Source organism: Paradesertivirga mongoliensis (assembly GCF_024436395.1).
GTDB lineage: Bacteria > Bacteroidota > Bacteroidia > Sphingobacteriales > Sphingobacteriaceae > Paradesertivirga > Paradesertivirga mongoliensis.
The window spans coordinates 692,057-807,399 of sequence record NZ_JAFMZO010000003.1; the positions used below are offsets into that span (position 1 = coordinate 692,057).

The 115,343-nt window shown below is 42.4% G+C and carries 97 protein-coding genes and 1 tRNA gene (2 of these 98 running past the window's edge); 17 read left to right on the forward strand and 81 right to left on the reverse strand.

What is annotated here, in order from left to right; translation table 11 throughout:
• Window positions 1-2,169 carry the 5' portion of a bifunctional aconitate hydratase 2/2-methylisocitrate dehydratase gene (locus J3P43_RS14295; RefSeq protein ID WP_255903564.1) on the reverse strand. 603 nt of this gene lie to the left of the window's left edge, so 2,169 of the gene's 2,772 nt are visible here — the first part of the coding sequence; its start codon is at window positions 2,167-2,169; its stop codon lies beyond the left edge, outside the window.
• 470 nt (window positions 2,170-2,639) lie between these two features.
• On the reverse strand, window positions 2,640-3,257 hold the full coding sequence (locus tag J3P43_RS14300) for a polysaccharide deacetylase family protein (protein WP_369414801.1): 618 nt from the start codon (window positions 3,255-3,257) through the stop codon (window positions 2,640-2,642).
• Window positions 3,258-3,380: 123 nt separating this feature from the next.
• Between J3P43_RS14300 and J3P43_RS14305 the strand changes: the two genes are divergently transcribed.
• On the forward strand, window positions 3,381-4,385 hold the full coding sequence (locus J3P43_RS14305) for an NAD(P)H-dependent glycerol-3-phosphate dehydrogenase (protein ID WP_255903566.1): 1,005 nt from the start codon (window positions 3,381-3,383) through the stop codon (window positions 4,383-4,385).
• 53 nt (window positions 4,386-4,438) lie between these two features.
• Window positions 4,439-4,714, forward strand: a complete 276-nt coding sequence (locus J3P43_RS14310) for a hypothetical protein (RefSeq protein WP_255903568.1) — start codon at window positions 4,439-4,441, stop codon at window positions 4,712-4,714.
• Between the two features lie 57 nt (window positions 4,715-4,771).
• Here the strand turns inward: J3P43_RS14310 and J3P43_RS14315 are convergent, their stop codons facing one another.
• Entirely contained in the window at window positions 4,772-6,595 is a 1,824-nt protein-coding gene (locus tag J3P43_RS14315; RefSeq protein WP_255903570.1) for a DEAD/DEAH box helicase, read from the reverse strand.
• Window positions 6,596-6,841: 246 nt separating this feature from the next.
• A complete protein-coding gene (locus J3P43_RS14320) occupies window positions 6,842-7,309 on the reverse strand; it encodes a DUF4293 domain-containing protein (RefSeq protein ID WP_255903572.1) in 468 nt (155 codons plus the stop codon).
• 78 nt (window positions 7,310-7,387) lie between these two features.
• Between J3P43_RS14320 and truA the strand changes: the two genes are divergently transcribed.
• The 3 genes from truA to J3P43_RS14335 all read left to right on the forward strand — a co-directional run bounded on the left by truA (window position 7,388) and on the right by J3P43_RS14335 (window position 10,402).
• Complete coding sequence (gene truA / locus J3P43_RS14325; protein WP_255903574.1) at window positions 7,388-8,140, forward strand: tRNA pseudouridine(38-40) synthase TruA; 753 nt, start codon at window positions 7,388-7,390, stop codon at window positions 8,138-8,140.
• A gap of 63 nt (window positions 8,141-8,203) precedes the next feature.
• Window positions 8,204-9,316, forward strand: a complete 1,113-nt coding sequence (locus J3P43_RS14330; protein ID WP_255903576.1) for a M42 family metallopeptidase — start codon at window positions 8,204-8,206, stop codon at window positions 9,314-9,316.
• Window positions 9,317-9,505: 189 nt separating this feature from the next.
• Window positions 9,506-10,402 carry a nucleotidyltransferase family protein gene (locus J3P43_RS14335; RefSeq protein WP_255903578.1) on the forward strand — a complete coding sequence of 299 codons (897 nt, stop codon included), beginning with the start codon at window positions 9,506-9,508 and terminating at the stop codon, window positions 10,400-10,402.
• A 70-nt stretch (window positions 10,403-10,472) separates the two neighbouring features.
• On the opposite strand, the gene rplQ is transcribed toward J3P43_RS14335, so the two are convergent.
• The 29 genes from rplQ to rplC form a co-directional block, all read right to left on the reverse strand.
• Complete coding sequence (gene rplQ, locus J3P43_RS14340; RefSeq protein WP_255903580.1) at window positions 10,473-11,039, reverse strand: 50S ribosomal protein L17; 567 nt, start codon at window positions 11,037-11,039, stop codon at window positions 10,473-10,475.
• 111 nt (window positions 11,040-11,150) lie between these two features.
• Entirely contained in the window at window positions 11,151-12,143 is a 993-nt protein-coding gene (locus J3P43_RS14345; protein ID WP_255903582.1) for a DNA-directed RNA polymerase subunit alpha, read from the reverse strand.
• A 65-nt stretch (window positions 12,144-12,208) separates the two neighbouring features.
• The gene (gene rpsD, locus J3P43_RS14350) at window positions 12,209-12,817 is read right to left on the reverse strand and encodes a 30S ribosomal protein S4 (protein ID WP_255903584.1); all 609 of its coding nucleotides are present in this window, start codon (window positions 12,815-12,817) and stop codon (window positions 12,209-12,211) included.
• Window positions 12,818-12,927: 110 nt separating this feature from the next.
• Window positions 12,928-13,317 (reverse strand): 30S ribosomal protein S11, encoded by a 390-nt coding sequence (rpsK, locus tag J3P43_RS14355; protein ID WP_255903586.1) that lies wholly within the window; start codon window positions 13,315-13,317, stop codon window positions 12,928-12,930.
• A gap of 134 nt (window positions 13,318-13,451) precedes the next feature.
• A complete protein-coding gene (rpsM, locus tag J3P43_RS14360) occupies window positions 13,452-13,829 on the reverse strand; it encodes a 30S ribosomal protein S13 (protein WP_255903589.1) in 378 nt (125 codons plus the stop codon).
• A gap of 86 nt (window positions 13,830-13,915) precedes the next feature.
• Window positions 13,916-14,032 (reverse strand): 50S ribosomal protein L36, encoded by a 117-nt coding sequence (rpmJ, locus tag J3P43_RS14365; RefSeq protein ID WP_008506259.1) that lies wholly within the window; start codon window positions 14,030-14,032, stop codon window positions 13,916-13,918.
• 8 nt (window positions 14,033-14,040) lie between these two features.
• Window positions 14,041-14,259 carry a translation initiation factor IF-1 gene (gene infA / locus J3P43_RS14370; RefSeq protein ID WP_021071231.1) on the reverse strand — a complete coding sequence of 73 codons (219 nt, stop codon included), beginning with the start codon at window positions 14,257-14,259 and terminating at the stop codon, window positions 14,041-14,043.
• A gap of 70 nt (window positions 14,260-14,329) precedes the next feature.
• Window positions 14,330-15,115, reverse strand: coding sequence for a type I methionyl aminopeptidase (gene map, locus J3P43_RS14375; protein ID WP_255903592.1), 786 nt, complete (start codon window positions 15,113-15,115; stop codon window positions 14,330-14,332).
• Window positions 15,116-15,122: 7 nt separating this feature from the next.
• On the reverse strand, window positions 15,123-16,451 hold the full coding sequence (gene secY / locus J3P43_RS14380) for a preprotein translocase subunit SecY (RefSeq protein ID WP_255903594.1): 1,329 nt from the start codon (window positions 16,449-16,451) through the stop codon (window positions 15,123-15,125).
• 7 nt (window positions 16,452-16,458) lie between these two features.
• The gene (gene rplO / locus J3P43_RS14385; protein WP_255903596.1) at window positions 16,459-16,905 is read right to left on the reverse strand and encodes a 50S ribosomal protein L15; all 447 of its coding nucleotides are present in this window, start codon (window positions 16,903-16,905) and stop codon (window positions 16,459-16,461) included.
• 2 nt (window positions 16,906-16,907) lie between these two features.
• On the reverse strand, window positions 16,908-17,087 hold the full coding sequence (rpmD, locus tag J3P43_RS14390) for a 50S ribosomal protein L30 (protein ID WP_255903598.1): 180 nt from the start codon (window positions 17,085-17,087) through the stop codon (window positions 16,908-16,910).
• Between the two features lie 5 nt (window positions 17,088-17,092).
• Entirely contained in the window at window positions 17,093-17,611 is a 519-nt protein-coding gene (gene rpsE, locus J3P43_RS14395) for a 30S ribosomal protein S5 (RefSeq protein ID WP_255903600.1), read from the reverse strand.
• Between the two features lie 12 nt (window positions 17,612-17,623).
• Window positions 17,624-17,977: a 50S ribosomal protein L18 gene (gene rplR / locus J3P43_RS14400; protein WP_255903602.1), complete on the reverse strand. Its 354-nt coding sequence runs from the start codon at window positions 17,975-17,977 to the stop codon at window positions 17,624-17,626.
• Window positions 17,978-17,982: 5 nt separating this feature from the next.
• Window positions 17,983-18,540 carry a 50S ribosomal protein L6 gene (gene rplF / locus J3P43_RS14405; protein WP_255903604.1) on the reverse strand — a complete coding sequence of 186 codons (558 nt, stop codon included), beginning with the start codon at window positions 18,538-18,540 and terminating at the stop codon, window positions 17,983-17,985.
• 17 nt (window positions 18,541-18,557) lie between these two features.
• Window positions 18,558-18,956, reverse strand: a complete 399-nt coding sequence (gene rpsH, locus J3P43_RS14410) for a 30S ribosomal protein S8 (protein WP_305121774.1) — start codon at window positions 18,954-18,956, stop codon at window positions 18,558-18,560.
• Between the two features lie 150 nt (window positions 18,957-19,106).
• On the reverse strand, window positions 19,107-19,376 hold the full coding sequence (rpsN, locus tag J3P43_RS14415; protein WP_255903606.1) for a 30S ribosomal protein S14: 270 nt from the start codon (window positions 19,374-19,376) through the stop codon (window positions 19,107-19,109).
• Window positions 19,369-19,935: a 50S ribosomal protein L5 gene (gene rplE / locus J3P43_RS14420; RefSeq protein WP_255903609.1), complete on the reverse strand. Its 567-nt coding sequence runs from the start codon at window positions 19,933-19,935 to the stop codon at window positions 19,369-19,371. The genes rpsN and rplE overlap by 8 nt, the downstream gene beginning before the upstream one ends.
• Window positions 19,932-20,276: a 50S ribosomal protein L24 gene (gene rplX / locus J3P43_RS14425; protein WP_255903611.1), complete on the reverse strand. Its 345-nt coding sequence runs from the start codon at window positions 20,274-20,276 to the stop codon at window positions 19,932-19,934. The genes rplE and rplX overlap by 4 nt, the downstream gene beginning before the upstream one ends.
• A gap of 1 nt (window position 20,277) precedes the next feature.
• Complete coding sequence (rplN, locus tag J3P43_RS14430; protein ID WP_255903613.1) at window positions 20,278-20,646, reverse strand: 50S ribosomal protein L14; 369 nt, start codon at window positions 20,644-20,646, stop codon at window positions 20,278-20,280.
• Between the two features lies 1 nt (window position 20,647).
• The gene (gene rpsQ / locus J3P43_RS14435) at window positions 20,648-20,902 is read right to left on the reverse strand and encodes a 30S ribosomal protein S17 (RefSeq protein ID WP_255903615.1); all 255 of its coding nucleotides are present in this window, start codon (window positions 20,900-20,902) and stop codon (window positions 20,648-20,650) included.
• A gap of 13 nt (window positions 20,903-20,915) precedes the next feature.
• Complete coding sequence (rpmC, locus tag J3P43_RS14440; RefSeq protein ID WP_255903617.1) at window positions 20,916-21,125, reverse strand: 50S ribosomal protein L29; 210 nt, start codon at window positions 21,123-21,125, stop codon at window positions 20,916-20,918.
• A 22-nt stretch (window positions 21,126-21,147) separates the two neighbouring features.
• The gene (rplP, locus tag J3P43_RS14445; RefSeq protein WP_255903619.1) at window positions 21,148-21,570 is read right to left on the reverse strand and encodes a 50S ribosomal protein L16; all 423 of its coding nucleotides are present in this window, start codon (window positions 21,568-21,570) and stop codon (window positions 21,148-21,150) included.
• A 41-nt stretch (window positions 21,571-21,611) separates the two neighbouring features.
• Window positions 21,612-22,490 (reverse strand): 30S ribosomal protein S3, encoded by an 879-nt coding sequence (rpsC, locus tag J3P43_RS14450; RefSeq protein WP_255903621.1) that lies wholly within the window; start codon window positions 22,488-22,490, stop codon window positions 21,612-21,614.
• A 3-nt stretch (window positions 22,491-22,493) separates the two neighbouring features.
• Window positions 22,494-22,856, reverse strand: a complete 363-nt coding sequence (rplV, locus tag J3P43_RS14455) for a 50S ribosomal protein L22 (RefSeq protein WP_255903623.1) — start codon at window positions 22,854-22,856, stop codon at window positions 22,494-22,496.
• A gap of 3 nt (window positions 22,857-22,859) precedes the next feature.
• Window positions 22,860-23,126 carry a 30S ribosomal protein S19 gene (gene rpsS / locus J3P43_RS14460; RefSeq protein WP_255903625.1) on the reverse strand — a complete coding sequence of 89 codons (267 nt, stop codon included), beginning with the start codon at window positions 23,124-23,126 and terminating at the stop codon, window positions 22,860-22,862.
• A complete protein-coding gene (gene rplB / locus J3P43_RS14465) occupies window positions 23,126-23,950 on the reverse strand; it encodes a 50S ribosomal protein L2 (protein ID WP_255903627.1) in 825 nt (274 codons plus the stop codon). Before rplB ends, rpsS begins: the two co-directional genes overlap by 1 nt.
• 7 nt (window positions 23,951-23,957) lie before the next feature.
• Window positions 23,958-24,248 (reverse strand): 50S ribosomal protein L23, encoded by a 291-nt coding sequence (rplW, locus tag J3P43_RS14470; protein WP_255903629.1) that lies wholly within the window; start codon window positions 24,246-24,248, stop codon window positions 23,958-23,960.
• A gap of 1 nt (window position 24,249) precedes the next feature.
• Entirely contained in the window at window positions 24,250-24,879 is a 630-nt protein-coding gene (rplD, locus tag J3P43_RS14475) for a 50S ribosomal protein L4 (protein ID WP_255903631.1), read from the reverse strand.
• Window positions 24,880-24,883: 4 nt separating this feature from the next.
• On the reverse strand, window positions 24,884-25,501 hold the full coding sequence (gene rplC / locus J3P43_RS14480) for a 50S ribosomal protein L3 (protein ID WP_255903633.1): 618 nt from the start codon (window positions 25,499-25,501) through the stop codon (window positions 24,884-24,886).
• A 287-nt stretch (window positions 25,502-25,788) separates the two neighbouring features.
• Between rplC and J3P43_RS14485 the strand changes: the two genes are divergently transcribed.
• Entirely contained in the window at window positions 25,789-26,352 is a 564-nt protein-coding gene (locus tag J3P43_RS14485) for a hypothetical protein (RefSeq protein WP_255903635.1), read from the forward strand.
• A 121-nt stretch (window positions 26,353-26,473) separates the two neighbouring features.
• On the opposite strand, the gene J3P43_RS14490 is transcribed toward J3P43_RS14485, so the two are convergent.
• Window positions 26,474-27,730 carry a prephenate dehydrogenase gene (locus tag J3P43_RS14490; protein ID WP_255903637.1) on the reverse strand — a complete coding sequence of 419 codons (1,257 nt, stop codon included), beginning with the start codon at window positions 27,728-27,730 and terminating at the stop codon, window positions 26,474-26,476.
• A gap of 36 nt (window positions 27,731-27,766) precedes the next feature.
• Complete coding sequence (locus J3P43_RS14495; protein WP_255903640.1) at window positions 27,767-28,849, reverse strand: alkaline phosphatase family protein; 1,083 nt, start codon at window positions 28,847-28,849, stop codon at window positions 27,767-27,769.
• Window positions 28,850-28,952: 103 nt separating this feature from the next.
• Between J3P43_RS14495 and J3P43_RS14500 the strand changes: the two genes are divergently transcribed.
• On the forward strand, window positions 28,953-29,693 hold the full coding sequence (locus tag J3P43_RS14500; RefSeq protein WP_255903642.1) for a hypothetical protein: 741 nt from the start codon (window positions 28,953-28,955) through the stop codon (window positions 29,691-29,693).
• Between the two features lie 69 nt (window positions 29,694-29,762).
• On the opposite strand, the gene rpsJ is transcribed toward J3P43_RS14500, so the two are convergent.
• The 5 genes from rpsJ to J3P43_RS14525 form a co-directional block, all read right to left on the reverse strand.
• Window positions 29,763-30,068, reverse strand: a complete 306-nt coding sequence (gene rpsJ / locus J3P43_RS14505) for a 30S ribosomal protein S10 (RefSeq protein WP_040627320.1) — start codon at window positions 30,066-30,068, stop codon at window positions 29,763-29,765.
• A gap of 109 nt (window positions 30,069-30,177) precedes the next feature.
• The gene (fusA, locus tag J3P43_RS14510; protein WP_255903645.1) at window positions 30,178-32,292 is read right to left on the reverse strand and encodes an elongation factor G; all 2,115 of its coding nucleotides are present in this window, start codon (window positions 32,290-32,292) and stop codon (window positions 30,178-30,180) included.
• A gap of 106 nt (window positions 32,293-32,398) precedes the next feature.
• Window positions 32,399-32,866 carry a 30S ribosomal protein S7 gene (rpsG, locus tag J3P43_RS14515; RefSeq protein ID WP_255903647.1) on the reverse strand — a complete coding sequence of 156 codons (468 nt, stop codon included), beginning with the start codon at window positions 32,864-32,866 and terminating at the stop codon, window positions 32,399-32,401.
• An 18-nt stretch (window positions 32,867-32,884) separates the two neighbouring features.
• The gene (gene rpsL, locus J3P43_RS14520) at window positions 32,885-33,298 is read right to left on the reverse strand and encodes a 30S ribosomal protein S12 (RefSeq protein WP_079703557.1); all 414 of its coding nucleotides are present in this window, start codon (window positions 33,296-33,298) and stop codon (window positions 32,885-32,887) included.
• 403 nt (window positions 33,299-33,701) lie between these two features.
• On the reverse strand, window positions 33,702-34,322 hold the full coding sequence (locus tag J3P43_RS14525; RefSeq protein ID WP_255903652.1) for a Uma2 family endonuclease: 621 nt from the start codon (window positions 34,320-34,322) through the stop codon (window positions 33,702-33,704).
• A 119-nt stretch (window positions 34,323-34,441) separates the two neighbouring features.
• Here J3P43_RS14525 and J3P43_RS14530 point away from each other — a divergent pair, with 119 nt between their 5' ends.
• On the forward strand, window positions 34,442-36,886 hold the full coding sequence (locus tag J3P43_RS14530; RefSeq protein ID WP_255903654.1) for an HRDC domain-containing protein: 2,445 nt from the start codon (window positions 34,442-34,444) through the stop codon (window positions 36,884-36,886).
• A gap of 3 nt (window positions 36,887-36,889) precedes the next feature.
• Here J3P43_RS14530 and J3P43_RS14535 read toward each other — a convergent pair whose 3' ends face one another.
• The 7 genes from J3P43_RS14535 to J3P43_RS14565 all read right to left on the reverse strand — a co-directional run bounded on the left by J3P43_RS14535 (window position 36,890) and on the right by J3P43_RS14565 (window position 42,333).
• Window positions 36,890-37,072 (reverse strand): hypothetical protein, encoded by a 183-nt coding sequence (locus J3P43_RS14535; RefSeq protein ID WP_255903656.1) that lies wholly within the window; start codon window positions 37,070-37,072, stop codon window positions 36,890-36,892.
• A gap of 266 nt (window positions 37,073-37,338) precedes the next feature.
• Entirely contained in the window at window positions 37,339-39,321 is a 1,983-nt protein-coding gene (locus J3P43_RS14540; protein ID WP_255903658.1) for a M1 family metallopeptidase, read from the reverse strand.
• Window positions 39,322-39,427: 106 nt separating this feature from the next.
• On the reverse strand, window positions 39,428-39,772 hold the full coding sequence (locus J3P43_RS14545; protein ID WP_255903661.1) for an ArsC family reductase: 345 nt from the start codon (window positions 39,770-39,772) through the stop codon (window positions 39,428-39,430).
• A 97-nt stretch (window positions 39,773-39,869) separates the two neighbouring features.
• Window positions 39,870-40,436 carry an aminoacyl-tRNA hydrolase gene (pth, locus tag J3P43_RS14550; protein ID WP_255903663.1) on the reverse strand — a complete coding sequence of 189 codons (567 nt, stop codon included), beginning with the start codon at window positions 40,434-40,436 and terminating at the stop codon, window positions 39,870-39,872.
• A gap of 137 nt (window positions 40,437-40,573) precedes the next feature.
• Window positions 40,574-41,155, reverse strand: a complete 582-nt coding sequence (locus J3P43_RS14555; protein WP_255903665.1) for a 50S ribosomal protein L25/general stress protein Ctc — start codon at window positions 41,153-41,155, stop codon at window positions 40,574-40,576.
• A gap of 78 nt (window positions 41,156-41,233) precedes the next feature.
• Window positions 41,234-42,181 carry a ribose-phosphate pyrophosphokinase gene (locus J3P43_RS14560; protein WP_255903667.1) on the reverse strand — a complete coding sequence of 316 codons (948 nt, stop codon included), beginning with the start codon at window positions 42,179-42,181 and terminating at the stop codon, window positions 41,234-41,236.
• An 81-nt stretch (window positions 42,182-42,262) separates the two neighbouring features.
• Window positions 42,263-42,333 (reverse strand) — tRNA-Gln (locus J3P43_RS14565).
• A 206-nt stretch (window positions 42,334-42,539) separates the two neighbouring features.
• Between J3P43_RS14565 and J3P43_RS14570 the strand changes: the two genes are divergently transcribed.
• On the forward strand, window positions 42,540-45,566 hold the full coding sequence (locus tag J3P43_RS14570) for a glycosyltransferase family 117 protein (RefSeq protein WP_255903670.1): 3,027 nt from the start codon (window positions 42,540-42,542) through the stop codon (window positions 45,564-45,566).
• A 66-nt stretch (window positions 45,567-45,632) separates the two neighbouring features.
• On the opposite strand, the gene J3P43_RS14575 is transcribed toward J3P43_RS14570, so the two are convergent.
• Entirely contained in the window at window positions 45,633-46,586 is a 954-nt protein-coding gene (locus J3P43_RS14575; RefSeq protein WP_255903672.1) for an acetyl-CoA carboxylase carboxyltransferase subunit alpha, read from the reverse strand.
• A gap of 151 nt (window positions 46,587-46,737) precedes the next feature.
• On the opposite strand from J3P43_RS14575, the gene J3P43_RS14580 reads away from it, so the two are divergent.
• Window positions 46,738-47,718 (forward strand): glycoside hydrolase family 43 protein, encoded by a 981-nt coding sequence (locus tag J3P43_RS14580; protein ID WP_255903674.1) that lies wholly within the window; start codon window positions 46,738-46,740, stop codon window positions 47,716-47,718.
• Window positions 47,719-47,760: 42 nt separating this feature from the next.
• Here the strand turns inward: J3P43_RS14580 and phoU are convergent, their stop codons facing one another.
• From phoU to J3P43_RS14675, 19 genes are all read right to left on the reverse strand, one after another.
• The gene (gene phoU / locus J3P43_RS14585) at window positions 47,761-48,438 is read right to left on the reverse strand and encodes a phosphate signaling complex protein PhoU (RefSeq protein ID WP_255903676.1); all 678 of its coding nucleotides are present in this window, start codon (window positions 48,436-48,438) and stop codon (window positions 47,761-47,763) included.
• A 15-nt stretch (window positions 48,439-48,453) separates the two neighbouring features.
• Complete coding sequence (pstB, locus tag J3P43_RS14590; RefSeq protein ID WP_255903678.1) at window positions 48,454-49,206, reverse strand: phosphate ABC transporter ATP-binding protein PstB; 753 nt, start codon at window positions 49,204-49,206, stop codon at window positions 48,454-48,456.
• Window positions 49,207-49,213: 7 nt separating this feature from the next.
• Complete coding sequence (gene pstA, locus J3P43_RS14595) at window positions 49,214-50,071, reverse strand: phosphate ABC transporter permease PstA (RefSeq protein ID WP_255903680.1); 858 nt, start codon at window positions 50,069-50,071, stop codon at window positions 49,214-49,216.
• Complete coding sequence (gene pstC / locus J3P43_RS14600) at window positions 50,064-50,942, reverse strand: phosphate ABC transporter permease subunit PstC (RefSeq protein WP_255903682.1); 879 nt, start codon at window positions 50,940-50,942, stop codon at window positions 50,064-50,066. Before pstC ends, pstA begins: the two co-directional genes overlap by 8 nt.
• A 47-nt stretch (window positions 50,943-50,989) precedes the next feature.
• Window positions 50,990-52,003 carry a PstS family phosphate ABC transporter substrate-binding protein gene (locus tag J3P43_RS14605; protein ID WP_255903684.1) on the reverse strand — a complete coding sequence of 338 codons (1,014 nt, stop codon included), beginning with the start codon at window positions 52,001-52,003 and terminating at the stop codon, window positions 50,990-50,992.
• A 1,150-nt stretch (window positions 52,004-53,153) separates the two neighbouring features.
• On the reverse strand, window positions 53,154-53,906 hold the full coding sequence (locus J3P43_RS14610; protein WP_255903686.1) for an SDR family NAD(P)-dependent oxidoreductase: 753 nt from the start codon (window positions 53,904-53,906) through the stop codon (window positions 53,154-53,156).
• Window positions 53,907-53,919: 13 nt separating this feature from the next.
• Entirely contained in the window at window positions 53,920-56,070 is a 2,151-nt protein-coding gene (locus tag J3P43_RS14615) for an alpha-glucuronidase family glycosyl hydrolase (RefSeq protein WP_255903688.1), read from the reverse strand.
• Window positions 56,071-56,078: 8 nt separating this feature from the next.
• The gene (locus J3P43_RS14620; protein WP_255903690.1) at window positions 56,079-57,110 is read right to left on the reverse strand and encodes a LacI family DNA-binding transcriptional regulator; all 1,032 of its coding nucleotides are present in this window, start codon (window positions 57,108-57,110) and stop codon (window positions 56,079-56,081) included.
• Between the two features lie 137 nt (window positions 57,111-57,247).
• The gene (locus J3P43_RS14625; protein WP_255903692.1) at window positions 57,248-58,477 is read right to left on the reverse strand and encodes a DUF2264 domain-containing protein; all 1,230 of its coding nucleotides are present in this window, start codon (window positions 58,475-58,477) and stop codon (window positions 57,248-57,250) included.
• 75 nt (window positions 58,478-58,552) lie between these two features.
• Window positions 58,553-62,668: a hybrid sensor histidine kinase/response regulator transcription factor gene (locus J3P43_RS14630; protein WP_255903695.1), complete on the reverse strand. Its 4,116-nt coding sequence runs from the start codon at window positions 62,666-62,668 to the stop codon at window positions 58,553-58,555.
• Window positions 62,669-62,827: 159 nt separating this feature from the next.
• Window positions 62,828-64,666 carry a glycoside hydrolase family 35 protein gene (locus tag J3P43_RS14635; RefSeq protein WP_255903697.1) on the reverse strand — a complete coding sequence of 613 codons (1,839 nt, stop codon included), beginning with the start codon at window positions 64,664-64,666 and terminating at the stop codon, window positions 62,828-62,830.
• Between the two features lie 35 nt (window positions 64,667-64,701).
• Window positions 64,702-66,189, reverse strand: a complete 1,488-nt coding sequence (locus J3P43_RS14640) for an RICIN domain-containing protein (protein WP_255903699.1) — start codon at window positions 66,187-66,189, stop codon at window positions 64,702-64,704.
• Between the two features lie 35 nt (window positions 66,190-66,224).
• Window positions 66,225-67,787, reverse strand: a complete 1,563-nt coding sequence (locus J3P43_RS14645; RefSeq protein ID WP_255903701.1) for a glycoside hydrolase — start codon at window positions 67,785-67,787, stop codon at window positions 66,225-66,227.
• A 150-nt stretch (window positions 67,788-67,937) separates the two neighbouring features.
• Window positions 67,938-69,641: a RagB/SusD family nutrient uptake outer membrane protein gene (locus tag J3P43_RS14650; protein ID WP_255903703.1), complete on the reverse strand. Its 1,704-nt coding sequence runs from the start codon at window positions 69,639-69,641 to the stop codon at window positions 67,938-67,940.
• Between the two features lie 5 nt (window positions 69,642-69,646).
• Window positions 69,647-72,724 (reverse strand): SusC/RagA family TonB-linked outer membrane protein, encoded by a 3,078-nt coding sequence (locus tag J3P43_RS14655; protein WP_255903706.1) that lies wholly within the window; start codon window positions 72,722-72,724, stop codon window positions 69,647-69,649.
• Between the two features lie 444 nt (window positions 72,725-73,168).
• Window positions 73,169-73,357 carry a hypothetical protein gene (locus J3P43_RS14660; RefSeq protein ID WP_255903708.1) on the reverse strand — a complete coding sequence of 63 codons (189 nt, stop codon included), beginning with the start codon at window positions 73,355-73,357 and terminating at the stop codon, window positions 73,169-73,171.
• Window positions 73,358-73,671: 314 nt separating this feature from the next.
• On the reverse strand, window positions 73,672-73,935 hold the full coding sequence (locus tag J3P43_RS14665) for a GntR family transcriptional regulator (protein WP_255903710.1): 264 nt from the start codon (window positions 73,933-73,935) through the stop codon (window positions 73,672-73,674).
• Between the two features lie 233 nt (window positions 73,936-74,168).
• On the reverse strand, window positions 74,169-77,909 hold the full coding sequence (locus J3P43_RS14670; RefSeq protein WP_255903712.1) for a hybrid sensor histidine kinase/response regulator transcription factor: 3,741 nt from the start codon (window positions 77,907-77,909) through the stop codon (window positions 74,169-74,171).
• A gap of 237 nt (window positions 77,910-78,146) precedes the next feature.
• Entirely contained in the window at window positions 78,147-78,857 is a 711-nt protein-coding gene (locus J3P43_RS14675; protein ID WP_255903714.1) for a PAS domain S-box protein, read from the reverse strand.
• A 607-nt stretch (window positions 78,858-79,464) separates the two neighbouring features.
• On the opposite strand from J3P43_RS14675, the gene J3P43_RS14680 reads away from it, so the two are divergent.
• Window positions 79,465-80,772 carry a DUF4842 domain-containing protein gene (locus tag J3P43_RS14680; RefSeq protein ID WP_255903716.1) on the forward strand — a complete coding sequence of 436 codons (1,308 nt, stop codon included), beginning with the start codon at window positions 79,465-79,467 and terminating at the stop codon, window positions 80,770-80,772.
• A gap of 151 nt (window positions 80,773-80,923) precedes the next feature.
• On the opposite strand, the gene J3P43_RS14685 is transcribed toward J3P43_RS14680, so the two are convergent.
• Window positions 80,924-81,808, reverse strand: a complete 885-nt coding sequence (locus tag J3P43_RS14685; RefSeq protein WP_255903718.1) for a helix-turn-helix domain-containing protein — start codon at window positions 81,806-81,808, stop codon at window positions 80,924-80,926.
• Between the two features lie 298 nt (window positions 81,809-82,106).
• Here J3P43_RS14685 and J3P43_RS14690 point away from each other — a divergent pair, with 298 nt between their 5' ends.
• The 4 genes from J3P43_RS14690 to J3P43_RS14705 all read left to right on the forward strand — a co-directional run bounded on the left by J3P43_RS14690 (window position 82,107) and on the right by J3P43_RS14705 (window position 85,222).
• Window positions 82,107-82,436 (forward strand): L-rhamnose mutarotase, encoded by a 330-nt coding sequence (locus J3P43_RS14690; RefSeq protein WP_255903720.1) that lies wholly within the window; start codon window positions 82,107-82,109, stop codon window positions 82,434-82,436.
• Between the two features lie 83 nt (window positions 82,437-82,519).
• Window positions 82,520-84,310 (forward strand): alpha-L-fucosidase, encoded by a 1,791-nt coding sequence (locus J3P43_RS14695; protein WP_255903722.1) that lies wholly within the window; start codon window positions 82,520-82,522, stop codon window positions 84,308-84,310.
• 461 nt (window positions 84,311-84,771) lie between these two features.
• On the forward strand, window positions 84,772-84,903 hold the full coding sequence (locus tag J3P43_RS14700) for a hypothetical protein (protein WP_255903724.1): 132 nt from the start codon (window positions 84,772-84,774) through the stop codon (window positions 84,901-84,903).
• A gap of 1 nt (window position 84,904) precedes the next feature.
• Window positions 84,905-85,222 carry a hypothetical protein gene (locus tag J3P43_RS14705; protein WP_255903726.1) on the forward strand — a complete coding sequence of 106 codons (318 nt, stop codon included), beginning with the start codon at window positions 84,905-84,907 and terminating at the stop codon, window positions 85,220-85,222.
• 184 nt (window positions 85,223-85,406) lie between these two features.
• Here the strand turns inward: J3P43_RS14705 and J3P43_RS14710 are convergent, their stop codons facing one another.
• The 6 genes from J3P43_RS14710 to J3P43_RS14735 form a co-directional block, all read right to left on the reverse strand.
• Window positions 85,407-85,781: a response regulator gene (locus tag J3P43_RS14710; protein WP_255903728.1), complete on the reverse strand. Its 375-nt coding sequence runs from the start codon at window positions 85,779-85,781 to the stop codon at window positions 85,407-85,409.
• 231 nt (window positions 85,782-86,012) lie between these two features.
• A complete protein-coding gene (locus J3P43_RS14715) occupies window positions 86,013-87,212 on the reverse strand; it encodes a sensor histidine kinase (RefSeq protein ID WP_255903730.1) in 1,200 nt (399 codons plus the stop codon).
• Window position 87,213: 1 nt separating this feature from the next.
• A complete protein-coding gene (locus tag J3P43_RS14720) occupies window positions 87,214-88,224 on the reverse strand; it encodes an ATP-binding protein (protein ID WP_255903732.1) in 1,011 nt (336 codons plus the stop codon).
• Entirely contained in the window at window positions 88,217-88,645 is a 429-nt protein-coding gene (locus J3P43_RS14725) for an anti-sigma regulatory factor (RefSeq protein ID WP_255903734.1), read from the reverse strand. The genes J3P43_RS14720 and J3P43_RS14725 overlap by 8 nt, the downstream gene beginning before the upstream one ends.
• Complete coding sequence (locus tag J3P43_RS14730; RefSeq protein WP_255903736.1) at window positions 88,611-89,015, reverse strand: STAS domain-containing protein; 405 nt, start codon at window positions 89,013-89,015, stop codon at window positions 88,611-88,613. The genes J3P43_RS14725 and J3P43_RS14730 overlap by 35 nt, the downstream gene beginning before the upstream one ends.
• Window positions 89,015-89,881, reverse strand: a complete 867-nt coding sequence (locus J3P43_RS14735) for an STAS domain-containing protein (RefSeq protein ID WP_255903738.1) — start codon at window positions 89,879-89,881, stop codon at window positions 89,015-89,017. The genes J3P43_RS14730 and J3P43_RS14735 overlap by 1 nt, the downstream gene beginning before the upstream one ends.
• Window positions 89,882-90,516: 635 nt before the next feature.
• On the opposite strand from J3P43_RS14735, the gene J3P43_RS14740 reads away from it, so the two are divergent.
• A complete protein-coding gene (locus tag J3P43_RS14740; RefSeq protein ID WP_255903740.1) occupies window positions 90,517-92,124 on the forward strand; it encodes an ice-binding family protein in 1,608 nt (535 codons plus the stop codon).
• A 73-nt stretch (window positions 92,125-92,197) separates the two neighbouring features.
• Entirely contained in the window at window positions 92,198-94,135 is a 1,938-nt protein-coding gene (locus J3P43_RS14745) for an OmpA family protein (RefSeq protein WP_255903742.1), read from the forward strand.
• 632 nt (window positions 94,136-94,767) lie between these two features.
• Here J3P43_RS14745 and J3P43_RS14750 read toward each other — a convergent pair.
• The 7 genes from J3P43_RS14750 to J3P43_RS14780 form a co-directional block, all read right to left on the reverse strand.
• Window positions 94,768-96,942, reverse strand: a complete 2,175-nt coding sequence (locus J3P43_RS14750) for a hypothetical protein (RefSeq protein ID WP_255903744.1) — start codon at window positions 96,940-96,942, stop codon at window positions 94,768-94,770.
• A gap of 22 nt (window positions 96,943-96,964) precedes the next feature.
• Entirely contained in the window at window positions 96,965-98,893 is a 1,929-nt protein-coding gene (locus J3P43_RS14755) for a RagB/SusD family nutrient uptake outer membrane protein (RefSeq protein WP_255903747.1), read from the reverse strand.
• Window positions 98,894-98,930: 37 nt separating this feature from the next.
• Window positions 98,931-102,149, reverse strand: coding sequence for a SusC/RagA family TonB-linked outer membrane protein (locus J3P43_RS14760; RefSeq protein WP_255903749.1), 3,219 nt, complete (start codon window positions 102,147-102,149; stop codon window positions 98,931-98,933).
• 751 nt (window positions 102,150-102,900) lie between these two features.
• Window positions 102,901-105,945 carry a glycoside hydrolase family 2 protein gene (locus tag J3P43_RS14765; RefSeq protein WP_255903751.1) on the reverse strand — a complete coding sequence of 1,015 codons (3,045 nt, stop codon included), beginning with the start codon at window positions 105,943-105,945 and terminating at the stop codon, window positions 102,901-102,903.
• A gap of 65 nt (window positions 105,946-106,010) precedes the next feature.
• On the reverse strand, window positions 106,011-108,488 hold the full coding sequence (locus tag J3P43_RS14770; protein WP_255903753.1) for a glycoside hydrolase family 95 protein: 2,478 nt from the start codon (window positions 108,486-108,488) through the stop codon (window positions 106,011-106,013).
• Window positions 108,489-108,541: 53 nt separating this feature from the next.
• Window positions 108,542-111,169 (reverse strand): glycoside hydrolase family 3 C-terminal domain-containing protein, encoded by a 2,628-nt coding sequence (locus J3P43_RS14775; RefSeq protein WP_255903755.1) that lies wholly within the window; start codon window positions 111,167-111,169, stop codon window positions 108,542-108,544.
• Between the two features lie 244 nt (window positions 111,170-111,413).
• A protein-coding gene (locus tag J3P43_RS14780; RefSeq protein WP_255903757.1) for a two-component regulator propeller domain-containing protein crosses the window boundary here: on the reverse strand, window positions 111,414-115,343 show its 3' portion. It continues 468 nt past the right edge of the window; only the last 3,930 of its 4,398 coding nucleotides appear in the window; its start codon lies off the right edge, out of view; the stop codon is at window positions 111,414-111,416.

Genomic DNA, 115,343 nt, shown 5'->3' on the forward strand with positions numbered 1-115,343 from the left:
GTTTACATCCGGGTCGGCAATCATTGGCTCTCCGATAAGATCAAGATTAACAACAACTTCAGCATAATATTTAGCGTTTGCATCCGGAATCAGAGCTGGCTTCTCTCCTGATTTGATCTCAGCAATTCTTTTATCAGCCTTGTTGATCAATCCCTGAAGAACTTGCTTTTCATTGTCCATACCTTTATCAATCATAATCTGGATCCTGCCCTTTGCAATCTCCAGTGATTCGATAAGAGTATCATCCTCCGAAATACAGATCGAAGCTTTTGCTTTCATCTCTGCAGTCCAGTCTGTAAACGTAAAGGCCTGGTCGGCTGTAAGGGTTCCGATATGAACCTCGATCACTCGACCTTGAAATACGTTTTCACCACCGAATTTTTGAAGCATCTGAGCCTGGGTAGCATGAACCACGTCGCGGAAGTCCATGTAATCTTTCATCTCACCTTCAAATGTCACTTTCACGGATTCGGGAAGAGGCATCGACGCTTCTCCGGTAGCAAGCGCAAGGGCAACTGTTCCTGAATCGGCACCAAAAGCAACACCTTTAGACATTCTTGTATGTGAGTCACCACCAATAATGATAGCCCATTCGTCCACAACAATATCATTAAGAACTTTGTGAATTACATCGGTCATTGAATGATAAGCCCCTTTCGGATCACGCGCTGTGATCAAACCGAACTCGTTCATGAACTTCATCAGTTTAGGAATGTTTGCCTGAGCTTTTTTATCCCATACTGATGCAGTGTGACAACCCGACTGGTATGCCCCGTCAACAATGGGCGAAATGGTTGTAGCAGCCATTGATTCCAGCTCCTGTGCGGTCATCAAACCAGTAGTATCTTGTGAACCTACGATGTTAACCTGCACACGCACATCAGAACCAGCATGTAATACCTTTCCTGAAGTAATACCAACAGCGTTTTTGTTGAAGATCTTCTCTACAGCGGTAAGACCTTGTCCTTCGTGAGAAATTTCCTTTGATGGAGCAAATACAAGAGGAGTTTCGATCTCTAAAAGTTTTGCAGCGAATGTCTGGAGCTTTTTGCCGAATACTACAGCATATGATCCGCCGGCTTTTATAAACTCCATTTTTTGTGGAGTAAACGACTTAGACAGGTCAATCAGTTCCTGCTCGCCGTTATAAAGTTTCTTTTTCTTTGTGTTGATGGTAAGAACAGTACCAGTAGCGACAGAATACACTTGCTCCAAAACGGGTTCGCCATTTTCATCGCGTATAACATTACCGTTGGCGTCCTGCTTCTTTACCCAGTTTTTAAGATCGATACCTATACCACCTGTAACGTCAACAGTGGTAAGGAAGATCGGAGAAATACCGTTTGTACCTCCAACAATCGGAGCAATATTCACGAATGGAATGTATGGACTTGCAGGTTTACCGGCCCATAGAGCCACGTTGTTTACCCCCGACATTCTGGATGAGCCCACACCCATCGTACCCTTTTCTGCAATCAGCATCACTTGCTTATCAGGATGCAATTGTTGCAATGCCCTGATTTCGGCTTGTGCCTGAAGAGAGATCATACATTTACCATGAAGTTCTCGATCTGAGCGGGAGTGCGCCTGATTACCCGGAGAAAGTAAATCGGTTGAAATATCACCTTCACCGGCAATAAACGTTACTACCTTGATTTCCTCAGGGATCTCACGCAGCTTAGTAAAAAATTCCGCCTGCGCGTAACTTTCTATTATTTCTTTCGCGATTTGGTTACCGTTTTTAAATGCCTCTTTTAAACGGTCTGTGTCCGCGTCATAAAGGTAAACTTGTGTCTTAAGTATGCTTGCAGCTTCTTTGGCAATAGAGATATTTTCACCTAAAGCTAAATCGAGTAACACTTTTATTGAAGGACCACCCTTCATGTGAGATAACAGATCAAATGCAAAGGCAGGTGTGATTTCCTCTACTAAAGCATCACCCAAAATGATCTCTTTTAAAAACTCAGCTTTTACACCAGCCGCGCTGGTAGTTCCAGGTAAGGTATTGTAAATAAAAAATTTAAGAGAATCTTCCCGGTATGGGTTGCTTAAATCTCTGATTTGCGTAATGATTTCGCTTAGTAATTCGGCACCGTCAATCGGCTTTGGATGCAGTCCCTGTGCCTTGCGTTCTTCGATCTCCTGGAGATATTCCTTATAAGTGTTCATAACAATTCTTTTCGATGGTAATCCAGACTAAAGCCAGTCTGGTATGTAATTTACTTTGTCTTCTTCACAAACCTTTATCTTCCCCGAGCATCTTTCAGCAAAGCTGCTTAAGAAGCATCAATCAGAGAGGTTTATTCTGCTTGTTCTTTCTACGAGAGAAAATACTCTTTTATTTAAAGCTAGTGGTTGTCTAATTTCCTGCCACATGAATGTGATTTGCAGAATAACCGTAAACTTTCCGAACCTTTTCTAATTTAAACACCCGGGAGTAAGTGATTTTTAATTTGAATTTCAAAAATCAGCTACGTAATGGTGATTTTTCTGCAAAAATACAAAAAATCATCGACAGATGTAACAACACATGGGCTTTTTGTGCAAATAATACAGTCGAAAGTCTTATCAAATTCTTCCTGCATCCGATCATTCCTCCAGCTTTGCTGAACCAATTGTAGATTAGAGATTATTTCTTTTTATAACGCTTTAAATGCGTAACCCTTCCTTTTCCAGAACTCCAGAGCTTTGGGCAAGACATCTTCCAGAATAGGAAAAGCTTTTAAACTATCATGAAAAACTACAATGGAGCCAGGACAGGTATTATTGATTGTTTTCCTTAAGCATTTCTCCGGCTTCAGCTTTGTGTCAAAGTCACCGCTTAGCACGTCCCACATGATAATTTCTATTTCAGGATTTACTTTTTTCAACTTTGCGACCTGCGACTTCTTTATCCTCCCGTAGGGCGGGCGAAATAAATCCGAGTCTACGTACCGGCGGCATTGCTCATAGTTATCAAGATATTCCTCATCCTCTGTTTCCCAGCCCTTCAGATGGTTAAAGGTATGATTACCTACAGAATGACCTTCATTAAGGATTCTTTGATATATCTCCGGATGCTTCCTGACATTATCGCCAATGCAGAAAAAAGTAGCCTTCGCATCATACTCCTTTAACTTATCCAGAACAAATGGGGTTACTTCAGGAATAGGGCCATCATCAAAAGTGAGGAAAATGGTATTCTTTACATGCTTTTTCCAAACCAGTTGTGGGTATATCCACCGCAAAAACACAGGGGTCTTAACCAGATACATCATATCTTCAATGAATTACAATGCTAGCTATTTTATAATTATTCTTAAGTATAAGTTTAAAATGGATGTTTTGTTATAATTCAGTAAACTTGTTCCGCTTTAAGATTTTCAAATCAGGATATTTACATGGACGAGGCTACAAAAATAGCAGTTATAGGTGGTGGAAGCTGGGCTACGGCAAATGTTAAAATGTTGTTGGATAACCCGACAGAGAAGGAGATTTTTTGGTGGATGCGCAGTGAATCAAGCATCGAGCATCTGAAAAAATACAAGCATAATCCTAACTATCTCAGTTCTGTAGAGATCAGGGTGCCGGAACAAAACATCAGCAGTGACATCCTAAATGTAATTGGACAGTCTGACATGGTACTTCTGAACGTCCCGGCAGCATTTCTAAAAGAAGCACTTGGACAGGTTAGCGCCGAAACATTAAAAGGGAAAAAGATTATTTCGGCAATTAAGGGCTTCGTTCCTGATGACAACATGATCATTGCCGAATTTATGCACCATAACTATGGCATACCCTTACAGGATATCGTGGTTATCAGTGGGCCATGTCATGCGGAAGAAGTAGCCCTCGAGAAACTTTCCTTCCTAACCATCGCTTCCCTGGATATTGAACTGGCCACAAGATTTGCAAATATGCTGAACACCAGATATATTAAAACCAATGTATCTGATGATATCTACGGGACTGAATATGCTGCGGTACTGAAAAATATATATGCGGTTGCCAGCGGCATTTGCCATGGGGTTGGATATGGCGACAATTTTCAGGCTGTGCTCATTTCGAATGCAATTAAGGAAATAAAAAGCTTTGTGGATGAAGTTCATCCAATTGACCGGGATATTAAAGAATCTGCTTACCTGGGCGACCTTTTGGTTACCGCCTACTCTCAATTCAGCCGTAACCGGATGTTCGGAAATATGATTGGAAAAGGGTATAACGTCAAATCAGCACAACTGGAAATGAACATGATAGCCGAAGGTTATTATGCCGCTAATTCCCTTCACCAGATAAATAAGATCTATAAAGTTAGTATGCCTATTTGCCGGGCCGTATACGCTGTTTTATACGAAAAACATTCTCCGCATATCGAAATGAGATTGCTGGCAGAGCAATTATCCTGATTTTTTGTAAACCTGCGGGCCCTTTTGTTGTTCTTCTTACAAAGACTATCAATATGAAGAACACAACTTTATGGAGCATTGTTGCCGGAGCAGCTGCGGCGGGTGCAATACTATATTACAAAAGAAACGAAGTTTCAAGAATGGGTGGAAACCTGAAAGATTCTGCCAGAAACTGGGGAGATAAACTTACGCAATACGGCTCCGAACTTAAAGACCGCTTTTTAAATAACGTAAAAGGCCCAAATGGCGAGGCGGTTTACCTGGACATGTACGACCGGCAGTTTTATGAAAATGAAATGGGTCAAAGAGTTTACTTAGACGCCAACTAACCCAATTAAATACGAAAAGCCCCGCAAATTGCGGGGCTTTTATGTTAAAGCTTTCTGCTAAGAACGTCTTCTTCGCTCTCCGCCGCCGCTATATCCGCCACTGCGTTCTTCGCGTCGTTTGCCAGAGAAATCACGGAAGCCTCCGCCTCCACTACGTTCTCGGCTGCCGCCACCTTCGCGACGACCACCGCCTGAATATCCTCCGCTACGCTCGCGACTTCCGCCTTCACGGTCGCCTGCAACTTCAATCCTTACGGCACGTCCGTTAAATTCTACGCCTTTAAAGTTTTGCTGAATTACATCTGCCTGATTGTTTTCAACTTCAAAGAATGTAAACACACCTTTTAAGTCGATCTTACCGATAGACTTGCCACCGATTTTTCCATTATTACGGATAAAACCCAGCATATCGCCACGTGTAAAATCATCTACCGAGCCGAGATTGATAAAGAAGCGGGTATAATCGCCGCGACTGCTGCCAAAGCGACTGGAACGCTCACCTCTTTCACCACGCTCACCTCTCTCGCCGCGCTCGCCACGATCACGATCGTCTGCAGGAGCATTCAGATCAGGTGCATTCTGGTAATAATCAAGGAAACGATTAAATTCAAGCGAAGCGAAACGTGTAATAACTTCTTCTTTACTTAAATCCTTAAATTCATCCATGATACGTGGAATGTACTGCTCAATTTGCTCAGTATTAACTTCTACGTTATGCACTTTATGCACTAAAGCGAAAAGCTGCTTTTCACACACATCAAATCCGCCTGGTATCTCAACTTTAGTAAATTTCTTACCGATGATACGCTCGATCTGTCTGATCTTACCTACTTCTTTCGAGTTGATAATAGAGATAGAAACGCCCGATTTACCGGCACGTGCAGTACGGCCGCTTCGGTGAGTGTAGTTTTCTATTTCATCAGGTAACGAATAATTAATTACGTGAGTTACATCGTTAACATCAATACCTCTAGCTGCAACATCAGTCGCAATCAGTAATTGCAGGCTACGTTCACGGTAGCGTTTCATTACTTTATCGCGCTGCTGCTGAGATAAATCGCCATGCAATGCATCTGCATTGTAACCATCTTTAATTAAAGACTCGGCAATATCCTGAGTTTCAATCTTGGTACGGCAAAATACAATACCAAAAATCTCTGGATTAAAATCCACAATACGCTTAAATGCAGCATATTTATCACGGGCACGTACCACATAATACTCGTGGTCGATGTTTACGTTACCGGTATTTTTGGTACCCATGGTAAGCTCGAAAGGATTGTCCATGTATTTTTTGGCAATCCTTCTAACTTCCGAAGGCATGGTAGCAGAAAACAACCAGGTCTTCTTATCTTCAGGTGTGGTCGATAAAATCTGGTCGATATCTTCCTGAAAGCCCATATTGAGCATTTCATCAGCTTCGTCTAAAACAACGTAACGTACTTCAGAAAAATCAATCGCTTTACGATTAATAATATCCAACATACGTCCCGGTGTAGCCACAACAATCTGCACACCACGTCTAATCTGACGTAACTGATCGGAGATGTTTGCACCACCGTAAACGGCTACTACATTAACATTTTTGACATTTTTCGCGTAATTGTTTATGTCGTTAGTGATCTGTAAACAAAGTTCGCGGGTTGGGCACAGAATAAGTGCCTGAGGGTGGTTCTTTTCAAAGTCCAGTAATTCTAATAGAGGCAGGCCAAATGCTGCCGTCTTACCGGTTCCTGTTTGAGCTAATCCGACAAAATCGTTGCTGCCTGAAAGTAATACCGGGATTGCTTGTTCCTGGATTGGTGTAGGATTTTCGAATCCTAATTCAGCTATGGCATTAACAATATCATGACGGATACCCAAGGTACTAAATGGGTTCATGATAATTATAAATTCTCCGGCTTAATTGCCGAAGGCGCAAAGGTACGCTAATTTTTTTAAGGGAAGTTTTCTAAATGTAAAAAGGCGGATTTGAAAATGTGTAGTTGGCGGCTCTGTTGCGACTATAGCCCTGCCATTTGCTCATACTGCGCGGGCCTTAGCCACCGGCCGGTATCCGCGTCTGTCAGGTTTGTAATGCAACACATCTTCCCTGTGGGAAGGATGATAAACATCTTGGATTAAAAGCTATCCCCTCAACCTGTCCGTCGACCTTATCAACTTTTCATCCTTCCTTATTCCTTTAATGGCAAAAATCAGAAACAAAATAGTAATTGAAGGTAGAAATATCCCAATACCATAATTTGCAGGCTGAAGCTGAAAATCGCCGATTACCCCCTTGGTAGTTTTATAAAGCCAGAAAAAGTGTCCTAAGATTGCGATTATTGCCACATAAGCTATCGCGATTTGCTTCTTTCTATCTTTAAATAAAAATATAGCGAAAAAAGGTAGCGCGCCTATTAAAGCTGTTGCGATCGAAAGGCCCAGAAATTGTTCCGTAATTACAACCTGACCGTTTAAGCTTTCATACACTCCGGAAACTTTCAAAGCCCTTGCAGATCCGTTTTGGGGAACGTGAACATACGCAAATAAGAATAAGGCATAAAAAGTAACCGTTGCCAGAAAAAACCAGATAGTTTGAATACGTTGAATCATAATTGCTAATTAATGCACAAATATAGAAAAGTGTTTGGGCTGGATAAACAATCTCTCTACTATCCTTAACTTTGAGCAGTGGCAGATACAAAAAGGTTTTTTATTGAGATATCCTACAAAGGAACTAATTACCATGGATGGCAGGTTCAGCCCAATGCAATAACAGTTCAGGAACTGCTGGACAAAGCACTATCAATATTTTTCAGACAAAAAGTCGAAACCCTGGGTTGCGGACGAACGGATACAGGTGTGCATGCTACTCAGTTTTTCGCACATTTCGATTTGACCGATTTTGGCAGCGTACTGAAGGATTCCACTTTACAGAGCATCAATTCTCTGCTTCCTTTCGATATTTCCGCTAAAAGTCTTACCGAAACCAGTGCAACCGCACACGCCCGCTTCGATGCAAGCCTTCGCTCTTACGAATACCATATCCATTTCGAAAAGAGCCCGTTTTTACATGAATTATCCTGGCTGCTCCGGGATAAATTGATTGTATCAGCTATGAACCAGGCCGCTTCCGAACTTCTGAATTATACAGATTTCAGCTGTTTCAGCAAATCGAACACCCAGGTATTCACCAATAACTGTAAAATATCGCGGGCCGAATGGGTCGAGACCGCCCAGGGGCTCATTTTCCATATCTCTGCTGATCGCTTTCTGCGAAATATGGTCAGAGCCATTGTAGGTACCATGGTCGAAATCGGGAAAGGCAAACTAGCTCCGGATGCCATTCACCAAATCATCGAGAGTAAAAACCGTTCGAATGCAGGCGCCTCAGTACCCTCCTGCGGATTGTATCTCACTAATGTAAAATATCCCTATATCTAATATCGATAAAACTGCTGCCCTTTTAGGTGGTTTACTATATTTGTGGCCTTAGCAAACAATAACATGAGTGAAAAAAAAGAAGAAGAAAAAAAGCATATACCTGTTGTAACGGAGAAATCTTTGAGTTTTCTCGAGACATATATTAACAACCCTTCGCCCACCGGTTTTGAGTGGGAAGGACAGCGCCTATGGCTGGATTATATCAAACCCTACATCGACGAGCATTATGTAGACAACTACGGTACAGCAGTTGGCGTTATCAATCCAAAAGCAAAATATAAAGTTGTAATTGAAGCCCACTCCGACGAGATTTCATGGTTTGTAAACTATATCACCAAAGATGGTTTAATCTACGTAATACGTAATGGTGGTTCTGATCACCAGATTGCTCCGTCAAAACGGGTAAACATCCATACTGATAAAGGCATTGTAAAAGCTGTCTTTGGCTGGCCTGCAATCCACACACGTAACGGCGAAAAAGAAGAGACTCCCACTTTAAAAAATATTTTCCTGGATTGCGGCTGCACAACCAAAGAAGAAGTTGAGGCTCTCGGTGTGCATGTGGGCTGTGTGATAACCTATGAGGACGAATTCATGGTTTTGAACGACAGGTATTATGTGGGTCGAGCTTTGGATAACCGCGTAGGTGGCTTTATGATCGCCGAAGTTGCGAGATTATTGAAAGAGAATAACAAAACCCTTCCTTTCGGATTGTATATCGTCAATGCCGTTCAGGAAGAAGTAGGCTTAAGAGGTGCCGAAATGATTGCGAACAGAATCAAACCCAACCTTGCAATTATCACCGATGTTACACACGATACTCAAACACCGATGATTAACAAAGTTGTTCAGGGCGACCTCGCTTGTGGTAAAGGACCGGTGGTATCATATGCCCCTTCTGTGCAGATAAACTTGAATAAGCTTTTGATTAAAGCCGCTGAAGACGCTCAGATCCCTTTCCAAAGACAGGCATCGTCGCGCTGGACAGGCACCGATACGGATGCTTTTGCATATTCAAACGATGGCGTAGTGTCTGCCTTAATATCTCTGCCGTTGCGCTACATGCACACTACCGTAGAGATGGTACATAAAGAAGACGTAGACAATGTAATCCGCCTGATATATGAAGCGCTTTTAGCCGTTAAAGTAGACCAGGATTTTAGAAATGTAAAATAAAAGCGGTCCCGCAAAATAATTCATGTAAGGGCTCGTTTATATTTATTCATAGGACCCAAATAAAAGGCAGCGAAGTAATTTATTTCGTTGCCTTTTTAATTTCTGCTCAAACAATTCCGACCAAATTGTTCTTAATAGGGAGTTTATTAATCGTCGTTTTAATTAAAATTCATTTTATAATTTAGCAGAATGAAACCAACCTTATTAATACTTGCTGCTGGGATGGCCAGCCGCTACGGAAGCATGAAACAAGTGGACGGATTCGGTCCTAACAATGAAACAATTATTGATTATTCTATCCACGATGCTATCAAAGCAGGATTCGGAAAAGTAACCTTTATTATCCGGGAAGAATTTCACGAAAGCTTTAAAAACATCTTCGAACCGAAGCTTAAAGGAAAAGTAGAGATTGACTATGTATTTCAGAGCTACGATTTAACAAAATATGGCATCGACAAACAAATCGAGCGTCAAAAACCCTGGGGAACGGGCCATGCGGTGTTAGAAGCCAGCAAACAAATTAACGAGCCTTTCTGTGTAATCAACGCCGACGACTACTACGGATATGATGCATTCGAAAAAATGGCCAACTTCTTAAATAACGAGGTTCGCGATGATTATTTCTCTCTAATGGGTTACGAAGTAGACAAAACCTTGTCTGAATATGGTTCTGTTTCACGCGGTATCTGCAAAGTTTCTAACGGAAACCTCGAAGAAATAAACGAGCGGACTAAAGTATATGCTAAAGATGGCGTAATTGTTTACGAAGACGACAACGGCAATACAACACCTCTGGATGCTGATGCCCGTGCTTCAATGAATTTCTGGGGATTCAGTCCCGCGATTTTTAAATTGACTGAACCTATGTTTAAACGCTTTGTAGAAGCGAACGAAAATAATCCGAAAGCCGAATTCTTTATTCCTTTAATGGCCGAAGAATTAGTCAAAACCGGACAGGCTCAGTTTAAAGTTATTCCAACATCTTCTAAGTGGTTCGGAGTTACATACAAAGAAGATAAACCAATCGTTCAAAAAAGCATCGCTGATTTGATTGAAAATGGTGTATATCCAAACAAGCTTTGGTAATATAGATATCCAGGCACAAAAAAAGCCCTTCGAATATCGAAGGGCTTTTTTTTATTTTAAATCTAAAAGCTTAAGCTTTCTCTTCAGTCGCATCAGCATTACCTTCAGCAGCCGGAGCGTCGTTAGAAGCTTCTGCAGAAGCCTCCGGAGCCACCTCTTCAGTTGCCGTCTCTTCTGTTGCAGCAACAGGAGCATCAGCCTTCTTAGCTTTACCAGATCCGCCACGTCTTCTTGTAGCTTTTTTCTCTGGTTGAGCAGGCGCTTCAGTAGTATAAACTGTGTTATAGTCAACCAATTCGATCATTGCCATTTCAGCGTTATCACCAAAACGATTTTCTAGTTTAATGATACGAGTATAACCACCCGGACGATTTGCAACCTTTGCCGCAACATCACGGAATAGTTCAGCTACAACATCTTTGTTTTGAAGATAGCTGAAAACCACACGACGAGAGTGAGTAGTATCGTTTTTCGACTTTGTAATCAGAGGCTCAACATAAACGCGTAAAGCTTTTGCTTTCGCCAATGTTGTTGTAATGCGCTTGTGCTCTATAAGCGATGACGCCATATTAGCTAACATCGCTCTGCGATGGCTGGTGGTACGTCCTAAATGGTTGTGTTTTTTACCGTGTCTCATATTGTTTTTTCGTTTTTCACGTGCATACCGTTTCCCGACAACTAGCTTGTCGGGAAGGAATTATGCAAATCGCTTATTTGTCATTATTCCCAAAGCCCTTCAGGCACTGGGTTATTCTTCTTCTAACTTAAACTTTGATAGGTTCATACCAAAAGAAAGACCTTTTGATTTAACCAAATCCTGAATCTCCGTTAATGATTTCTTACCGAAGTTTCTGAACTTTAACATATCAGCAACATCATAAGAAACAAGATCTGCAAGAGTACGGATATCCGCTGCTTTTAAGCAATTCAATGCACGTACTGAAAGATCTAAATCTACCAATTCAGTTTTCAAGATCTTACGCATATGAAGAATCTCCTCATCAACTTCCTTAGTTTCTTCTTTAGCCTGAGCCTCGAGCATAATGTTCTCGTCAGAAAATAAAAGGAAGTGGTGGATCAAAATCTTCGCTGCTTCTTTTAAAGCATCCTCAGGATGAATTGAACCATCAGTGGTGATATCAAGAACCAACTTCTCATAGTCGGTTTTTTGCTCAACACGGTAATTTTCAATAGTGTATTTAACATTCTTAATAGGCGTATAAATTGAATCGATTGCAATTACACCTAAAGGACCTTCAACACTCTTGTTTTCTTCGGCAGCAATGTAACCTCTACCTTTGTTCACAGTCAACTCCAGTTCCAGAGTTACCGAAGCATCCATGTTACAGATAACATGATCAGGATTCAGAACTGTAAAGTTGTTAGAGAAACGAGTGATATCACCAGCTTTAAATTGATCCTGACCGTTAATGATCACAAATATTTTTTCGGTATCACTAGCCTCTTCAGATTTCTTAAAACGTACTTGTTTCAGGTTCAGAATAATCTCAGTAACATCCTCTACAACACCTTTAATGGTAGAGAACTCATGAGATACTCCTGAGAAACGAACAGAAGTAATTGCGAAACCTTCTAAAGAAGATAAAAGGATACGACGTAAAGCATTACCAATGGTAATACCGAAACCTGGTTCTAGCGGACGAAATTCAAATGTACCGTCGAAATCCGTAGATTTCTGCATGATAACTTTATCAGGTTTCTGGAATGCTAATATTGCCATTTATGTTCAGTTAATGTTTTTTAAACTGTAAAAGCTGTCCGCCTAAGGCGAACAGCATTAATTTTTTACTTAGAGTATAACTCGACGATAAGGTTTTCCTTGATATTTTCAGGAATCTCATCACGGTTAGGATAGCTCAGGAATTTTCCTGTTAGATTATTAGCATCCCACTCTAACCAACTATGTTTGTTTATCATACGGCCGGCTACTGAAGTAGTGATAGCTTCAAGCGTTTGTGAACGCTCACGAACCGCGATCACATCGCCTGCACGTAAAGAATAAGAAGGAATATTTACAAGCTCTCCGTTAACAGTAATGTGTTTGTGGCTCACTAACTGGCGGGCAGCAGAACGAGTAGGCGCGATGCCTAAACGGTATACAGCATTATCTAAACGGGCTTCTAAGAATTTCAGAAGGTTTTCACCGGTGATACCTTCTTTAGAAGAGGCTTTGTGAAAAAGGTTTTCGAACTGACGCTCTAATACACCGTAAGTATATTTTACCTTTTGTTTCTCCATCAACTGAACTGCATACTCAGATTTTTTACCTCTGCGCTTTGAAACGCCGTGCATCCCAGGAGGATAGTTTTTTCTTTCTAATGCCTTGTCAGGACCAAAAATTGGTTCCTTGAACTTACGGGCGATTTTGGACTTGGGTCCTGTGTATCTTGCCATGTTTTTGTACTTAAAGTATCATACGGCCCGCAGCCGCTGAATCTTATCTTTATTTAATTTATTATCTTTTTAATTGAAGCTCTTTAGTAGCCTCTCAGCTTTCACCTCAATTAAACTCTTCTTCTTTTAGGCGGACGACAACCGTTGTGAGGAAGCGGAGTAATATCCTTAATTGTTGTTACTTCAATTCCGGCTGTTTGCAGTGTGCGAATAGCGGATTCACGACCAGATCCAGGTCCTTTAACGAAAACCTCTACTTTACGTAAGCCCAAATCAAAAGCAACTTTTCCGCAATCGGATGCTGCCTGACCTGCTGCATATGGAGTATTTTTCTTCGAACCCTTGAAACCCATTTTACCAGCAGAAGACCACGAGATAGTTTGTCCCTGTAGATTTGTTAAGGTTACAATGATGTTGTTGAAGGTAGCGTTGATATGTGCCTGGCCTACCGGCTCAATAACAACAATACGCTTTTTGGTAACTTTTTTAGTCTTTGCCATTTTTTTGAGATTTGAGATCTGAGATGGTGAGATATGAGATTATACTCTCTGTCCCGGTACCTCGATCTCCAGTTATCTTAATTTATTCCGTGAAACTTAGCCTGGATAGTCTAATATCTCACATCTAATTAGTTCTATTTAGTAGCCTTCTTCTTGTTAGCAACTGTTTTACGTTTCCCTTTACGAGTACGGGTGTTGTTCTTAGTCCTTTGTCCACGTACAGGCAATCCTTTACGATGACGAAGTCCGCGGTAACATCCGATGTCCATTAAACGCTTAATATTCAATTGAACTTCAGAACGCAGAGCACCTTCAACTTTAATTCTATCGTTGATGATTGTACGTATTGCTGTTAATTGCTCATCGGTCCAGTCTTGTACTTTAACATTCCAGTCGATACCAGCTTCAGTTAAGATATTCTGAGCGGTGGTACGTCCTATACCGAAAATGTAGGTAAGTCCGATTTCTCCTCTTTTGTTTCTTGGTAAATCAATACCTGCTATCCTTGCCATATTTTGTTTAAATAGTTGAATGATTGAAGGAGTGAATGAATGAACGATTAATTACCATCATTCAATCCTTTGACCTTCAAAATTTCTTATCCCTGACGCTGTTTATACTTTGGGTTCTTTTTGTTAATCACGTAAAGCTTCCCCTTACGGCGGATTATCTTGCAATCAGCACTACGTTTTTTTATTGATGCTCTAACTTTCATCTCGTATCTTATTTATATCTATAAGTTATTCTGCCTTTTGTTAAATCATAAGGGGACATTTCCAGCTTTACTTTATCACCTGGTAAAATTTTGATGTAGTGCATCCTCATTTTACCTGAAATATGTGCAATGATCTCATGTCCGTTTTCTAACTCAACACGGAACATTGCATTAGATAATGCTTCCTTTATAATACCGTCTTGTTCAATAGAGGCTTGTTTAGCCATATTTTATTGATTTCTATTAATTTACCTCCCTACATTTGGGGTTGCAAAATTAAATAAAAATTTTAATATTTTAATTAATTTGTTTTAAAACTTCTTCTACAAAATCAAAAGTCGACAAAACGTCTGCTTCTCCTTTTCGTATTGCCACCGTATGTTCAAAATGAGCAGAAGGCTTACTGTCGACAGAACTAACCGTCCACCCATCTTTCCAGAACTTAACCCCTGGTCTTCCCATATTAATCATAGGCTCAATTGCCAGAACCATGCCTTCTTCCAGCTTTACACCGGATCCACGTTTACCGTAGTTTGGAACCTCAGGCTTTTCATGTAGCTTAAATCCTACTCCATGGCCCACCAACTCTTTAACCACACCGTATCCGTGGTTTTCTGCATGCTCCTGCACGGCATAACTTATATCTCCAACACGAAGTCCTGCTACAGCTTTTGACACTCCCAGCTTCAGACACTCCTTCGTCACCTCAAGCAATTTCCGTGTTTCTTCTCCAACTTCTCCTACTTCAAAAGTATAGGCAGAATCGCCGTAGAACTTATTTAAAATCACACCACAATCAACCGAAATGATATCGCCGTCCTTCAAAGTATATTCGCCTGGAAAGCCATGTACCACTTGCTCGTTAGGTGAAATACATAACGAATAGGGAAAGCCATTGTAATTCAAAAACGCAGGTATTCCTCCATGATCTCTGATATAGGCTTCAGCTAATTTATCAAGCTCGATGGTCTTAACCCCAGGTCTGATAATCTTTGCAACTTCACCAAGGGTTTTAGATACAAGTAAGGAACTCTGTCTGATAAGCTCAATTTCTTCGTCCGTTTTGTAATATACCTTGGGCATATCGGATTTAGATAACTGAACCTGTAGCAGCAGCTACTGGATTGCGACCTTTTAATCTGCCAGTCTTCATCAATCCATCGTAATGACGCATTAACAAATGACTTTCGATCTGTTGTAACGTATCCAGGACTACTCCCACGAGGATCAATAAAGATGTTCCTCCAAAGAAGCTGGCAAACTGACTGTTCACTCCCAAAATAATTGCAAGCGAAGGTAAAACAGCAACGATGGCCAAAAACACCGAACCTGGCAAGGTGATCTTAGAGATCACTGCATCGATATAATCGCCAGTAGCCCTTCCTGGCTTAACGCCCGGGATAAAGCCGCCGTTCTTTTTCATATCATCAGACATTTGAACCGGGTTAACGGTAATGGCTGTATAGAAAAAAGTAAATGCAATGATAAGGAATGCGAATGTAAGGTTATACGCTAACGAAGTATAATTACTTAGAGAAGTAAGAAAGTCTCCCTGCAGAGCAGGAAAAAACTGTGCTATACCCATCGGCACAAACATAATAGCCTGGGCAAATATAATCGGCATAACTCCGGCGGCATTCACCTTTAATGGAATGTACTGGCGCACTCCGCCGTACTGCTTATTTCCAACAATCTTCTTCGCGTACTGTACCGGGATACGTCTAACACCCTGAACAATTAAGATGGTGAAGATAACAACGAAGAACAAGGCAACTAACTCAACAATAAATGGAATAATTCCACCCTGACCCGCAAGTCTCGACTGGAACTCAGTAACAAGGCTTCCTGGTAGCTGAGCGATAATTCCAACCATGATAATTAAAGAAATACCGTTACCGATACCTTTATCCGTGATCTTCTCGCCCAACCACATTACAAATAATGTGCCTGCTGTCAATATAAACATTGATGAAATCGTCAACCATGGCTCAGACATCAAAATTGCGTCACCGGGGATCTGCGTACGCACATATGCAACAGACTGCATTAATGTAATCGCAACAGTAAGGTACCTTGTAATCTGATTGATCTTTTTCCGTCCGCTTTCACCCTCCTTCTGCATCTTTTGGAAATATGGAACAGCGATACCTAAAAGCTGAACAACAATTGATGCCGATATATAAGGCATTACACCTAACGCAAATATAGAGGCACGAGAAAACGAGCCTCCGGCGAACATATTAAGAAGGCCCAAAAGTCCTTCTTGTCCTTTCGCTTCAAGAGCCAAAGGGTTTATGCCCGGTAATACGATAAATGAGCCTATACGATAAATTAAAAGAAATAAGAGTGTGTTTAAAATACGCACTCTTAAATCATCTATTTTCCAGATATTGGAAAGTGTAGTGAACAGCTTCTTCATTAATTAATTATAATTTAACAATTGCACCACCTGCGGCTTCAATTGCTTTTTGAGCCGTAGCTGTAAAAGCATGAGCCGAAACATCTAATTTCGCTTTTAACTCTCCCCGGCCAAGAATCTTAACAAGGTCGTTTTTTGAAATTAATCCGTGTTCTTTTAAAGCAGCAAAGTCGATAGTTGTTAAACTGAATTTCTCGGCTAAAGCTTGTAAAACATCAAGGTTAACGCCAACATACTCTACACGGTTCACATTTTTGAAACCAACTTTCGGGGTACGGCGTTGCAAAGGCATCTGACCACCTTCGAAACCAACTTTTGATGATGTACCTGAACGGGAACCAGCTCCTTTATGACCACGGGTTGATGTACCGCCACGGCCAGAACCAGTACCTCTACCGATACGTTTCCTATTTTTTGTAGAACCTTCTGCAGGTTTTAAATTACTTAAGTTCATGATTAGATACTTTCTACTGCTACTAAATGATTCACTTTGCGTACCATCCCGATAATAGCGGGGGTAGCCTCAACTTCAACAGCCTGGTTAATTTTTTTCAAACCTAAGGCCTGCATGGTTCTCTTCTGGCGCTCGCTTCTGTCGATAACGCTTTTTATCTGTGTTATTTTGATCTTCGCCATGGTTATTATCCGTTAAAAACTTTTGATAGTTCCACACCACGATGTTGAGCCACAGTATACGCATCACGCATTTGTGATAATGCTGAGATCGTTGCTTTCACCACGTTGTGAGGGTTAGATGAACCTTTTGATTTTGCCAATACGTTATGCACACCGGCACTTTCCAAAACCGCACGCATCGCACCACCAGCGATAACACCGGTACCTGTAGATGCAGGCTTAATGAACACAAATCCGCCCGAGAATTTTCCGTATTGTTCGTGAGGCACTGTTCCATTAATTACAGGAACTTTTACCAGATTCTTTTTAGCATCGTCGATACCTTTAGCAATTGCCTCAGTAACCTCTTTTGCTTTACCGAGACCGTAACCTACTACTCCGTTTTCGTCACCAACCACTACGATTGCCGAGAAACTGAAAGTACGACCACCTTTAGTAACCTTCGCTACACGCTGGATACTTACTAAGCGATCTTTTAATTCGATTTCGCTTGATTTAACTCTTTTTATATTTATTGTTGACATTTCCGTTTCAGATTAAAATTGTAAACCACCTTCACGTGCACCTTCAGCAAGTGATTTAACACGTCCGTGGTATAAGTAACCATTTCTGTCGAATACCACTTGGGTAATTCCGGCTGCTTTAGCTTTCTCAGCAACTAGTTTACCTACTGCTTTTGACTGCTCAATTTTAGCACCGCTTCCTGCGAAATCTTTTGATAAAGATGATGCTGAAACTAGTGTCTTACCAGAAATATCATCAATAATCTGTGCGTAAATACCTTTATTGCTTCTGTATACTGACAAACGAGGACGCTCAGCAGAACCAGACAATCTTTTTCTGATGCCCTGTTTAATTCGCTCTCTGCGAGATAATTTAATTCCTGCCATGATTATTATTTTTTAGCTGCAGATTTACCTGCTTTTCTTCTTAACTCTTCACCTACAAACTTGATACCTTTACCTTTGTAAGGCTCAGGAGCGCGTAGCGAACGGATCTTTGCAGCTACTTGTCCTAATAATTGTTTGTCGATACTCTCTAATATAATTGTTGGGTTCTTACCTTTTTCTGCAGTTGTAGCAACCTTAATCTCTTTCGGAAGCTCAAATACATAATGGTGAGAATAACCTAATACAAGGTCTAACGTGTTGCCGGCGTTAGTAGCACGGTAACCCACACCCACTAATTCCTGCTCTAATTTATATCCTTCTGTAACACCTTTAACCATATTGTTTAAAAGTGAGCGATACAAACCGTGCAATGCTTTATGACGTTTCTGATCTGAAGGACGCTGAACAATGATTTGTCCGTCTTCCTGAGAAATTGTAATATCCGAATCAACCTTCTGGGTTAATTCTCCTTTTGCTCCCTTGATAGTAACAACGTTATCAGCAGAAACTGTAACGGTAACTCCACTTGGGATAGCGATTGGGGCTTTTCCTATTCTTGACATCGTTTAATCTCCTTTGATTAATAAACGTAACATAAAACTTCACCACCGATGTTCAAGTTCCGGGCTTCCTTATCAGTCATTACACCTTTAGAAGTGGAAAGGATAGCGATCCCTAAACCGTTTAATACTCGTGGCATTTTTTCAACACCTGCATACTTTCTCAAACCTGGCTTACTCACACGGGCTAAAGTGCGAATAGCAGAAACTTTAGTAATCGGATGATATTTCAAAGCGATTTTAATTGTGCCTTGTACAATATTATCGTCAAACTTATAGTTGGCGATGTAACCTTTGTCAAAAAGTACTTTGGTAATTTCCTTTTTGAGGTTTGATGCAGGAATTTCTACAACCCTGTGGTTGGCCTTGATGGCATTCCTTACTCTCGTAAGATAATCTGCTATTGGATCTGTATTCATTATTGTTTGTTATGATGGTGGTTTCCTTCCCGATACATCGGGACGACCTTCCATCGGTTAATTTTCAAATTAAAAAGTCAAAAGTAGAAATTCAAAGCAGCACACCAGTACTTTTTTTGAATTTTTACTTTTAAATTTTGACTTATATGCTTACCAGCTTGCTTTTTTAACTCCCGGTATCTTGCCAGCCAAAGCCATTTCACGGAATGTTACCCGTGAAATACCGAACTGACGCATATATCCGCGAGGACGACCTGTTAATTTACAACGATTGTGCAAACGTACAGGTGAAGAGTTTTTAGGGAGTTTGTCTAATCCAACAAAATCACCTTCAGCTTTTAAGGCTGCTCTTTTCTCAGCGTACTTGGCAACTAATTTTGCACGTTTTACTTCGCGTGCTTTTACACCTTCCTTAGCCATTGTTTACTGCTTGATTTTTAAATGGTAAACCGAATTGTTTAAGTAACTCAAGTGCTTCAACATCGTTATCAGCAGAAGTTACGAATGTGATATCCATACCCATGATCTTGTTGATCTTGTCAATGTTGATCTCAGGGAAAATGATTTGCTCAGTGATACCTAAAGTATAGTTTCCACGTCCGTCAAAACCTTTATCATTGATTCCTTTGAAATCACGGATACGAGGCAAAGCAACAGAAATTAAACGATCAAGGAACTCGTACATATGAGTGTCGCGCAATGTTACACGAACGCCAACTGGCATCCCTTTACGTAATTTGAAGTTTGAAATATCTTTTTTAGATTTTGCAGCTACGGCTTGCTGACCTGTAATGGTGCTAAGCTCATTAATTGCAGTCTCAATTAACTTCTTATCAGTTGTTGCAGCACCAACCCCTTGGTTGATTGCAATTTTCTGAAGCTTTGGAACCTGCATTACGCTTTTGTATTGAAATTTATCTTTAAGCGCAGTGCGGATCTCTTCTTTATATTTAGATTTTAATCTAGGAACGTATGTCATAACTTAATTTCCTCTCCAGATTTTTTGGTTATACGAACCGATTTTCCTTCAGCATTTTTTTTCTTACCCACACGGCTTGGCTTACCTGTCTTTGCGTCGATAACCATTAAGTTAGACACATGTATTGAAGCTTCCTTCTTAACAATACCCCCGTTTGGATTAGTAGCGCTAGGCTTAGTATGCTTAGATACCATATTAGCACCTTCAACAATCGCACGATTCGTTTTAAGAATTACCTCTGTTATTTTGCCTTGCTTTCCCTTTGAATCTCCGGCCATTACCTGCACTAAATCCCCTTTACGGATCTTAAGCTTAGGTATTATATTTAATTTCTTCTGCATGTTATAGTACCTCCGGTGCTAATGATACAATTTTCATGAATTGTTTTTCACGCAGTTCTCTTGCAACCGGGCCAAAGATACGTGTACCACGTGGCTCGTCTTGTGCATTTAATAATACTGCTGCGTTATCGTCGAAGCGAATGTAAGAACCGTCTTTACGTCTTACTTCTTTCTTAGTTCTAACAACAACTGCTTTTGAAACAGTTCCCTTCTTAACGTTACCTGATGGAAGCGCGCTTTTCACCGTAACAACGATTTTATCGCCTACAGATGCATAACGCTTGCCGGTACCGCCAAGAACACGGATAACTAAAACTTCTTTAGCTCCGCTGTTGTCAGCAACATTCAGTCTTGATTCCTGTTGTACCATGTTACTTAGCCCTTTCTAAAATTTCAACTAATCTCCAGTTTTTAGTTTTACTCAGCGGACGAGTCTCCATTATAACAACAGTATCACCGATACCACATGTGTTAGTTTCGTCATGAGCCATAAATTTGGTAGTCTTCTTCACGAACTTACCATAAATCGGGTGCTTTACTTTTCTTTCTACAGCTACCACGATAGATTTCTCCATCTTGTTGCTAACCACGAGCCCGATACGTGTTTTTCTTAATTTTCTTTCCATTTGGAGTATAAAATTATTTTGTTTCAGAAGCGGACTGCGCCTTGCGGTTAGTCAATTCTGTGTTTAAACGAGCGATATCTTTACGGATTTTATTGATCCTAAGAGGATTTTCAATCGCAGATACCGTGTGTGCAAATCTTAACTTAGTAAGGTTTGCTCGTTCTTCATTAATTCTCGCAACGATCTCTTCAGTAGATAGCTCTAAAATTTCTGAGTTTTTCATTTGTTTTTTCTTTCTTTAGAGATTAAGCCTCTACGTAATCCCTACGCAGGACGAATTTAGTTTGAACGGGTAATTTTTGAGCGGCTAAACGTAATGCCTCTTTGGCTACTTCCAAAGGCACACCTTCAGCTTCAAATATCATTCTACCTGGACGCACTACTGCAACCCAGTATTCTGGAGCACCTTTACCTTTACCCATACGTACTTCCGCAGGTTTTTTGGTAACTGGTTTATCAGGGAAAATACGGATCCACACCTGACCTTCACGTTTCATAAAACGGGTAACCGCGATACGAGCTGCTTCAATCTGGCGACTGGTAATCCAGGCTGGTTCCAGTGATTTAATTCCAAAAGAACCAAATGCTAGTTCTGCACCACGAGTGGCGAGACCTTTCATTTTGCCTTTTTGCATCTTCCTGAACTTCGTTCTTTTTGGCTGTAACATGTTCTTATATATTTATCGAAAAACGATGTCTAAAATTTAAATTATTTCTTTCCTCTAAAGCCGCCTGCACCAGCGCCGCCACCGCGATTTTGACCGCCGCCACGGTTAGCACCAGGTCCGCCGCCACGATTTTGACCACCGCCACGGTTATCACCGCCACGTCTGTCGTTGCCGCCACCGCGTCTGTCATTTCCGCCAGCACGTCTGTCTGCACCACCGGCAAAACCACCAGCTTCAGCACCATCTCTGCCTCTTACACCTGCAGTTTGACCAATGTTAGGAGAAAGATCACGCTTTCCGTAAACTTCACCTTTACAGATCCATACCTTAACACCAATCTTACCATAAGTAGTAAGAGCTTCTGCTAAAGCATAGTCGATATCGGCACGGAAAGTATGCAAAGGAATTCTTCCTTCTTTATACTGCTCGGTACGCGCCATCTCGGCACCACCTAAACGGCCTGAACACATTACTTTAATTCCTTCAGCCCCCATTCTCATGGTTGACGCAATTGTTGTTTTCATTGCACGACGGAAAGAAATACGGGCCTCTAATTGTTTAGCGATACCTTCGCCAACCAACTGAGCGTCTAATTCGGGACGTTTGATCTCAAAGATGTTGATTTGAACGTCTTTCTTAGTAAGCTTTTTAAGCTCTTCCTTCAATCTGTCTACTTCTTGTCCACCTTTACCGATTACGATTCCCGGACGAGCCGTGTGAATAGTAACAGTAATACGCTTTAATGTACGCTCAATAACTACTTTAGAAATACCACCTTTTGCAATACGTGCAGCGATGTACTTTCTGATTTTTTCGTCTTCAACTAATTTATCGGAGTAGTTGTTGCCACCGAACCAGTTAGAATCCCAACCTTTGATGATTCCTAATCTGTTACCTATTGGATGTGCTTTCTGTCCCATTCCTTATTTAGTTTCAGTTTGAACGTTTTTTGTATCTACGATGATAGTTACGTGGTTTGAACGCTTACGAATTCTGTGACCACGACCCTGAGGAGCTGGTCTAAGTCTTTTTAATTGGCGGCCTCCGTCAACAGTAACTGTTTTTACAAACAATTCGTTGTCTTCAGGACGCTGACCTTCGTTCTTAGCTTCCCAGTTTTTTATTGCAGACAGTAACAGTTTCTCAACTCTTTGTGCTGCTTCTTTATTTGTATACTTTAAGATGTATAACGCTTTCTCTACACGTTCACCACGGATCAGGTCAACAACCAATCGCATTTTACGAGGTGAGGTAGGGCAATCATTTAATTTTGCTACTGCTTCCATGGCTTATTTTTTCTTTTCAGCGTGACCTCTAAATGTTCTGGTTGGAGCGAACTCGCCCATTTTATGACCAACCATGTTCTCAGTTACATAAACAGGAATGAATTTATTTCCGTTGTGAACTGCAAACGTATGTCCCACGAAATCCGGAGAAATCATTGAACGGCGAGACCAAGTTTTGATTACTGATTTCTTGTTACTTTCTGTCATAGAAACCACTTTGGCTTCTAAGTTATGATCTATGTAAGGACCTTTTTTAAGTGAACGTGCCATTATTTCTTCCTTCCTTCAATTATGTAACGGTTTGAACCTTTTTGTTTGTTACGAGTCTTGTAGCCTTTAGCCAATAAACCTTTTCTTGAGCGAGGGTGACCACCAGATGATCTACCTTCACCACCACCCATAGGGTGATCTACCGGGTTCATCGCAACACCTCTTACTCTTGGTCTTCTACCCAACCAGCGTTTTCTACCTGCTTTACCTAACACTTCGTTAGCTTTTTCAGAGTTCGAAACTGATCCAATAGTAGCCATGCAAGTAGACAAAATCATTCGGGTTTCGCCAGAAGGCATTTTGATAATTGCATATTTGCCGTCACGTGCTGAAAGCTGAGCGTAAGTACCTGCACTACGTGCGATAGATGCGCCCTGACCTGGATTCAATTCAATGTTATGAATAATAGAACCAAGAGGAATGCTCTTTAAAGGAAGTGCGTTTCCAACTTCGGGAGCTACTGCTTGTCCAGAAATAACAGTCTGTCCAACTACTAATCCCGTAGGAGCAATAATGTAACGTTTTTCACCATCAACGTAATTCAATAAAGCAATACGTGCAGTACGGTTAGGATCGTACTCGATTGTGGCAACTGTTGCGGGGATATCTTGTTTATCGCGTTTAAAATCAATCAATCGGTATGACTTTTTATGTCCCCCACCGAGATAACGCATAGTCATTTTACCGGAATGGTTTCTACCACCTGATTTCTTAATAGAAACTACTAACGATTTTTCAGGAACGTTTGTAGTTACATCAGAATAATCGGCTCCAACTCGGAAACGAGTACCAGGGGTAACCGGTTTAAATCTTCTAACTGCCATGTCTTAATTATATATTGCTGTAAAAGTCAATAACTTCACCTTCTTTCATCGTTACAATTGCTTTTTTGTATTTAGGAGTGCGTCCTGTAACTAATCCGGCTTTTGTTTGACGATTTTTTGATTTTCCAGATACCACCATGGTGTTGATAGCAACGATGCTAACTCCATACATCTGCTCAATTGCCGATTTGATCTGCAATTTATTGGCTCTGTGATCTACCTTAAATGAATAGCGGTTTGACTTTTCTGTTAAAGCCGACGCTTTTTCTGTTAAAATAGGTTTCTTTAAAATTTCCATATTACTTGGCGAATGCCTCCTCCAACATTTTAACAGAACCTGTAGTCAATAAAAGCTTCCCTGCATTTAGTACATCATGTGTATTTAAATCGGCTGCAGTTACAACTTTCGCTTTCTTAAGATTTCTGCTTGATAAATAAATATTGTTGTTAGCAGTCGGTAAAACCAATAAGGTTTTCACATCGCCAACTTTCAAATCAGCTACGAGCTTTGCGTAGTTCTTAGTTTTAACAGCATCAAATGAGAAGTCCTCAAGAACTACTATATTATTATCTAATGCTTTGTATGTTAAAGCTGATCTACGAGCCAGTTGCTTTAATTTCTTATTCAACTTAAAGCTATAGTCGCGCGGTTGAGGACCGAATACACGCCCACCTCCATTAAACAAAGGCGACTTGATGTTACCCGCACGGGCGCCACCTGTACCTTTTTGCTTATGTAATTTACGGGTTGAACCGGCTATTTCGTTACGTTGCTTAGATTTATGAGTACCCTGGCGTTGGTTCGCCAAATATTGCTTAACATCTAAGTAGATTGCGTGATCATTTGGAGTTACACCAAATATCGCATCAGGAAGTTGCACCTTGGCACCTGTTTCTTTACCTGCTATGTTTACTACGTTAACTTCCATCTCCTTATTTATCAACGATTACGTAAGAACCTTTAGCTCCCGGGATTGAACCGCTAACTACTAATAAATTTTGTTCAGCATACACTTTCAAAACCTGAAGATTTTGAATTTTCACTCTGTCACCACCAGTACGACCCGCCATGCGCATTCCTTTGAATACACGTGAAGGCCATGAAGAAGCACCCAGTGAACCCGGAGCTCTTAACCTGTTGTGCTGACCGTGAGTCTGCATACCTACACCACCAAAACCGTGACGCTTTACAACACCTTGAAAACCTTTACCTTTTGAAGTTCCGACTACATCTACGAAGTCGCCTTCAGCAAAAATTTCTACAGTTACTGTGTCACCCAAACTTTTCTCATCTTCAAACGTTTTAAACTCCACAAGCTTACGCTTAGGAGTAGTGTTTGCTTTTGCGAAATGTCCTTTTAGTTGTGCAGATGTGTTTTTTTCTTTCTTTTCATCGAAAGCTAACTGAACTGCTTCATAACCATCTTTCTCAGAGGTACGAAGTTGCGTTACAACGCAAGGGCCAGCTTCAATAACCGTACAAGGGATGTTTCTCCCTTCGGCATCAAAAATGCTGGTCATTCCTACTTTTTTTCCAATAATTCCTGACATTTTCTTTTTTATCTTTTTATGCCCATCGAAGCAGTAGGGCTTCGCTCAAGGCATGGTACTCCCTTTAAGGGAGGGCAAAGATAGAAACAATTGATTAATAATCAAATAGTGAGTTAGTTATTTTTCCCAAGTTTTTTATGATTTACTTTTAAGTCTTATTATTTGCGTGTGGCGGATCAAAAAATCCTCTGCGAAAAGATCGTTAACTAACCGTTAGTGTTGGGCAACGCGGAATTAAAAACTTTTCCTTGTAAGAATTGTTGATTTTCAAACCAATAAAAAGAACTATGAAAACGAATGTATTAAGATTTATGGGAGCAGTGCTGGTCCCCGCCATGTTTGCATGCAGCAGCTCTAACAATGATAACGCCAATGCTGATTCTACAGCTACTGACAGTACCGGCATGTCAGTTTCCCAAGCGTCTTACGTAAATTTAAGTACGGGCGAACCGGTGACAATAACCCAGGACACGGAAAAAGGCTATTATGTATACAGCGACACAAGACAGCCAGTAGAGAAAGATCTATTTTTCGTGGATGTAACCTCCAATGATACTCTTTATGGTACCAAAGGTGTAGTGGTGAATAATGCCATTATTAAGACTCCAACTGGAAGCTGGTCGTTAAACGAATCGATGGTTGAACGTGATGGCGATGAGATCAAAATCAAAACAGCCGATGGTAAATTAAAAATGGAAGGCGACGAGATGAAATACAAGGAAGGTGAGGAGATAAAAACGAAAGTTGACGGAGAGGAAACCAAGAGTAAGACTTCTGATTCAAAAACTAAAACAGACGGAGCTGAGTCGAAATCCAAAACTACTGATACGAAAGTAAAAGTAGAGGATTAACTCCTTCTCTCAACACCCAAAAAAAATAGCAGTAAGCCCATTCTTACTGCTATTTTTTTTGAAGCTTATTCTCTCAACAAATACCTGCTGCAACGATTAACTAGCTTACTTATCACGCTAATTACTGACTCAATTTCTCTATAAGCCGGGTACTCTGCATTGCACCGTCCATTAATCTGTCCGCAAAAAACTCCTTAACCTGATTAAAATGAGAAATATACCCTTCCATGTCGCCGTATTCTATAATAGAAGCCCATTCTCTTACTGCAGAATGAAATTCCAGATCGTCTGCCCTAATACTTTTATCATACAAAGCTGTCCGAATCGTTTCTTCAAGCAGAGCTTCATTCTTAAAAAGATACTCTGCAATACCCAGTCTTAGTCTGAATGGCGGAGTCTGACATATTAAATTCTCGTACGGATTAACTTTTAACTGATACCATGAATCAACCATCGCCAATAGGCTGAGGTGTGAATTAGGCATGTGCATCTCCCCTTCTTCCGTCAGTTTGAAATCCTTCATCACCTCGCTATCAAGAGTTATGAAATCTCTCTCTCCATGAAATACAAATTTATTAGCTTCATCAATCCTCGAACGAAATTCAGCTTCCTGCTCGCATATCATCATCTTAAATAATTCTGACTCTGACTTAGCATATTGCCGTACCTGCTTCCTTGCAAAAGGATTCAAAATAGCTAGTCCGGCATATACATGAGCTTTGTAACTGAAAATTCGTAGTGTGGTTAATATTTTAACATTATCAATTCCTGTTGAATAAGCCCCATGATCCCAGGGATAAAAGCCTGAATTTTTCCAGGCGGTGCCCATGCTTTCAAACCCCATATGCGTTACAGCTTGTGTATCTGCCATAATCTGGTCATGCTGTGCAGATGTTTGAATTTCAATAATTTCCGAATCCAAGGCCTTATATATTTCCATCCCAGCTGTGTAGGCAGCTCTATCAACCCGATGCGGCACCACTATAAGCTTTTGTCCGGCTGTAGAAAAAGACGGGCCATGAAGCGAATGGCACGTAAATACATGCACATCCTTTGAAAGATATTTTTCGAAAGCCTCAATCTCGGGATGCTTGACGGAAGTTTGTCCCCCGACAATTGTTCCCGATCTGATTGACTGGGCTACGGAAGCCACAACCTTGTCTATCCCGGCTGTTTCAACCGAAAAAAGCAGAAAATCAGTCTTTTCGGCCACCAAGCAAGCATCTTTGAGAACAGTAACTGAAGTTCCCTCAAATGATGTTTTGAGTCGCTCATAGTTTTCGGGCAAATCACAACCAAAAACAGCGTAGCCCTTTTCAGCCCATTTACGAGCACATAACGCACCCATGTCCCCCAGCCCTATTATACCGATATTCATCCGGTAAATATAATAAAGAAGCATGCAAGGAAGCTATTATTTATAGGCATTTACGAATACAGATGAGTCCGTGCCTCCGCCTGGATAATTCAAATTGAGTAGTGAAGCAATTATATTAGTGAGCTGGTGAGTATAATAATAAGATTTATTTTTTACCTCACCGAGCGGCTCGGTATCCGGACCAATAATTGCAAACCATGTATGATTGGATCCAGCCCGGCCTGGCCCGTGGCTCCTCCACGATCTACGCCCGTTTCCCCGGCCATGATCGGTAGTGATGATCATTGTTGTTTTATCCCGGTAGCGGCTATCAGACTGGATCCACTCCCAGATGTCCTGAATGTAACGATCGGTATTTTGAGCCGCTTTCAAATATTCATCATAAGCGCCCGAATGGGCAAATTCATCGGTTTCACCGTAAGCAATAAGAACCAGACGAGGTGAATTTTTCTTCAAATATTCTTTAGCATAGTTGTGTGTAAACTCGTCAAACCGGGTTCCCTTCCAGGGACTGGGAGTGTTTCGTTGCAAGTGGTTTATATATCTTTCACGCGCAGTAAGTCGACTTTTAGCAGTATCGTTTCCCGCATTGATATGAATTCCAGACCGCTTCGTATTAATGATATAATGAAAAACATCCCACGATGCAAAAGCGGCCACTTTGCCTTTGAATTTACCATGCTGATTCGCAAACTCCAGAATTGTCTGATTCGGATTTGTTCTTTTCGCATTGTTCTTAATTCTCTTGTCGGGTTTCCCTGTAAGAAGTTCGTTGTAACCGGGATATGAAAAGCGATATCGGTTAGCAATATTTACCCTGTTTCCAAAATCCCGATTACCATAAACCTGGCCTTGTGTAGCAACTGCACTCCATAAAAACGGAAATAGCTTCCGGCGGCGTAATTCCACGTCAGCATTCCAGAATTCCCGTTGCAAGGCCGAAACATCTTCCACAAACCGCTTATTTCTAATTATTGAAGGGTCTGCCCCCCGATAAAGTTCTTGCCAGCGGAGGCCATCAACAGTGATTAACACCACGTTTTCTGTTTTCAACTGGCCAAAAGTCTGACTCAACAAAAACACTAAAACAAATACAGCACTCCATTTTTTAACCTGCATAGCCCGAAGCTTATATATTTACAACATCGGGAAATGATATCAGGTTTAATTTTTTGTGTTTAATAAAATCCTTATTTTCACCTTTACAATATCACACCAATTTATGAGACAGCTAACGTGTAAAAGCCTTTCCATCGTTTTAATTAATATTTTCCTATTAACCTTTAGTATCAGTGCACAAGATACCACGGGAACGAAGAATCAAACTACTAAAGCAGGGCAGCCTGCAAAGGTGGCTACCCCGGCACCGTCCAAGCCCGCTCGCACTCAACCTGTAACACCCGCAGCCCCGGTCGACAATTCCCTAAGCGGACAATATGAAGCACTTCTCAAGCATTCGTGGATGCAACAGGGTTATAAAGTGGTTAACCCGGCAAGGCTCACTACATTATGGAAAAGTGTGAACGACTCTCTGAATAGCAATAAGAAACAAATAGCTGAAACAAGACAAAGAATCAGCGAACTGGAGAAGCAGATTGCAGCCTCTAAAGACCAACCGGAAAAAACGGCTGCAGCTGAGAAGCCATCAGCTCCTGCCAGGCATGTTGAAGTATTGGGTATGGCCGTTGACATGCCAACTTATAATTGGGTAGTATGGGGGACAATACTTGTCCTGGCCCTTTGCCTGGCCGGCGTTCTTTTCAGCACCACAAAAAACTCGTTCGATTCGAAACAATATAAGCTTCAGTACGAAGAGGTCTCGGCCGAATACCAGAACTATAAAACAAAGGCTAAAGAGAAAGAGCTGAAGTTAGCGCGTGAGCTCCAGACCGAGCGAAACACGATAGAAGATCTCCTTGCCAAAAAAGATGAAGAAGCTTCTATTAAACGAGGAAAAAAATAAATATCTGAGCATACAAAAACGGCCTGTTCAGAAATCTGAGCAGGCCGTTTTATTTTAAATCTTCTATACTTAAACTTTGATTTCTACTTCAACACCGCTAGGTAATTCAAGTTTCATCAAGGCATCTACCGTTTTAGAGTTAGAGCTATAAATGTCTAACAATCTCTTGTAAGAACAAAGCTGAAACTGCTCACGTGCTTTTTTGTTCACGTGTGGTGAACGTAACACTGTGAAGATCTTCTTCTCTGTTGGAAGAGGAATCGGTCCGCTAACTACTGCGCCTGTAGGCTTTACCGTTTTAACGATTTTCTCAGCTGACTTGTCAACCAGGTTGTAATCGTAAGATTTTAATTTGATTCTGATTCTTTGGCTCATTTTATTTTTAAGTTAAACCTTGCTTAAGAGCTATTAATTAAACAAGGCGATTTATTTTATCAGGAGAAAGGTCGGAGCTTTCAGCTTTAACCTTTCTCCTTTTACCTTATTAGTTAGCTTCAGCTTTTTTACCTTTTGCCTTTGCGATTACTTCGTCCTGTACGTTCTTAGGCGCTGGCTCATAGTGATCAAACTCCATGGTTGAAGTTGCACGGCCTGAAGTGATAGTACGTAACTGAGTTACATAACCAAACATCTCAGAAAGCGGAACCAATGCTTTAATAACCTGAGAACCTGCACGAGTGTCCATACCTTGCAGCTGGCCACGGCGACGGTTCAAGTCACCCATTACATCACCCATGTTTTCTTCAGGAGTCAGAACTTCAATTTTCATAATTGGCTCCATCAATACCGGCTTAGCTTTGGGTAAAGCTTCGCGGAAAGCCGAACGCGCTGCAATCTCGAAAGATAGTGCATCTGAATCGACCGCGTGGAATGAACCATCAATTAGGCGAACTTTCATATCAGGAAGAGGGTAACCTGCTAACACACCATTACTCATGGCTGCAGCAAAACCTTTCTCTACCGAAGGAATAAACTCACGAGGAATAGAACCACCCACGATTTCATTCACAAACTGAAGACCACCTTTTTCAAAATCAGGGTCAATTGGCGAAATAACAACCTGGATATCAGCAAATTTACCACGACCACCAGTTTGCTTTTTGTAAGTCTCACGGTGTTGAACAGTACCTGTAATTGCCTCTTTGTAAGCAACCTGAGGAGCTCCCTGATTTACTTCAACCTTAAACTCACGACGTAAACGGTCAATCAAGATATCTAAGTGAAGCTCACCCATTCCAGAGATTACGGTCTGACCAGTTTCCTCATCAGTTTGTACACGGAAGGTTGGATCTTCTTCAGCAAGTTTACCTAAAGCCATACCCAATTTATCAACGTCTGCCTGAGTTTTAGGCTCGATCGCTAAACCGATAACCGGCTCAGGGAAGTTCATTGATTCAAGAACGATAGGGTTCTTTTCATCACAAAGAGTATCTCCTGTTTTGATATCCTTAAATCCAACTACCGCAGCAATATCACCAGCACCTACGTTAGGAATTGGGTTTTGCTTGTTAGCGTGCATTTGGAAGATACGTGAAATACGTTCTTTATTTTCTGAACGGGTATTGTATACGTAAGAACCTGCATCAAGATTACCAGAGTAAACACGGATAAAGCACAAACGGCCTACGAAAGGATCGGTTGCAATTTTAAATGCTAATGCTGCGAAAGGCTCTTTTTCAGAAGGCTTTAACGTAATTTCTGCACCAGTATCAGGGTTAGTACCCACAACACCTTCAGAATCAAGTGGCGAAGGCAATAGCTCCATCACATAATCCAACATAGTTTGAACACCTTTATTTTTGAAAGATGAACCACAAACCATAGGAACAATTTTAGCATCTAACACAGCTGCACGCAGCGCATCTAGAATCTCACGTTCTGTAATTGAATCCGGATCGTCGAAGAATTTCTCCATTAACGACTCATCGTAGTCAGCTACCGATTCCAACAATTTCTCTCTCCACTCAGCAACTTCCTCAAGCATATCCTCAGGAATAGGAACTTCAGTAAAGGTCATCCCTTTATCGTGCTCGTTCCAAACGATGCCGCGGTTATTAATTAAATCAACCACACCTTTGAAAGAATCTTCGGCACCAATTGGTAATTGCAAAGGAACTGCATTGCTTCCAAGCATATCCTTAACCTGCTTAACGACTCTTAAGAAGTCAGCACCAGAACGGTCCATTTTATTAACGAAACCGATACGGGCAACGTTGTAGTTGTTGGCTAGTCTCCAGTTAGTTTCAGATTGAGGCTCAACACCATCAACTGCAGAAAACAAGAATACTAATCCATCCAATACACGTAATGAACGATTCACCTCTACGGTAAAATCCACGTGTCCCGGTGTATCGATAATGTTAATATGGTAATTCTGATTTCTATACTTCCAGCTTACAGTGGTAGCAGCCGAAGTGATCGTGATACCACGCTCCTGCTCTTGCGCCATCCAGTCCATTGTTGCAGCACCTTCGTGCACCTCACCAATTTTGTGGCTAACTCCAGAATAGTAAAGAATACGCTCCGTTGTGGTGGTTTTACCCGCATCAATGTGAGCAGCGATTCCTATATTTCTTGTAAATTTTAAATCTCTTGCCATTATTTTTATGATTTAAGGATTACACTGATTTTAAAGGATTACACCGATTATTACTAATCGGTGTAAAATTATCTGTGCAATCTTATTAATCTGTGTAATCTCCTTATTAGAAGCGGAAGTGTGAAAACGCCTTGTTCGCCTCAGCCATTTTGTGAGTATCTTCTTTCTTTTTCACTGCGGCACCTTCGCCTTTAGAAGCAGAAATGATTTCTCCAGCTAATTTCTCCATCATGGTTTTTTCACCACGACGACGAGCGTAAAGGATCAACCATTTCATACCCAAAGCAATTTTACGCTCAGGACGAACTTCGGTTGGAACCTGGAAGTTAGCACCACCCACACGACGAGATTTAACCTCTACAGCAGGCATAACATTGTTCAAAGCTTTTTTCCATGCTTCCAATCCACTTTCGCTGGTTTTTTTCTCAACCAACTCAACTGCATCATAAAATATAGAATAAGCAATAGATTTTTTACCGTCGTACATCATGTTGTTTACGAAACGGGTTACCATCACGTCGTTAAACTTCGGATCAGGCAGAAGGATTCTCTTTTTAGGTTTTGACTTTCTCATTTCTATTATCCTCCTTAATTATTTCTTTTTACCTTTTGCAGGAGCTGCAGCAGCCTGACCTGGTTTAGGTTTCTTAGTACCATACTTTGAACGACGCTGATTTCTTCCGGCAACACCAGAAGTATCTAAAGCACCACGAATGATGTGATAACGTACACCCGGCAAATCTTTAACACGACCACCGCGAATCAATACGATTGAGTGCTCTTGTAAGTTGTGACCTTCTCCAGGGATGTAAGCGTTCACCTCTTTACCGTTTGTTAAACGTACACGGGCAACTTTACGCATTGCTGAGTTTGGTTTTTTAGGGGTAGTAGTATATACACGTGTACATACGCCTCTTCGCTGTGGACAGCTGTCCAACGCTGGGGATTTACTCTTATCCACCAGAGCTACTCTACCTTTCCTAACTAGTTGTTGAATAGTAGGCATTTAGTTTTTTTAGCGATTTCGTTATTATTCTTTTATCCCAAAATTGGGACTGCAAAAGTAGGAACTTAATTTTGATTATCAAGGGGTTGGGAGAAAATTAATTTGGGGTTTCCGCTATATAAACTTTTGGAAAGTTTTAGAACTTTCCAAAAGTTGGACATGCTGATAATTAGAAGCTTGTTAGAAAAGCAAAGAAGTGCTTCTATGAACCGGCAGTCCCCGCTTTCCGCTCATACGCCTTCAGGCATTAGGCGCAGGCAGGTATCGCTGCAATCGGGTTTAGGGATGGCGGGGAGGTGCTGCTATTCGGATTACAACTCCCGACCGGCGTTGGCATCTAATACAAAACGTTGGGGAAGTTTCGGAACTTTCCAAAAGTTGAAACCGAATCTCCACTCAACACCTAGTCTTCAAAAACGTCATCCAGATCCAAAGCAAAACCGGGCAAAACATCCGTGTACACTTTCTCGCTTAAAGTAAACAACTTAGACGGTTGGTATTTACCTCCATCATCAAGAGTATATTTCAGAAAAGTCTTCTCAGCCGGGCTCAAAACCCAATATTCTTTAACACCGAACTCTTCATAAACGTTATATTTATGGAGCAACTCGGTTTTGTTATTTCCCGGCGACAAAATCTCCACTACTATATCAGGAGCACCGATGCATCCCCTGTTATCGATTTTAGACGGATCGCAAATTACGCAGATATCAGGCTGTAAAACGGTATAAATATCTTCATCAGCCTTACTTTCTTTTGGAAAACGAACGTCAAAAGGGGCTGTATAAACTTTACAGGGCTTGCCTTTTAAAAAGTTGAACAGAAAAGAAGCAAGATGAACAGAAATTTGCTGATGATATGGCGCAGGTGCTGGACTCATTTTAAAGATCTGCCCTTTGATCAACTCAACCCGATCATCAAATAACCAGGTTAAATAATGAGCGTAGCTATAAGTTAAAGAGGGGTCAATCTCCTCAAAAGACAAAACCGGTTTTTCGGACGCGGAATATAATTTAGACGCCATCACAGATTAGTTTTAACAAATATACTCCGAACAACCCAAAATTTCTCGAGAAAATTGCTAAATATTTTAGTTTTAAAAATATTTTTTATCTTAGCGGCCTAAGCCTATCTAAACCACATATGACACAGAACCCTCAACTGGACTTAGCCTCTAACTTCGTCCATTATACCGACAAAAACATCTTCTTAACGGGTAAAGCTGGTACAGGAAAAACCACCTTCTTACATAATCTTAAAAAATCATCGTTAAAACGGATGGCTGTGGTTGCGCCTACCGGTGTGGCCGCTATAAATGCTGGAGGAGTAACTATACATTCTTTTTTTCAGCTTCCGTTCGGACCCTTCATTCCTGGCAATAAAGACATACAACTTAAACGCTTCCCAAAGGATAAAATTAACCTGATCAAAAGTCTGGATCTGCTTGTAATTGATGAAATAAGTATGGTCCGCGCGGATACACTAGACAATATTGACGACGTTTTACGACGATTTAAGGATCATTCGAAACCGTTTGGAGGTTTGCAATTATTAATGATCGGAGATTTGCATCAGCTTTCACCCGTAGTAAAAGATCAGGATTGGCAGATTTTAAGAGATTACTATTCCAATCTATTTTTCTTCAACAGCCGCGCACTCCAAAAAACTTCGCATGTCAGCATAGAATTAAAACATATTTACCGGCAATCCGATTCGTTTTTTATTGATTTATTAAATCGTGTAAGAGAAAACAGGATTGATCAAGAGGTACTGTCGCAATTAAACAGTCGATATATCAAAGATTTTAAACCTGCTGATGACGAAGGCTATATCACCCTTACTACTCATAACAATACAGCAGTGGAAATTAACGAACTGAAGCTGCTTGAAATCAAAGAGAAATCCCACACATTTAAAGCCACGTTGGAGGGAGATTTTCCAGAGTATACTTTTCCAACAGCCCTGGAATTGGAAATTAAACCTGGGGCTCAGGTAATGTTTGCTAAGAACGATCCGTCGAAAGACCGGCTCTTTTATAATGGAAAAATAGGTAAAGTAAGCAAAATTCAAGATGGAATAATATATGTTAAATGCCCCTCAGATTTAATAGAGATTGCCGTTGAACCGCTCGAATGGAGCAATATCAAATATGAATTGAATGCCGAAACCAAGGAGGTAACTGAAAAAGTGATCGGCCGGTTTATACAATATCCACTTAAACTTGCATGGGCCATTACTATCCATAAAAGCCAGGGGCTTACTTTTGAAAAAGCCATTATTGATGCGAATGCTGCTTTTGCGCATGGCCAGGTTTATGTAGCCCTGAGTCGCTGCAAAAGCTTTGAAGGATTGGTGTTAAAGTCTGAAATCGCGTTTAGCAGTATCCGAACCGATGGAACAGTAGCTACCTACACCAAAGAAGCCAGCAACAATGAACCCGATGACCGGCATCTTAGAAGTTCGAAATCAGACTTTCAGCGGGCACTATTGTTCGAGTTATTCGACTTCAGCAACATAAAAACAAAATTCTTTTACCTAAAAAAAACAGCCGAAGATCACAGCAATTCTGTTAGCGCCAAATTAATAGAGCGTCTGGCAGAAATTAAAAAGTCGGTAGAGGAAGGAATTTATGAGGTTTCGGATGCTTTTAAAAAACAATTGACCGGCCTGTTCAAACCAGAAGACCTTCCTGAAGAAGACAGTTCCCTGCAACAAAGGGTACAGAAAGCCTGTACTTATTTTATCGAAAAAATTGACCAGGAGCTTTGGGTACCGATGCAAACGCTAAATATCGAGTCGGATAATAAAGCGGTTCGCACCAGCCTAAAAGACGCATCGGAGGCCTTGTCGAAAGAAGTCTTTATAAAACAGGGCTTAATGAAAGTAGGCATCGCCGGCTTTAATACTCTATCTTATCTCCAAAACAAGACAAATATAGAACTCGACTATATTTCGCTTAGCGCAACCAAGCCTGTAAAAACAACCGAAGCTCCGGAAGAAATTCTCCATGCTGAACTGTTCACCCGCGTAAGAACCTGGCGAAATAATCTAGCCAGCGAACAAAACGTTCCTGTTTATATAGTTTTGCCTCAAAAGGCTCTTATAGAGGTTGTAAATAGAATGCCTTCCAGTCGTACCGAACTTGAAATGATCAAAGGCATCGGTAAAATGAAGGTACAAAGATACGGGGACGAAATCCTCTCGATGATTACCGAATATTGCAACAAAAAGGGCATTCAACGCTCGGCGATGCAGATCCCGCTGAAGGAAGAGAAAATAAAGGTTGACACCAAACAAATCTCGTTCGATTTATACAAAGAGGGAAAAAGCATTGCTGAAATCGCGGTCCTGAGAGGCTTCAGCCCGGTAACGATTGAAGGGCATCTCGCCCACTATGTCAGCAGCGGAAAAGTCTCTGTTTTTGATCTGGTATCAAAATTAAAAGTGGCAAAAATCACAGCCTATCTCTTTGAGAACCCCGGACAAAAAACGGGAGAGGTAAAAGTCGCTTTAGGTGATGAAATTTCTTATGGCGATATTAAAGCTGTAATGAATCATTTGACCTTTGTAAACGCAGAGCCGGTTTAACAATTAGTCAATCAAAACCCATTGTCTATTAACCAGCTTGAATCGCAGGTATCTGATTTGCGCATTGGCGACATCCAGATACGGTATAAAGCAAAAATCGTCGTTAGGTTTGGCGTAAAGTTTTATACTCGCTTTTGCTTGCTTTTGAAGTGTTATCTCGTCAATTCCTTTGGTTTTCAAAATCATCTCATCTCCCCTTTCCTACCTGTAAGTACGATAATTATTACGGTTTGGTCTCTCCAAGGTTATTTTTTTTCAAAATTTTGTAATCAGTTCTTATGATATCGAAGAATCGCAAGAGAACGATACACATCCACAAGCGTTTATTAAGGGATGTCTGATCGAGATGGAATAGCCGCTTAATTTTCTCTGCGATTTTCGGAACAGGTTAAGAGAACCGGCGGTAAGACAGCCGTCCATCATAATGAAATCAAGAGCCTGAATCTAAGAGACTAACGAATCAAGGGTGCTCGCCATACATCGTTATTGCTGTTATGATCAGGAAGAACATGGTCAGGATCTGAGGTCACCGATACAATTTCTTCTGTAGAGGGATATTGGAAAGTCCAGCTTGTATTACGCTGCCAAACTTCAACCGGCAAAGTAATCCGGGATTTGTTCCCGCTTTTGGTTCTAATTTCCAGAATCATAGGAAAAGGCATTTTCTCCAGATTTTCCACAGTGATCAGGGCACCGTTTGCCGCATTCCCTTTCACATACTCAACTCCGGCGACGGCCTGATCGAGGCGCCAATTATCTAAGAACCAGCCGCGCCAAAACCATGCTAAGTTTTCACCAGAAACATTTTCCATTGTTCTAAAAAAATCATCAGGCGACGGATGTTTATAAGCCCACCTTTCTATATAGGTTTTAAAAGCACGGTCGAATCTTTCTGGCCCAAGAATTTGTTCACGGAGCAATAAAAGTCCAATGGATGGCTTATAATATGCCAGAAGTCCTATGTTCGACTCCTTCATATTATCCGGGCTTGTCATTACAGGCTCAAGCTTTGGGTTTGTAATAATATCAGCCCATTGGTGCATATCGCGTGGCTTTACTTTATACTCGCCTTTATTAAACAATTCGGTAGTAATTGTATTTAAAAGCATATTAAAACCTTCGTCCATCCAGGCATGCACACGCTCGTTAGACCCAACGATCATCGGAAACCATGTATGGCCAAACTCATGATCAGTAACATTCCATAACGATGCGTTTTTATCCTTCCAATCGCAGAACACAATCCCCGGATATTCCATCCCGCTCACAATTCCTGCTACATTAATGGCAGTAGGATAAGGATAAGTTGTCCATTTGTTCGAGTTTAGCTCCACCGAAGCTTTGGTATATTCTGTCGATCTGCCCCAGGAGTTATTACTGTCACTTTCTACCGGATATGCAGAAATTGCAAGGGAATTTTTCCCTTCCGGCAAATTAATCTTAGCTGCATCTATCACAAACGCAGCCGACGAGGCCCAGGCGAAATCCCTTGAATTCTGAATTCTGAACTTCCAGATCAATTCATTCTTACCGGTTGGCCGGGATGCAGGGTTTCTCACTTCATTTGAGGAACGAATCGCAACCGTCTTGTCGCTTTTGGCCGCTTCCTCCCAAAGTCGTTGCTGCGCATTAGTGTAAACTTCTTTTGGGTTAAGCAGTTCGCCGGATGCTACTACAATATGGCTCGCGGGCGCGGTGATGTTTACATTAAAATCGCCGTATTCCAGATAAAATTCACTTGGCCCCACGTAGGGTATCACGTTCCAGCCAACAAGATCATCATAAACATACATTCTTGGATACCATTGTGCGACAGTGAATATTTTGCCATTCTTCGTATCCAATATCCCCATACGATCCGAACCGGAATTAGGAGAAATGAACGAAAAGTCAACTTTAAACTTCAGCTGTCCGCCTTTTGCCTTCAGCTGCGACGGCAGGAAAACCTGCATGCGGGTATCAGTAATAGTAAAGCGAAGATCAGTTTCGGTTGGCAACAGTAATCGCACAGACTTGATCTTAAAGCCAGCATCGAATTTTTGTCCTTTCGCACTGCTCCGGCTTCCGGCAATCGGGATGATTGAACTTCCCTTCGAACCTTGCTTATAAAGATTTTGCTCCAACTGCATCCATAAAAACTCAAGGTTATCCGGACTGTTATTGGTATAAGTTATTACTTCAGACCCCGAAATCTCATTCGTTTTATCATTAAGCCTGACATCGATCTGATAATCTGCCCGATTTTGCCAGTAGGGGGGTCCCGGCATACCACTGGCGGTCCGGTATTGATTGCCATTGTTGGTATAAAACAGCGGACCGAAGGCCTCTGTATATTGATACTTCCCCTTGCCTGGGGTGTTGCTTACTTCCTGAGCAAACGACTGCGTTATTAAGAAAATCAGTAATAAGGCAGTAATAGATCTCAATCTGAACATAATTGGTTAAAACGGTATAACAAAATAGTACTCTGGCCGAAAGCGGTCACGAAACTCACCTTTGCAGCTACGGATTTATCTTAAAGTCAGATTTAATGTAATTGTTTTAAGCTATGAAGCCGGCATATGCCGCTTCGTCAAAGCCGAGTATTATATTGTTCGCCCCCTCTATCACCGGACGTTTAATTATTGATGTTTTTTCCTGCATTAATTTAAATGCATCTGCCTTATTCTGTATTTGATTTTGAACTTCGGGACCGAGTTTTTTCCATGTAGTGCCACGCTTATTTAGCAAGGGCTCCCAGCCTGTTTGAGCCGACCATTCCTCCAGCTTCTCTTCAGACACTCCAAACTTTTTAAAATCATGGAACTCATAGGACACCTGATGATCATCCAACCATTTCAGCGCTTTCTTAACTGTATCGCAATTTTTAATTCCGTAAACTTTCATATTGATATTAATCAGGCAAAAATAGTGGATTTATTGAACTTAACCTGTCTCCGAAATGAACATTGAATTGTCCTGCCAATAGATACTCTTGCAATAATCAAGCTTTATTATTAAACCTTGTCATGGTAAGTTCAGCGCCAACGCTTACAAAACTTTCGATCATTTCTATCGACCGGTCGATTAAACCTGGCAAAGCCGGTTGTTCGTCATCATCAAAACTACTCAACACATAGTCAACCTGACGACCTTTAGGGTAACTATCTCCAATGCCAAAACGCAAACGTGCATAGTTAGAATGACCGAGGGTAGCTTCAATGCTTTTCAGTCCATTATGGCCAGCATTGCTGCCCTTAGGTTTAAGTTTAACCGAACCAAATGGAATGGCAATATCATCCACAATTACAATAACATTTTCAACTGGTATTTTCAACTCCTGCATCCAGTAATTCAGGGCCTTGCCACTCAGGTTCATATAAGTGGTGGGCTTGATTATATGAATACCTTTACCCCTAAAGCTAAATTCGGCATAATACGCTAAACGCATATTAGAAAAGCTTGAAGCGGCTTTTTTTGCTAAGGCATCGGCAACCATAAAGCCTATATTATGACGTGTATCGGCATATTCTGAACCGATGTTTCCTAAACCTACAATAAGAAATTTCATATTCAAAGGTAAGTGGTGAAAGGTGAAAGCAGAAAGGTTAAAGACGGAAGGTTAGAGGTTAAAGCAGAGCTAAAACAAAAAAGCTCCCTTTTCGGGGAGCTTTTTCTACTTTTCTCTCTTCGAGAGAATAAACGAATTTATTTTCCTTTAGCTGCTTCCTGCTCTGCTTGTCTTAAAGCACGTGAAGTAGTCACAGATACGATGGTATCCTCAGGAGTATTAGTAATTTCAAATTTCTCGAATTTCAAATCACGTACACGTACAGATTTACCAACTTCTAAAGGCTCAATGCTTACTTCAACATATTGAGGCATATCTTTAGTTAAAGCTTTAACACGTAACTTACGTAGTTTTTGTACAAGCTTACCACCCATTTTAACACCTGGAGAAGTTCCGGTTAACTTAACCGGTATTTGCATTACCAAAGGTTTGTTTTGATCTAACTGGAAAAAGTCGACGTGTAAGACTTCTTCAGTCAAAGGATGAAATTGTGCGTCTTGAAGAATTGCCTGTACTTTTTGTCCGGCAACATCAAGATCAACAAACATCACATCTGCAGAATAGATTAGATCTTTCAAAGATGTTTTTTCAACTGCGAAATGCAATTGTTCTTTTCCGCCATACAAAACTGCCGGTACTTTTCCCTGGTAACGCAGCTCTTTAGCATCGCGTTTCCCTACGTTCTCTCTCGGAGAACCGCTAATAGCGATAGAGTTCATGATAATTAAATTAAAAAGTGAAAATTAAAATATGCTTTGGCACATTCAGTCGTCTTGACTTCTGAATTACCTTTTTACTTATTCTTCTACTCTAAACAGATCTGAAATAGATCCGTGCTCATTCACATTGGTTATCGCCTTTGCAAACAAGTCGGCCGTTGAAAGCACCCTGATTTTTGCAGACTCCTGTTTCAATGGAATTGTATTTGTTACGATCAATTCTGCCAACTGAGAATTCTCTATCGTTTCGTAAGCCTTACCCGATAAAACCGGATGCGTACAAACCGCTCTCACACTATTAGCTCCATTCTCCATAATGAGTCCGGCAGCTTTAGAAAGTGTACCAGCAGTATCGCAGATGTCGTCAATTAATACAACATCCCGGCCAGCAACATCACCAATGATAGACATCGATTCTATTTCGTTGGCGCGCTTCCGCCGCTTATCACATATCACCACTTCAGCATTAAAGTATTTTGCAAAAGTACGTGCCCGGTAAGAGCCGCCCATGTCCGGAGATGCGATAGTCAAATTAGGCAAGTTCAAGCTCCTTATATACGGAACAAAAATCACCGATGCATCCAGGTGGTCAACAGGAATATCAAAAAATCCTTGTATTTGCGCTGCATGCAAATCCATTGTCATAATCCGGTGCGCACCCGATGCCACTATAAGATTGGCAAATAATTTAGCACCTATAGCAACACGCGGTTTGTCTTTTCTGTCTTGCCTTGCCATTCCAAAATATGGAATCACTACCGTGATATAATGGGCTGATGCACGTTTAGCTGCATCCGTTAGCAACAGCAGTTCGATCAGGTTATCATAAGGCTGACAAGTGGATTGAATTAAAAAAACGTCACAACCACGAACAGTTTCATCAAAAGACGGTTGAATTTCGCCATCACTGAACCTAGCCACCGTAAGGTCGCCTAACTCTCTACCATAAGCCTTAGCTATTTTATCGGCAAGTTCGGTTGTACCAGAACCTGCAAATAATTTAACCGGATTAAACTGTAATGGCATAATTAATTTCGGATTTTGAGGATTTTAACTTCAGAATATAATAAGAGCATTTATTGCTATCCGAAATTCGGAATTTTAATGTTGCCCGACCTGGATTCGAACCAAGACAAACGGTACCAAAAACCGTCGTACTACCTTTATACTATCGGGCAATCTCCCTAACAAAAGTATCCTTTTGAACGGGTGTGCAAATATAGAGCGATAAAATTAGAAGTGCAAAAGTATTTTGAATTTTAATTTTATCAGTCATTAACGGAAATCTTAAAAAATGTTAAACGCCAACATTCAGGTTGCTATTTAAATACTTATCACTATTTTCGGCTTCAATTATTCGTTTGACGAGCTTTTCTACAAATATATGCAATACACTAAAATCAATAACCTTCTGGGCTGGGTTTGCTTCCTGATAGCAGCAATCACGTATACTTTAACGCTGGAACCAACCACAAGCTTCTGGGATACCGGCGAGTTTATTGCTTCAGCTTATAAATTACAGGTTGTCCATCAGCCGGGAGCTCCATTGTTTATTATGATTGCCAAGGTATTCTCTTTGCTTGCCAGCGATAAAACCCAGGTAGCTTTTTGGATGAATATGAGCTCTGCTATCGCGAGTGCTGCAACCATATTGTTTCTTTTCTGGACCATTACCGCACTGGCACGAAAAGTTTTTGTGCGAAGCGGAGAAGAACTGTCGAGTGCCGAGATCGTTACCATAATGGGTGCAGGTCTAGTTGGCGCCCTGGCGTACACATTCTCCGACACTTTCTGGTTCTCGGCTGTCGAAGCTGAAGTTTATGCCTTATCATCATTATGCACCGCCATTGTTTTTTGGGCAATTTTAAAGTGGGATCACCATGCTAATGAGGCGGACTCTGATAAATGGCTCATCTTTATTGCTTATATCATGGGACTCTCCATTGGAGTGCATTTACTAAACCTTTTGGCCATTCCCGCCATTGCATTGGTATATTATTTTAGGCGTAGATCCAACCCCACTGCCAAAGGAACACTTTGGGCTCTTTTTATTGGCATCATCATATTAGGCATTATCCAATACGGAATTATATTATATCTGGTAAAAACAGCCGCCTACGTCGACCTGTTTTTTGTTAACACTCTTGGTCTGGGATTTGGTATTGGCGTGATCATTTTCGCAGCATTGATTATCGGCGGACTGACCTATGGAATCTTATATTCTATACGGCATGCAAAACCGGTTCTTAACCTGGCACTAATCTGCACAGTCTTTATTTTACTGGGATATGGCTCTTACGCGATGATTGTTATCAGGGCCAAAGCGGATCCAACTCTTAACAACAATGATCCGGATAACGTTTTTTCGCTGTTAAGCTACCTGAGCCGGGAACAATATGGCGACAGACCGCTGTTATATGGCCAGTATTTTGACTCTCAACGTATAGACTATAAGGAAAAAGGTAATATCTATCGCAAAGGCGAAGAAAAATATGAAGTTGCCAGTCAGAAGTACGAATATGTTTACGACCGCAACACTCTATTACCGAGAATGTATAGCGATGACGGACAGCATACCAGTTTTTATCGTGAGTGGATGCAGCTGAGTGAGAGTGAATCTCCCTCGTTTATTCACAACCTTGGATTTCTTTTCAGCTATCAGACTGGTTTTATGTATGCCAGATATTTCTTATGGAACTTTGCCGGCCGACAGAACGACGACCAGGGACATGGAAACAACACTAGTGGCAACTGGATCAGTGGAATTAAGCCGCTTGATGCCTGGCACCTGGGCTCGCAAGACGACCTGCCTCCTAGTATAAAAGACAATAACGCTTACAACCGGCTCTATTTTCTGCCTCTGATTTTGGGGTTAATTGGCGCCATCTGGCATTTTGGCCGCAACCAGAAAGACGCCGGTGTGGTGGGCCTTTTATTCTTCTTTACAGGGATGGCTATTGTATTATACTTAAATCAAACTCCGTTGCAGCCCCGTGAACGGGATTATGCCTACGCTGGCTCCTTTTATGCCTTTACCATATGGATTGGCTTGGGTGTAGTAGCCATCGCTGAGTTTCTGCGAAAGAAAGTTTCCATGTCGGCCGCCGGCATTGGGGCAACTGTTATTGGGTTGCTGGCCGCTCCTGTGCTTATGGCGAAGGAAAACTGGAACGATCATGATCGTTCCGGCAAAACCACCGCACGCGATTTCGCAATAAACTATCTTGAATCGTGCGCACCCAATGCAATTTTATTTACTTATGGCGACAATGACACTTACCCACTTTGGTACGTTCAGGAAGTAGAAGGCGTTCGTCCGGATGTTCGTGTAGTGAATTTAAGCCTGCTTGGAACCGACTGGTATATCCGCCAGATGAAAGAAAAAGTAAACGAAGCGGAAGCACTGCCAATTACTATGCCCAACAGCAAGTTTGTGCAGGGTGTGAGAGATGTCATCAGATATTACGACTATAAAGTGGAAGGCGCTGTTGAACTCAAAACTGTCTTCGACGTACTTACCTCGGATGAAGAAAGTGATAAGGTACCTATGCAGGATGGAACTAAAGATAATATTCTGCCGACCAAAAACTTTAAAATCTCGATTGACCCTAACCAGCTTCTCGCAACAAAAACGGTTCGTCCAGATGAAGCAGCAAACATTTTACCCATTCTTGAATGGAAGTACAATAAAGATTATGTAACCAAAGCGGAGCTTGCCATGTTCGATATATTGGCTCACAACAATTGGAAACGTCCTATCTATTTTGCGGTAACCGTCCCTGCGGATAACTATATCGGCTTAGATAAATATCTTTTTAATGAGGGGTTTGCTTATCGGTTACTTCCTTTAAAATCGACTACACCTGCTGATTCCACCGGAAGAAATGAAGATCTGATTCATACCGAGGCGATGTATAGTAATATGCTGAATAAGTTTAAATGGGCGAATATAAAGAATGCCCCTTATCTTGACCCTGAATCGACAAGGATGATTGCCATTATTATAAAAAGCTTTAATCAGCTTGCAGAAAACCTTATTAAAGAAGGTAAAATGGCTGAAGCGAAAAAGGTTATGCTAAGAGCGCAGGAAGTTCTGCCAGAAAAGAATTACCTCTATTATTATATTCTTCATCGCTATTATTCAGCAGACCTGTTATATCAGGTAAACGAACCGGAAAAGGCAAATAAACTTGTAGAAAATACTGCCAATTACATTGTGGCTGAACTTAATTATCTCCTGAACCTCTCGCGCGGAGGCCAGGTCTCAAACGACTTGCAACTAGGTGCTCAGGTGCTGAACGAGTTAATTAAAACTACTGAGAAACATAAACAAAGTGCATTAACTCTAAAGCTTCAAAACAAATACAAAGCACTGGAGTCGCGGCTGATGGGAAGTATGCAGATGCAATAAACAGGTAACAAAAAGGGGCGCTTCGAATGAATGAAGCGCCCCTTTTTGTTAAGTAAATTTATATTCTTATTCGAGCACTACCCCCATGGCGCAAAACTTCTCTATGCGCTCGCTAATAACCTGATCGATGTCTTTGCCTTTAAGAGTGGTTAAATCTTCCAGTATTTTACTTTTGATGGTTTCAGCCATTTTTTGCGGATCGTGATGTGCGCCCCCCAGCGGTTCAGGAATAATTCCGTCTACCAAACCATTTGCATGCATATCTTCGGCCGTCAGTTTTAACACTTCGGCAGCTTTTTCTTTAAAATCCCAGCTTCTCCATAAAATAGAAGAGCATGACTCAGGAGAAATCACAGAATACCAGGTGTGTTCGAGCATGTATACCTTATCTCCTATACCAATCCCCAAAGCACCGCCCGAAGCTCCCTCACCAACTACAAAACAAAGTACCGGAACTTTTAACACAGACATTTCCAGCAGGTTGCGGGCAATAGCCTCACCCTGCCCGCGCTCTTCAGCTTCCAAGCCCGGATAAGCACCAGGAGTATCAATGAAAGTAATTACCGGCTTATTAAATTTCTCGGCGAGTCGCATCAGCCGCAAAGCCTTCCGATACCCTTCGGGATTTGCCATACCGAAATTGCGAAACTGGCGCAGCTTTGTATTAGTACCTTTTTGATGACCAATGATCATTACGGTTTGGCCATCGATGGTTGCAAACCCGCCAACAATAGCTTTATCATCCTTTACAGTACGATCGCCATGCAGTTCAATGAAATCATCACAGATCATTTCAATATATTGTAAGGTATATGGCCTATCGGGATGCCTCGATATCTGGACGTTTTGCCATCCGTTAAGGTTGGTATAAATGCGCTGCTTTGTAGCTTCAAGATTGGCTTCAAGCTCTGCAAGCGTTGAAGACATATCTACTTTGGTCTTCTCAGCTACCTGTTTTACCTTTTCTATTTGCTGTTGAAGATCAGCAATAGGCTTTTCAAAATCAAAAGAAGTATTCATTCACAAATCTCTTAGACAAGTGGGCTAAGTTAGGAATTTAGTGCGCAAATGGGAAAAGGTTATTCTCATAAAATCTGGCGATGATATTTGCAGCGTAGAATCAGTTTTTTATATTGCAACAATAAACGTATATATGACACTTAATCAATTTATGAAAACCTCCTTTTCCATCGGAGGGATCTTTCTTTCACTACTGTGCCCTAACCAGGCAACTGCAACACAACGGGATACTACCATAAATACAAACGGAAATCCCCTGTTTTCGCACAAATACACGGCTGATCCGGCAGCCCTGGTCTATAAAGACAAAGTTTATCTTTACACGGGACACGATGTCCCTCCTGTAAAAAGAGAGGGTTATGTGATGCACGACTGGCTGGTTTTCTCGTCCGAGGATATGGTAACCTGGACAGAACATCCGGTACCCTTAACTGTAAAGGATTTTAAATGGGCCAAAGACGATGCCTGGGCTTCGCAGGTAATTGAAAGAAATGGCAAATTTTACTGGTTTGCCACGGTTAGTCATGGAAGCATTCATGGTAAATCGATCGGTGTCGCGGTAGCCGATAATCCTCTGGGGCCATTTAAAGATGCCCGTGGGTCGGCATTGATTACCAACGATATGACCAAAAAAGCAAAGATCAGTTGGGACGATATCGACCCGACAGTATTTATTGATGATGACGGGCAGGCTTATTTGTTTTGGGGGAATACCACGCTACATTACGTGAAACTTAAAGATAATATGACCGAGATGGACGGCGATTTCAAAGAAATTTCGGTGCCGAACTTTACGGAAGCGCCCTGGGTACATAAGCGTAAAAAATGGTATTACCTCTCGTATGCCTACCAGTTTCCGGAGAAGATTGCTTACGCGATGAGCAGGAGTATCCACGGTCCATGGGAATACAAGGGCATTTTAAACGAAATTGCCGGGAACTCCAATACTAATCACCAGGCAATTATAGATTTCAAGGGGAAATCATATTTCATTTATCACAATGGAGGTGTTCCGACCGAAGGCGGAAGTTTCAGGCGATCTGTATGTATCGATTATTTGAAGTATCGAAGAGATGGAACCATGAAACGGGTGGTGATGACCACAGAAGGTATTAAGCCAACCAAGAGATAGGTCAAAATAAATAAGCCATCCGATCTGGGATGGCTTATTTATTTACGCTTCCGATTTCTTTATTTTCTTAATGTGTTTTAGGATTTTAGCCTCCATATGGAAGATGATCTCCTCGGCGATATTTGTGATATGATCTCCCACTCTTTCCAGCTTGCGGATAATAGTTAGCAGGTAAAGCGCCTGATGCACATTAGCCGATTTCTGCGAAATATAGCTTGCAATTACTTCAGTTGCATTTTTATTGATCTCATCGAGGATATTGTCCTGATTAAAAATGGTACGCGCCAGTTTCGTGTCGCCAGATTCGTAGGCCTTTGAAATAGACTGCAGCATTAGATTCACTGTATCTGCCATCACCGAAAACCTGGTTACTTTTATCAGTTCTTTATCGAAACATTCGCCAGCCATCAACAAATACTGCGCAATTCCCTCAGCGCTATCGCCTATCCGTTCGAAATTACTATTGATTTTTAAAGTAGCAAAAACGAAGCGCATATCCGTCGCAAATGGATTTAGCAATGCGAGAATATTTTCGCATTCCTTATCAATAGATAACTCGTAGGCGTTTACTCTCTTCTCATTGAAAATAACTTCGCTTGCCAGGTCTTTATCACCTTCAGTCAAGGCAGTCAGGCTCTTCTCTATTTGGGCTGTTACCAACTGAGCCATCTCGGTCATCTCGGCCTTTAATTTCTGTAACTCTTCTTCTAAGTGCGTCATAGTTATAATGATATGTTATCCGAATCTGCCGGTTATATAATTATGGGTCTGCTCCTTTTTCGGATTAGTAAAAATTGTGGTGGTGGTATTGTATTCAATAAGCTCGCCCAGGTAAAAGAAGGCCGTCTTATCACTTACCCTTGCGGCTTGCTGCATGTTGTGAGTCACAATAACGATAGTATACTTGCTCTTTAGCTCATATATCAGCTCTTCTATTTTGGCAGTCGACAAGGGATCAAGTGCTGATGCGGGCTCATCCATTAAGATCACAGACGGCTCAACAGCCATAGTCCTGGCAATGCATAAACGCTGCTGCTGCCCGCCAGACAAGGATAAAGCCGACTTTTTCAAGTCATCTTTAACTTCGTCCCATAAGGCTGCTTGTCTTAATGAGCGTTCAACGGTCTCGTCCAGAACCGACTTATCTTTTACACCTTTTATTCTTAATCCAAAAGCTACATTTTCATAAATCGTTTTCGGAAAAGGATTGGGCTTCTGAAATACCATTCCGATCTTTTTGCGATGCTCGTCAACGTTGATCTTGCTTTTATAAATGTTTCTTCCGTCAATAAGAATATCACCGGTGATCCTTACATTGTCGATCAAATCATTCATCCTGTTAAAGCAACGAAGAAAGGTTGATTTTCCACATCCCGACGGCCCGATGAAAGCAGTAACGGTGTTGGGATCGATTCCCAAACTGATGTCTTTCAAGGCCTGTTTCTCGCCATAAAATAAATTTACATTTCTTGCTTCAAGCTTTTGCATTTCTGAATTAAAATCGAGTTTTTTTGTTGTACCTGTTTCTTAGGATAACTGCTATCCCATTCATCATAAAGGTAAATAAAAGTAATATGATTATGGCAGCAGCGGCATTGGTTACAAATCCGGCCTGCGGACGAGTAACCCAGTTAAATATTTGTATGGTAAGGACCGTGAACTCATCCATCGGATTAGTTGGCGCAAAAGGCACATAAACAAGCGCTCCAATTACGATCAACGGAGCGGTCTCTCCTACTGCCCGCGATATCGCAAGAATCAGGCCTGTTAATATCCCGCCAAAAGAAGATGGTAGAACAATGGAGTATATCGTTTGCCATTTTGTTGCGCCCAGGCCATAGGCTGCTTCCCGAATTGATTTTGGAACCGCTTTAATTGCCTCGCGGGTAGATACAATAATTAAAGGTAGTACCAACAAAGAAAGCGTTAAGCTACCGGTAAGAATGCTATTACCCAGACCAAGAATTCGTCCGAACAACTCGAGGCCAAGGATACCGTAAATTATAGAAGGAACACCAGCCAGATTGGCAATGTTTATTTCAATAAAATTGGCAAAGCGGTTTCTTTTCCCATATTCTTCGAGATATATACCTGCGGCAATACCGATAGGGAATGCAATAATTACCGTGAGTACAAGAATCCAGATCATACCCAGCAAAGCGGTATAAATACCTGCACTAGCTGCCCGCCGGGAGGGGAGATTAGTGATAAAGTCGAGGTCTATACGGGTGAGGCCTTTCGAGAGGATATCATATAATAGAACCGCCAAAACCAGAAGTCCGAAGAAGGTACACGCGATTGCAAAAAATTTAAATGCCGTATCCTTAATTCTGTTTACCTGTGAATTATTCATACTTCTGGTGATATTTTCTCTTTATAACGAAACTGATGTTATTTAACAGGAATGTGAAAATAAACAAAGTGATTCCGGCCGAAAAAATGGTACTGTATTCGATAGAATTCCTTGGCACATCTCCCATACTTACCTGGACGATATAAGTAGTTATAGTTTCGAGTGAAGTTAAAGGGTTCAGCGTAAGCTTTGGCTCCTGTCCGGCGGCAATTGCCACGATCATGGTTTCGCCTATGGCACGCGAAATAGCCAGAATAACAGAAACTATGATTCCGGAAGAAGCTGCGGGCACCATTACTTTGAATGCGGTTTGTAAACGCGTTGACCCCATGCCGTAAGCGGCTTCGCGCAGCGATTTTGGCACAGCCCTCAATGCATCTTCGCTTAGAGAGGAAATATAAGGAATGATCATAACACCCATTACAAGCCCTGCTGAAAGGGCGTTAAAGCCCGACAAATTTGGAAGTACTCTTTGCAGCAACGGCGTTACGAAGGTGAGGGCGAAAAACCCATAGACAACCGTAGGAATAGCAGCCAGAATTTCTAACAAAGGCTTTACCACAGCGGTAAATTTCTGATTGGCGTATTCGTTTAAATATACGGCAATAGTAAGCCCCAGTGGTAGAGCCACTAAAATTGCAATTACAGTAACGAGTAACGTACCGCAAACAAGAGGCAGAATCCCGAATTTCTTGTTAGCAAACAAGGGAGTCCACTCGGTTTCGGTAAAAAATTCAATAATCGAAACTTTAGAAAAGAAGTTAAACGTCTCTGAAGCCAGAATAACGATGATACCCAAAGTGATCAACACCGTTAGAAGACTGCACAGGAAAAGGATGACTTCAATTATTCTTTCTTTAACGCTTACCATTTAAGGGAGGAATAATGCTTCCGGGGAATCCGGAAGCGTTAAAATCATTACTTTGTTCCAGAACTTAATGCTTCCGTCAGGTTCACGCCAATCGTGCTGCGCCCAACCCCAAAGGCGCTACCGGTAACTTTTTTATCAAAACGGGCCTGAACCAATTTATACACTTCCGGTTTCAAAGGAACCGAGCCTATTTCCTGCGCCAATGACGCGGCGTTCTCCAGATAAAACGTAATAAAAGATTTCACTTCAGGCCTATCGGCCGATTTCGCATTTACATAAATAAATTCAGGGCGCGATAGAGGAGTATAGGTTCCGTTGCTGACGGTTTCCTGACTGGGAAGAATTCCCGGCTTTCCATTAGCGCTAATTGGCACTAGCTTCAGTTTATCTGAATTGTTTTCGTAATATGCCAAGCCGAAATATCCCAGAGCATTTTTATCAGAAGATACACCTTTTACTAATACGTTATCGTCCTCACTAGCATTGTAGTCGCCACGAGAAGATTTTGCCTTTCCGACAACAGCTTCTGTAAAATAATCATACGTTCCAGACGCAGTTCCAGCGCCGTATAAATTGATGGGCTGATCCGGAAAACTGGCCCGAACCTGGTTCCAATTTTTAATTTTGCCCTGAGCTTCAGGCTCCCAAAGTTTTTTCAACTCGGCGATAGTTAAAAAATCAACAAAGTCATTCTCTTTACTTACCACTACTGCAAGTCCATCGTAAGCTACAGGAAGCTCGATAAACTCAACACCACCTTGCTTGCAAAGCTCGATCTCTTCAGAGGTAATTGGCCGCGAAGCATCATTTATATCAATTTCGCCCCTTGAAAACTTTTTAAAGCCGCCACCAGTACCCGACTCTCCAACGGTAACTCTAACCCCCGATTCCTCATTTCTATACTCCTCGGAAACTGCCTCGGACAAAGGATAAACGGTACTGGAACCGTCAATTTTGATTTCTCCGCTTAAAGTCCCGGATGCCTTTTTACTGCTCCCACCTCCGCAAGAGGCTAGAAAAGCGATCAATACAATAAAAAGAGTAGCTTTTGTAATTTTCATGACTTGTAAAAATTGCTATACGTTTAATTTAATGTTAACTCCGCCAATTAGTTCATTTCAGGACTAACAATCATGCTGATATTATGTTAGCAATAAAATGAATGATGCCCAGATTATTCCGAGCATCCAAAAGTATTAAGCCAATGTTAATTAAAGCAGCAGACTGTGTTAAGTTTATGTTAAGCAACAACCAAATATTACCATTGCATATCATTGATCTGGTGGTCGAGCCTATAAACCAATATCACGCTGCCTATACGTATATCCGACCGAAATAAAACAATAATTATTTGATTTTCAATAAATTAACCGTATTTTTAATTACCACTAAATTAATCTCGTTATGAAAGCAAACACCCTTATTAACCACGTTGCAACAGCTACCATAGTGGTAGAAGTTATTTTGCTATTAATTGCAATCTTTATCGGGATAAAGATTTTGATCAGCTGATATCCGGGGATAATCGTCCCTATTGTTCATAGCACCGGGCCGCCAGAGTGAAACTATCTATTTGGCTAAAACTCTGTCGGTCCGCACAACTCTTCACGCAGAAACATCTCATGCCCTGGCATGTACTTCACTACTATTGACCTCTTCTGCCCTTCCCGCAGGTATATTGTGTGCGCGTTTCCAAACTTTCTACTCGGTTTTGAGTTATTCAAAGAACTTAACTGACAATATATGAACAACCTATTCAGAGCACTAATTGCGGGCTATGGCGCAAAAAAACTTGGCGGCGGCTGTCTTTCAACCATCGTTATTTTCATTTTGATCTATTATGCTCTGGGCCATTGCTAGAACTAAATAATTTCTGAAACATATTCCGGACTATTACATATAAAGACATCACGCCCTCAACCATTAAGTCAGGTGTGTTTCTTTGGATGGACTGTGCTGAAAGACCTGGAACGCTGACTGATTATTTGCGTTAAGCAACAAATCATTTTCATATCTTTATTCAGCATGTTAAAACCTCAGTTGAGCCAGAGCACAACTCTCAGAAGAGCAAGAAAAATTGTTATCCTCCTGGTAGCCTTGTTAATTATAACAGGATTTGTGAAGTGGCTATTTTCGTCAATGGTGCAAACTCTATAGAGTGATCAGGGCTTTGCCGCGTGCTTATAATCTTTACAGCAGCCGGCAATGTTTCTAAAAGCCTATCGAATTTCCGCCATCTACGGGCAAGACTACCCCGGTAATATACTTTGCTCCATCGGAAGCAAGGAATAAAGCAGTCGCACCGATATCAGCTGTTTCGCCTAAAAAGCCCATGGGCGTACGCGACATCACCTTCTGCTTCCGTTCAGGATCGCTATTCAATGCTTTGGCCGACATATCAGTTGCGATAAATCCAGGAGCTATCGAGTTAACTCTAATTCCCTTTGGGGAAAGTTCTACAGCCATCGCTCGGGTCATACCATCAATCGCTGTTTTTGAGGCAGTGTATGCGATCACTTTGGGGATACCATATTGAGATGCCATAGAACTAATATTGATAATTGAACCAGATCCCTTCTCGATCATACACTTTACGACTTCTCTCGACATTGCGAAAACAGAGCTTAAGTTGGTATGTAAAATGCTTTGAAAATCTTCATCTGTTACATCGCAGAACTCCTTTTTCATATTGATACCGGCATTATTAACCAGAATATCAATTTTGCCATAGCGGGCCGAAATATCTTTAACCAATTCGGGAATCTGTTTTAAGTTTCCCAGATCGAAGGAAATAGTCTCGCATAAATCGCCAAGATTATTTTTCGCCTGCTGGAGTTTTTCTTTATCACGGCCTATAATGATGGTGAAGATGTCGTTCTTTACATATTCTGTTGCTATCGCCAGGCCGATCCCCGAAGCACCGCCTGTTACTATTGCGATCTTTTTTTTCTGTATTGATTCCATGTTTTGCTATATGTTATATCCCTGGTGCGTAGGGAAATTCTAATTTTTGATAATACTCTAATGAATGCGCTGGCTTTGGATACCCGGCGGGAACCGGCCTTTTCGAAAATTGCTGAAAATAAAGCACACAGGCATCACGCCACCATTGTGCCTCTTTAAATTGGATAGCCAACAATGATTTCACTTGTTCGAAGCGTTCCTTGTCAATTTTTCCTTTTTGCAGGTTCCAGGTGCTCTGCATTACCTTCACATCGTCTACGCCCTTGTTGTATTTGTAACATAGTTCTTCCCACAACGTTCGGCCCGACTTCATTTTATGATCCCAGGATACATGATGAAACCACAATAAGTATTCCTCAGGACAGGTATTAATATTTTCGAATTTTGCTTTGACCTCGGGGGCGTACTGGCTTAGCGCATTACTGCCACTACTGGTTCTATTAAATCCGATTCCAAAAGAATCTGCCTTATGGTAGTATACCGATGTCCAGTCTGCCCTCTCCTTATCTTTAATCCACGGGCCAGGACCATAATGATGGCTCCATCCCATTAAATGGTGGAGGCCAAGAGGCGTCATATAATTTACTATCGCTTCGCGGGATAACATCATAATTGATCTAGCATCTTCAACAAAACCAGCATCTTTTGAAAAAGTCAGTTTCAACCAGTCGCCCGCAATCTTTACAGACGAGGCTTCAGGATTCCAAGAAAGCCGCCCAAAAGCGTACCAGTTTGCCTGTGCAAAGGGATGGCCCGTCCAGTTAATATCATTTCCGATGTTTGAAACACCGGCCATCCCCGTAAGGATATGGCTTTCCAAAGTTCCATCAATCACTTTCGCCACCGTAGAACCAGCGCCCTGAGCATAGGTATCTGACTTTAGCGTTTCTTCGAACATGGGTGCCAGATAAGCGAGATGAGTGGCGAAGCCGAGGTATTCCTGAGTCATCTGGAATTCCATAGCCAGCGGTGTTTTCGGCATAGCTCCAAACAGGGGGTGAAAAGGTTCGCGCGGCTGAAAGTCAATCGCGCCGTTTTTCACCTGAATCATGACATTGCTTTTAAATTGGCCGTCAAGCGGTTTGAATTCGTTGTAAGCCTGCTTTGCCCTATCGTCCGGCACCTTGTTATCGTAAACGAAAGCACGCCACATTACAATTCCACCATGAGGCTGAACCGCCTCCGCAAGCATGTTTGCGCCGTCGGCATGGTTCCTTCCGTAGTTCTGCGGACCGGGTTGTCCTTCAGAATTTGCTTTAACAAGAAAGCCTCCGAAATCCGGAACCAGAGAGTAAATTTCATCTGCTTTAGCTTTCCACCAGGCTTTTACATTGGTATCTAAAGGATCAGCAGTTTTTAACTTCCCTAGTTCTATGGGAGCGCTAAAACGGGCAGTTAAATACACTTTAATCCCGTAAGGCCTGAAAACATTTGCCAGGGCCGCAACTTTGGCCAGGTATTCTTTACTCAGGATCAAGGCATTAGCATTTACATTGGTCAAAACCGTACCATTAATTCCTACTGAGGCATTTGCCCGGGCATAATCCTTATAACGAGGATCAATGTAATCAGGCAGCCTGTGCCAGTCCCATAAGGAAAAGCCCGCATACCCGCGTTCAACTGTACGGTCTAGATTGTCCCAATGATTTAACAATCGATGGCTTATAGAAGGCTTATCTTCAATAGATAAATTAGCCACGGTTTCTTCCATCTGCAATAGTTTGAGATATGAAAACACTCCGTAAAGCACTCCTATATCAGTATTAGCCGTAATAACAGTAACTCTTTTTTGATTGTGGTTCAGGGTTTGGATGATATACCCTTCCCGCCCGACCGACCTTAACTTTTCCGACGAAATGAGCCCCTTCAGGAGGCCAAGAGTTACTGGCGTACCGACAAGAATTGCGCCTGGTTTACTAATGGTTTGCTTTTCAGGAATACTCATCCCTAATAATCCTCGCAGACCTTGAGTTAACTCAAACTTTGCAGCCCTTAGGGTTTCTGAGGAGGCAGGAAATATTAACTCGGAAGCGGCAGCCCGATAGGTTTTTAGTTTTGAAGGATTTTTAACCGGATGATATCTTAACCACAAATCGTACCCGTTTTCGGCTTTGAGAAATTGGCTTAAAAACAGGAAAACCACAAGAGCTACAATTTTTTTCATATGAGTAATTAGATTATTTTTTTAGTAGAGGATTGTCTGACGATCAGTTCGTGCCCCAGAACGGTTGTATGCGCCGGCCCTATCTCCAGGTTATTTGTTAAATGCCTGATAAGAATGTTTGCCGCGAGCTCACCCATCTCCTCGCCATGATAGTTTATGGTAGTCAGGTTAGGTTCAACCACCTTCGCTATTGGATCGTTGTTAAACCCGGCGAAGGAAATATCTTCCGGGATTTTAATCCCTTGCTTCTTTAGCTCGAGCATACAAGCCACTGCACAGGTATCGTTAGAAACAAATACCGCTTCGGGCTTTTTCTCCATGCTTAAAATCTGCACCGCGGTTTCTATCCCTTCCAACGCAGTGAGGTTATTTACGATAAGTAATTCATCCGAAAAGGGCAGATTAAATTCCTCCAAGGCATCCCGGTACCCACGAAAACGTTCCGAATAGACATTTCTCGATTGATTGCCGGACACATGCATAATTCTCCTCCCACCTTCCGCGATGAGATGCTTAGTGATCTCGTATCCTGCTTGGTAATTATCGATTATAATATTGGGACATTTAATATGCTCAAAAATCCTGTCGAAGAATATGACAGGGATCCCCTTTTTTATAAACGCTTCGAAATGGGAAATATCCTGAGTGTTGTAGGCTAAAGAAACCAGTAAGCCGTCTACCCTGTTATTAAACATGGTTAAGGAATTTTCGACTTCCTTTTTTACTGTTTCAAGAGATTGACTTATAATGAGGTTGTAGCCTGCCTGATTGGCTACCTGCTCCATTCCAGCAATGGCGTCGGACATGAAGCTGCTGTTGAGACGCGGCACAATCACCCCGATAGTATTGGTTCGCTGCCTCCTTAAATTACTTGCCAGCGAATTAAACCGATATCCCATGTCTTTAGCAGCGTCGAAGATGCGCTTCTTAGTTAGCTTACTGATGCCGGGATGATCTTTCAAGCCACGACTAACAGTTGCTGCGGAGATATTTAAGGATTTTGCAATATCATAAATGGTGATTTCTTTTTCCGGAATCATACATCGATACAATGCAGCCACAAGGGTTACAACGGACTAAGATACAAAAATCAATGCGCTATGCAACCGATTGCAAAACTTGATGATAAAATTTTTCACATCAAGTTACCAGCTGATTTTAGTTAAAAGATTGCCCTTTATTTAATTTCAACCGCATGATCTGCGGCAACATCCTGCCCCGACCAAATTTTCACGCTCGTCCAGGGTTCAGCTGCAGAAGTCCAAAATTCATCCGTATCTGCAAGGCCGAGCGGAAGAAAAACATTGGAACAGATATATAAACTTCCGGTAGTAATATAGAACTCTCCCAAACTTGGTTGTGCTCCGTACAGACCAATGGTAAGCCAGCCGTCTTTGGTAAATGTAGAGGGCGATTCAAGCGTCTTTTTGATCATTGCGGTTAACGCGCCACGTACCTGTGCAGGTTTTAATGAGGCTGGTAGTTTTTTTCGAAGGGAAATATCTGCGAGGTGATGAAATACTCCCGCCCTGTAGGTAATCGAACGTCCGCTGGCGGGATATGATCCGTCAGTATGGATTAGCCGTTCTAAAATCTCCGCATAGCGCTGATTTATTTTCTCAAGTTTTGGTGCGTACCAGTTATAGGTCTTTTGCTTCGTGTTAACTACTTCAAGAATAGTGGCGAGATAAGGGTGGATAACAATACTGTTGTAATAATCGAACGAAAAATTCATTCCGTCGGAATACAAGCCGTCGCCGGTGTACCAATGATTGGCAAACTCTCTCACTGCAAACTCTACCCTAACTTTATCGTATCCTAAATCATACTTGCAAAAAAAGGCTTCGATCATCCCTGAAAATAATATCCAGTTGGTATATACCGGAATGGTGTTGCGTGTTTTCTTGAAAGCCTCGATCACCTGCTCCTGCACCTTTTTATCCGATTGCTCCCAAAGCCAGGGGCAGCGTACCAGCGCTAAAGCAACAAATGACGCATCAACCAATGGCTGTCCCCCATCCCATCTCAAATAATCTTTAGAATTCGGGTTAACAGAATTGGCAAGGCCTTTTAACGCCCATTGGCGGTACTGATTCCTTAGAGTGATTTCTTCCTTTGTTCCGCCTTCCAAATTTAGCCAGGGCGATATTCCACTCAACGTACGCCCGAAAGCTTCTAAATAAGAAACTGAGGTTCTTGACTGCGGATTGTCTATGTTTTTGGATAACACAACGGGCATTTTTTCTTTCAACTGCTCTGTCGCAATATTTGACAGCACCGGCCGGGCAATTTTATCCATATAAGCGAGCCAAACTTTGCGGTCGGCCGCGGATGTTTTGGACGTTTGCGCAGAGCTTAAACTCGAAATAAAGAACAAGCAAACAGAAGCTAAAATAATTTTTTTCATCAGTCTTAAGAATGAAATTTAATTCCGTACGGAAGAATTATACTTTACAAACCAAAGCTAAGAATCTGTTTGGTATTATGTTCTTACGGTATGCGTTGTGTGAAATTTTCTTCGGTATTTTTTAATATAATCTGAAGGGTTCATTCCAAAAACCTTATTAAACTGCTCCCTAAAATGCTTAATATCCTTTATGCCGACATTATAAGCGGCTTCAGAAACGGTACATTCTGTCGAAATAAACATTTCGGCAGCTTTTCTGAGGCGAATGAAACGAATAAACTCGTTAGGGGATTGGCCTGATATAGATTTAATTCTACTGTAAAGGGTAGAGCGGCTCATAGCTATTTTATCGGCCAGAACTTTAATTCCAAATTGCTTTTCGTTAAGATTTTCTTCAACAATTAGAATACAACGGTCGAGGAACACTTTATACTCGTCGGAAATTTTAGATTTATCCGGTTTTAAAGTGATGTGATTGAAAAAGTAGTTCTGCAGGTCGCTTCTGCTCTTTAAAATTCCGGCCACACGGGCTATTAACATCTCTCGTTCAAACGGCTTACTTATAAAATCTTCAGCTCCGCATTCGATGCCCTTGAGTTTCACTTCGGCAGACGAGCTTCCGGTTAACAGGATCACCGGAATATGATTTAATGCAGGGTCCTCCTTTATTCTGGAGCATAATTCTATTCCACTCAGCCCTTGCATCATGATGTCACTTATCACCACATCAGGGATATATTTTTGCACCATCTCAAGTCCCTTATCGCCGTTTTCGGCTTCTAAAATCTCATATTCTCCTTCAAATAATTGCTTCACATACTGCCTTATCTGAAGATTATCATCAACGATCAGAATTCTTTTATCGTCAGAATACACCTCCGTACTTTCCGAAACGTTTGTTGGTCGCCCATCAGTTGCCTGCTCCATCTGCGATTCGTCTACCAGCTCTTCCAGGAAAACTGAACTTTCATTTATCTCTTCAAAGATCATCGCGTCCTTAAAATGATCTTTGCCTTTGCTTAATGTAACCGAAAATGTGGTACCCTGCCCAACCCGACTCTCGTAGATTACCGAACCTTTATGGCTCTCGACGAAACTTTTTACCAGAGAAAGCCCGATACCAAAACCACCGGAGGATGCAGAGTTACTGTTTTGCACCTGATAGAATTGCTGGAAAATCCGTTCTCCAACTCCATCCGGAATACCTGTCCCTGTATCCTTTACCTCTATGGTTACATTTTGTTCACTTTCAGAAACGCTGATGGTAACAGCTCCTTTTTCGCGAGTATTTTTAATCGCATTAGAAATAAGATTGAACAGAATAATTTCCATTTTCTCACGATCGGCGATAATCTCGAGGTTCTCTTTAACGGTGTGGAACGATAATTCAATATTTTTCTTTCTGGCCTGGTGTGTGAAGCATAAATAAACCTCCTGGCAAACACTACTGATGTTAAGATTTACCAGCTTAAGTTTGGCCATATCACTTTCAGATTTCCTGAATAATAACAATTGATCTACCAAACTCAGTAATCGCCGGGCATTTCTGTAAATGGTGTTCAGATTACCCATACTTGCGTTATGCGAATCGTCGTGCAGCAATTCCTTTGCAGGATTGATAATAAGTGTTAATGGCGTTCGAAATTCGTGAGATACGTTAGTGAAGAAATTGATCTTTTTCTCGTGCAGTTCCTTTTCTTTTTCGGCCTCAAATTGTGCCGCTTTGATTTCAAATTTCAGCTTTGCCTGTCTGGTTCTGTACAAGATTAGTGAATAAACAGCTACGCCAATTAAACAGGCATAGATAAAATATGCCCACCATGTTTTATACCATGGCGGAAGTATAATGATATCGATACTGGAATAATTGTCTGACCATATCCCATCTTCATTAGATGCTTTGACTTTGAAGGTGTAAGTACCAGGCTCAAGATACCGATAGGTAGCAGATCGTTGTCCTTTTACAAAGTTCCAGTCCTTATCCAGCCCTTCGAGCATATAAGCGTACTGACCTTCGTGAGGGAAGGCGTAATTCAAGGTTAAGTAGTTTATCGAAAATACCGCCTGATGCGGATCCAGCTCAACCTGTTTGGCTTCAGTAACATCTTTAATATTCTCTAACCAGTTCCGGTCCTGGGGCTGCCCGTAGATGTTTAGTCCTGTAATTAATACTTTTGGAGTTACTGCATTTGCCTTAATCTGGTTTGGATCGAAAAAGTTGCAACCTTCTGTTCCACCAAAAACCATCTTCCCCGAATTGTCACTGACTAAAACCGAACCTTCATGAAATTGCCCTGCCTGTAAGCCGTCAGATTCGTCATAATTATAAATTCTGTCCTCGCTAAGGTCAACTTTCGAGATCCCTTTGTTTGTACTTAACCAAACTTTACCCCGCGAATCTGCCTTAATTGCATTTACCGTATTATTGGCAAGGCCGTTCTTTTCATTATATTTCGTTACCTCTTTAGTCCGGATATTATAAATCACCAGACCATCGCCCTCGGTTCCAATCCACAAGCGTCGCTTTTTATCCAGATATAAAGCATATACTACATTATTTACGAGGATATCATTCTCGGACGAAGACTCAAAAAGCTTAAAAAAAGCGTTCCTTTTAATATCGAAATAATTGACGCCGCCACCATAGGTGCCTATCCACAGATTGCCGCTTTCATCCTCGGTTATAGCCCTTACATCGTTAGACGCGATGGCGCTGTTGTCGGGGTTCCAGTTATTAAAAGTTTCTGTTTCCGAATCGAAAAGATTTAAACCTCCGCCATTGGTTCCCACCCAGATATTTTGTTTACTGTCTTCATATATTACCCGCACATCATTATACTTTAAACTATGCGGGTTCTTTGAATGGTAAGAATACGACCGGAAAGAATCGGATGCTTTATCGTAACGCATCAGCCCTCCTTTATATGTTCCAAACCAAAGCCGGTTTTTGCTATCTCGTAAGGCTGATATGACTGCGTTGTCAGTGATACTTCCGCTTCGGCGGTCTGCTCTATAATTTTTTAGAACTTTTCCTTCATCGCTTACCTTATAGATGCCATCTCCATCTGTCCCGAGCCAAAAAACGCCTTCTCGGTCCTGTGTTATTCCGTAAAAACGAACAAAATCAGGACTTTCTAAATCCTTTCTGATCTGAAACTTGCTGAACTTTTTCGGAATGCTGTTCATCATGTAGATGCCATTACCGTAGGTTCCCAACCAAATATTTTTATCCTTATCTAAAAAAAGTGTTTGAACTGACCATTTCGTAACTAATGCACCGTTGCTACCTCTAACCGGCTCAAAGTGATATTTCTTCCCATCCGGTTTTGAGACTTTATACAAGCCACCATCCTGCAGTCCGACAAGTATTTCATTGTCGCCGTTTTCAACTACGGATAAAAATATATTTCCGGGAAGGCCGAATGCTTCAGCATTAAAAAGCTGAAATCTATTTTCCTTGCGTGAATAAAGAAACAGCCCCTTTGAAGTAGCCACCCACACATTCTGATTTTTGTCTTCAAAAATTTTATTGATCCTCGCGTTGAGCACAGGAGTTAAAATCCCCGACTGTCTTTTCACCTGAGAACCCATTACTGCAAAAACCTGGATTCCGGCCTCCTTCGTCCCCACCCAGAGAAATCCTCTGGAATCTTCATAGATGTTTAGTATGGAATTTGTGATTAATCCGTTTAGGTTTTCTGTATTATAAGTTGTAAACTTCTTGCTTTTCTTGTTGAAATAGTAGAAACCGTCTGTAGTAGCGAGCCAAAGGTTATTATCCCGGCTTTCTGAAACACAGGTGATATCGTCCTTACGCGCGGGTTGCTGATTGCCGCCGCTATGATATCTGATAAAACGCTGTTTGCCGGGGTCAAAGCTAGTTAATCCGTTTCGGGAAGAGACCCAAAGCTGACCTTGTGAATCTTTAAAGACTGACTGAACATGATTACTGGCGATACCGTACGGATTATTGGGCTCGTTCTTAAAAACGGTAAAGGAATGTCCGTCAAACCTGTTCAAGCCGTCGGATGTGGCTATCCAGATAAAGCCTTTATTATCCTGAGTAATGCTGTTTACAATACCGAAAGAAAGCCCATCCTTTAACCCATAATGAAAAATGTTCTTTTCCTGAGTTTGAGACCTCGAGCTGAAAGAAGTTAATAGCAGGAGAACAATTAAAGCTCTGTTCATTTCGATACTTTCCGGAATATTAATTGGTTATTGAATATAGGCTTTCTGGCGGAGCAGTCCAAAAATAATTTACAGGAAAACTCTTTTGAATTAAAGCGCCCGTTATAAATAACAGGCGCTTAACGATAACAACAGAAACTTACCGGTTAACCCGGCCGCTTATTTCAATTGATCTAAAATTGCCTTATCACGACCAAGAAGCGTTGAGGATGCAGGCTTTATAAGTTCAAAAACCACCACCTCATTTTTTCCTGGCTTAAGCCATTCGGCGGGGACGTAAACAGTTTGTTGCGGGCCTATTTCCCAATATCTTCCCAGATTATGTCCGTTAATCCAAACCACACCCTTGCCCCAGTTTGAAAAGTCCAGGTAAGTATCAGCTACTTTATCTAAGGTGAGGTGGCCTTTTTTAAGCACGGGTGCATCTCCAGATCCTGTTCCGGCTGTCTTAAAACCAAGCGATTTGATGTTATCAAAGGGAAGCCCGTACATTTGCCAGTTCAGGATTTCTTTTCCGCCCAATTCAACCTTTTGGGTGATTCCCTTTGTGTTTTTCAATAAATACGGCCCGAAGTTTATTCTTCCCATATTTTCGACAAGAATATCAAGCCTTACTTTACCTTTTGGGAGGTCTAACATAACACTGTCCTGATACAAGCGCCTGTCCAGGTTTCCAACACGCTTTCCATTGATAAATACTATCCCGTAATCTCTCAGATCGCGAATCTTGAGAAGCTGCCTTGCCCCATTGCCATTAAAAGTTGTGCGGTACATTACATAACCATAAGCCTGATTCAAGTCTTCGAAAGTTAAAGGCTTTAAACTGCTTTTCGGCGCTTTAAGCAAATCAAACACCGTGTTTGTTGACGTAAACACAACCGGGCTGGTGCTGATCGAGGGTTTAGCGGCTGGAACAGGCGGCAGGCTGGAACCTGCAGGCAAGTTTTTCTGAATCGCCTCTCTGAACCGCATAAACTTCTCCGTTGCATTACCCGCCTCATCAAGCGGCGCATCGTAATCATAACTGCTGATCTGCGGCTCGTAAGGGTTTTTGTCGTTAAAGTTTGCTCCGTTCATAAAGCCACGAGTGGTTCCGCCATGAAACATATACATATTTATGGAGATCCCGGCTTGCAACACAGAATCCAACCTTCCGGCGTACTTAGAAGCAGGAACGGTGTGGTGCGCTGTTCCCCACCAATCAAACCAGGCCGGATACCATTCGGCAATAAAATATGGTCCCTTACCTCCATTATTTTGATTCACGAGGCTCTTCACTTTCTCCGGATTATCAACTCCGTTAATGGCTGCCAGAAGGCCGGGTAAATGACCATCTTTGATTGCAGCTTCCGGGTCGCACGTGTACAACAATCCATCAAATCCAGCTTCAATAAACATTTTTCTGTTTAGATCGAGGTATTCTTTGTCGCTTCCATACGAGCCGTATTCATTCTCAATCTGGACCATCAAAACGTTTCCTCCATGATTTACCTGCAAGGGCGCCAGTTGTTTACCCACTTCCATCAAGTAGTTTTTATAGGCTTTCAAATACTGAGGCTCCTTGCTACGCACTTCAAGTCCCTTAATATTCTGCAGCCAGTAAGGGTAACCTCCGAACTCCCATTCGGCGCATACGTATGGGCTGGGCCTTAAAACTACCCAGAGCCCTTCTTCCTTCGCTATTTTCACAAACTCAGCGACATCGTTATTTCCCGAGAAATCGTATCTGCCTTGTTGAGGTTCGTGTATGTTCCAGAAAACGTAAGTTCCGATAGTATTCAAGCCCATCGCTTTAGCCATTTTCATCCGGTGCCTCCAGGACTCGCGCGGCACCCTCGGGTAGTGAATCTCGCCCGAGATCATTTGAAACGGCTTACCATCAAGTAAGAAAGCGGTGTCTGACAAACTAAATGAATGTGAGGCTTCCTGCGCTTTTAAATTGCCGGCAGATCCGCCAAGGATAGAAATGAGTATGAGTACTCTGAAGATATTTCGCATGTTAAAGTATATTGTTTTTATGTGATCTACATCCGTTACAGCTGCTGGAATTTCCATTGCTGATTGTTGCCACCCCAAAAACTCCATTGGACAATAGTTGCTCCATCGGCGGTGGACTGGCCATTTACATCCAAAGCCTTACCGCTATTTCTGTTGATAACTCTGTTGTAACCGCCTCCGTTATCGATAACCTGCCATTGCTGATTGTTACCGCCGGAATATGTCCACTGAATAACGCCTGCTCCATCAGCGGTAGAGGCGCTATTTACGTCCAGGGCTTTTGCACTATTTCTGTTTATTATCCGGTAATATCCTGTGCCGTTATCAATAATCTGCCATTGCTGATTGTTACCCCCCCAATACCCCCACTGAATGATACCTGCGCCATTGGTAGTCGCACTTCCGTTAACATCGAGCGCTTTGCCGCTGTTGCGGTTAACAATAGTGTAATAAACGTTTGGATTAAAGGCGCTCCCTTCTCCCCAGCCGTAGCGAATTCTATCACGACCAGAAGTATTAGTAACGGATAGTGTAATATTATTTCCGGTGCCGCTGCGCGTGGTTATGGAGTAACTATCACCATCTCTTAAGCCCGGCCAGTACACACTTCCCAATTTGTCGCTTCTGAACACATTGGTCGAGCCTTGTATGTACGCTATTTCGTTATCACCGTTTGAGGGATTGTTATAATTTTTGCCGGTAGTCATGGGGGCGCCGTATTCTGTAACTACAGTGCGGCTGCCATAAGAACCGAACTGATCCCGCCACGACTGCTCCCAGGCTGCTACAGTTCCTCTGTTTGCCCAAAAGGCATAATTGTGCAGCGACAAAAGACACTGAGAAAAACGTGAGTCGGCGCCGATAGGCTTTACATCATCGCAATAACCGGTACCGCCAAGCATAATTCTTCCGCGTGGTACGTTAGGATATCTCGCGAGCCAGCTGGCATATATAGTAGTTAATTGAGATGCCGTGTACCCATGGGGCTCATTGAAAACTTCGAAGTAAACATTGGCATTGCCGGTATATTTGGCTACTACCACATCCCACATGCTCCAAAACTGGGTAGTATTATCAATAATTCCGTCTCGTGATGATGCACCTTCCCAGTAAGCTATGATCACTTTCATATTTTTGCTCAATGCAGCATCAATTGCTCCGTTGTAAGAATTCCACCATGACTCTAAAACGCTGGGTGGGTTTATCGGGAGACGAACGGTATTAACACCCGGCAGGGTGGACTGAAAATTAGTTAAAATGGAGTTCGCTTTCGCGGATACCGTTGAATAACTATCTGAGGCTGTCAATCCCGAGGGGATTACCCACCCATCTACAAAATTATCGCGTCCATCGGCCCAATTTACTCCTGCAATACCAGCCGCCCCGACCGCAGATATTGATGGAGTGGCTTTTTCGCTTACAATCACCTGCTCTCCGGCAGATTCATGTAAGTCATTTTTCTTTGAACAGCTCCCTAGCAGAAATATGCAACCGCAGAAGGGAATTAGCATGTTTTTTTTCATGGTTGATTAATTAGGTTTATTGATTAGTTTTTCGGTTATTCCATATCAGATAAAAGAGTGGTTATAGTCTGTGGCTCGAGAATGATCGGCTTATCTGCTGGAAGAGCCTGCTTGATTGCCAGATCTTTTGAGGCCGACGTAGTATAAGTGCTCAGATTCTTAACTTTCCCACCGCTTAAAGCCAGGTTCAGTTCAACTGATTGTGGTGTAGAATTGACGGCAACGGTAACCAGCTTATTGTCTGTAGTCCGGTAAGAGGAAACTAATATTTCGGGTTCGGCACCTTTAGAAATAACATCCAGTCTAACAGATCCTGGTGTAATAAAGCGGCTGTAATTACCTAACGACCAAAGCATTTTACTTGGATAATAAGCCCCGTCTATTTTATTCTTGTCGATATAGACTAACCCGTCTTTGTAATTGTAAGGAGAAACCGCCAGCCACCACTGCCATGCAGTAGCATTTGCATTGACCAGGTCGTTATGGATCACTCTTGCTAAATACAATGCAGGAGCTATGCTCAAGTCACGCCCATCTCCTTTCATTTCATTTTCATTATCCCCCAGAATACAATACTCAGACTGCCAGAGACTTAATCCATTAACAGAGGCTACTTTAGCAGCCAATTGCTTTCTGATGGATACTGCTCTGGTATACGTAGATGTGGTAAAATAGCTATGGCCACATATATGCTTTTCCACTGAAGACAAATTCCCGATGTAGTTTGGAGATGCCTGATCAAAGAATGCGTCAATCTGATTGCCTCTATCTGACTTACCATTTGCAGAATAAAGAAACTCATACTGCCCTGCTTCAGAAATAGTAATTTTTGTATTCAGGTTGTTGGTTTTTATTGAAGCGTCGAGTGCTTTTACCATGCCTGAAATATCGTTGTTGGTGAAAGGAGTTCCTTCCTGCCCGCCATCGCTCCAATCCCATTGGGGTTCGTTAGCCGGACTTATATAATTAAACATAATCCCCGACTTCACCTGAACGCCCTTTATCACCGCAGTAAGAAAATCTGCAAACGCCTGAAAATTTCCCGATGCCAGATTCGGCTGTGCAGATGTAGCAAAAGCTTTTTTATTTACGGTCATTTGCACCGGTGGACTGTTAGTGAAAGCCAGGAACTGGTTAACGCCACGTTCTTTGGCTGCTTTCAAGAACCACATTTGTCCTGACTGCCGGTTCCAGTCGTAATTGCCATTATCATCCAGAAAAGATTCCGCTCTGCGCCATTCGTCGCCTATACCACTTTGACTTCCCTGCTGCGCACTTCCCGCTCCAATATTGAATCGCCACAAGGAAAGGCCTATACCTTCCGGGGATCCATCGGCCTTAAGTTCACGGCTGAAAAGTAAATCGGCTATTGCGTTCCTCTTTGCTTCCGGCCAATTACCTGCAAACTGACAAGACCAGGCATCTGATGCTCCAAAATTTTCGATGGTTTGGTGGGTCTTACCAAGATCTATCAAGACCGTTATTTGCTTCTTCTGATCCGGTGTCAACGGATTATTGGAAGGCTTATCTTTACCGCAAGCAGAAACACTTATGGAAAGCACAAAAGGTAAGATTTTGCCTACTTGCTTAAAATTCATTGTTGGATTTTTACGTGGTATAAAAGAGAGGATGGCTCAAAGGTCTATTCGTCATGTTGAACTCTGTCGAAAGATTATAAGGCTTCGATAAGCTCTGCCCTGACGCCAAACTTCAGTCTGCTTACGACTTTTGAGACATCCTCTTATAACTTAATTACTATAATCCTTATTCTGCACCAACTTGTTGCCCGAAGCCTGAATTTCGGCTCGTGGAATAGGTAACCAGTAATGCTTCTCCTCAAATTTTCTACCTTCCAACGCGATCTTTGTCTGGTAAGACAGTGTGTTTCCGCTTTTCGTAATCGTGATTCCCTGAGCAGGCATGTTTTCGGTTTGATCAGCTATTTTCCAGCGGCGAACATCGTAAAAACGGTGCTCTTCAAACGCCAGTTCTACTCGCCGTTCTCTTCTGATGGCCTCACGCATTTGCTCCTTGGTTAAACCAGGTAACAACCCGGGCATATTGACGCTTGCTCTTGACCTGATCTGATTGATCGCGGTCCTGGCCGAAAGAGTCGAACCGGCGGGAACTACATCCGGCCCGTGAACTTCATTAACGGCCTCAGCATAATTCAGGAGTATCTCCGCATAACGAAAATATATCCAGGGCTGTAATCCCGCTATGTTCCATGGATTGTTGATGGGCATAGACTCGTCAACAAATTTCCTTAAATAATAACCAGTTTTTGACGTATTCCAGTTAGAAGGGCCATCCTTACTATCACGTCCGCCCGGCACAAAAGTTTCGACGGCGCGGCCACGATACTGAGCTCCGTCGTGAAGAATGGTTGCGTAAAACCTGGGGTCGCGGTTTTTGTAAGGATCTTGTGCATTATATCCTGAAGTAGGATCTGTTATCACTTTTCCGTTGTTCATCTCATAAGCGTCTACCATGTTTTGCAATGGCAAGTTACCGCCCCAGCCATCATAACCATTAGGGCCGTTAGCTATTTCCATTGGCACGTGGCGAGCTCCTACCGTATAATAACGAGCGAAGATCACTTCGTTATTCGCGTTAGAACTAATGAACATATTTTGGTAATCTGAACTTATTCCGTACTGGTTCAGGTCCATAACTGCCTTGGCAGCATCTGCTGCTGCTTGCCAGGTACCAGCATTATAAAGCGGGCTTGCCGCATAAAGTAATAAACGCGATTTTAATGCTAAAGCAGCTCCCTTTGTAGCCCGGCCCTTTAACCAGGCTCCAGAATTGGTAGCAGGGAGACCGGCAGCGGCAGCATTCAGCTCTGCAACTACATAATTAATGCATTCTGTTATACTTTTTCTCTCAAATAAAGATGGATCAGCAAAATCTTCACCCAGTTGGTAAACTTTATCGCCCAACAAAGGCACGCCGCCATAGTTCCTTATTAAATCGTGATAACGGAATGCGCGAATAAATTTTAGTTCGGCTATTAGCCATTTCCGGTGAGCATCACTCATGTTTACTTTGTCCACGTTGGCCAGGGCAAAATTACACTCCCTGATACCGCGGTAACTACGGCCCCAAAAGGTTCCTGCAATCCCGACGTTATCGGGCGAAAGCTCACCTTTTTGAACCAGCCAGGTGTTATCATCATTATTATAGATACTTTCGTCGGTTAGCGAACTCCACATGGCGTACTCGAATCCCCTTCCAAAACCGGGTAAAGTTCCTTCGGCTTCTTTATTGGTTAAACGGACACCCAGGTATCTGTTAACTACATAGGCTTCAAACGTAGTTGAGTCGCCGGTAATAGCTGCGTCAGAAAGACGATCGGTAGGTACCACATCAAGAAAGTCTTTCTTACATGATGACACAACCGAAATCGAGGCAGCTAAACAAAGTATATTGATAAGTCTTGTTGCTTTCATGATTATTAAAATTTAACGTTTAGTCCGAGGTTGACAATTCTTTGCTGAGGATAGAACTGACCACTTTCGTTGTCCAATTCGGGATCGAAGTCTTTAACTTTTGTGATGGTGAACACGTTAAACGCGTTGGTATAGATTCTTACACTTTGAAGATTGATACCCGACACCAGGCTTTTAGGCAAGGTATATCCAAGTTCTACGTTCTTAAGTCGGAAGAAGGCGGTATTGAACAACCAAAAATCGTTGCGATAAAGACCACCGCTTATTGCAGAAGAAGCCCTTGTATCAACCCTTGGATAGGTACCGTTCGGGTTTGCAGGACTCCAGCGATTATCAGCCCATGAGCTGTAAAAGTTTCCAATTGTTCCGGCTTCGCCTAAAACATATTGTCTAACGCGGCCCTGGCCAGCGAAAACGGAAGAAAAGTCAAATCCTTTAAATGCAGCATTTAACGTAAAACCGTAGGTAATTTGAGGCATATTTCCATACTCGGTTCTGGTACGGTCGTTATTATCAATTTTACCATCCTTGTTATAGTCTTCAAATATTAGATCTCCCGGCTTGGCTCCAGTAACGTGAGGGTAATTGTCAATCTCCTGTTGAGTTTTGAAAATTCCCATCGTACGATAAAGAAGGTAGGTGCTCACTGGTTTGCCGGTTTCCCGTTGGTATTCCAACGGAACTAGTTCGTCTGTAAACACCCTATTACTTTTGGCAAAAGTGACGTTTCCGGAAATGCCATAGTTAAACTTACCACTGTGGTTATAGCCAAGCGTGGACTCAATTCCTTTGTTGTCTACTCTTGCTATATTTTCGTGAGGTACAAGACTCCCTTCATACTGATTCACGATCCCTGTAATAGCAGGAATGGAACCTTTTCTCTCAGAAAGCAAGTGATCCCGTTTTTCTTTGAAGTAAATAAACTCCAAACTGAAATTATTTAAGAAAGTGGTATTAAATCCGAGGTCCGTTTTCTTTGAAACTTCCCAGGTAATGCTGGGATTAGCCAGTCTAACCAAATCGATACCGGGAACGACTGTAGAGCCAAGTGTGTACTGGTTGTTAAATGCGTAATTATTCACAAATTGGTTACGTGGTACATTATCGCCGCCCAGCTCTCCATAGGTAGCTCTGATTTTCAAGTCGTTGATAAAAGGGACGCTGTTTTTAAACCAGTCCTCGCTCGACACTCTCCAACCCAATAACACCCCCGGAAAATATCCAAAGCGATCAGATTTCGGAAAAATGGATGATCCGTCTGCGCGGAACTGTACTTCTGCCAGGTATTTCTCCTTGAAATTATAGTTTAACCGGCCCAAGTAACTAATCCTGGTTTCCTGCTCACTCCATCCTCGGATAGTTCTGTCGTTCGGGTCTGTTCCACCCTGAGACAATTCAGGAGTTTGAGCACTTGGAAAATTCCGACTGCCTGCTTCCATAAACTCCCTTGACCACCCACTTTGCTCGTAAGCTACGAAAGCATCAATATTGTGGAGACCGAGTTTTCGTTGGAAGTTTAATTTTAGATTTGCCGTCGATAACTTATAATTATCTAACGATTGAGTGAGGGAGGCCTTTTGCTCTCCAATAGTTTTTGTATTGTACACTCCAGTGGTGGTATTATAGTCGTACACCAGATAAGGCGTTCTGAATACCTTGCCGGTAGACTGGCTCCGGTCCAGGGCGTAAAAGCCATCAACAGACAGCCCTTTTAGCTGCGGAATACTGTATGAAGCCCGTAAAATTCCGTTGAAGGTTAATCGTGGGTTTTTATTCAATCCACCCATATCAGTCACCATCGTTGCCGGATTATTATTCTCTATTCCGCTTGTTGGATACCCGTTTGGATAGTACGCAGAGATAGTAGGGTAAGCGCGATAAACTGAACGGAAGATATCTCCTGCACCAGAATTAGGAAATTGTCTGTTCTCCTGTCTGCCAGCGAGCGACAAACCGATCTTAAAATTATCCGAAACCGTACCATCTATATTCGAGCGGAAATTGTACTGATCATACTTGGTGGCGCTGTTTTTATATAAGGCATCCTGGCTAAGCGTACCCAACGACAGGTAGTATTTAACTGCTTCGCTGCCGCCTCTCAAAGAAAGGCTGTGCTGACTTTGTGGCGCAGATTTTCGCAGAACTTCATTAGCCCAGTTAGTATTGGGATAATTTAGGGGATCCGAACCGTTCCTGAACTTTTCAATCTGTTCAGCGCTATAAACCTGGTTCATTCCGCCCGCCTGATTAGTATAGTACTGAATTTCATTTCTGATGGTGGCGTAAGTTGCTGCATCTGCCATATCAGGCAGTTGGGTCGGCGAAGAAAATCCCTGATTAAAGCTGTAATTTATAGTTGGCTTTCCGGTGACACCCTTTTTAGTTGTTATTAAAATCACACCGTTTGCCGCCCGGCTACCGTAAACGGCAGCAGAAGCATCTTTTAAAACAGAGATAGATTCAATATCGTTCGGATCAAGCCTTTCCATCCCTCCAAGCTGTCCGGGAACTCCATCTACCACCACTAAAACATCGGTATTGCCAGTTGTTGAAATACCTCTGATGGTCACCTTAGATCCGTCATACCCCGGCTCACCTGTTCTGTTCGTGGCAATAACACCAGAAAAACGTCCGGCAAGAGAGTTTGAAAGATTAGGTTGCGGGCTTTTCACAAGTTCGGCGCCTTTAACAGTGGAAATAGAGCCGGCAATGGTTGCTCGCTTTTGCGTACCGTATCCTACCACTACCACTTCCTGCAACGATTTGCTGTCTGCTGAAAGCGATACATTAATTGTCGTCCGGCCATTTACTGCAATTTCCTGGGTTGCAAAACCAATAAAGCTGTAAAGCAGACTGGCGTTACTTTCGGGTACAGAGATGGAATAGTTTCCGTTGATATCGGTAGTAGCTCCATTGGTAGCATTCTTTACTTTAATAGATACTCCGGGCAAAGCTTCATTACTGTCGTCGGTCACTTTACCCTTTACTGTAACTTGTGCATTGGCTACGCAAACTGCCAATAAAAAGATAGGAAGAACTAAGCCTAGCTTAATCCACCAATGCGTGCGGTCATTGCTACACATAAACTAATATTTGTTTTAGGTTTAAAATTGGTTTTGATGGAATGAAAAAATACGATGTAAGACTATCGTCATAGAATGCTTATTAATTTGGTTTTAAAAATTGATTGAACAGGATTATAATCAAGAGCTAAGGTGAGATAAAACCGCTGAGGGACGTGAGGGGCAAACAGCCGTAAATACAGGGGCGAATAACCAGAACGGCCTCTAGACACCTTAAAAAGCAGTTTTATTTCAACCCTGAAAAACGAAATGCAGATTTTAAGACGCACATCTGGAATGCATTCAAACATAAAAGCTACTGAGTTCAGCCGGCCGACGCAAAAAAAAGCCAGCCCCGGGGAGAGGTCTGGCTTACATATAACCAATTATAAGGGGAGTGGAAATTTAAAAGGCGGAAACCTTCAGCTATGGCTTAGATGTTAAGACCACACTATCTTCACTGGTTTACCCGGTGCTGCGCGAATTTCCGGGCTTTGGATATACCTGCTGGAACCATTCTTCGGACACGGTCGTCCTTCCGGAACGGTTCCTAAATGCCGGCTTACGCTTAATCTGATCTTTTAGCACAGCAGCACCAGCGCTTTGCAACACTTCGGGAACATCTGCCGTCGCGTTAGCTTTTCTTAACTTCATTTTGCTTTAATTTAATTGCCCAGCATCTTACCTTCAGTCAAGGCATTTCGGCAAGGCCAAACTGTTACATACAAAGGAATACTCTTTTAAGAAATACAATAAGGGGGAAACTGTTGAGAAAGCAGGGGTTAACCGTTCAAAAGTTGGGTATCGGCAACTCCGAAAGATTTTTCATTAAAGAGGAAGTAAAAAGAAGCCCGTTCAGAAACCTGACGGGCTTTTGTTATGCGAAAATCAACGGCGATAATCGTTTTCGCCGATTGTTGTCACAAGCGTCTTATCCTTCGGCCAGGGGCAAGGAGAATTTTAACACCTTATAACACAAAATAGCCATCCCCTTTTTTCCTCATCACGTAACCGTCTTTTTCTAAGAGACGATAAGCCTTTTCGATGGTTACAGGGGCTAATAGACTCTCTTTGCTTAGTCTTCTGATAGGAGGCAGGCGCCCTCCTTTTTCAAACCGTTCGTCGAGAATACATTTCTTCATGAGTTTTTTTACCTGTAAATAAAGAGGAACAGCAGAGGTGGAGTTGACTTTTAAACTAAACTTTACCATTTCATTACTATAAATTCTCATAATGCTTTTGATACTCTGGCGGATTCTAAGATTTAACCCAGAGAGTTTAGGTATAAAGTTACTATAGGCAGAGTATTTAAACCCGGAATTTTGTTCTGAAAAACACCGACAATCGTCCCAAAATCTCCAATAACAATATAAAAACATTAATAATTGCCCTAGGCGAGGCATATGGCAGCAGAGAAGGCCGGGATTTAAATGTGAGAAAGCGAGACCTAAACGACTACCTTTATTTACGTGGATTCAAAGCTCCGTATGTTCTTGTAATATTCGGAGGGGGTAATGTCAAACTCAGCTTTAAAACATTTTCTAAAGTAATCAGTGTCCGAAAAGCCCACCATATAGGCTATTTCATTTATGTTGAACTTCTTCTCTTTTAACAATTGCTTGGCTCGCTTCAATCGTATTTCTTTAATCACTTCGGCCATGCTCAAACCTGTTAAAGCTCTGATTTTAGCATAAAGTTTTGTCCGGCTTATTCCAACCTCCTTACAAATATCTTCCACGCTAAGGTGGGGGTCAGAGATCCGGTCTTCCACGCATTTCAGAAGTTTCCTTAACAGGTCTTCATCCGGCGACACCGGCAAAGCATCGCTTGGCTGAAGAAGGATTTCCTTCCTGTATTTCTCCTTCAACTTAGCCCTTGAGACGAGAAGCGACTTCACCTTTGCAGTCAAAAAACTCAAACTGAAGGGCTTCGTAATGTAATCGTCGGCGCCGGTTTCTATTCCCTGTATCTTGTCTTCGTCGGGAGTTCTTGCGGTCAGGAGAATTAAGGGGATGTGAGCCGTTTTCAGATTCATTTTAATTGCCCGGCAAAACTCAAAACCGTCCATTTCGGACATCATTACATCAGAGATGATCAGGTCAGGAAGCTCCTGCAGTGCTACAGATAAACCTGCCGCACCATTCTCTGCTTCAAGCACCTGGTAAAAATCATCAAAATGATCTTTTAAATACCTTCTCAGATCAGTATTATCATCTACAACAAGAATAACCGGAACTCTGCCATTTAGCAGAATATTTTCCTCCTTGTTATCTGGAGGCTGGCTTCGGGAAGAGGTATGCGCTGACACTGGCAGCGAAACACTGATATCCTTTTGTATCCCCTCTGATTCGACAGCATGACCGGGGCCGCGTTCTGCAGGTAACTCTATTCTGAAGGAAATTTCGCTAAATCCGTCTACCTCTTCCGTGCACGACACCTCAATAGCCCCTCCATGGAGTTCGACCAGGCTTTTACAATAGGCTAAACCTAATCCCGAGCCTCCGGCAATGTTACCAGAGCCCTGCTGAAAGGGCATAAAAATCCTACCGAGCTCGCTATCCGGAATCTTCCTTCCCGTGTTTATCACCTCTATAATAGCCAAATCTGCAAGCGGGTCGCGCTTTAAACTAATCTTAACACAGCCGGAGTTTGGGGTAAATTTAAGGGCATTAGACAAGAGGTTAGATATCACTTTTTCAAGTTTATCTTCATCAAATGAAAAAAAGAATGCCCCGACCGGAGAACTGAATTCTAACTGGATACTTTTGGTTTCTGCCAGCGGCCTAAACGTTTCCATTATATCATGCAGAAAGCTTACTGCATCATTACTCTGCGATTGAAGTGGAACATTTCCGGTTTCTAACTTTCTGAAATCAAGCAATTGGTTCACCAACTTCAAAAGCCTGTCTCCACTGTGTTTCAAAATCAGGATCTGATCCTGAAACACTTTGTTCTCCGTAAACATGTCCGACAATTTTTCCAGGGGAGCAAGAATGAGGGTTAGCGGCGTTTTAATCTCGTGAGAAATATTGGTAAAGAACTGAAGCTTACTCTGATACAGTTCTTGCTCCTTTTCCCTGACCAGGGATTCGTAGGCCAGCTTAGATTGCAAACGGGTGAACTTAGTGGAGTAATAATGATATAAATAAATAATCATTAATATAATAAGCCCATAAAACATATAAGCCCAGTTGCTTGCCCAAAGAGGTGGTTTCACTACCAGTTTAAGCGTAGCGGGTTTTAAATTCCAAACGCCATCCGGGTTAGAAGAGATTACTTTGAAGATGTACTGACCAGGTTTAAGGTTGGAATAATTTGCAATTCGCCGGTTGGCATCGGTATACACCCAGTCTTCATCAAACCCTTCTAATTGATAAGCATACTTATTGGCTTTGGGGTTAGCATAATGTAAGCCAGCAAATTGAATGGCGATACTCTTGTCGTCGTAAGTAAGTTCAATCTCCGTGGTTAGGTATAAAGGCTTATGTAAAACCACCCGTCCGTTTACTTCTTCATTTACTCCAACCTTATTGTTTAGTATTTCCAGCTCTGTAAGTACGGTATTGGGTAATGTTTTTTCGACGCGAATACTGTCGGGATTAAATGCATTAAAGCCGTTATTGCTTCCGAAATACAATTTCTTGCTGAAACGCCCCTTGAATACGGCTCCGTCAGAAAATTCATTACTCTGCAGGCCATCCTGCATGGTGTAGGTCCTGGATTCAAGCGTCTTTTTATTGAGCTTTGTTATACCGTTTTTATGACTGATCCACAAGAAGCCATGGTCGTCATCGGTGATTCCTGAAATGATCACGTTTGTTAAGCCGGTCTTTTCGGGAATGGTGATAAACTTGTTGAGAGTGGGATTATAACAGTTGAGGCCATTGCCCGTGCCTATCCAGATTAAGCCAAGCTTATCTTCGAATAAAAAATTAATACGGTTATCGCTTATCGTGTTGTATTCATTACCAGCCCTGAAAAAGCGTTTCAGCACTTCTACCGTATCTTTGATTTGTTTTAAGACAGATAAACCGCCGCCCTCTGTTCCTACCCAGATTTGTTTGTTTCTATCCTCAATAACCGATCGCGCATGTTTGTGGGCTATAGTCTTTTCCGAATCCAGATGGATAATCTTATCCGTTGAGCGTACATATTTATATACGCCCTGCCAATAACATGCCATCCAGATATTATTGTTGTGATCTTCGGTGATTGCAAATACCGAAGCATACGACTGGTTCAGGGTATCGAATTCGCGAAAGGCCTTAGTCGCCGGGTTATAGTTGATCAGGCCCTTTTTTGTACCCAGCCAGATTATGCCTTTGCTGTCGCAGAATATTGTTTTTATCTGATTATGAGTAAAGTTATTCTTGTCTTTATCTTTAAATACGATATGCCGGTAGCCCTCTTTGCCGATAACCGTTATCCCCTTGTCGTAGGTCCCAATCCATAAATTTCCTCTGTTATCCTCGCATATCGCTCTGACATTATTATCTATGATAGAATTTGGATTTTGACGATCGTGGTAGTAATAATCGAAGGGCTTTGCGTTTAAGTTGGCTTTATTAATACCGTCGCTATAAGTACCGACCCAAAAAACATCATGATTGTCTTTATAAATATCGACGGCATAAGAACCACTAAGAGACCATATATCTGCCGGATTGGAGTCGTAATATTTTTTTTTTCCGGATTTAACATCCAATTGAAGCAAAGAATTGGTGTGCTTATCCAGTAACCATTTATAGTGTTTGTAAGAGTAGCTTACAGATTCATAATGCCTCCATCGCGTAAGCCGGTTTAAAAATGATGGCGAAATTCTGTCAACCGGAATTCTGTCAAAATCATCGCTTTCGTAATTGTAACGGCATAACTCGTTATCCTTAAAGGTCAAAACCCAAATAACGTTATTAGCATCTTTTACAATATTATGAACCCGGCTGTTGTTCAGGCTTCTGTTATTCGCGGGATCAAACTTGTATACCTTAAAGGAGTATCCGTCGTAACGGCATAAACCGCCCCAGGTACCAAACCACATAAAGCCATACTTATCCTTTACTATGCCGTGAATGGTATTTTGCGGAAGCCCGTTTTCTGAACCAAGATGCTCGAATTTAAGGTTCGGAACTTGTGCAACCGAAAGCTTGAGGCTTAAAACAGCAAGGCCCAGTAAAAGAATAATTTTAAAGTTGTGCTTTTGGCTCATTATTTCATTCGAACTCTCAACCAGAAATCTTGAAGCTGTACATTTTATCCGGCTTATAAGCGATAATCCTACATCTATCTTATGAGTCTTAAATATAGAATAAAGACGTCATATTTCAAGCTCCATTCGCGATTGAATCAGTAATCGGCATTAGAGCAGGAGTCGCCTTGGTTCGTCCGGTAAATTTTTTTAAGCAGACAATTGAATCAATTTCAATGGCGCCAGGCTATGATGGCACTAGCTACCGGTTTCCGGGTGGCCGGGCGGATACAATCTATAAGCATCTTCATTGTCAGCATTCATCCTCATTTTTTCTACGAACTCGGTAAGCTCTCTTGTGTAAACATCAAGAAGGCGGATAGATTCTTTTGTCGCTTTGGAAAACTCGTTAAAATCCTCAATGCCTACTAAAGACTGATCGAGCAGTTGTGCAACTCCGAGGATGTGACAGACAGGCTGCCTTACCTGATGCGATATCTTAAAAAGTAATTGCTCAATCTCAACAATGTGCTCTTCTCTTTTCTGATCTGCTTTCTTAGTTTTGGTGATGTCCATAGAGAGCACAAACAAGCCTTCTTCTACAGGCTGAATGCTAAGCCGGAACCATGCTTTCGATTGATCGGGATATGTAAACTCATTTTCAATGGTTTTTGATATGCGTTTTTCCTGGCAATCCTGTAGTGCCTGAAACATGGGGGTATTTTCGATTCCGGGATACCTTTCTGTCATGGTATACCCAATGAGCTGATCCTTTGAGTATCTACTTTGATTTACTACGGTATTATTAACATACAGATAGCGGAACTCCGAATCGAGAAGCTGAAAGCCTTCTATCATATTATCGAGGATAAGATGATAGCGCGTTTCGACCTCCAGCTTTTGCACATAAGAACCGAGCAACACCAGTAATTCGTCTCTGGATTTCTCTTCCGGATTCCCTTGATTCATAAAAGGTAAATGATAAATGAATTTAAAGAATTATTTGTAGAAAATTTTCGATTAAGACGTATTTGCAAAGAGAAATGCTACAAATATACAAAACAACGGTCAGACAATCAGTAATGAACCGGCGACACCCGACGATGAACCAATTATTGATTGAGATTGATGAAAATCCGGCAAGTAAATAGTTTTTAGCCCGTAACTCCTTGCAGAAACGACGATATGGCAGGATGCCGAATGCTTCCTGATAAACTGCTGGACCTTTCCGATAAAACGCGGGGGCTTATTGATAAACTGCGAATGCGTAGTTCAGAAACCCCGGAGCTTCTGCACCATGCAGTGGTCCCCCATGTTTGGGAAGCGGAACGCCATCATTAAAGTAGTTGTCCAACACGCTTCATATTGTTATTTCGTTACTGAAATCTTAATCTCAGAATAGACTTCTATAAGGAAAAACTGTTTCGAAGGACTCGCCGTACTTAAAAAATTTTCGAGCAGAGGGGTTCGAAAGTGAAAAATAAAAATTCGATAAAACCATTCAAAACCAAGCTGTTATACCTATATAACAGTCCACCGCTCTAACATTTTAATTTAACATTTAATCTTACTTATTATGAAAACGAAATGTCTATTTAACCTTTATGCAAGGGTTTTCGTGTTGTTGTTTCTCGCAACTTTCCAAAGTTGCGAGAAAGATGATGTAGTAACTAATGATGGCCAGGAATTAAATTCTGTCGCCGCCATAAAAGAGGGGACCGGCGGTTCGACGGTTTTGGCGCCCGAACCTTGTATCCAGCGATGCCTGGTTGCCGGAAAGAACATGAACGTGGGAACTGTTGATGTTGCAGTTAACGGAGCCGGTGACTTGTTAGTAACTTATAATATTACAGCGTCGAATGTCTACATTCTGGAAACTCATGCTGACCTTTTTAACTCTATCGAACAATTTAAGCAAGATAAGAAGCTAAGTAACGGGGGAGCAATCCCGGGCAAATTTAACTTCAAAAAAGCTTTCTCCCTCGCAGCTAAAGTAACTTCTTATACGGTTGTTATCCCAAAATCATATGTAGATCAATACAGCCAGTCGGGCTGTGTATCAATCGCTACTCATGCAAGCCTTTCGAATGGCGAAAGTGCATGGGCCGGAATTTGCTCTGATGCGCCCATGGGTACATCACTAGAAAATGCTCAGCAGTTCCCAGGGAAAAACTGGTCTGTTTATTTTGACTTCTGTCTGGATGAGTGCGGAGGAAAGGATTTTACATTCGCGTGGGAGGATCTGCGGAATGAAGGCAATGATGCCGATTATAACGATTTAGTCATTCAGACGAATGCAACCAGAAGCGGCAATCAATGGAAATTGAAGTTCTTTGCAACAGCAAGAGGCGCGGGTGTTGACCACTCATTTAAAATCAAAGTACCAATGCAGGGAATTGTACAAATACTGGGTGCTAACGGCGACCCCGCTCCTGCTTATACTTCCGACGGGCTGAATTATATCATTACCGTCTTTGCCAGCACCAAGGCAGCACTACCGACAAATGATGTATTACCACATACCAATACGTTCCCTTACCTCGACTGTGTTCCGTTCGGTACCAGGGATATCTTGATAAAAGTTGATAATACCTTTATTTACAATACAGCCAAACCTTATGAACCATTTATTTCAGTGTATCCTTCGGGTGTGGCCGGTGTGGGCGGGAGCTACGATCTATCAATATTTGAATTAAGCGGACAACACACGTGGACTAGCCCTGATGGAAAAATATACCCCAATGGAATTTTGGTTCCGAAAGACTGGAGATGGCCGGTTGAACAGCAGCATATTACTGGCCCCTATCCGGATTTCCCTCAGCCAAACTGGGCCGCAAACTTTGCGAACCCGTCATTAGCCTATGATATTACCAAGTGTCAGTAAAAAACGCTGGATAAGAATGAAGGTGCATCTTTAAATGACCTTCGCAGACTAACAATGTAAATGTCGGGGTTGGTGGAAAAACCAGACAGACCATACAAGAGGTCGGGCTTCTTGCCCGACCTCTTGCTTACATATCGTCGTCAATACTGCATTAAAACTTAAATACAGACCGGTTCTGTTGTCTGTACTGTCCCGGGGTCATGCCCGTCACCTTTTTAAAAATTCTTGAGAAATAAGGTGTGGTTTCAAAGCCGGTTTTTGCTGCAATCTCGTCATAGGGCATATTGGTAGTGGTTAGAAGATACTGGGCTCTTTCAATTCTCTTTTCATGAATAAAATTGATGGGCCGTTCGCCGGTAGCTTGCTGAAAAATCCGCGAAAAGTAGTCGGGGTGCTGATTCGCTCTCTCTGCAAGGTGCATTACGCTGAGGTTTTCTTTCAGATTTAAGTGGATATAACTTACTGCTTCGAGAACTTTAGAAGGGATAGACGTAATGTTTGAGGGTTTGAACGTTTGGTCGGTCAGGAATCTCGAAATCAGTTGCAGAATAATGCCCTGGGTTTCCATGTATGCCGACATGCTTTGGAGATTATTCAACTCCTGGTATTCTCTATAATATATATTTTTCTCATAGACTTTAGGATCATTTGACCGGTTGATACCCCGGCCCGGATTAATTTCAAGTATCCGTTTTAAACTTTCAACATCCTGGCTCATCGCCTGCACTTTCATTACCGTCCGGTTATTTGCAAACAAGGATATCCCGGCAACCGACTCTTCAAAAAACTGAATAAAATATTGACTGAGGTAAAACTGGCAATTAAGGCTGCATAGCGTAAAGCTTGGAATGAGATAAAGGTACCCTGGTTCAAGAAGTATCCTGTCCTTTTCGCCTGATATAAGACCCTCTCCCTCATCTATGTAATAGAGCCGGTAATACGGACTTATGATATTACTGTAATTCCATTTGCTATTGAGCTTTACGTAGTCTATATGGAGTAGAGAGAATGAATGCTTTAAAACTCTTTTTGCCATGGTGCTTCTATCTGGGGTCTGATTTGTGCAGAATAAGCCGACCTACAGAAATCATTTTTATGAAATTCTACCGTCTGATATTCTACAACAAACAACCAGATAAGAATCTAATATACCTCGAACTAAGAATATTTCAAGAGAAACTTTTGACACTATGTGCTAAACCAGCACACAGACCTGCACAAGTCGGATTTGTATAAAACAAAGTCTTAATACTGTAATGAGAAAGAGTCGGCCCGGTTTAAATTTGCATTAGCAGCGAATAAAATACAGCGGCCAATTATAACCCTAACCTGGAATGAAAAGATATTGCTTTGCTATAGACCTAGTTGATGATGCTAAACTAATAAACGAGTATGAGAGCTGGCACCGGAGCTGTTGGCCCGAAATAAAAACAAGTATCAGGGATAGTGGGATCATAGAGATGGAGATCTACCGGACCGGCAACCGGCTTTTCATGATTATGGATGCAGACCCAAATTTTTCATTGCAAAGAAAGTGGGAAATGGACTTATCCAACCCAAAGGTGCAAGAATGGGAAACATTAATGTGGAAGTTTCAACAGCCTGTACCATGGGCTAAGCCGGGAGAAAAATGGGTGTTAATGGATAGAATATTTCAATTATAACCAGATGTACCGACCGGCACTGGTATCGGTATAACATGACTCGTATGAATAAAGAAATAACCCGCAAATAGTTCGAATTCAGCATGAAAAATATATTTATCAAATCAGTAATTGCTGTTGTGCTCTTAAATCTCTCTAAGGCAGACGCTCAAACTCCACAAGCCCCGGTTATTCAATCGCAACCAGGCCCTAAACTAACACAGGCCCCTCCCATTCCTGCGAGTCCGGCGAAGGAGCCCATCAACAGCGTGGAGATGGGTGATTGGAGAACTTTTCCGGAAATGAAACTGGATCTGCCGATAGCGCCCGGACCTTTCGAGCCAACATGGGAATCCATTGAGAAAAATTACCCGGGCGAACCGGCCTGGCTTCGCGATGCAAAGTTTGGCATATGGGTTCATTTTGGTCCTCAAGCCGCAGGCGAAAGCGGCGACTGGTATTCACGTAAACTCTATTCTCCCGGTAAAAGAGCTTATGAGAACCATCTGAAGAGATACGGACATCCTTCAGAAGTGGGTTATAAAGAGGTGTTGCGCGACTGGAACCCAAGCAAACTCGATCCCGCAAAACTCACGAAAATATATCAGGACGCTGGAGCGCGTTTCCTAATGATCCAGGGCGTGCATCATGACAATTATGACATGTGGAACTCACGTTACCAACCATGGAACTCGGTGAACATCGGACCGAAACGCGATCTGATAGGCGAATGGGAAAAGGCAGCACGCGCTACTGGCATGCGTTTCGGCGTAACTTTTCACCACGAATATACATGGTGGTGGTGGCAGACCGCATTTGGCAGCGACAAAGAAGGAAACAAAAAAGGTGTTCCTTACGATGGAAACCTCAGCCTTACCGATGGTAAAGGCAAATGGTGGGAAGGATATGATCCGCGTTTACTCTATGGTATTGACTTGCGTGAATACAAGGGAGTTGAAAAAGCAGCTCATACAGAATGGTCGCCACCACCCGCAGGAATATTTTCACGACACCTGCCTTACGCAAAATGGTACGCCACTCAATGGGCCTTAAGGATGATGGATGTAGTAGAAAAGTACAATCCCGATTTTATTTATACAGACGGTACTGTACAGGGACCTTTTACCGGTGACGGCACCGGCACCGGAATCAAGGCCGATGCCATGCCGCGCGTAATGGCAGATTTCTACAATCGTACGCTACAGCGCCGGGGCGAAGTAAATACCTTCAGCATAGTAAAATTTCGCCACAAAACGAACGGAACAGTAAATACTGAGGAGCACGGGATCCCGGCTAATATTAAAACCGATCAACCCTGGATTGCAGAGGCCCCCATCGGCGATTGGTTTTATGCTCCAAACTTTATCTACGACTCAGGAATGATGATCCGTTATGTGATTGAAGCTATAGCACGCGACGGAAATGCGGCATTATCTATTCCAATTCTGCCCGACGGATCGCTCGAACCTGCTTGCGAGAAAATGCTGAAGGAGGTTGGAGTGTGGATGCGACGCAATGGTGAAGCGGTGTATGGAAGCCGTGCATGGGCTATTCCGGGGGAAGGGGAAACGGTTAAGGGTAAATTAAAAATGCTTCCGGGAGGCAAATTGGGACGCCATCATGCTGACTTTAAGTTCAATGCGCAGGACTTCCGTTTTACCACCGGCAAAAATGGCGCGCTCTACGCCTTCTGTATGACTACACCGGCGCCAGGAACCCGACTGAAGATCAATTGTCTTGGTAACAATGCAAAATATCTTGACAAACCGGTAAAAAGGGTAAAGCTTCTGGGGCATAATGGCAAACTGAAATGGAAACAAAAAGCAGACGGACTGGAAATCGTTTGTCCGGCAAAAATGCCTTTTGAGACAGCAATTGTTTTTAAGGTTGAATAAGAGGCGTAGTTTGAACCAGGATGATTTGTAAGTTTCATTATGATATTGCCTAATCATAGTAGATGATCACGATGATAGTAATGGAAGCTAATCTGATTGACTTTTGGCTGCCAGTGTTCAGAACGAGACAATCCAAAATATTTCCTGGTTAAATGTGCGGAAGATTACTCTTATAAAGATGAAGGATGCCTGCAATTGCCTGTTGACAGAGACTTTAATTTGCGAAAGACAAAACCAAATGCATTGATAGTCAATAATTAAGACTACCTTTAAAGAAGTACGTTAAAACGATCTCATCTCCCCCTTCCACTTAGGAACTACCTCATCTGATTTGTAGCTCTTAAACATCGCTTTATCAGAAAAACATGCAGAGATTTCATATCCCTAAATTGACTCTGCTTAAAACGGGATTGAGCTTCACCATTAAAATCAGCCGATTTAACATTTAAAATTAAACTATCATGAGCAAAGACAAAGGCAGCAAAAACAGTAAGAAAGCGGCAAGTACCGAAAGCAAGAAAGCACCGTCTGACTATCAGAGTGGCAAGAATTCAGTATCAAAGATTGAACCTATATCCCCTAAAAAGAAGTAATATGATAAACTCAACGGTAGAATTACAGGCGAAAATGTATGTGTTTGATTTAGGTAATTGCGCCAAGGAGTACTGGTTCAAAGATGATGAAGACTGGGATTTGTGCCTGGCATCTGGAGAGCAAAAATTGGAGCTTGAAAAAAAATACCATCCTACCATCTCTAAAAAAGGATTGCCTGAAACACTTGTCCAGCTTCACCATATGGTAAAGTCAAGACTATTGAAAGCAAATCCTCATTTTTTGAAGCAAGGCCCCTCAGAAGAGATGTCGTCGACTCCGGAGTTTTTAATTGCCTTTAACAGGAACAGAAGGCGTTAAAAATTATTTGCGATCGAAAATGCTAAAGAAAAAAATTGCTTGCCGGACAGGCCGACCATATTATGCTTTATATTTCGGATGATATCTATTAAGGAAGGAATATTGGGCGTTGAAAGCAAATTAGGCTCAGGGTCAACCTTCAGTTTCAAAATACCGAAAGTCGCCTGATGTACGTCCAAAAAAATTAGCTAACCGTTGCAGATGGAGAAAGGTGATATTTTACTGTTTCAGTTAAATGATCTATCTGAAATGGTTTGAGAATAATGGCGGTGGCTCCGAAGTCGCAAACTGCTGTATGTATCGACTCGTCTGAGGAGATCATAATCACCGGAGTATGTTCGTTGCTGATGTATGATCTCACTTCTCTGCAAACCTCTAGTCCATTGATTTCATTCATATTGATGTCGAGAATAATTAAATCAGGCTCAAATTCTAATATCAGCTGAAGAATATCAACCGGAAAAATTGAAGTTTTGACCGAGTATCCTTCGGACAATAAAATTATCTCATAGATATCAAGAATTTCCTGATCATCATCAACACACAATATCCGTTTCATTTTTTCTTGAGTTTTACAAGGGAGAGTTATAGATGCAACTCGATACCGTGCTTAATGTTTCGATTATATTACCGGGCGCCTCATATAGCGCTACTTCTGTATTTTTGGCTGGTTTACAGCGACTTGACTGCAAAGACTAGAAGACGCTAAAATTCTGCTTTGTGGCTAAAACCTTTGCTGCGAGACTCAAAGACCTTGAGTTTTCTTGCTCTGCGCCTTAGAAAAGCATTTCTAGCAAACGCCCATTCCGGGCAACGAAAAGAAAAATGTAGAACCCACATCTTTAGTACTCTCCACCCATATTTTACCGCCATGATCGTTGATGATCTCAGAGGCTATATACAGCCCCATACCAAGACCCGAATATCCGTTGACGACCTGCTTATCGCGATGAAACTTTTGAAATATCTTTTCGATACTTTCTTCAGACATGCCGATTCCCTCGTCGGCAACAGAGACCGTCAGGTTTCCTTTTTTGCAGATTGCAGTTCGTAAAACAACTTTAGAACCGGCCCTCGAGTACTTTCCGGCATTGCTTATCAGATTAGTGAACACCTGGTCCATCCGTTCACGGTCGAGTTTCACCATTACACTTGCGCCAAGCTCTACAGTCAACTCGTGTTTGGGTAATAAATGGGTGAGTAAAAATGAGGCCTCCTGTATAAAGGAGTTGAAATCAACCTCCTCATAATTGTATTCAAGTCGGCCATTCTCAATCTTAGAAGTATCCAGCAGCTGCTGAACAAGGTTTCTAAGCTTGGTTGACTGTGCATCAATTTTCAACAGAAAGTCTCTAACCTGTTCGCTACAGGCCTCCTTACCCATTAGCGCCAGTTGGGTGTAGGCTTTAATAATGGTGATCGGGGTTTTCAATTCGTGACTGGCGATGGATATAAATTCATTTCGCTTTTCGTCTATATACTTAGATTGTCTCAGTTGCGCGTCTTTAGTTTCGGCAATAAGAAACAACTCAAGGTTTTTCCGTTTAACCTCTTCGTAGGCTGAAATAGGCGGCTCGGTATCAAAATAGTCTTTAAGAAACTTTATTTTCACCTGATCCAGGCTGATGGATCGCGGTAGATTGATACCAATTTCGATTATCACTTTATCAGCCAGCTCATAATTTTGAAATAAGGGAACGAGTTTTTTGGCATAAAAAAAGCTTTCATCCGAAATAGTAGAGCCCTTTACACTGTCGTATTGTATTATGCCAGATAATGAATAGCGGTTTGACTTCTGCACCAGGCCAAGCGAAAGAACGCCTGTATCGGTGAAGTCGATCACTACCCTGCAGAGTTCTGCAATAGCCGTTACAAAAGTGGCCTGGGTGGAGAGGCTTAGCTTCAGAATCTCCGATAGTTTTGAAGCTTTTTTCTGAGCCAAAACCAGGTCCATTTCATTTTCTAATGTAAGGGTAATTAATTCTAGCATACTAATGAACATTGCAAACTACAACAGACATATCATCTGTTCTGCGCCCGTAGTCTTTATATAAGGCTGCTGCAAGGAATGATAAATCGTATTTATGGATACCCGGGTATTTTGTACTGTCCCAGCGTGTTTTTAAACCATCCGAGCATAAGGTTATCTGGTGGAAATCATCAGAAGAAATTTCCTGGCTCGACATGGTATTTGGAATATTATGACCGATGATACCATTGTACGACATCAGATTGCGCACACTCTGATAATTCATCATACCGGTGGTAATGTTTCCTACTCCTGCAATCTTCCAGATCTTTCTTTTGAAGTCGTACACTACTACGGTTCCAACGGCACCGCGTGTTTTTTTTATCGATTGATGCAGGAACCTGATAATGTCGACCGGGTCATCATTTTTGCAAATCTTAAACGCTTCCCTGGCTTCAACAATAGCCTTATGAGCTTCCGGGCCATGACCCAACCCGTCGGCCACTAATAATTTAAAATGATCGGGAGTGTGAATAAACATTCCGCCATCGCCGCTTACCGTTTCGCCGGGCTTAGCTACCACAAGAAACCGAATATCTATCTTTTTAGGCTTAACCCTGTCTTCCGGACTTTTATAAATGCGGCACAAAAGGATGGTTCCCCAGCCTTTGATGCTATAGATCTCAAAATAATCAGACAAACGCTTTATACTTCCAAGGCCGTTGCCGGATGTACTTGTTGTTGATACGCCGTCGAGTTTCATCCTTTCGGGATCTGAAATACCCGGACCGCTGTCGATGCAGATTAACTCGAGATATTCCTGACCTGCCTCTCCCGTAATACACATCAAAAGTTCGCCTTTATCCGCGTGCTTCAGGAGGTTAGATGTCATTTCAGCAACGATGATGTCCAGCTCACTGAGCTTCTTCGAATCGAAACCCGCTTCTGCGGCTTTCCTGTTGATATCCTTCTTTAATAAGGAAAAATAACTTCTATCTTCTGCACAATAACTTGTGTGTGTTGCATTATCCATTTGCCCATTTAATTACTACTACTGTAGTCCCTTTTCCTGGCTCACTTTTGATATCAAACTCATTTACCAGTCGCTTTGCTCCAGGCAGACCTAAACCAAGACTTTTGCCGGTTGAATAACCATCCTTCATGGCTAAACTCAGATCCGCTATCCCGGGTCCCTTGTCTTTGAAGGTGAGCCTCACCCCATTGTCGCGGCCGCGGGTAACTATTTCAATCAAGGTTTCGCCGCCACTGGCATATTTCAGCATATTCCTGCCGAGCTCGCTTGCAGCGGTAATCAGTTTGGTTTGATTAACAAGGCCCATTTTTATTTTGACTGCGCACTCTTTCACACGGTTCCTAAACGGAACCACGTCTTGATCGGCTACAATCCGCATTACATCCTTAGATAGTGTTATGATCATCGTCCAGGTCGTCATCGCTTTCTATATCAATATCTACTTTCGAGGTTAAAAGCTTCATTCCCTTTTCAACATCCAAAGCAGTGTGAACCCCTGTTAACGGAAGGCCTAACTCGATCAGTGTAATTGCCACTGCGGGCTGCATACCTACTACCACAGTTTCTGCATCGAGAATTTTGCACATTCCGGCAATATTTCCAAAGATCCTTCCCATAAAAGAATCTACGATAGAAACAGCCGAGATATCGATAAGAACACCTTTGGCGGCAGTTTTTTTCACCATTTGCACCAGATCTGCTTCCAGTGATAAGGCCAGCCTGTCGTAGAGATCAACCTGAATGGTAACCAATAAAAATGGCCCCATTTTAAGAATAGGAATCTTCTCCATTATACAACCGCTTTAACTACCTGTACTTTTTTTACCTCCAACTTTAGCGACTGAAAAGAAAACTTTAAAGCACTGGCCAGTGTAGCCTTGGTGATAATATTTGAAAGGTCGATACCTAAATGGACGATGGTTTGGGCGATTTCGGGGCGAATTCCACTGATAATACATTCGGCCCCCATTAAACGGGTAGCGCTTACTGTCTTTATAAGATGTTGCGCAACAAGCGAATCAACAGCCGGAACTCCCGATATATCCAGGATAGCAATGCTGCTGCCCGTTTCGACAATTTCTTGTAAGAGATTTTCCATCACCACCTGAGTACGGGCGCTGTCTAAGGTACCTATAATTGGTAAGGCAAGTATCCCATCCCACACCCGGATCACCGGAGTTGAGATTTCAGTAATCTCATCCGTTTGGCGTAAGATAACTTCTTCACGGCCCTTGATAAAGGTTTCGAAAGTAACGATACTAAAACTATCAAGCAGACGGTTGATCTGCAATGTAGCCTGATAAAGGGTTTCCTTATCTTCTTTAATTTCCTGCTGAAGCAACTGTAATAAGGCTTCCTTCAATCCAAAAATAAAAGCGCCGGTTTCCCGTGGGCTGAAACCTTGTCTTGCTCTGGTAATTGATATACCTGAAAGAATTTCAATTACGCCATCAAAGTCGCCGGAGTTTACATCTTCAATATTTTCCTGATTCAGATTTGATACAAAGGAATCTACCAGTTCTTCAGATTGCTGCCTGATCTCTTCATTGGAAATCAGATCTTCTCTTAAACCGGCCTCCGAAAGCTGATTTGTAATCCACAACTCAATTATATTTTTCTTTTTCTTCTGTAATAGCTTCGGGATATTATATTCCATACTTAATGATTATATGTAATGGTACGCATTTAAATGGTGGTAATCGTTTTTATTTAAGGGTTTCGGGGTTTTTGTGAGCAAGTCAAATATTCAGCTACGGCCCTTATAACTAACTGATGGCTTTATTGTATTGAACTAAAATTGCTACACTTTTAGCCCAAACCGAGCACATTAGTATAAAACCTTAACGTATTAGAAGAGACATTAATTGCCTGATAATTTCTTTTCATTAAAATATAATCTCATAAACCACTCCCACGCATCTGAGCGTGAATAATTGCACGGGCGTCAAATTTATTATCCGCTTAAAAAAACTCAGGGCACTGGATTTGCAAGTAACCTGGTATAGAAAATCGCATACGTCTTTATTGCATGATGACAATAAAGCCTGAGCTGGAAAAGCTTGGATCAAATAACACCTTTATAGAGTTACCTAACAGAGCTACTGTCCCTGTACCTACAACTCGATATTCAATAGTTCATCAGTTTTAACGAGCATCATCTCAATAAAACAATGAATGGCCAACCGGGCCGAAACATGCGAATTAACACCTTTACACCTTGCCTTAAATAACCAAGCAGGTGTCGTCTGAATTTCTCTCTCAAGAAAAATCAAAAGCATTAAATTAAAGATCATGACAACAAACTTTTCCTTAACGAGGAATAGCACTGCTGCGCGTCAAAGCCGGGGCTATTCAAAAATATACGCCCTGCTCCTTTTCGGGATCATTATACTCGCAGCCTTTATTACAGGCTGTAAAAAGGATGATTTTGAAGGTGAAATTTCAGGCGTTTGCCCTGTAGTAACTACCGATCCCGTAAACGGTGCGGTGGATGTGCCTGTCAACAAAACCATCGGCCTAACCTTCAACACAAGCATGAAAGGTTCCACTATTAATACCACAACAGTAACGTTAAAACAAGGCAACACGGCTATCGCGGGCGTGGTAGGCCCCGCTGCAGACGGAAACTCATTCACGTTTGACCCGGCAAACGACCTGCAGCCCTTTACCACTTATACAGGAACCGTTACTACCGGTGCGAAAGACACCCTGCGTACTTCGATGGCAGAGGATTACGTCTGGAGCTTTACAACCCTGCCAAGAATTACCTTATCGTCAAATCCAATAGCCGGCGGAACAACCGCAGGTGCAGGCGATTTTGCACAAGGTTCACCTGTTACTGTGACAGCTATACCAAATGCGGGTTATACCTTTGTTAACTGGACGAGGGTTGGAGCCCCAACTGTTCCCCTTTCTTCCAACGCAAGCTACCAGTTTAATATGGCAGGAAATGTTGACCTGGTTGCCAATTTCAGTCAGGTTCCAACCTTTACGGTTCTTGTGACATCCAGCCCAACGGCAGGAGGAACAACAACCGGCTCGGGTGTATATGCGTCCGGAGCTTCTGCAACAATCAGAGCCATACCGAATAGCGGCTATTCATTTACCGGCTGGAGTGGAGATGCAAGCGGATCGACAAATCCTTTAACATTAACGGTAAATGCAAATAAAAACATCACCGCAATCTTTGCTTCCGGCGGACCGGTTGCTGGTGCAGGAATAGGGCCAATTCTTCCTGGTCTGGGCGGTGCAGGTAATTTTTCTATCCTAACCAAGGCAGGAATTTCGACCACAGGTATCACGTTAGTAAACGGCGACATCGGCGTGAGTCCGGCTGCAGCAACTGCCATTACAGGCTTTGGTTTGATTATGGACGCCAGCGGGCAATATTCGCGCTCACCTATCGTGACCGGCAGAATATACGCATCGGATTATGCCGCTCCAACTCCGGCAAATCTGACCACTGCGGTATCTAACATGGAAACCGCATATACTACTGCGAATGGTCTGGTAACGCCAGCACCGGTTCTTGAAAGAGGTGCAGGAAATGTTTCGGGACTTAATCTGGCGCCTGGTTTATACAAATGGAGCACGGGCGTATTGATCGACCCAAATACAACGCTGACTCTTACCGGCGGAGTAAATGATACCTGGGTATTCCAGATAGCACAGAACCTTACAATAAGTAACAGTGCCAGAATTGTACTACAAGGCGGGGCACAAGCCAAAAACATTATGTGGGTAGTTGCGGGGCAGGCAACTCTTGGAACGAACGCCAACTTTAGCGGAATCATTCTGAGTAAAACGCTGGTCTCTACAAACAATGGCACCATAGTAACCGGCAGATTGTTAGCGCAAACAGCGGTTACCTTAATCGGGACTACTATTATACAACCATAAATTAAATACCCGCCTGTTGGCGGGTATTTTTTAAAGCTATTTGTCACACAAAAATTAATCTAAAAAGATCATTATGTTACCCATAAATAAAAACACATTTACCCTTATCATCTCTTCACTGATGATAATTCTCGGCCAAAGTATCGCCACGGCTCAAACAGCTCAGCCCAGATGGTGGTTCGGCTTATCAGGTGCTGCTAACCTGAACTTTTACAGCGGTACAACCCAGCGACTGAACAATTCATTAATTGTTCCAACCGCCTTTCACAAAGGGAACGGCGTACGCCCCTACGGTTCGCTTTTAATGGAATACCGCCCTGCAGGTATGTTGGGTTTTATGCTCAACGTTGGATATGATGGCCGCGGCGGTAAGTTCGATAGCGTAATGGCTCCATGCGATTGTCCGGCTACGCTAAAAACCAACCTTGATTACCTTACCGTTGAGCCCAGCTTACGCTTAGGTGTACCGTCAACAAATCTCTATTTCTTTGCAGGACCGCGTGTGGCATTTGCAATGCAGAAGGAGTTTAAGTACACGCAATTGAAACAACCCGACACGAATGAGGATTTCAGTGAAATTAACAGCACTATCTTTTCCGGTCAGATTGGAATGGGTTACGATCTGCCAATTTCCTCGCCTAACAGTAAAACAAAGGCTTCGCTTTCTCCTTTCGTATCGTACCATCCCTACTTCGGTCAGGATGCGCGTAACATAGAAAGCTGGTCGGTATCAACGGTCAGAGCCGGTATAGCATTGAAGTTCGGAAGAGCCGGAAAAGTAAAAGAAGCGGAAGTTCCGGTGGCTGTCATCCCGGCAAGGGAAGTTACCTTTACCGTTCGTGCTCCAAAAACAGTACCTGCAAAACGTCTGGTAAGCGAAACGCTGCCGTTACGTAATTCGGTGTTCTTTAATGAAGGCTCGGCAGCTATCCCAACCAGGTATGTATTGCTTACAAATAACCAGGCATCAGCATTTAGAGAGGCTTCTTTGCAAAATGAGCAAACGCCTAGCATGAATGGGCGTTCGGCAAGGCAGTTAAATGTATATCACAACATCCTGAATATTTTAGGAGACAGGATGAGAGCTAATCCGGGTGCAGTGATCGCTTTAAGCGGAGCATCGGCAAACGGACCGCAGGAGGGCAAGCTGTTTGCAGAAGCCATTAAACAATATATGGTGTCTGTGTTCGGAATCAATGGTTCAAGAATATCTACCGTTGGCCGTACGAAACCACTTATCCCATCAGAACAACCGGGTGGAACAAAAGAACTGGTTCTTCTTCGTGAGGGAGATCGCAGGGTGGATATCAGCAGCGCATCACCAGAACTGTTAATGGAAGTTGGTGGCGGAATGATGAAGCCGGTTCAAATTCTTGCCACACAAATTGACCCTCTGGACAGTCATGTAATTTTCAATGTAGATGGAGCAAATGCAGTGCTTAAGTCGTGGACTTTAGACCTGACAGATGAAAGAGGCACGGTTAAGCATTACGGACCTTTCACCCGCGATCGGGAGAGCATGACCGGTACTTCTATCTTAGGGAATAACAAATCTGGTAACTATAAAGTAGTAATGCTGGGCGAATCTAAGAACGGATTGCCTGTGAGAAAGGAAACCACCGTTGCACTAGTTCGCCAGGACGAGAGTACAGAAAAAGGTTACCGGTATAGTATCCTGTTTGACTTTGATAAATCAAACTCGATCGCATCGTATGATAAATTCTTAAGCGATGTTGTTTCACCTCTGATCACTTCTGGTTCGACTGTGATTGTGCATGGCCATACCGATATTATCGGTGAAGAAGATTATAATCATAAATTATCTCATAGCAGAGCAACGGAAACTCAAAAAATAATTCAAACAGCCTTAACAAGAGCGGGCAAAAGCAACGTAAAATTCGAAACCCTTGGTTTTGGAGAAGACTCTGACCGCACCCCGTTTGAAAACAAGCTTCCGGAAGAGCGGTTTTATAACAGAACGGTTATTATTGACATTATTCCAGGAAAATAGTTATTAAAAAATCATAAGCGGGCCGGATCGAAAGATCTGGCCTTTTTTTGTGAAGTAAATTTTTGATCATGTCAAGGTGGCCCGCCAGCTGGTTAAGCGGATAGAATAGCGTCGAGGTACTTGGCTTAAAGTGTCTGATATCTGTTGTAATAACCATTCGCTTACGTCTTCAAATGCATAATGTTGCTTTGCCGGATTATTAAAGCGTGATGATGGCTTTTAGGTTCGTCTTAGCTGTAGTGTAAGTATAGTCATCCTACGTTTATCCTACGTATTGGGTGGGTTCTGATCTATGAGCAAGACGCTGCGATGAGAAAGGCAGACGCTAAATTAGAGAAAAGTTACAACCTTTCGTTTTTTCAGGTTTATTATTATGCCCGAAAGCAACACTTGAACTTAATCAGGAACGATAAACCTAAGCTAACCTGACGTCGAAGAATCTAATCGATACGCTCGGGTCTGCGTTAAGCATTTGATACTGCTTATTAAATCTTCCTTTCCTCACCGAAAAAGAAAAAGCCCGGCTTCTACAAGTAAACCGGGCTTTTTCATTAACCTTGGTGATGTAAACTTCAGACTAAACTATATGGGAATCAATTCCCATTAAATTTAGGAGAAATATCTCCAATCAATTACCTCCAACGTGGATCTCCAATTCCTTTAGTATAAATCGGATGATTTCGCACTTCCGGAGTATTCTTGAAAAACAAGCCGTTCAGGTTATAAATATGAGCATCAGTATCCCAGGCTGACCCAACTTTTTTACCCTTCGGATAAGGATCTACCAGCAGGTTCTCCGGAGCAATAGGCGTTGGACCTGTGATCACTTTTGTTGCTTCCAAACCGCCTACATTTAGGCTTCCTGCACCTGTTCCAGGATTGTAACCTGCTCCGTTGCCAGTATGGCTAAACGGCTGTTTAGTAAAGATCTCTGCGGAAGAATAGTAGGTAATCGCGTTGTTTGCCGATTTTGCTGAGGTTGAATAATTATCAGCAATATCGAAGCTCAAGCCCGGGCGGTAGGTCCTGAAGTTCATACCACTCAGATTTAATGCCCTCGCATCGCCGGCAGCCTTCACCGCGATAAATAGATTCTTCCTGATCGTGTATTTACTGTTGGCCGGAGGATGCATATGCTGTATCAGGTACCGGTCATTTGTGATTGCAAAGGCGTTTAAGAACGTATTATTTTCGATAGTTACATTCCAAACCACACTCGCTGCCCATGCCAGATTTGCATTTTCACGCAAAAGCTGATCATAGCTCATTCCAATAAAAGAGTTATTTCTAATTACTACGTTGTTGAAAATATTGGTTTTCTCCGACTTTGCATCTCCGGTGATGAAGGGATATCCGCGGCCGTTAACGTCATACATACCCACATCATGGAACAAACATTTTTCGACGATGATGTTTTCAATCACCTGGCGGTTTGAGCCCTGCGTTCTAAACCAACTGCGCACCATACCCTGGAAATTACAGTTACGGGCTTCTAATTTAGAGCAGGTGAACGGCATAGAGGCCGAATGCTGATTTATAAAATAGTTACCCGTAATGCTCTTGCCCGGATATAACGACTGATTGAAGAAGTTAACCGCATAAGGAACTTCGAAGTTGATATCATCGAAGATCACATCACCTACGGTAATACTACCAATTTCACCGGCTTGCGCAGGACGCCCCAACTGGAAGTTATAAGCAAGTGCCTGGTTGCCGGTTTCATTATAGCCAAGCCCCATAAACACAATTGGCTTTGTACCAGGAGTATTTGTTTTCAAGGTTAAGCCTTTAGCTAAAACAACACCGCTACCTAAATAGTAATTTTTGCCTGCTTCGAGCATGAATATCGTGCCTTCGGCGAGGGTATTATCAAATAGATAATTATTCAATATTGTATCGAGGCGCGAGGCATTATGTTGTTTCGCCCAGGTATTGGTCTCGTCAACAATGTGAGGAATAAGGATGGGTGCACCTACCTGGCCTCTCATACGTACCATGGTAGTGTTATATAAGCGGTCCCAATAACGCACAACCTTATTGTTAAGCCCATTTACCACATACAATGCGTTAGAGCTTAAGCCGCTAACATCAACATATCCTTTGTCCAGATCTGCCTGAGTCAGCGCGATCTTCTTTGTGGGCAGATCTCTGTTTACTGAAGCGGGCTGGATTAAAATCTCGTCCATTAAGAACTTTTCATTTTCATACTGAAAGCTAGGATTCAATTTTGAAGGATCTGTACGATCTGAACCAGAAGGCACTGTCAGGTCGAAATACACCCGCAGGCTAGTTTCTGTCACACCACCAACAGACACCACATCTGGAATACCTCTGCGCTCTCCCATTTCCCACTCTGCCCGCTCATCATTGTGGCCCGGATCTCCTTTTCCGTACCACTTTGAGTGATAAGCTTCTCCCTTGGGAGAAAGGGTTTGTATGGCGAAATTATGTTTGGTTGAATATTGCAAATCCTTCTTGGTGTATTTAAGCACCTCCGGTCCAACAATGGTATCCCAAAGAATATCGGCCGGAACATCCCAGGAACCGGCCTGGGTTTTCATCTGGATTCGGTAGCCCGAAGCACCATTGATGCCGTTCCATACCAGATACATATCGTTGGTATTCACAACCTGACTTGCTAGTGGGTCACCGGCTTTTCCGGTATTTGCCTGTTGACGAAACATCGCCATAAACGATCTATTTTCTTCTTCGTCGGTAAGTTCAAGAATCTCCTTCTTGCAGCCATTGAAAACCATTGTCAGCATGCCTGCCAGAACAAGGTTTAGTATAAAAATCTTAGTTTTCATATTTCATTTTATTGATACCTCATTAATTATAACCGTACTGGTTCTTATACGTGCCATTGCTCATTTGAATAGCACTATTGGGTAATGGCAAGATATAACGCACTGGCGGCAGATTGTTGCGGTCTAGACTTTCCCAATTAGCTGCCGGGCCACCTTTAATATAGCCACGGAATGAGTAAAGGATCTGGTTTCTGGGCATTGAAGTTTCTTCATTGTACCAGGCATACAGAGTGGCCGTCTCCCAGCCGGCGCCAGGATGCAAAACAGCTTCCCAAGGGTTGTGAAATCTAATAACCGGCAAAGTAGTATTCGGATAATCGCTCCTATTGCCCGTGTTTGGCTCGCGTTTGTAAAATTTATTAACGGGTAAATCCTGATATTTCTCGGAACCGGTCATGTAGTCTCCTCCGGCCATGGAAGCTACGATATAGTACTCCATAAAACTGTCGTATACTACTTTGGAATATAGGTTCCAGCGAACCAAATCTTTCCAGCGAATGTTTTCACCACCAAACTCCCATTTCCGTTCGTCTACAATGGCATTAAAGAAAGATTCTTTAGAGGAAGCTACCGTGTTGGTATAGCCGTCAACCTTCATTGAATGGTCTGCTGTTTTAAATGCTCGTTTACGAACTTGTTTAAACGCATTAATTGCTTTTACTCCATTTGGCCCGCCTAATCCTTCTTCTACCTCATTGACAGCTTCGGCATACATCAATAAAATATCAGCGTAGCGCATATAAGGCAGATTAATACCAGTACCACCAGAGCTGTTATTTCCCAAAGCATTGGACTGAGTAGCCCATAATTTTGACCATTTATTATTGTACATGCTATAGTCTGTGAGTACCTGCGGCACTCCCACCGCATCGTAATTCCACATTCCAACAGTATAATCCTTTCTGAGATCCTCGCGATCGAAGGAGTAATGATAAAAGGCATTTAATCGCATACCACCGTTAGAGGGGCCCCAGGGGTGATTGGTAACACCTTCAACCGAAGACACTGCAGGCCCGGTAACATAACCCACATTACTGGTAGAACGTTTCAGAAAAGGAATCTCAAAGATTGGATCATCGGCATTACTTACAATGTAATTAGACTCATCAATGAATACATCCCGGTATGATTTGTTCAAGCTGTGCGTACCAGATGAAATGACCGAATCGGCATATTGCATGGCAGTCTGGTAGTATGTTTTGTAATCCGGCATACGTTTCATGGTACCATTAACACCCTCCGGGTATAGGGAGTACCCGCCGCGAGTTAATGCCATCCGGGCGATCATTCCTTGACAAAATTCCTTGGATACGCGTTCCACACCATAATCTAAAGCAGCGGCGTATTTCATGCCCGGGGAAGCGCTTTTCAGATCCTCAATAAGGAAAGTGAGGATTTCGTTGCGGTCGGTAATCGGAATCACGAAGGAAGATCCAAGTTTCATAGAGGGTTGTGTATTAAAGGGCACATCGCCATACATTACCACCAGATCGTGATAGAACATAGCTCTGAGGACTTTAGCCTCACCGAGCTGCTGTGTAAGGTCCATATCGCGCGTACTAAAAGCCGGGCTGCTTTGAATGCCTTCGATAAAGATATTGGCACGTTCGATACCTTCGTATTGCTTATTCCAAAATCTTTGCGCAGACACAGAATGCTGGGCACCGTCAAAAGCTCTGAACTCTTCCCCATTTATGCTTGCTACTTCATTCGAAAAGGCAGTAAACTCCACATCACTGTTTAAGGCAAAAGTACTAAAGTAGGCGTTGCCATACGTGTCGTTGCTCATTAAAGAAGCATATATGGAATTCAACGCGCGACCTATCTCCTCTTTATTTCCAAAGACATAATCGCCTTCGTATTTGGAGTCGGAGCTAACATCCAAAAAGTCTTTCTTACAGGAACTAAGGCCCAGTAATATTGTACTGAGAACTATAATATATTTCCTCATATCTCTATATTTTATCTGTACCATGTACATATCTTATTTAAAATGTAACATTAAAACCTGCCATGAAACTGCGGCTTCGTGGATAACGATTATAGTCTAATCCAGGGGTAAGTGAGCCCTGAACATCCACTTCAGGGTCATAGCCCTTATACTTAGTCAATATAAACAAGTTATAACCGCTGGCGAATACCCTGAGGTTACCCACCTTGATCCGCCTCAAAGCGCTTTGCGGTAATGTGTAACCGAGAGTTAGATCCTGCAAACGCAGGAAAGAACCGTCTTCGATGAAATAAGAATGGGTTACTCTCTTTCCGATATCTACCGGACTAAAAATTTCAGCGTCGGCATTGACTTCGTGATACTGCGTAGTATAACGAGCATCACTCACCATTCTGTCGCCATAAACATCGTCGGCATAACGCCAGCGTCTGTTTTCGTTGAACTCTGGCAGGATATTATAGTAGTTATTTCTGTTGTCTATGAACGATGACAACATATAACGGGTGGCGTTATTAACATCGAATCCATACATTCCAAAGAAGTTGGCAGAAATATCAAAATTACGCCAGCCGCCTTGCAAGTTAAGGCCTCCGCTGAATTTTGGATTGGTGTTTCCAATCACCACACGGTCGTTATCGTTTACTACATTGGTTTGGCCATCTTCGTCTACGAAGTTTTTGAATTTAGGCCTTCCCGGCTGCGTTCCAAAAAGTGCATCATTATTGACAGTTCCGGCTTTAGCTACGTAGTTGAGGCCCTGCATGTCGAATTCATCAAATCTGTAAATACCATCGTATTCAAAGCCATAGATAAGCCCCAATTGATCGCCCACCTTTAACAAATAGTCGCTTTCGCTGGATTTCCATCTGTCGTTAGTAAGCCAAATTTCATTCTCCGTGCCGTTAAGCTTGTCGATACGTGTTTTGTTCTTTCCGAAGGTGAGGGTCGTATTCAGGTAAGCGTTCTGTTTTTTAACCACCTGAGCAGTAACGGCCAGATCGAATCCACGGTTGGTTACCTGACCAATGTTCTGCATTTGTTTCGCATATCCTGTAGTGTTAGGAATATTACTTTCGTAGAGCAAGTCTTTGGTGGTGTTCCAATACACCTCAGGTGTGAGGGTCAGGCGATCGTTAAACATCGAAATGTCGAAAGCCAGATTACGTGTGAGCGTGGTCTCCCATTTAATATCAGGGTTAGGAAAAACACTTCCGCCCGTATTGGTATAGTATTCTGCTCCGGTTTCATTGCTCTCTCCCCACCCTGGGCCACCTGACGGTCTAACAGCATATTGATAGCGCCACATATCGTCATCAATGCGATTATTTCCGGCAGCACCGACCGCCGCGCGTAATTTGATCTGGGAGAACAAGTCCTGGTTGGCCATAAAAGGTTCGTTTGTTACTACCCAAGCGGCTCCGACGGCTGGAAAATGCCCCCAGCGGTTTCCCGGCGCAAACTTGGTCGAGCCATCGGCCCGGTAGGTAAGCGTAAGCAGGTATTTCTTTTCAAAATCATAGTAGGCCTGTCCAAAAAACGACGAATAGCGTTCAGGCGAGCTTATTTCAGAAGTCGATCTCCATGGAATTCCCAGGCCTAAATTCCTGATCGCCCGCTCGGGATCCACATCTTTTGGAAAATAACGAGAGAGGCTTGCGCTTCCAAACTGCGAGTCGCTCCGGAGTTCCTGCCCAAGCAGGAATCTATAGCTGTGCTTAGCTTTAGACGCTGCATACTCTAAGGTATTGGTCCAACCATACCTGTTTCTTCTTTGAGTTTGAAGTTCGGTCACCGGCTTATTGTCATTACCCCGGGCAAGCGGAGTCAAATCTCCCGAAAATATATCCGTAAATCTGTATGCCATAAATTGAGTACCCAATGAATTGAAGATCAGACCAGGAGCGATTTTCCATTCAATTGAAGCCTGATTGGTAAAATCATACCCGTTTCTTCTCAAATAGTTTTGATCGATGTCTCCCTTCGGATTTGTATATACGAAAGATCGCTCATCTTCAGGATCAATGTCTTCCGCTGGAAAGTATGCAAAATCGCGGAGGCCGTTGATGGGCCGGTAGCGTAGTACATCCATAAGACCGCCGCCGCCTACTTTATCCGCCCCAGCGCCCCTGTCCTGACGATAAGAAAAGCGAGGATTGATCAGGATCTTCACTTTGTCGGAGAGGTCAAAACCTACTTTTGTATTAACAGTAGTCCGCGTAACTCCCGATCCCACAAGTACCCCATCCTCATCATGATGGGTTACACTTGTATTGAACCTTAGGGCTTGTGAGCCCCCATTTAGGGTGAGGTTATACATTTGATTGATAGGGTTCCCTCCTAAAATCTCATTCTGCCAATCATTTCCTTCAAAACGTTTATATAAGCTTAAATCCGCAGGGTTACCAAAATTGCCCCTGAATCGCTGCCGGTCTCCATTATTACCAACAACCGATTCGTACTGAATTTTCGTAAATTCATAAGGATTCATCAATTCCATTTTGCGAGCAAGCGTTCTTACTTGCGTATTGTGATTGAAAGTAATGCTTAATTTACCCGCACGTGCACGCTTGGTAGTTACTACCACTACGCCGTTCCCGCCGCGCGCACCAAAAATCGCTGTAGTAGAAGCATCTTTAAGGATATCAATACTTAAAATATCAGTCGGGGGAATATCATTGATATTATCCACAGCAAAGCCGTCAACGATAAAAAGAGGTGCATTACTTTGGGTTACAGAGGTTCCGCCGCGGATACGGATGTTAATCTCAGCACCAGGCTGTCCGTCCATAGAGGTTACCTGTACACCGGCTGCCTTTCCCTGCAATGCCTCCGCTGCCGATGACACCGGCGCGGTCGCCAGGGTTTTTCCGGAAACGGTAGAAACAGAACCTGTAAGTTCGGTTCTCTTTATGGCGGAGCCGTAACCCATACCCACAACCACAACTTCCTGCAAAGCTTCGGAATCTTCTGCCAGGGTAATGTTTACTGGCCCGTTTTCCTTCACTGAAACAGTTTGGGTAGTAAAACCTATCATCCTGATTTCCAACTGCACAGTTCCCGTCTGTGTCGTCCGGAGAACAAATTTGCCGTTTTCATCTGTACTGGTTGCCACACTGGTTCCCTTCAGCAGGACTGAAACACCGGGCATCGCATCTCCTGTCCCCTTTTCTTTCACCGTACCGGTAATTTGCCTTTCCTGTGCAAACAAGCTGAGCGAAAACCACAGCAAGAATGGGAGAAGTAGCAGTCTTTTCATAATTCAAGTAATTTAGATTTAGTAATTAAGTTGTTTGGAATTAGCGATTGGTTATAACGCTTAATAATTATTGCAGGGCCGGGTATCAATTAAATGCTGAACATCTTTATGAACCGGACTAATTTAAAAATAACTATTTTTTTTGATAATGAGGCGTCCTATCGAAGATTTTTACGAATTCTTACTCGGATTTGCTGTCCTCTAATAATTCTCAATTTTTCCGAATTATTTGTCTCCCCGAGATGAATGAAATCATCAGACCGAAGATTTGCCCCCTTACATAAAAAAGATCATTTTAAAAGCATCCCCCTCCCTGCTCTTTACGGAATGAGCTGATAAAAGTTGTTAGTAAACTTTGGTCATAAATGTTTTTTAAAAAGTTAATAAATTGGTTATGCTGTGCCAAAACGCAGCTAAGAAGGCCGTGCAGCACTCTACAAAGCTATGCTTAGCAGCTTGAATCAAGGTTTATTTTTTGGCATAAAAGGTAGAAAAATTGGTCAAATGATGAATAACGCGAATATGTGTACCACTTACTTTTCTCTGCTCAGTTATATTTCAGAGTCGATAAAATTCTTAACTAGCCCTTGAATTATTGCGAAGCATTGAACAAAATTGATATAACATTCCCCTGCAATTCTGGAAATACACAACCAAAGTTGTTCTTTTCCCGCTGCTTTAAATCAGAATAACGACTGCAAAAACTGCTGCTCCTGAAATTGTACTTAGTAACAAATCCGCATTACCATTTTTACTTACTGCCTTGCTTGATTAGGTTCAACAGAATCTGCTGCCCGACTATATTAGCCTTGTTTTGAGAAGAGTTATTGAAGGTTGCACTAGACGCATTCTCGCCGTCGCCTTCAGCCACTTTGGTAAGCTTTAAGTCTTTTATGGTGGAGAGGAGATCCAGAGCAGAAAGAATGATCTTTCCTCTTCCGTGAGGCACAACACTAAGCGCCGAATAAACCTCCGGCTTATGATCTGCAACACAGGCAACAACGGTTTCACCATTAAATAAACGCAGACCTATCCGCGCTTTGTTATAAGTTGCTAGACTCTGGTATTCCCAATTGAATACACAGTTTTGAGGCAGCCCGGCAAAGATATCGTGTTCTTTGACGAAGAAGTTCCCACCGTACCATGTTGTACCCAATTCTTTCAATCCTCTATAGTCGATTATCTCTTTACGTCCTAAAAAGGTTGCCCATTTCTCTATGTTTCCGGCTACAATCAGAGTGTTCCCTTCATTTACCCATTCGAGTATCTCGGTAACCAGGGGATTGCCGGTTTGTTGAGGATCAAAAGCGCCGGTAATCATGTACTTCCCAACAGGGCGGCCAGATCTGAATTCCTTGAAAGATTTTACGCCGGCAGATCGAAGGAAGTTTGAAATAACGCCACTGGTGTCAGCTATCATACCATCTTCGGGAATGCCCTTTGTATCTAAAGCTACGGCAAAGATCTTGTCATCTCCCGATGCGACGGTTTTGCCGGCACTCAGCAGTTTCGCAGTTACCTTAGTGTATCCTGCCTGTGAAGGAATTATCGGCAGTCCGGCAGAAAGCAGCTCGCCATAAGTGGAACCGCCAGTAACAGTAACCGGGATAGTTTTTACTACAGTCGTTTTACCATCTGCTTCGACACTCACTTCCAAAGTATGGTTGCCCTTAATGCCTGCTTCATTTACTATAAAAAAATCGACAGTTGTGGTATCGCCAAGCTGCAAAACTTTATGATTCATTTTTACCGCCACATACAAAGGCTTGGCGTAGCGCGCAATCAGCTCCGTGTCGCCTTTGGGATTCCGGTAATTATCCACGATTCCCGAATGGTTTTCGAGTTTCATACTTTCCCAGCCATTCACGGCATATCCGTCCACCTGATTGCTTATCCGTATATTTTCAATTATCCTGCCCTGATAATAGTAGGCCACATTACCCATATTTCGGGTCAGTGAATCAACATTAGGAAAGGCTTTTGAAAATCCTGGCGTATTTTTTAAAAAATCGTCGTATGCATCGTACCATTTTAAATAGGCATCAGACTCCCAACCTATTTTCTCCCCTGCTTTCAGGATCTCATCCCGAATTAGCTGAAGCCGGGGCGGCGTACCAATAGCGCCTTCCTCACCATAATACTGAATTTCGTCTTTGTGATCAAAGTACCTGAGGTAGTTTGTGGGATTTCTATACAAATTATCATGATAGGTTCCGGGGCCTCCTGCATGATGCTGATCGAACCAGCCATAATCCCGGAAGGTAAAATCGTATGGCAGAAGATGAAGCTTGAAACGCTTATCAGGTCCCATTTTGATATCGCCGTTAGAGGAGTTGTAAGTAAGGATACGCGTGGGATCGAGCTTATGAGCAGCCAGCATCTGCACACTGTCTTGTTTCTGCGGCTGGGCGCCACGCTCGTTATGCATATTATAAATAACCAACGAAGGATGGTTTCTGTCCCTTTTGATCATTCTGAAAAGCTTCTCATTTCGTGTGGCGAAATAGAAATCAGCCTGCATTTTTCCTATTGGGTCTGTAGCGTTAAATCTATCAGCCGGATATTGGTTTCCTCCTGGTTCCTCAAAATATAATAAGCCAAGTTCATCCGCATAATCAAGCACATTTTGCTGCCCTATGGTGCGGTGAAAGTTTAGCATATTCAGGCCTATCTTTTTTGCAGTTTCTATTTGTTTTCTTGCAAGCTGATCTGATGGTGCGATGCCGTTAACCGGCCAAAAGCCCCAGCTGATCGCAGTTAGTCCGACAAAGCGTTTGCCGTTCAAATAGAATTGCTTATCTCCCTCAACATCTCTCACTTCAAACCACCTGAACCCGAACCTTTGTTGATAAACATCGTTGCTTTTATCGGATCCGATCCACCTGGCAGTCAGTAAATACAGCTCAGGACTATCAGGACTCCATAGCCTAACATCATCTGCCGAAAGGCTGAACGAACTTAAACGCCCGCCTTTTCCGAACGCTGAAACCGGATATGTTTTTTCCAGGACTACCATACCACCCCCTTTTGCTTCCTTTATTTGGAGCGACAAGGTCCCTGAAACGTTTTTCCCGGTTTCATTGAACATGGTTACATCCACATCAATTTCATTGGCTTTCGGTTTATTTTTAACAAAGATGTCTTCAATAAAAACTTCGTCGGTGGCTATAAGCTTTACCCTCCCTGTTATTCCGCCAAATCCATGTGTTGGATTGGTCCGGTAGTTTCCCCACATAAAATTCTGGGAGTCGCGCCAGTCAAAATTCCCGTTAGGATCGGTAATTCTTACGGCGATTTCATTTGTACCGCCATATTTTACGGCGTCAGTAATATCCACTTTAAAGGGTGTTCCGTTGACCAGGTCATAGCCAACCAGTTTTCTATTGACAAAAACTTCAGCTCTGAAGCGCACGCTTTCAAAATTTAAGGTCAGCCGCCTTCCTTTTAATGAGGCGGGGACATTCGCGTTGGTGGTAAACCATGATACTCCCAGGTAATTACCCGACACTCCGAAGCTATTGCCATTTTCGCCCCAGAAAAACTGCTCTACTGTAGCGGGCAATGTTGTTATTACCCCATTTTCTTTCCCGAGATTTTGCCAGCCGAAGCCGGGCAGGTTTACAGGCAGACTTTTGATGCTCAGGGGCGGTGCAAACAATACATCGTTCTTCCAACCGGCTTTTGGATCTAAAATGATCTTCCACTTATTATCAGATAAATCTTGCACGTATCTTTCCTGAGCGTTTACAGACAGCAGCAAGAACGACATTATTAATATGGAGAAAAAGGATTTCATTTTTTTATGATGGCACCGACCGGGCCGTTATTTATATGGTTATGACAATTTTTTTCAATAAGGTCTTACCTCGCGATGAAAACATATTTCTTTCCGGGCTTTGTAGTAAAATCATACAAAGTCCCTTTTTCGACAGGAGCCCGATCAGGAGTTGCTTTTACTGAAATAACAGGCTTCTTTACCGATGCAGTCTGATACAGCGGGTTAGAATTCTCACCTGAAGCAAGTTTTAATGGCCGGCGGGATGCCGACACAAGTTCAGTTCCCAGTCTTAGACGGCAATTTCCGCCAATTTTAGAAGTAACTACCAATTTTGTGACCCGCGAGTCCTTCCAATCGATATCCACCACAAAACCACCTCTGGCAACCAGGCCTTTAACCGAACCGCTCGTCCAAACATCAGGAAGGGCAGGTAAGAGATGAATCGATCCGTCGTGACTTTGCAGCAGCATTTCTGCGATACCAGCAGTGCATCCGAAATTACCATCAATTTGAAAAGGGGGATGAGCATCGAACAAATTTGGGTAGGTTCCACCGTTCTGGCCTGATGTTTCTATTGGCGCAGGGCTAAGCTGATCCGAAATAAGCTTATATGCCCTGTTTCCGTCCAGCAGTCTAGCCCACCAATTTACCTTCCAACCCATCGACCATCCGGTAGATTTATCTCCGCGAAAAATGAGCGAGGTACGCGCGGCATTAAAAAGTTCAGGATTTGAAAAAGGTGAAATTTGATTGCTGGGATATAGCCCGTACAAATGCGAAATATGGCGGTGCTTGTCATCTTTACGATCCAGATCCTGCAACCATTCCTGGAGCTGACCATGCTGACCAATATGCATTGGCGGGATGCGCGAAAGGACGGTTTTGAGTGAATCAGAAAATTCTATATCAGCTTTCAGGAAGTTTGAGGCAGCAATCGCATTACTCAGAACATCAAATACCAGTTGGTTATCCATGGTAGTACCAGCAGTCATAGACACTCCCGGCTGATGCGAGTTTTCGGGAGACATGGAAGGAGATACCACCAGCCATTTATTCACAGGCTCTTCCTGAAGGACATCTTTGTAAAACATCGCTGCTCCTTTTAAAACAGGATAATACTGCTCTAAAAAAGTTTTGTCGCCGCTGTAAAGGAAATGTTGCCAGATATGCTGGCTCAGCCATGCGCCGCCCATTGGCCACATGCCGTAAAATGCGCCATCAACCGGCCCTGTAATGCGCCACAGATCGGTATTATGGTGGGCCATCCAGCCTCTCGCCCTGTACATTTTCAAGGCACTTTCCTGGCCTGTTTCTGAAAGATCTTTGATCATTGAAAACAGAGGCCGGTGCATTTCGGGCAGATTAGTGATCTCGGCCGGCCAATAGTTCATTTCGGTATTGATGTTGATGGTATACTTACTATCCCATGGAGGGCTTAGCTTATCATTCCACTTTCCCTGAAGGTTAGCCGGCTGGCTACCGGGCATCGAACTGGAGATAAGCAAATACCTGCCAAACTGAAAATACAGGTTAACCAGGCCCGGGTCGCCGCCCGAAGAGAAGCTTTTTACCCTTTGATCGGTGGGCTTATTCACTATTCCCCTGGTATCCAATTTGAAGGAAACCCTGTCGAAATATTTTCTGTATTCTTTTGTATGTGCACGTTTCAGCCGTGAATAACTCTTCCCTTTTAAGGCCTTAATATGCCCAAGCACCCTATCATAAGCATTGGCACTAAGATCTTTATAGCTGACAAAATTGGTTGCAATAGAAATAAATACTGTGGCGGAATTTGCACCCTGCAACTTCAAAGTATCTTTAGAAAAAGAAGTCTTCCCGCCTTCGGAAATGAGGTGAAGAAGTGCGTTAAATCTTACCCTGCCGGTTTTATTGTCAACGCTGCTGGTGGTTCCCGTTAAGGATACCATACCGCCGGACGGTGCTGACGCAGCTGACTTGTGGGGACTGTTCATGCCCGCCGCCAGGTTAATCATGCGGGGCTTATCAGCAGTCAGCCTCACGATAATCACGTTATCAGTAAGAGAAGCGAGTATCTCTCTTTTAAATGTCACGCCTTTTACTTTATAAGAAACCGAAGCTATAGCGTTCTCAATGTCCAGATCACGATAGTACGATTCGGCGCTGGTGTGTCCTGGAAAGTTCAAAAACAAATCGCCAACAGGCTGATACTGCATTCCATAATTATTTCCGGCGGCTGCCGCCCGTGGAATCTTTGATAAGCCGAGATCATGTGCTTCTTTATGTCTTCCCTGGAAAATGAGGGATCGCATCTCTTTTATCGATGGGTATAAATTATCCACGACATTGTTACCCGGCTCACCAGCCCACACCGTCTCTTCGTTGAGCTGAATGCGCTCATTAGACGGATCTCCAAAGATCATCGCCGCCAGGCGTCCATTTCCTATTGGCAATGCTTCGTTCCAATTTGAGGCGGGCTTGTCGTACCAGAGCTTTAAATAATTTTGGGCATGCAATAATGACGTTGAAAATAAGAGCAGTACTATAGTGAGTAAAATTCTTCTTTGTGAGTATTTAGGCATTGATATCGCTTTTTAAATTATATCGTGGTTATATATATTGATTAAAATGTCGATCAGTTAATACTGATCATTTTCTTTATAATGTTTCCGCTCGTTTTATTCGGTTCATCGGGCTGACTTCCGCCAAGACTTATCCCAACCTTTCCCCTGATCAGCTCGGTTTTACCGGTTGTGGTAACATACGACAAGTCACCGGGCAACAAAGTGAACTTTACAATCTTACTTTCCCCCGATTTTAAATTTATACGCTCGAAACCTTTCAGCGCTTTAATGGCTGTTTTCACCGAATTGTTCTGATTTACAATATATAACTGAACAACCTCATCGCCTGCCATTTTTCCCTTATTAGTTATTCTCACCGATACAGATACATTCTTTCCCCTGCCCACAACCGGAGCAACAATTAAGTTATCATAATAAAAAGTAGAATAACTTAAGCCGTACCCAAATCCATACAGGGGCTTACCTTTGAAATACCGGTACGTTCGGTTGTCCATTTTATAATCAACAAAAGATGCCAGGTCATTGTCGCTTTTGTAAAAAGTGACCGGTAGTCTGCCGGAAGGATTATAATCGCCGAAGAGTATGTCCGCCACAGCAGTTCCTGCCGATTGCCCTCCATACCAGGCGTTAAGAATTGCCGGTATATTTTCCGATTCCCATGGCATTGCGATGGCACTACCGGTCATCATCACAAAAACTACGGGCTTTCCGGTAGATTTCAACGCCTTCATGAGTTCAGTTTGGATTGAAGGAAGCAAGATTGAGGTACGGTCGCCGCCGGCGAAACCGGGTTCGTCTACTCGCATTGATTCTCCTTCTAACTGGGGTGAGATTCCGCCAGCAAAGATAAAAGCGTCTGCATCCGAATGCCTTCTGACTAAATCATTGAAGTCGGTTTTAACATAGTGCCCTACATTAAATTTTAAATGAGCGTTGCCTTCTCCCTGCCAGAACTCAATCACCAAATTATAGGTCGAATCTTTTTTCGCTTTAAGGTTGTAGCGTTTCAATTCTCTTTTCTTAGTTGTCCAATCGTCGATAACTATGGTTCCATTTAAGATAAGGCGATATCCATTATCCGCGTCGATTTCAAGAGCAAGATTGCGATCATCAGTTGCTTTGAAAGTTGTGCTATAACGTGCCGAGAAATCATTAGCGATGATATTACCTGTTACCGTCTGACCTTCCTGCCAGATATGGTTCAAAACAGTTTCTGTACGAACAGCAAGGGGCTGCCCTTTAAGCCCAGTATTATCATAATATTCGGCCTTGAACCCCTGCTTACCTTCATTAGTAAACTGCTTGCTTACATCCTCATAATTTAAAAGATCATTATTCGTAAAGTTCACCGCTTTTTCATAGATCACCTCTGTATTGGCGCCTACCTTGTCTTTAATTCCCTGCAAAACGGTGTACAGTCTGGATGGATTTCCATTATAGTTACCAAGGATTGAAACTTTGTTGTCTGCATTCGGGCCCAGAACCACAATTTTACGTAAGCCCTTACTCAAAGGAAGAACCTTATCGTTCTTTAGCAAGACCATCGACTGTTGAGCCATCTGCAATGCGTGCTCCCTATGCCGGGCATCTTCCAATATAGAAGTTGGAGTTTGAGCGTATTTAACGATTGAAACGGGATCAAATAATCCCAGCTGGAATCTTATCATAAACAAGCGTTTTACCGACACATCAATTTGCTGCTCGCTTATTTTATTTTCTTTAACGCCCTGTACTAAAGAGAGGTAAGCACCCTTTCCGCATTCCACGTCCGTTCCGTGAAGAACAGCGTCAACCGAAGCTGACACCGCATCCGGATGAGTTTTATGCTTGGTAAAAAAATCTTCAATGCCGGCACAATCCGAGGTTACGTACCCGGTAAACTTCCAGTCTTTGCGAAGAATATCGTTCATTAAAATATCACTTGCACAGCAAGGTTGGGTGCGAAAAGCGTTGTATGCACACATTACTCCCGCCACTTTCGAGTCAACCACCAATTTTTGAAAAGCCGGCAGATAAGTATCCCACAGATCATATGCGGAAACATCTATATCAAAATGATGACGGAGAGGTTCAGGGCCGCTATGTACGGCATAGTGTTTCGCGCAAGCAGCTGCCTTCAGATATTTAGGGTCATCTCCCTGCAAGCCTCTTACAAATGCATCACCAAGCACCGATGTAAGATACGGGTCTTCACCGTAAGTTTCCTGGCCTCTTCCCCAGCGCGGATCGCGGAAAATATTAATATTGGGAGTCCAGTATGTAAGCCCCTGATATCTCTTACCCGCCACACCCGATTCCATTGCTTTGTTGTACACGGCTCTTCCTTCAAGGGCCGAATAATCAGCCATATTATAAAGTGCCTGAGCATTGAATGTAGCAGCCATGGCAATAGCCTGCGGGAAAACGGTAGTATTATAAGGAGTCCGGGCAACACCATGAAGCACCTCATTCCACCAATCATACGCCGGAATACCTAGTCGCGGGATTGCCGGTGCAGAGTTTAACATTTGAGCAACTTTCTCTTCGAGCGTTAGGCGGCTCACTAAATCATTCACCCGCTGGTCGAAACTTAATTTGTGATTCTGAAAGGGATATTGGTTAGTTTGCGCATTCGATACAACAGGAATAAATAATAAGCCTAAAACGCTGAGAATGGCAGAAATTGCTTTAATCTTCATCAATGTAAAAAAGAATGGATGTTGGGTGTTCAGAGTAGATCAGTTTCCACGAACATTTTAAAATCGGTTAATAATTTCAGCTACGTTAACTTTGTATTAAATCGTCGTTGCTACGCAAACCTAAGCGCCGGTGCAGAAAAAAAGGTTTAAAAATTAATCAAACAAGTCAAAAAACAAGTAATTTGAACAGGTAGCTAACTTTGTTACAAAGGATATCGGATATTGATTAGCAGATCAAGACCATTTAGTTAATCTTTGCCGTAACCCCATTTAATTCTTTGATGTATTCGGTAGGTTTCTGATGGAATTTTGCCTTGAAACAGGTGCTGAAATACTTAGGGTCGTTAAAACCGACCGAGTAAGCAACCGTTGACACATTCTTTTCGCCGAGGTCAAACAGCTTTCTGGCGCGGTTCAACCTTGTCTCTCTGACAAATTCTACCGGCGCCGAATTGGTGAGGCTTTTAAATTTCTTAAAAAACGCCGACCGGCTCATTCCAACGGATTCGGCTACATCGTCGATATTAAAATCCGAATCGCCGAGCCGCTCATCAACAATCTTTATTATCCTCTCTAAAAATTGCTGATCGTGAGATGTTATAACGATGTCGGGAGAGCTTATTTCACTTATATTTTTACCTGCTAAAAGAGATTGGAAAAGTTTCTTCCGTTGCGATATCAAACTTTGGATCACCGTCTGCAGCAAATCCATCTGGAATGGCTTACTGATATAATAATCAGCTCCGTACCTAAGGGCTTCGATCTGACTTTGCACGGAAAACTTTGCCGTCAACAATACCACCGGAATGTGACTGGTGGAAATATCATTTTTCAGAGCATCAAGCATTTGGATCCCATCCAGTTTGGGCATCATAATGTCTGATAAAACAAGATCAGGTAGCAACTCCTTGGCTTTGTGCAAGCCTTCTTCCCCGTCTTTAGCGGTGTGAACGTTATAATGATCAAGCAGCTTGTTGGCCAGGAAGGTCCGGAGTTCATCATTATCTTCAACCAGTAAAACCGAAGGCCGGCCAGTTACGTTTGAATCCAAAGGCGGTTGAAATACCTCTATCGATTGATTTACAAGATTCCGCTCGTTTTCCCGAACCGGCGAAAGAGTTGCGAAATGGGAATTTGCCGGATTAAAATGTTCTTTACCCAGTAACATCTCAACTACCACGCTAAGTCCCTGGGGCGAATTGCTTTTAGCGTAGATCTTTCCGCTATGGAGTTCTACCAGTTCCTTTGAAAGGGCAAGGCCTATACCAGTGCCCTTGGTAGGTTTTGACGGACCATTCAGTCCTTCGTAATACAACTCAAATATTTTATCCAGTTCATCTTCAGGCACTCCAATCCCTTCATCGACAACTTCCAGCCTGAGTGTATTGTCGCTTAATTCTTCAGTTATATTAATTTGAATGTTTCCGTTATCCGGAGAAAACTTGATTGCATTAGCCAGCAGATTGTAAATTACGATATCCAGCTTCTCCACATCAACCCAAAGCAGCAGTTCCGGCAGGTTTGAACGAACGCTCACTGATATTTTCCTTGTAGTAAGAGATTCCTCAAAGTACTCGATAACCCCTTTGGTGAAGGAAACAACGTCGATCTGGCTTATTTTCAAGAGCGCTTTTCCGCTCTGTGCTTTTCTCAGATCGAGCACCTGGTTAACCAGCCGAACCATCCGCCGGGCATTCTTAATAACCACATTTATATATTCAGTCCCTTTTACAGATAACCTTTCGCTTTGTAAAATCTCCTCGGCGGGATTAACAATCAAAGTAAGAGGAGTTCTTAATTCATGCGAAACCTGTGTAAAGAAGTTTAATTTCAGATCAGCTAAACGTCTTTCAATGGCTATCCCCTGTCTTAATCTTAACATAGTGAGGGCCACTCTCTTTGCAATTAAAAGCACTACGCCCGCTACAAATATGTAGAAGAGGTAAGCCCACCATGTTTTCCAGGGCGGGGGTAGAATAGATATAGCTAACGACTTTTGAGGAATCTCGCTGTAAAGATACTCTGTCTGGCTCCTTACCTCAAACACATACTTTCCAGGCGGCAAATTAGTATATGTTGCTCTCCGTTGGCCGTTATTCACCTGCCAGGCTTCTTCAAAACCCTTCAGGCGGTAAACATAGGTATCCTTGTTCTGTAAGCGATAATCCAACACGGCAAAGTCTATACTGATGGTGTTTTCGTCGTGCTTCAGTTCTACTTCCGAACCGTTATTAGTACCGGGGTTGGGAGGCAGGAACTTTCCAGGGACAACATCGACGTTGTTAACTTTGAACGCGGTCAAAGCCAGATTAACACTAATTTTTTGTGTTCCGATTTTTTTTGGATCAAAAGACCAGTAACCCTCCAGCGAGCCAAACACCAGCTCTCCGCTTCTTAATCTGGTAACACTTCCTTCAGAGAATGCAACGTCAGACAGCCCATCATACAAGCCAAAGTTCTGGAACTTTTTCTCGGCAACAATAAACTTAGAGAGGCCGTTTTGTGTAGCTAGCCAAAAATTACCGCTCTTGTCCTCTATGCAGCTTAAAACATAATCGCTCGGAAGGCCGTTTTTGGTTGAGTAATTTTCAAACGTAATTCTACCTGATGCACCGTGTACGATAGCTCTGTTGAGACCTCCGGATGCGGTACATACCCACATTCTATTTCGGGAATCCCGATATATATACTGTACATCATCGCCTCCAAGGCTATTAATATTTCCCGGCTCTTTTTTATGTACAACAAACTTATAAGTATCGGGCGATCCAAGATCGGGATCAAAAACTATTAATCCTTCGGTGGTGGCCACCCAGATCTTCCCGCTTGCGTCCTCAGCAATGTGCCGTACTTTATTATAATTCCCTTTGGGATAATTTTTAAATGAAGTTTGCGTGGTTATAAATTCTGTTTTGTCTCCTCGTTCATCTATAAGAATTAAACCGTCGCCGTAAGAACCTGCCCATATCCTGCCCTTACTGTCTTCCAAAACAGTATAAACCATGGTAGTATTTAAGGAGCGGGGATTTGAATCGCTTTTTACAAAATGACTTAGTTTATACCGGCTTTTCTCCTCATTTAAAGGCTCTGCCTTATATAAGCCGTTATCTTTGGTGCCCAGCCAGATCCTCCCTTTCCTGTCTTCAACTATGCAATATGCCCCTTGCCCGGTTTCGGGCTTCGAGTCAAACAGATCGTTCAGCACTTTTCCGTTATCGATGACGAAAATCCCGCCCGACTTTGTTCCAATCCACAGTCGGTTTTTACGATCTGCCAACACACTTCTAACTTCATTACTTGACCTGTTAAAACTGCTATTCCTGAGAATGCTCTGCTTGAAATCGCTTCTCTGAAATACAATCTTTTCAAGCCCCCGGGCATCTGTACTCAACCATAATACGCCCGTAGGATCGTAATAAAGAGCAGTAACAGAATTTGAAAAACGGCTGTATGGGTTGCGTGGTTCGTTATAAAAATACTCTACTTCATCCTTTTTTCTATCGTAGTAGCCGAAGCCGCAGCCCTTCATATAGGTCCAAACGGTGCCTTCCTTATCTTCAAAAACCTTATAATCTTCCGGAATATGCAAATAATTACTCAGGTTTTTCTGCGTAAAATACCGGTATCGACCGCTTTTGGGCTCTAGTTTATATACACCTATTATTGCAGGCTCTATCCACAGTAAACCCGAACGGTCTTCATAAATAGAAAATAAAGGTTCTCCCTTGTTTATCTGAGTAGCGGCTAGTTTACTGCCGTCTGCAGCGATAGAAATAACTGCGCCAGTTGCCGTGGTGCAATAGATTTTGTTACTCCTTGCGGAAATATGCACATTATTGAGGGCCGCTTTACTTACTTTATACTTACGGAGGGTATTTGAATTCTTTTTGTAATCAAGCAAGTATCCACTTGAGGTAGTAAACCAAAGGTCGTTGCCACTTTCGTCTGCATGAGTATACACCAACCCCTTGAAGCGATTATCTGCTACAGCCCGGTAACTTTTATCAGCCTGTCTGGCGATACGAACCAATCCTCTTGACGTGCCCAGCCAGGCATTTTTTGATTTATCAAGATGAAAAAAAAGAATATCGTTTGAAGGCAACTGAAAACCATGCTTCAGTCCTTTTGCAAATCTTACCACCGATGGAGTTTGACTTGCACTGTTCTTAATCAG

Excerpts from the sequence above, each read along its gene's own strand:
- rplO (WP_255903596.1), bottom strand. The coding sequence starts at position 16,905 with ATGAACTTAAGTAATTTAAAACCTGCAGAAGGTTCTACAAAAAATAGG.
- rpsQ (WP_255903615.1), bottom strand. The coding sequence starts at position 20,902 with ATGGAAAGAAAATTAAGAAAAACACGTATCGGGCTCGTGGTTAGCAAC.
- J3P43_RS14685 (WP_255903718.1), bottom strand. The coding sequence starts at position 81,808 with ATGGCAAAAAGAGTTTTAAAGCATTCATTCTCTCTACTCCATATAGAC.
- J3P43_RS14315 (WP_255903570.1), bottom strand. The coding sequence starts at position 6,595 with ATGAACCCATTTAGTACCTTGGGTATCCGTCATGATATTGTTAATGCC.
- rpsL (WP_079703557.1), bottom strand. The coding sequence starts at position 33,298 with ATGCCTACTATTCAACAACTAGTTAGGAAAGGTAGAGTAGCTCTGGTG.
- rpmC (WP_255903617.1), bottom strand. The coding sequence starts at position 21,125 with ATGAAAAACTCAGAAATTTTAGAGCTATCTACTGAAGAGATCGTTGCG.
- J3P43_RS14615 (WP_255903688.1), bottom strand. The coding sequence starts at position 56,070 with ATGAAAAAAATTGTAGCTCTTGTGGTTTTCCTGTTTTTAAGCCAATTT.
- J3P43_RS14530 (WP_255903654.1), top strand. The coding sequence starts at position 34,442 with ATGACACAGAACCCTCAACTGGACTTAGCCTCTAACTTCGTCCATTAT.
- J3P43_RS14610 (WP_255903686.1), bottom strand. The coding sequence starts at position 53,906 with ATGGAATCAATACAGAAAAAAAAGATCGCAATAGTAACAGGCGGTGCT.
- rplN (WP_255903613.1), bottom strand. The coding sequence starts at position 20,646 with ATGGTACAACAGGAATCAAGACTGAATGTTGCTGACAACAGCGGAGCT.
- J3P43_RS14700 (WP_255903724.1), top strand. The coding sequence starts at position 84,772 with ATGAGCAAAGACAAAGGCAGCAAAAACAGTAAGAAAGCGGCAAGTACC.
- J3P43_RS14710 (WP_255903728.1), bottom strand. The coding sequence starts at position 85,781 with ATGAAACGGATATTGTGTGTTGATGATGATCAGGAAATTCTTGATATC.
- J3P43_RS14625 (WP_255903692.1), bottom strand. The coding sequence starts at position 58,477 with ATGAAAAAAATTATTTTAGCTTCTGTTTGCTTGTTCTTTATTTCGAGT.
- rplD (WP_255903631.1), bottom strand. The coding sequence starts at position 24,879 with ATGGAAGTTAACGTAGTAAACATAGCAGGTAAAGAAACAGGTGCCAAG.
- J3P43_RS14495 (WP_255903640.1), bottom strand. The coding sequence starts at position 28,849 with ATGCAGGTTAAAAAATGGAGTGCTGTATTTGTTTTAGTGTTTTTGTTG.
- J3P43_RS14655 (WP_255903706.1), bottom strand. The coding sequence starts at position 72,724 with ATGTGTAGCAATGACCGCACGCATTGGTGGATTAAGCTAGGCTTAGTT.
- rpmD (WP_255903598.1), bottom strand. The coding sequence starts at position 17,087 with ATGGCGAAGATCAAAATAACACAGATAAAAAGCGTTATCGACAGAAGC.
- rpsC (WP_255903621.1), bottom strand. The coding sequence starts at position 22,490 with ATGGGACAGAAAGCACATCCAATAGGTAACAGATTAGGAATCATCAAA.
- J3P43_RS14735 (WP_255903738.1), bottom strand. The coding sequence starts at position 89,881 with ATGGAATATAATATCCCGAAGCTATTACAGAAGAAAAAGAAAAATATA.
- J3P43_RS14605 (WP_255903684.1), bottom strand. The coding sequence starts at position 52,003 with ATGAAAATTACAAAAGCTACTCTTTTTATTGTATTGATCGCTTTTCTA.
- rpsN (WP_255903606.1), bottom strand. The coding sequence starts at position 19,376 with ATGGCTAAGGAAGGTGTAAAAGCACGCGAAGTAAAACGTGCAAAATTA.
- rplB (WP_255903627.1), bottom strand. The coding sequence starts at position 23,950 with ATGGCAGTTAGAAGATTTAAACCGGTTACCCCTGGTACTCGTTTCCGA.
- J3P43_RS14305 (WP_255903566.1), top strand. The coding sequence starts at position 3,381 with ATGGACGAGGCTACAAAAATAGCAGTTATAGGTGGTGGAAGCTGGGCT.
- rpsG (WP_255903647.1), bottom strand. The coding sequence starts at position 32,866 with ATGAGAAAGTCAAAACCTAAAAAGAGAATCCTTCTGCCTGATCCGAAG.
- J3P43_RS14570 (WP_255903670.1), top strand. The coding sequence starts at position 42,540 with ATGCAATACACTAAAATCAATAACCTTCTGGGCTGGGTTTGCTTCCTG.
- rplF (WP_255903604.1), bottom strand. The coding sequence starts at position 18,540 with ATGTCAAGAATAGGAAAAGCCCCAATCGCTATCCCAAGTGGAGTTACC.
- J3P43_RS14300 (WP_369414801.1), bottom strand. The coding sequence starts at position 3,257 with ATGATGTATCTGGTTAAGACCCCTGTGTTTTTGCGGTGGATATACCCA.
- J3P43_RS14630 (WP_255903695.1), bottom strand. The coding sequence starts at position 62,668 with ATGAACAGAGCTTTAATTGTTCTCCTGCTATTAACTTCTTTCAGCTCG.
- J3P43_RS14690 (WP_255903720.1), top strand. The coding sequence starts at position 82,107 with ATGAAAAGATATTGCTTTGCTATAGACCTAGTTGATGATGCTAAACTA.
- J3P43_RS14535 (WP_255903656.1), bottom strand. The coding sequence starts at position 37,072 with ATGATTTTGAAAACCAAAGGAATTGACGAGATAACACTTCAAAAGCAA.
- J3P43_RS14720 (WP_255903732.1), bottom strand. The coding sequence starts at position 88,224 with ATGGATAATGCAACACACACAAGTTATTGTGCAGAAGATAGAAGTTAT.
- J3P43_RS14715 (WP_255903730.1), bottom strand. The coding sequence starts at position 87,212 with ATGCTAGAATTAATTACCCTTACATTAGAAAATGAAATGGACCTGGTT.
- J3P43_RS14635 (WP_255903697.1), bottom strand. The coding sequence starts at position 64,666 with ATGCGAAATATCTTCAGAGTACTCATACTCATTTCTATCCTTGGCGGA.
- J3P43_RS14620 (WP_255903690.1), bottom strand. The coding sequence starts at position 57,110 with ATGATTCCGGAAAAAGAAATCACCATTTATGATATTGCAAAATCCTTA.
- J3P43_RS14745 (WP_255903742.1), top strand. The coding sequence starts at position 92,198 with ATGTTACCCATAAATAAAAACACATTTACCCTTATCATCTCTTCACTG.
- J3P43_RS14575 (WP_255903672.1), bottom strand. The coding sequence starts at position 46,586 with ATGAATACTTCTTTTGATTTTGAAAAGCCTATTGCTGATCTTCAACAG.
- J3P43_RS14485 (WP_255903635.1), top strand. The coding sequence starts at position 25,789 with ATGAAAACGAATGTATTAAGATTTATGGGAGCAGTGCTGGTCCCCGCC.
- rpsD (WP_255903584.1), bottom strand. The coding sequence starts at position 12,817 with ATGGCAAGATACACAGGACCCAAGTCCAAAATCGCCCGTAAGTTCAAG.
- rplV (WP_255903623.1), bottom strand. The coding sequence starts at position 22,856 with ATGGAAGCAGTAGCAAAATTAAATGATTGCCCTACCTCACCTCGTAAA.
- rplP (WP_255903619.1), bottom strand. The coding sequence starts at position 21,570 with ATGTTACAGCCAAAAAGAACGAAGTTCAGGAAGATGCAAAAAGGCAAA.
- J3P43_RS14580 (WP_255903674.1), top strand. The coding sequence starts at position 46,738 with ATGAAAACCTCCTTTTCCATCGGAGGGATCTTTCTTTCACTACTGTGC.
- rpsE (WP_255903600.1), bottom strand. The coding sequence starts at position 17,611 with ATGTCAACAATAAATATAAAAAGAGTTAAATCAAGCGAAATCGAATTA.
- rplX (WP_255903611.1), bottom strand. The coding sequence starts at position 20,276 with ATGCAGAAGAAATTAAATATAATACCTAAGCTTAAGATCCGTAAAGGG.
- map (WP_255903592.1), bottom strand. The coding sequence starts at position 15,115 with ATGCCCAAGGTATATTACAAAACGGACGAAGAAATTGAGCTTATCAGA.
- J3P43_RS14730 (WP_255903736.1), bottom strand. The coding sequence starts at position 89,015 with ATGGAGAAGATTCCTATTCTTAAAATGGGGCCATTTTTATTGGTTACC.
- J3P43_RS14665 (WP_255903710.1), bottom strand. The coding sequence starts at position 73,935 with ATGAGAATTTATAGTAATGAAATGGTAAAGTTTAGTTTAAAAGTCAAC.
- J3P43_RS14555 (WP_255903665.1), bottom strand. The coding sequence starts at position 41,155 with ATGAACTCTATCGCTATTAGCGGTTCTCCGAGAGAGAACGTAGGGAAA.
- J3P43_RS14500 (WP_255903642.1), top strand. The coding sequence starts at position 28,953 with ATGAGACAGCTAACGTGTAAAAGCCTTTCCATCGTTTTAATTAATATT.
- J3P43_RS14320 (WP_255903572.1), bottom strand. The coding sequence starts at position 7,309 with ATGATTCAACGTATTCAAACTATCTGGTTTTTTCTGGCAACGGTTACT.
- J3P43_RS14345 (WP_255903582.1), bottom strand. The coding sequence starts at position 12,143 with ATGGCAATATTAGCATTCCAGAAACCTGATAAAGTTATCATGCAGAAA.
- pstA (WP_255903680.1), bottom strand. The coding sequence starts at position 50,071 with ATGAATAATTCACAGGTAAACAGAATTAAGGATACGGCATTTAAATTT.
- rplE (WP_255903609.1), bottom strand. The coding sequence starts at position 19,935 with ATGACATACGTTCCTAGATTAAAATCTAAATATAAAGAAGAGATCCGC.
- J3P43_RS14645 (WP_255903701.1), bottom strand. The coding sequence starts at position 67,787 with ATGAATTTTAAGCAAGTAGGCAAAATCTTACCTTTTGTGCTTTCCATA.
- J3P43_RS14750 (WP_255903744.1), bottom strand. The coding sequence starts at position 96,942 with ATGAAAACTAAGATTTTTATACTAAACCTTGTTCTGGCAGGCATGCTG.
- J3P43_RS14680 (WP_255903716.1), top strand. The coding sequence starts at position 79,465 with ATGAAAACGAAATGTCTATTTAACCTTTATGCAAGGGTTTTCGTGTTG.
- pth (WP_255903663.1), bottom strand. The coding sequence starts at position 40,436 with ATGAAATTTCTTATTGTAGGTTTAGGAAACATCGGTTCAGAATATGCC.
- J3P43_RS14545 (WP_255903661.1), bottom strand. The coding sequence starts at position 39,772 with ATGAAAGTTTACGGAATTAAAAATTGCGATACAGTTAAGAAAGCGCTG.
- J3P43_RS14540 (WP_255903658.1), bottom strand. The coding sequence starts at position 39,321 with ATGTTCAGATTGAGATCTATTACTGCCTTATTACTGATTTTCTTAATA.
- J3P43_RS14560 (WP_255903667.1), bottom strand. The coding sequence starts at position 42,181 with ATGCCATTACAGTTTAATCCGGTTAAATTATTTGCAGGTTCTGGTACA.
- rplQ (WP_255903580.1), bottom strand. The coding sequence starts at position 11,039 with ATGAGACACGGTAAAAAACACAACCATTTAGGACGTACCACCAGCCAT.
- infA (WP_021071231.1), bottom strand. The coding sequence starts at position 14,259 with ATGGCTAAACAAGCCTCTATTGAACAAGACGGTATTATAAAGGAAGCA.
- J3P43_RS14330 (WP_255903576.1), top strand. The coding sequence starts at position 8,204 with ATGAGTGAAAAAAAAGAAGAAGAAAAAAAGCATATACCTGTTGTAACG.
- J3P43_RS14675 (WP_255903714.1), bottom strand. The coding sequence starts at position 78,857 with ATGAATCAAGGGAATCCGGAAGAGAAATCCAGAGACGAATTACTGGTG.
- phoU (WP_255903676.1), bottom strand. The coding sequence starts at position 48,438 with ATGACGCACTTAGAAGAAGAGTTACAGAAATTAAAGGCCGAGATGACC.
- rplW (WP_255903629.1), bottom strand. The coding sequence starts at position 24,248 with ATGGAAATTTTAAAGAAACCTATTTTAACAGAAAAAGCGTCGGCTTTA.
- secY (WP_255903594.1), bottom strand. The coding sequence starts at position 16,451 with ATGAAGAAGCTGTTCACTACACTTTCCAATATCTGGAAAATAGATGAT.
- J3P43_RS14755 (WP_255903747.1), bottom strand. The coding sequence starts at position 98,893 with ATGAGGAAATATATTATAGTTCTCAGTACAATATTACTGGGCCTTAGT.
- J3P43_RS14775 (WP_255903755.1), bottom strand. The coding sequence starts at position 111,169 with ATGAAGATTAAAGCAATTTCTGCCATTCTCAGCGTTTTAGGCTTATTA.
- rplR (WP_255903602.1), bottom strand. The coding sequence starts at position 17,977 with ATGGCAGGAATTAAATTATCTCGCAGAGAGCGAATTAAACAGGGCATC.
- J3P43_RS14695 (WP_255903722.1), top strand. The coding sequence starts at position 82,520 with ATGAAAAATATATTTATCAAATCAGTAATTGCTGTTGTGCTCTTAAAT.
- fusA (WP_255903645.1), bottom strand. The coding sequence starts at position 32,292 with ATGGCAAGAGATTTAAAATTTACAAGAAATATAGGAATCGCTGCTCAC.
- rpsM (WP_255903589.1), bottom strand. The coding sequence starts at position 13,829 with ATGGCAAGGATAGCAGGTATTGATTTACCAAGAAACAAAAGAGGAGAA.
- rpmJ (WP_008506259.1), bottom strand. The coding sequence starts at position 14,032 with ATGAAAGTTAGAGCATCAATAAAAAAACGTAGTGCTGATTGCAAGATA.
- rpsH (WP_305121774.1), bottom strand. The coding sequence starts at position 18,956 with ATGAATACAGATCCAATAGCAGATTATCTTACGAGAGTAAGGAATGCC.
- pstB (WP_255903678.1), bottom strand. The coding sequence starts at position 49,206 with ATGCAAAAGCTTGAAGCAAGAAATGTAAATTTATTTTATGGCGAGAAA.
- J3P43_RS14740 (WP_255903740.1), top strand. The coding sequence starts at position 90,517 with ATGACAACAAACTTTTCCTTAACGAGGAATAGCACTGCTGCGCGTCAA.
- J3P43_RS14640 (WP_255903699.1), bottom strand. The coding sequence starts at position 66,189 with ATGAAAAAAAACATGCTAATTCCCTTCTGCGGTTGCATATTTCTGCTA.
- J3P43_RS14770 (WP_255903753.1), bottom strand. The coding sequence starts at position 108,488 with ATGCCTAAATACTCACAAAGAAGAATTTTACTCACTATAGTACTGCTC.
- rpsK (WP_255903586.1), bottom strand. The coding sequence starts at position 13,317 with ATGGCAAAGACTAAAAAAGTTACCAAAAAGCGTATTGTTGTTATTGAG.
- J3P43_RS14335 (WP_255903578.1), top strand. The coding sequence starts at position 9,506 with ATGAAACCAACCTTATTAATACTTGCTGCTGGGATGGCCAGCCGCTAC.
- J3P43_RS14705 (WP_255903726.1), top strand. The coding sequence starts at position 84,905 with ATGATAAACTCAACGGTAGAATTACAGGCGAAAATGTATGTGTTTGAT.
- J3P43_RS14670 (WP_255903712.1), bottom strand. The coding sequence starts at position 77,909 with ATGAGCCAAAAGCACAACTTTAAAATTATTCTTTTACTGGGCCTTGCT.
- rpsS (WP_255903625.1), bottom strand. The coding sequence starts at position 23,126 with ATGGCACGTTCACTTAAAAAAGGTCCTTACATAGATCATAACTTAGAA.
- J3P43_RS14310 (WP_255903568.1), top strand. The coding sequence starts at position 4,439 with ATGAAGAACACAACTTTATGGAGCATTGTTGCCGGAGCAGCTGCGGCG.
- J3P43_RS14525 (WP_255903652.1), bottom strand. The coding sequence starts at position 34,322 with ATGGCGTCTAAATTATATTCCGCGTCCGAAAAACCGGTTTTGTCTTTT.
- J3P43_RS14660 (WP_255903708.1), bottom strand. The coding sequence starts at position 73,357 with ATGAAGTTAAGAAAAGCTAACGCGACGGCAGATGTTCCCGAAGTGTTG.
- pstC (WP_255903682.1), bottom strand. The coding sequence starts at position 50,942 with ATGGTAAGCGTTAAAGAAAGAATAATTGAAGTCATCCTTTTCCTGTGC.
- rpsJ (WP_040627320.1), bottom strand. The coding sequence starts at position 30,068 with ATGAGCCAAAGAATCAGAATCAAATTAAAATCTTACGATTACAACCTG.
- J3P43_RS14725 (WP_255903734.1), bottom strand. The coding sequence starts at position 88,645 with ATGACGACCTGGACGATGATCATAACACTATCTAAGGATGTAATGCGG.
- J3P43_RS14765 (WP_255903751.1), bottom strand. The coding sequence starts at position 105,945 with ATGAAATCCTTTTTCTCCATATTAATAATGTCGTTCTTGCTGCTGTCT.
- J3P43_RS14760 (WP_255903749.1), bottom strand. The coding sequence starts at position 102,149 with ATGAAAAGACTGCTACTTCTCCCATTCTTGCTGTGGTTTTCGCTCAGC.
- J3P43_RS14490 (WP_255903637.1), bottom strand. The coding sequence starts at position 27,730 with ATGAATATCGGTATAATAGGGCTGGGGGACATGGGTGCGTTATGTGCT.
- rplC (WP_255903633.1), bottom strand. The coding sequence starts at position 25,501 with ATGTCAGGAATTATTGGAAAAAAAGTAGGAATGACCAGCATTTTTGAT.
- J3P43_RS14650 (WP_255903703.1), bottom strand. The coding sequence starts at position 69,641 with ATGAAAGCAACAAGACTTATCAATATACTTTGTTTAGCTGCCTCGATT.